Origin of the sequence: Sphingomonas trueperi, assembly GCF_011927635.1 — a bacterium.
GTDB lineage: Bacteria > Pseudomonadota > Alphaproteobacteria > Sphingomonadales > Sphingomonadaceae > Sphingomonas > Sphingomonas trueperi.
Genome location: NZ_JAATJB010000001.1, coordinates 168,091 through 283,433, shown reverse-complemented (window position 1 = coordinate 283,433; position 115,343 = coordinate 168,091). Strand labels below are relative to the sequence as shown.

Below are 115,343 nucleotides of genomic sequence, written 5' to 3'. Positions count from 1 at the left end.
CCGACCCCGGTGATCAGCGCGAAGAAGGTGGCGGTGACGATGGTCTGCTGGTGCCGCGTCGCGGCGAGCGCGCCGGTGGCGGCAAACACCGCGATGCCGAACAGGTCGAGCCAGGGCAGGAAGGGACCGATCTGGGCGGCGACCGAACTGTTCATGTCCTCGCTTTGCCGCGCGGCCTGCGCCCAAGTCAAACACGGGCCTTGGCGAGGAGCCGCCGCTTGGGGCAGAGAGGGGCCATGCAACGTACCGAGTCCCCGCTGATAGAGCTCGCGATCCTCCTGGCGGCGCTCGCCGGCTTCGTCGATGCGCTCGCCTTCACCAGCCTGGGCGGTTTCTTCGCCTCGTTCATGAGCGGCAATTCGACGCGTCTGGGCGTCGGCCTCGGCAGCGGCTCCAGCTATGATGCCGCGATCGCCGCGTCGCTGGTGATGAGCTTCGTGGCGGGCGTGATCCTGTCGAGCGTGATCGGCCGCGCCCGGCCGCATCGCCAGCAGCCGGTGGTGATGGCGGCGGTGACGCTGCTGCTGACGCTTGCCGCGATCGTCGCGACGCTGATGCCGGGGCCCGTCGTGCTGCTGCTGCTCGCCGCCGCGATGGGCACCGAGAACGGCGTGTTCCAGCGCGACGGCGAAGTGACGATCGGCCTCACCTACATGACCGGCTCGCTGGTCAAGATGGGGCAGAAGCTTGCCGGCGCGCTGATGGGCGATGCCGATCGCTTCGGCTGGCTGCGCTATCTGGCGCTGTGGCTCGGCTTCGTCAGCGGGGTGGTGATCGGCGCCGAGAGCCAGTTCCGCTGGGGCTGGAACGCGCTGTGGCTGGCGCCGCTGTTCGCTGCGGTGCTGACGCTGCTGCTGGCGAGCATGACCCGGCCGCGCGGGCGGCCCGATCTCACGCTGGTGCGCTGAGCCGTCAGCGAAACGCCCAGCGCAGCGTCTCCGCGACGCCGCGGGTGCCCAGCCGCACGGCCGGCGCGGCGAGCGGCGGGGTGGAGCGATGGTGCATCTGCCGCGCCCAGCCAGGCAGCAGGTCGATTGCGGCGGCGAAGGTCATCGCCTGGAAGGGCTTGGTCGCGAGATTGGGCGCGGGCTGGTCGAGCAGCAGCCGGGCAACCTCGCGGGTCCGCGCGTCGTAGCGCAACTCGCCCCGCATCGCGGCGATCAGCGCCAGTGCCTCGGCGCGGCTGTGCGGCACCGGATCGGCACCCAGCGCCTCGGCAACTTGTGCGAACTCGGCGAAATAGCGATCCTGATCGGCGCGCGACATGCCGGGCTCGGCATAGCGGATCCAGCTGTCGAGGAAGCTCACCGCCTCGGTCACGTGCACCCAGGCGAGCAGCCGCGGATCGTCGGCACGATAGGGCGTGCCGTCGGGCAGGGTGCCGCGGATATGCGCGTGGATGTTGCGCACCCGCGCGATCGCCGCCTCGGCCTCGTCGCGCGCCGCATAGCTGGTCTGGGCGATGAAGCGCGCGGTGCCGCGCAGCCGACCGAGCATGTCGTGGCGGAACTTCGAGTGATCCCACACCCCGGCCAGCACCGCCGGATGCAGCATCTGGAGCAGCAGCGCCGCGACCCCGCCGACCATCATCGTCGTCACGTCGCCATGCACCCGCCACAGCACCGAATCGCGGGGGAACAGCGCGTCGTCGCTCGGCTGTACCGGCGCTTCGCCACGTGCGGCATCGTTGAACACGGCACGCACTTGGCCGATCATCGCCCGCCGTACGCTGTGGGTTGCAAATGCAACGAAATCCATCTTGCTAAGCTAGGTACTCTGGTAGCGCGAACAAGTTGACCGGGTTCGCTTTGCAGTGCAGCAATCGCGCCCATGGCCACACTCGCGATCACCAACAACCCCGACATCCGCTTCCTCGGACGGCTGCTCGGCGACGTCATTCGTGCCTATGGCGGCGAGGCATTGTTCAAGCGGATCGAATACATCCGCGCGACCTCGGTCGACCGGCATCGCGGCGTGGCGGGGGCGGGGGCGATCGATTCCGGACTGGACCGGCTGAGCCTGGACGAGACGCTCGACTTCGTCCGCGGCTTCATGCTGTTCTCGATGCTCGCGAACCTCGCCGAGGATCGCCAGGGCGTCGCCACCGAGAAGGATGCCGATGTCGCCGCCGCGCTGGAGCGGCTGGCCAAGGCCGGGATCGGCCGCGAGCCGGTGATGGCGCTGCTGGAGCATGCGCTGGTCAGCCCGGTGCTCACCGCCCACCCCACCGAGGTGCGGCGCAAGTCGATGATCGACCACAAGAACCGGATCGCCGAACTGATGCGGCTGCGCGACCAGGGCGTCGCCGAGACGCCCGACGGCGACCAGGTGGAAGAAGCGATCCTCCGCCAGATCGCGCTGCTCTGGCAGACGCGGGTGCTGCGCCGCGAAAAGCTGGGCGTGCCCGACGAGGTCGAGACCGCGCTCTCCTATTTCCGCGACGTGTTCCTGCCGGTGCTGCCGGCGCTCTACGCCCGCTGGGACCGCGCGCTGGGCGACCGCGCGCCGAGCTTCCTGCGCCCCGGCAGCTGGATCGGCGGCGACCGCGACGGCAATCCCTTCGTCACCGCCGAATCGATGCGCTTCGCGCTCGCCCGCGCGGCGGAGACGGTGCTCGACCATTATCTCGAGTCGGTCCACGCGCTCGGCGCCGAGCTGTCGATCTCGACCGAGCATAGCGAGGTGCCCGAGGCGGTGTTGAAGCTTGCCGAGGCCAGCGGCGACACCGGCAAGAGCCGCAGCGACGAACCCTATCGCCGCGCGCTGACCGGCATCTACGCCCGCCTCTCCGCCACGCACGAGCAGCTGGTCGGCAAGAAGCCGGGTCGCCCATCGCCGATCCCGGCCTGGCCCTATGGCCATCCCGCCGAGTTCCGCGAGGACCTGGTCGCCATCGCGCGCGGGCTGGCCGATGGCGGCCCGCTCGCCACCGGCGGCGCGCTCGGCCGGCTGATCCGCGCGGTGGAGACCTTCGGCTTCCACCTCGCCACGCTCGACATGCGCCAGAACAGCGCGATCCACGAGCGCGTGGTGGCGGAGCTGCTCAAGTCCGCCGGCGTGTGCGACGACTATGCCGCGCTCGACGAGCAGGCGCGCATCGAACTGCTCCGTGGCGAGCTCGCCAATGCCCGGCCGCTGACCAGCCCCTATGCCGTCTATTCGGAGGAAACCGCCTCCGAGCTCGCCATCGTGCGCGAGGCGGCGGCGGCGCATGCCCGCTACGGACGCGATTGCATCCGCCATTACATCGTCTCGATGGCGCAGTCGGTGTCGGACCTGCTCGAAGTCCACATCCTGCTCAAGGAAGCCGGGCTGTACGTGCCGGGCGACACGCCGCAGGCGCACATCATGGCGATCCCGCTGTTCGAGACGATCGCCGATCTCGAAGCCGCGCCGCCGATCATGGCAGCCTGGCTCGGCCTGCCCGAAGTCGCCGCGATCGCCGCAGGCCGCGGGCACCAGGAAGTGATGATTGGCTATTCCGATTCGAACAAGGACGGCGGCTATCTCACCTCCACCTGGCAGCTCAGCCGCGGTTCGACCGCGCTCAAGCCGGTGTTCGAGAAAGCTGGCATCGCGATGCAGCTGTTCCATGGCCGCGGCGGCGCGGTGGGGCGCGGCGGCGGGTCGAGCTTCTCGGCGATCCTCGCCCAGCCGCCGGGTACGGTGCAGGGCCGCATCCGCATCACCGAGCAGGGCGAAGTGATCGCCGCCAAGTACGGCAGCCCCGAAAGCGCGATGACCAATCTGGAGGCGATGACTTCGGCAACGCTGCTCGCCAGCCTGGAGCCCGAACAGCTGGCACCTGCCGATGCCGAGCGCTTCGCCGCGGCGATGGACCAGCTCTCCGACAACGCTTTCCGTGCCTATCGCGGGCTGGTCTACGAGACGTCTGGCTTCACCACCTTCTTCCGCCAGATGACGCCGATCGCCGAGATCGCCGGCCTCAAGATCGGCTCGCGTCCCGCTAGCCGCAAGAAGAGCGACGCGATCGAGGATCTGCGCGCGATCCCCTGGGTGTTCAGCTGGGCGCAGGCGCGCGTGATGCTGCCGGGCTGGTACGGCGTCGGCGCGGCGCTCGACGCGTTCGAGGACAAGGGGCTGCTGCGCGAGATGGCCAGCGCCTGGCCGCTGTTCCGCGCGACGCTCGACAATATGGAGCAGGTGCTCGCCAAGTCCGACATGGGCATCGCCAGCCATTATGCCGCGCTGGTCGAGGATGCCGAGCTTCGCGACGCCATCTTCGGCCGGATCAAGGACGGCTGGCAGCAGACGCAGGACGGGCTGCTCCAGGTGACGCGCCAGACGCGGCTGCTGGAGAAGCACCCGCTGCTCGATACCTCGATCCGCTTGCGGCTGCCCTATATCGAGCCGCTCAACCTGCTCCAGATCGAACTGATGAAGCGCCACCGGGCGGGCGAGGCGGATCCGCGGATCGGCGAGGGCATCCTGCTTTCGATCAACGCGATCGCCACCGCGCTGCGCAATAGCGGGTAACCGCCCGGAGCCGGTCCGAAACGCCTGATTAACCATGGTGCCCTAGCGCTGGTCTGCATGGGACCAGGGCACCTCCGCAACGTACGACGCGATTCGCTGCTCGCCATTGGTATGGCGTTGCTGATGGGAATCGCCTGGACGCTGCGCGATCATGCTGCGCTGGGCGCCTTGCGGCTGCCCGATACCGACGATCTGATGCGCCTCCAGCAGATCCGCGACTGGCTGGGTGGGCAGGCGTTCACCGATCTCGCCCAGCACCGGCTGGGCCCGGCGCCGGGGCTGCAGATGCACTGGTCGCGGCTGGCCGATCTGGTGCCCGCGGCGCTGATCCTGGCGCTGACGCACTTGCTCGGAACGCACGCGGCGAGCGTCGTCGCCGTGGTCGTCTCGCCGCTGCTGCTGTTCGCGGCGATGCTGATCGTGATTGCCGCGATCGCGCGTCGCCTCGGCCAATCCGGATTCGTCGCGGTCATCCTCGGCGCGCTGGCCTTTCCCGCGATCACCCTGTTCACGCCCGGGCGGATCGATCATCACGCGCTGCAGATCGTGCTCGTGCTCGCGCTGCTCCATGCCTGTGTCGGGCGGGGCACGCTGGGGCAAGGCGCGATCGCCGGCATGGTGACGGTGCTGTCACTCATCGTCGGCGTGGAGACGGTGCCGCTGCTCGCCGCCGGTGGTGCCGCCATCGCGCTGCGCTGGCGGCTCGATGCCGCCGCGGGCCAGGCGCGGATGGCGGGTTATGCGACCGCGCTGCTGCTGGGCCTGAGCGCTGCCGCCGCGGTCTTCCGGACAAGCGGCTGGGACGTTGCCGCCTGCGACGGCTTCACCGCGATCCTGTGGCGCGCGGCGATGCTGGCGGCGCTGGCGCCCGCGACGATGGCCGTGGGCGGCTTCACGATCCAATCCGTCGCGGGGCGCACCGCGGTGCTGATTGTCGGCGGAGGGCTCGCGCTGGCGGCTGCCGTCGTGAGCGCGCCTGCGTGCCTCCATCCCTATGGGCAGGTCGACCCGCTGCTCGCCCGGCTGTGGCTCGCCCATGTCAACGAAGCGCAGTCGCTCCTCGCGCTGCCGCTCGGCAAGGCGGTCGCCGCCGCGGGCATGGCGCTGGTCGGGCTCGGCGCCGGCATCTGGTTCGCCTGGACGACGCGGACGGCCGCAGCGTGGATCATCCTTGGATTCCAGGTGACGGCGGTCGCGGTTACGCTGGTGCAGGTGCGCGGTGCGCCGCTGGCGGCGCTGACCGCGGTGCCGGCGCTCGCCGCGATGATCGCCGCCGCCCGGCCGCGGGGACCGCTCGCGCTGGTCGCCGCCTGGCTTGCCGCCAGCGGGATCGCCCATGCGGGGCTCGGCGACCGGCTGACCCCCGCCGCGCCTGTCACGGCCGGGCATGGCTGTACGGCTGCCGCCGCCGCGGCGCGCCTCGCCGCGCTGCCCCCCGGCATGGTCGCTGCGCCGATCGATTTCGGCCCGACGCTGCTCGCCACCACCCGCCATCATGTCCTCGCCGGACCCTATCACCGCGACACGCAAGGAAATCGTGCCATGTACGACCTGTTCCGCAGCCCCACCCCCCAGGCGGAAGCGCTCGCGCGGCGCTGGGGGGTGGACTATGTCGCCCTATGCAAGGACGGCTTTGCCGAACTGGGCGCGCGTTCGAAGGATCGCCAGTTGCTCGCTGACAGCCTGATGGCGGGCCAGGTGCCGCCCTGGCTCCGCCAGATCTCCCCGCCGGGCGCGAGCACCCGCGTCTACACCCTCACCCAGCCGGCGCGGCGCACCACCCAGTGAGCGACCGCTGCTGGTGGGAGCGGCGCTGGTTCGCGCTGGCGGCGGTGCTGCTCGGCGCGGTGCCGCTGCTCTGGCCTGCACTTCCCCCGCTGCTCGACCTGCCGGGCCACATGGCGCGCTACCGGGTGATGCTGGACGGCGGCACGTCGGTGCTGGCGACATGGTATGATTTCCACTGGCGGTTCGTCGGCTATCTCGGCGTGGACCTGCTCGTCGCTGCCCTGGCCCCCTGGTTCGGCCTCGAGCCGACGGTCAAGGCGATCGCGGTCGCGATCCCGATGCTGACCGCGACGGGCATCTTGTGGCTTTCGCGCGAGGCGCATGGCCGGGTGCAACCGATGGCGCTGTTCGCGCTGCCGCTCGCCTACACGCTTCCCTTTCTCTACGGCTTTCTCAACTACACGCTCGCAATGGCGCTGGCGCTCAACGCCTTCGCGCTGTGGCTGCGGCTGACGCGGCAGGGCCGCTTCCGGCTGCGCGCCGGGCTGTTCCTCGGTATCGCCTGGCTGGTGTGGACGGCCCATCTGCTCGGTTGGTTGACGCTGGGTGTGATGGTCTTCGCTTCCGAGCTTGCGCGACACCGCGCCGCAGGATCGGGCTGGAGCCGGGCGATTCTGGGGGCGGGCGTTGCCTGCCTGCCGCTGGCGCCGCCTTCGCTGGTGCTGCTGCGCTGGCATCCCGGTGACGGGGCAGGGGGCAGCGATCTCTGGACCCGCTTTCCGATGAAGCTCGGCTGGTTCGTAACGCTGCTGCGCGATCGCTGGCAATGGCTCGACCTCGCCTCGCTGCTGCTGGTCGTGCTGCTGCTCTATGGCAGCTGGCGCCGGCGCGGGCAGCCGCGCTCGGCCAGCCTCGCCGCGGCGGCGCTGGCGATGGCCGCGCTGTTCCTGCTGCTGCCGTTCGGCACCGCCTATGTCGATGCGCGGATCCTGCCCTATGCGGTGATCCTCGCGCTGCTGGCGGAAGGCACGATGCCCGACCACCGCCGCCTGCTCGCCTGGGTCGGCCTCGGCTTCCTGCTCGTCCGCACGCTGGCGGTGACCGCCGATCTCGCGATCGAGGGGCGCGACTGGCAGCGGCGGCTGGTCGCGCTGGAGCATCTGCCCTTCGGCGCACGCGTCGCCGCCTTCGTGCACAACCGGTGCGCGGCGGGATGGCCGATCGCGCGGCTGAACCACTTGCCGAGCATGGCCGTCGTTCGCCGTTCGGCTTTCGCCAACGACGAGTTCGATCTCGGGTCCACCGGCCTGATGCAGGTGCGCCGCGAAGGGTTCGGCGCGTTCGCCACCGATCCCTCGCAGATCGTCGCCGAGGAAAGCTGCGCCGCCGCCGCGGGCATCCCGACGCTCCGCGCGGCCCTTGCGCGGCTGCCGCGGGGCGCCTTCGACCATGTCTGGCTGATCGATCCGCCCGCCAGCATGCGCGTCGTCGGGGCCGTCCGCGTCTGGAGCGATGGTAGGGACGCCTTGTACCGGCTTGAACCGCAAGGCGGCGCGGCCGCGCGCTAGCCGCCGCCGCGCCTCGCCGACAAGCGCTTGCCGTACCGGCCGCTGGCACACTAAAGCGGCGCGATGGATAACGGGGTTTCGCTGCGCTGGTGGCAGACGCGCTGGTTCGTATTGTTCGCGACGCTGGTGGCGACGGTGCCGCTGCTGTGGCCGGACATCCCGCCGCTCGTCGACCTGCCCGGCCATATGGGCCGCTACCGGGTGCAGCTGGTCTATGACGAGGTGCCGTGGCTGCACGAATGGTATGATTTCCGCTGGCAGCTGATGGGCAATCTGGGGGTCGACCTGCTGGTCTTCCCGATGTCCAAGATCTTCGGGCTCGAACTGGGCGTGAAGCTGATCGTGATCACGATCCCGGCGATGACCGTCGCCGGCTTCCTGATGATCGCGCGCGAGGTGCATGGCCGCATTCCGGCGACCGCGCTGTTCGCGCTGCCGCTCGCCTATGCCTTCCCCTTCCATTTCGGCTTCGTCAATTTCGCGCTGTCGCTCGGCATGGCGATGCTGGCGTTCGGCTGGTGGCTGCGGCTGGCGCGGCTGGGCAAGTTCCAGTTCCGCTCGATGGTGTTCGTGCCGCTGTCTGTGATCATCTGGATCACCCACACTTTCGGCTGGGGCGTGCTTGGCGTGCTTGCCTTCTCGGCCGAGCTGGTCCGCCAGCACGACCTGCGCCGCAACCGCGCGCTGCCCTGGTACAAGGATCTGAAGGACGGCTGGATCGCGCCCCTGTTCTTCGCCGGGCTGCAATGCCTGGTGCTGGCGCTGCCCGCGGTGCTGATGGTGATCTGGCGCGGCGGCGAGCATGTCTCCGGCCAGACCTTCGACTGGTTCAACTGGCGCGCCAAGACCCTGTGGGTCACCCAGGTGTTCCGCGACCGCTGGCAGTTGTTCGACCTCGCCAGCGTCGGCGTGATCTTCCTGCTGATGCTCAAGGCGGTGCGCGATCCGAACCTTCAATATTCGCGCAACCTGGGCCTGTCGGCGCTGTTGCTGCTGTTGGTCTATCTGTTGCTACCGCGCGTGGTGTTCGGATCGGCCTATGCCGACATGCGGATGGTGCCGTTCCTGATCGCGATCGCGATCCTGGCGATCCGGCCCAAGCCCGGCCTGTCGATGCGCGGCGCGACGCTGGTGGCGGTGCTCGGCCTCGCCTTCTTCCTCGCCCGCATCGGCGCGACCACGGCGAGCTTCTACCTCTACGACAAGGCCTATGACCGCGAGCTCAAGGCGCTGGACCATGTGCCGATCGGCGCGCGGCTGGTGAGCTTCGTCGGCGAGACCTGCTACAACGAATGGGCGATGACCCGGCTGCAGCACGTCCCCGGCCTCGCGCTCGAGCGGCGGCTGGCCTATACCAACGACCAATGGTCGATGCCCGGCGGCCAGCTGATGACGGTGCACTACCGCGCCGCCAAGCGCTTCGCCCACGATCCGTCGGAGCTGGTGACCAACGTCCAGTGCCCGCGCGAATGGTGGCGCCCGATCGCGCGTAGCCTGGCGCTCTTCCCGCGCGACGCGTTCGACTATGTCTGGCTGATCCGTCCGCCGGCGTACGACAAGCGCTACGAGCAGGGGCTGATCCCGGTGTGGCGCGACGGACCGAGCGTGCTCTACCGGGTGGACCATGATGTGCCGGGGCCGGGGCTCAACCCCGGCGACCTGCCGATCCCGCGGCCCGAGGCGGTGCTGATCCGCGAGGCCGAAGCGGCGGGCGAACTGCCGGGCAACGGCACCGCACCGCCCTCCTGAGGGCGATCCTCCGTCGCCCTACTCCGCCTTTTTGAACGGCGTCAGCTCTTCCAGATATTCCTGTTCGCGCTCCACCGCCTGCTGCTCGCGCACGAGGAAGTCGGCGACGGCGCGGCGGAAGCCGGGGTCGGGAAGGTAATGCGCCGACCAGGTCGTCACCGGCACATAGCCGCGCGCCAGCTTGTGCTCGCCCTGCGCGCCGGCCTCGACGCGGGGCAGGCCGCGTTCGATCGCCGCGTCGATCGCCTGGTAGTAGCAGAGCTCGAAGTGAAGGAACGGCACGTCTTCCGTGCAGCCCCAATAGCGGCCGTAGAGCGCATCGCTCCCGATCAGGTTGAGCGCGCCGGCGATCGGCCGCCCGTCGCGCTCTGCGAAGATCAGCAGCACCTTGTCGCCCAGCGCTTCGCCGAGCATCGAGAAGAAGGGCCGGGTGAGATAGGGGCGGCCCCACTTCCGGCTGCCGGTATCCTGGTAGAAGGCCCAGAAGGCGTCCCAATGCGCTTCGGTGATCTCGGCGCCGGTGAGGCGGCGGATGGTCAGCCCCTCGACCGCGGCGGCGCGCTCCTTGCGGATCGCCTTGCGCTTGCGGCTGGTGAGCGCGCCGAGGAAATCGTCGAAGCTCCCATAGCCGTCATTCTGCCAGTGGAACTGGGTGCCCGTGCGAATCAGCCAGCCTGCCGCTTCGAACAGCGGGACCTGCGCTTCCTCGACGAAGGTGGCGTGGGCCGAGGAGAGGCCGTGCTGGTCCACCACCGCCTCGATGGCGGCGATCAGCGCGGGGGCCTGTTCGGGATCGCGCAGCAGCAGGCGGGGGCCGGGAACGGGGGTGAACGGCACCGCTACCTGCAGCTTGGGGTAGTAGCGTCCGCCGGCGCGCTCCCAGGCGTCGGCCCAGCTATGGTCGAATACATATTCGCCCTGGCTGTGGCTCTTGGCATAGGCGGGCGCAATCGCGGCGGGGGTGCCGTCCGCGCCGTCGACCACGATCGGCAGCGGCTGCCAGCCGGCCTGCGCGGTCGCCGAGCCCGAGGCTTCGAGTAGCGACAGGAAGGCGTGGCTGAGGAACGGGTTGTCGGGGCCCGCACAGGCATCCCATTGCTTTGCCGGTATCGAGGCGACGCCGTCGGCGAGGCGGGCGGTGACGGGTGGGGATCGCACGCGGGACAAGATAGTGCGTCGCGCGGTGGGTGCCAGTGGTTTGTTCTGGTCTCGCTTCCGCCTTCTTCCCCCCTCCCCCCCCCGCGAGCGGGAGGGGGGCGATGGAGCGGACGCGGATCGTTATGCTGGAGGCTACAGGCAGGCCAGCGTTGCCGCGTCGATCGCGCTCGCCGCGCCCTGCAGCGCATAGCCGTCGACGAACGGCACCCCGCCCGTATCCACGCTCTCCACGCTCAGCGCCCGCCCGTCGCGCATCGCGGCGACGATCGCCGAGTCGGTGCGCGCGTCGGGGGCCCAGGCGTCGTGGCGGCTGGCGGTGAGTTCGAAGCGCCGCTCGCCCGCGACCAGCATCACCCGCGCATGGTCCGCCCGCGCCCGGCTGAGCCGGACATAGAGCTGGTGCCGCACGCCGCGCCCCGGCCAGCTCGCGATGCTGAGATAGGCCTCGCCGCGCCGGGCGACATCGCTCGGCCGCGCCACCGCGAAGCAGCGGGTCGGCGCGGTGTCGCGGAAGGCGCCCCAGCGCGCGTAGATGCCGATCGTCTCGCGCGGCCCGGCCAGCGCGAGCAGCGCCAGCGCCAGCATCATGCCGGTGCGGCGCCGCGCCCGGTGCCGAGATGCACCACCGTCTCCACCCCGCCCTCGATCCGGACGATCGAGCCCTGCGGCAGGTCCGGTGCGACCGGGGCGTCGAACTGCGGCAGCACGTCGCGCCCGTTCATCACCCCGCGCAGGATGCGGCTCGACATGCCGTGCATGATCACCAGCCGGTCGCCGGGATCCTCGTCGGTATCGGCCAGCCAGCCCGAGACGCGCGCGGCGATCGCGTCATACCATTCGCCGCCCTCCGGCGGGCGGGTGTAGAGCCCGTGCTCGGCATCGAGGAAGCTGCCCACCTCGCGCTCCAGATCGGCATAATAGCGCCCGCTCCACGCACCCATGCCGATCTCGACCAGTCGGTCGTCGGTGCGGGTCTGGTGCCAGTCGAGCTCGAGATGCTCGGCGATGATCGCCAGCGTCTGCAGCGCGCGACCGGCGCTCGACGCCCAAAGGGTGAGCTCGGGCTTCGGACCCAGCAGTTCGCGCAGCGCCGCGCCCATCGCATCGGCCTGGGCAAAGCCGGCGCGGGTCAGCGGCGTGTGGGGATGGTCGCCCTGCATCCGCCGGGCGATGTTGAACACGGTCTCGCCATGCCGCGCGATGAAGTCGCGGCCTTTCCGGGTGCTGGCCATGTCAAGTCTCTCCCGCGAAACCGGCGGAAACGCAATGTCCCAATTTGGCCCTGATTCGTTCATGCGCGCGACAGGGCGCCGGGTGCATCCATCCCCTCGCTCGCGGAAACGCCGGGAGCGAACGGGAGGAAGAACAGGTCGCGGTGCCCGTGTCGGGCCGCCCCTTCCCCTCGATACCGAGCGTCCAGCCGAAGCCCTTGGGCTTGCGGCTGAAGTCAGGCCGCACCCTGTCGGTGCGGCTTCAGTGAGGAGTAATCGTTATGCGTACCAAGCTTTCCATCGCCGCCCTGATCGCCACCACCGCCGTCGCCGCGCCGGCCTTTGCCCAGTCGCAGGAGCAGAGCTTCAACGGATCGCACGCCGAAGTGATCGCCGGCTGGGACCGCGTGAACGACAAGTCGTCCTACGACGCGTCGAAGGACGGCGTCACCTATGGCGGCAACATCGGCTATGACATCCAGCGCGGCAGCACCGTGTTCGGCGTCGAAGGCGAAGTGACCGGGTCGACGATCAGCGATCGCAGCAGCAACGTGCTCACCGCGGGCGACCGGCTGCGCGTAAAGGCGGGCCGCGACCTTTATGTCGGCGGCCGCCTCGGCTTCCTCGCGGGTCCGCGCACGCTGATCTACGCCAAGGCGGGCTACACCAACGCGCAGTTCATCACCGACTATGATTCGCCGGCGACCGCGACCGCGCCGGCGCTCTCCTTCCGCCAGCGCGACAATTATGACGGCTGGCGCCTGGGTGCCGGTGCCGAGTTCAAGCTGACCGACAAGGTCTTCGCCAAGGCGGAATATCGCTATTCCAACTATGGCTCGCAGACCAACGGCGTCGATCCCGAGCGTCACCAGATCGTCACGGGTCTCGGCGTCCGCTTCTGATTGGCGAAAAGCCAGTCTGACTGTCGAAAAGAGGGTCGGGGCAGCTTGCTCCGGCCCTTTTTCGCGTTAAGGGTACGTCATGGCGCATTGCCACCGGCCGGGTCGCGCCGGGTAGGATGTTGGGCGACGGCCCGGGGGTTTGAGGTACATGAAGGCGACGATCGAACGCGCAACTCTGTTGAGGGGCTTGAGCCACGTCCAGTCCGTGGTCGAGCGGCGCAACACGATTCCGATCCTGTCCAACGTGCTGATCGATGCGCAGCTGGGCGGCACGATCCGGCTGATGGCGACCGATCTCGATCTGCAGATCGACGAGACGATCCCCGCCGCGGTCGACCAGGTGGGTGCGACGACCGTCTCGGCGCACACGCTGTTCGACATCGTCCGCAAGCTGCCCGAGGGTTCGCAGGTGGTGCTCACCGCGGCCGAGGGCAAGCTGACGGTGGTCGCCGGTCGCGCCCGCTTCCAGCTCGGCACGTTGCCGCGCGACGATTTCCCGATGATCGCCGAGGGCGAGCTGCCGACCACGTTCGAGCTGCCCGCCGAGACGCTCAAGCAGATCATCGACAAGACCCGCTTCGCGATCTCCACCGAGGAGACGCGCTATTATCTGAACGGCATCTTCTTCCACGTGACCGACGATGCCAGCCGCATGCTGCGCGCGGCGGCGACCGACGGCCACCGGCTGGCGCGCGTCACCGTGCCCTGTCCGGACGGCGCCGATGCGATGCCGGGCGTGATCGTGCCGCGCAAGTGCGTGGCGGAACTGCGCAAGCTGCTCGACGAGGTCGACGGTTCGGTGGGCGTGTCGCTCTCGCCGTCGAAGATCCGCTTCGACCTGGGCCAGGCGATCCTCACCTCGAAGCTGATCGACGGCACCTTCCCCGATTACAGCCGCGTGATCCCGACCGCGAACGACAAGCTGCTCAAGCTCGATCCGAAGAGCCTGATGCAGGGCGTCGACCGCGTCTCGACGATCGCGACCGAGAAGACCCGCGCGGTGAAGATGGCGCTGGAGCGCGACAAGGTCGTGCTGTCGGTGACCAGCCCCGAGAACGGCGTCGCGGCCGAGGAAGTCCCCGGCGAATATGCCGCGATGGGCTTCGAGATCGGCTTCAACAGCCGCTACCTGATGGACATTCTCGGCCAGATCGAAGGCGATCTCGTCGAAGTACATCTGGCAGATGCGGCGGCACCGACGCTGATCCGCGAGAATGATTCGTCGCCCGCGCTCTACGTATTGATGCCGATGCGGGTCTGATCCCGCACCGGTTTTTCTTTGCAGACAAGCGGCTTGTCCATGGTTGACGGTCGCTTTCCGGCGCCCCCCGCGCTTTCCCCGGCTATGTCGGCCGTTTCTTTGCGACCATAGCAGGGCCAAGCCCCGAGGGTCGCACTTACGGGACTTGGGTCGGGCGGCGGATCTCCCTGGATCCGTCGTCCGCCTCAAACGAATGGCTGCGCGCGTTGAAACGTCCTGGTCCGCGTGCTATTAACAGTCATGTCAGTTAGAGGGATCGGACTGCATGGCGACCAAGGCTCCGCAACCGTTGCTCAACCCCGGCGTGCCGCTCAAGCGCGAATGGGGCACCGCCTTGTCGGCGCTGCGCAAGCTGCTCGCCAATGGCGACGATACCGAACAGGTCTTCAAGATCATGCGCGCGCTGAACGGCGATGTCAGCCAGCGCAATTATCGCAAGCTGCTCACCGTGCCCGGCGGCGGCAAGCTCGCCTATCGCCGGCTCGAGCTGTCGCAGCGCCTGTCCGACCGCAGCTGGATCGACAGCTTCGCCCCCGGCACGCTGGGCGCGGCCTATCGCGACTTTCTCGATTCGACCGGCTATTCGGCCGACGGGCTGGTCCAGGTCAGCATGGTCGAGGGCGGCTTCCAGGGGATCGAGGTCGAACACCCCTATGCCTGGATGGGCCGCCGCGAGCGCGACATCCACGATCTCTGGCACGTGCTGACCGGCTACAAGGCCGACGAGCATCTCGGCGAGCTCTGCCTGGTCGCCTTTTCCTATGCGCAGACCGGCGGCACCGGCTGGGGCTTCATCGCGATCGGCGGGGCGCTCAAGAGCATCCGCACCACCGGGCGGCTCGATTGCGTGAAGGCGATCTGGGAAGGCTATCGCCACGGCAAGCGCGCCGGCTGGCTGCACGCCGAAGACTATGAGCAGCTGCTCGAGGAGCCGCTTGAGGCAGCGCGGGCGCGGCTGGGGATCACCGAGCCGAAACAATATCGAATCGCCCAGGCCCGGCTGGCCGAGGCGGGGATCGGCGCGCTCTAGCCTTGTAGGTTAGTCCCGAACGTCAAAGAAAGAGGGCGCCCGGCGATGGCCGGACGCCCTTTCTTCGTTTTGGCGGGCTTACTTCGCGGCCGGAGTCGCTTCCGGTGCGGGGGCGGCAGCGGGCGCGGCAGGCGCACCCTCGGCCGGGGCGGCGCCAGCCTTGTCGCCGGCGGCCTTGGCGGCTTCGAGCGCCTTGTTGGCCTGGTCCTCGATGCGCTTGCGCAGCGCGGCGCGGTCGAGCACGGTCGGCAGCGCGAACTCGCTGGCGGGGATCGCGCCCGGCTTGATGCTCTGCAGCGTCAGCGCTTCGCCGAGGCGCAGCACCGCACCCTTCGCGATCACGTCTTCCAGCACCTTCTCGGCCTTGGGGACGCTGGTGAACACGGTCGCCATGCGCGCGCCGGTCAGCTTGGTCTGCATGCCGATCGCGGCGGCGATGTTCTTCAGGCGGCTGTCGTCGCTGACGACGATGCGGATCGAATCGCCATTGGGATTGCCCTTGGGCTGGACGCTCCAGATCGTGCCCTTCTGGTCGCCGACCTTCTCCTCGCCGACCTGGACCGCTTCATAGTCCGGGTCCTGCGGCAGCGGCTGGGGCTTCATGCCCTTGGCCTTGGCGATGTCCTGCGTCGCGCCGACGAAATCGGCGAAGCTGGCGGCGAACTTGTCGTTGCCGTCGGTGATCACGACATAATCGGTCCCGCCCTTGTGGATCAGCGTCTGCGGGCCGGCTTCCACCTTGGCGTCGCCATTGGCGGCAGCCTTGACGGTGATCGTGCCGCGGCCGCCGGCGGCGGCGTAGGTGGCGGTCACGTCCTCGGGCGCCTTGGAGCAGGCCGCCACCAGCGCGAGCGCGGCAATCGTAACAGTCTTGCGGAGCATGTGTTTCTATCCCTTCGCCCTGATCTATCGGCCAAGCGGTGTTCGTGGGCAAGGTGCTGCGCTACAGCCCCATTCATGGCCGTCAAGCGTCTCCTGCTCACCGACTTCCGCAACCACGAAGATGCCCTGCTGACCCCGGGAGCGGAGTTCGTCGTGCTGAGCGGCGAGAATGGCGCGGGCAAGACCAATATCCTGGAGGCCGTGTCGCTGCTCGCCCCCGGCCGCGGCCTGCGCGGCGCGCCGCTCAGCGAAATGGCGCGGCAGGGCGGGGCGGGTGCATTCGGCATCGCCGCCACGCTCGACGAAGCCGAGATCGGCACCGGTACCCGCGCCGACGCGCCCGAGCGGCGGATCGTCCGCGTCAACGGCGCGACCGCCGCGGCGACCAGCCTGGCGCAGTGGTTGGTGGTGCTGTGGCTCACCCCCGCGATGGACCGGCTGTTCCTCGAAGCGCCGGGCGACCGCCGTCGCTTCCTCGACCGGTTGACGCTGGCGCTCAACCCCCGCCATGCGCACGAGGCGACCCGCTACGAAGCCGCGATGCGCGAGCGCAACCGGCTGCTCGCCGACGAACTGCCGCCCGACCCCGGCTGGCTCGATGCGCTGGAGGCGCGGATGGCCGAGCATGGCGCGGCGATCGATGCCGCCCGCCGCGATGCCGTGGCGGCGCTGGGTGACCGGCTTGTCGAGCAGCCCGAGGGACCCTTCGCCCGCGCCGGGCTGGCGCTGGAGGGCTGGCAGGGCGACGCGCCCGCGCTCGCCGCAGCGCTGCGCGACGGCCGCCGCCGTGATGCCGCCGCCGGGCGCACGCTCACCGGCCCGCACCGCGCCGACCTGCAGGTCATGCACCTCGACAAGGCCCAGCCCGCGCATCTCTGCTCCACCGGCGAGCAGAAGGCGCTGCTGCTCGGCATCGTCCTCGCCCATGCCGAGCTGGTCGCGGACCGGGTCGGCACCCCGCCGATCCTGCTGCTCGACGAGGTCGCCGCGCATCTCGATCCGGGCCGCCGCGCGGCGCTGTTCGAGCGGCTGACCGGTCGCGGTCAGGTGTGGATGACCGGCACCGAACCGGCATTGTTCGATGCCGTACCCGCCACCGCCACCCGCTACCGCGTCGCCGATGGCAGGGTGGAACCCGCGTGATTCGGCGCGTCTCCACAGACGCTTGCGCGGTCCCTACATAGAGGTCGTGCCCGCCGATCTCCCCGCACCTCTGGCCGACTGGTTCACCGCGCGCGGATGGGCGCCGCGGCGGCACCAGTGGGACATGCTCGCCGCGGCGCGGGCCGGGCGGCATGCGCTGCTGGTGGCGCCCACCGGCGCGGGCAAGACGCTGTCGGGCTTCCTGCCGACGCTCGCCGAGCTGATCGAGGCGCCGGCCGAGGGGCTGCACACGCTCTACATCTCGCCGCTCAAGGCGCTGGCGGTGGACGTGCAGCGCAACCTGCTCACCCCGATCGAGCAGATGGGCCTGCCGATCCGGGTCGAGACGCGCACCGGCGACACGCCGCACGAGAAGAAGGTCCGCCAGCGCGCCCGCCCGCCCCAAGTGCTGATGACCACCCCCGAATCGCTCAGCCTGCTGCTTTCCTACGAGGACAGCCTGACGATGTTCGCCGGGCTGAAGACGGTGGTGATCGACGAGATCCACGCCTTCGCCACCGGCAAGCGCGGCGACCTGCTGGCGCTGGCGCTCGCCCGGCTGGAGCGGCTGGCGCCGGGCTTCCGCCGCGTGGGGCTCTCCGCCACCGTCGCCGATCCCGACGGCTATCGCGCCTGGCTCGCGCCCTATGGCGACATCGATGCGGTGACGCTCGTGCAGGGCGAGAAGGGCGCCGATCCCGATATCGCCATTCTGCTTCCCGAGGGGCGGGTGCCCTGGGCCGGGCACTCGGGCATCTATGCCATTCCGCAGGTGATGGCGGAGATCGAGACGCACAAGACGACCATCGTCTTCTGCAACACGCGCGGCCTGGCCGAGCTCGTCTTCCAGCAGCTGTGGAAGGTCAACGATCTCAAGCTGCCGATCGGCGTCCACCATGGCAGCCTCAGCCTGGAGGCGCGGCAAAAGGCCGAGCAGGCGATGGCCGACGGGCGCTTACGCGCGCTGGTCGCCACCGCCAGCCTCGACCTCGGGGTCGACTGGGGCGATGTCGACTGCGTGATCCAGATGGGCGCGCCCAAGGGTTCGTCGCGGCTGCTCCAGCGGATCGGCCGCGCCAACCACCGGCTCGACGAGGCCAGCGAGGCGGTGCTGATTCCGGGCAACCGCTTCGAATATCTGGAGGCGCGCGCGGCGCTCGATGCGGTGGAGGCGGGCGAGCTCGATCCCGACATCTTCCGCCCCGGCGCGCTCGACGTGCTGGCCCAGCATGTGATGGGCTGCGCCTGTGCCGCTCCCTTTCTGGCGGTCGATATGCTGCACGAAGTTCGCGCAGCATTGCCCTATTCGGCGCTTACCGAGGAGGTGTTCGATCGCGTCCTCAATTTCATCGCCGACGGTGGCTATTCTCTCCGTGCCTATGACAAGTTCAAGCGGCTGACCCAGGGCAAGGACGGCATCTGGCGCGTCACCCAACCCAATTTTGTTGCGCAGCATCGGCTCAATGCCGGGATCATCGTCGAGTCGCCGATGCTCGAGGTGCGGTTCAAGAACGGCAAGCGGCTGGGCAAGGTGGAGGAGGGGTTCGCCGCCTCGCTCTCGCCGGGCGACACTTTCTTCTTTGGCGGGCTCGCGCTGGAAGTGGAGCGGGTGGAAGCGACAGATCTGATCGTCCGCGCCACCGCCAAGCAGGCGCGGGTGCCCAGCTATATGGGCGCGCGGCTGGCGATCACCGCCAACTTGGCCGATCGCGTCCGGGCCTTTCTGTTCGATCGCGGCCAATGGGGGCGCTTTCCCGCCGATGTACGCGAGTGGCTGGAGACGCAGGACCGACGGTCGACCCTGCCCGCGCCGGGCCAGCTGCTGGTCGAGACCTTCCCGCACGAAGGTCGCCACCATCTGGTCATCTACAGCTTCGAAGGCTGGAACGCGCACCAGTCGCTCGGCATGCTGGTCACGCGGCGGATGGAGGCGATGGGGCTCAAGCCGCTGGGCTTCGTCGCCAACGACTATGCGCTGGCGGTGTACGGGCTGGAGAAGATCCTCGATCCGCGCCCGCTCTTCTCGCCCGACATCCTGGAACATGAATTCGTCGACTGGGTGCAGGGTTCGGCGCTGCTCAAGCGCGCCTTCCGCGAAGTGGCGATCATCGGCGGACTGGTCGAGCGTCAGCATCCCGGCAAGAAGAAGACGGGGCGGCAGGTCACCTTCTCCACCGACCTGATCTACGACGTGCTGCGCAAATACGAGCCCGATCATCTGCTGCTCCGCGCGGCCTGGGAAGACGCGCGCGCCAAGATGACCGATGTCGGCCGACTCGCCCGGCTGCTCGACGAAGCGGGCGCGCGGATGCTCCATGTCGATCTGGATCGGGTAAGCCCGATGGCGGTCCCGGTGCTGATCATGATCGGCCGCGAATCGGTCGCGCAGGGCACCACCGAAGACGCGTTGCTCGAAGAGGCGGAGGCGATCGCGGCCGAGGCGATGCGGCTCGATTGACCCCGTTCTTTTGCGGGATTGCTGCGCAACATCGACAGGCGTATGTTCTTCCAATGTTCGGAGTCTCGTCCTCGCTGGTCATGTGGGCCTTGCCGCTCGGCCTGCTGTCGAGCGGGCCTCTGTCAGGGCGGACCAATCCCGAAACGGCGCCCGCCGCCGGCCAGCCCGATGCGATCCAGCTGGCGCTGGGCGAGACCAGCGCGCGGCTCACCGTACCGGTCGCCATCACGCAGCAGGGACCGTATAATTTCATCATCGATACCGGCGCCGAGCGCACCGTGGTGTCGCGCGAGCTGGCGACGCGGCTGGGGCCCGCCGCGGGTGCTGCGGTCCATGTCACCTCGATGACGGGGCGCAGCCTCGCGACCACCGTGATCGTGCCCGACCTCAAGATCGAATCGATCGGCACCTCGCATCATATCATCGCGCCCGCCTTCGAGGCGCGGAATATCGGCGCCGCCGGGCTGCTCGGTATCGACACGCTGCGCGATCACGAGGTGACGATCGACTTCGACACCGGCACCATGGCGGTGCGCCCCAGCGTCAAGCGCAAGCGGAACGCGAAGCACGCCGCCGACGAGATCGTCGTTTCCGCCAAGGACCGGTTCGGCCAGCTGATCGTCACCGATGCCTATTATGGCAATGCGCGGGTGCAGGTGGTGCTCGATACCGGATCGCAGGTGACGATGGGCAATGACGCGCTGCGCCGCAAGGTCGGCAGGAGCGTCGGGGTGCTGCAGACGATCGAGCTGACCAGCGTCGACGGCGGCACCACCCTGGCGCAATATGGCCAGGTGCCGGCGATGCGGGTGAGCAATGTTGCGTTCGATGCGCTGCCGGTCGCCTTTGCCGAGGCCGAGCCGTTCAAGCGCTTCGGGCTCACCAAGCGGCCGGCGATCATGCTCGGCATGGATGCGATGCGCAGCTTCCGGCGAGTCGAGATCGATTTCCCCAACCGGCAGGTGCGCTTCTTCCTGCCGCGGGGCATGCGCAACAAGCGCGCCGATTTTGAGGCGCCGCTGCTGCCGCCGGGCCTGCGCAACCCAGCCCGCGATTGACTTTACCGGCCGGGTCTGATTGGCCTGACCATATGACCACGCTTTCGCGCGCGACGCTCGCCGGGCTTCCTGCCGGCATCCTCCGCCCCGGCCACGACCTGGCCGCGATCCGCACCGGCATCGTCCATTTCGGGCCCGGCGCCTTCCACCGCGCCCACCAGGCGGCGTTCATCGACAAGGTGCTGGACAGCGATCCCCGTTGGGGGATCGCCGCGGTGTCGCTGCGCAGCGGGACGACGACGGACGCGCTCAAGGCGCAGGATGGGCTCTACACGCTGGCGGTGATCGACCGCGAACCGTCCACCCGCATCATCGCGGCGCATTCGGACGCGATCGGCCCGGGCGAGGGCGCCCGGCTGCGCGCGCTGCTCGCCAGCCCCGAGGTGCGGATCGCCACCAGCACGGTGACCGAGAAGGGCTATTGCCTGGGTGGCGACGGCACGCTCGACATGAATCACCCCGACATCGTTCACGATCGCGCGCGCCCGGAGGAGCCGGCGAGCGTGATCGGCTGGATCGTCACTGGCCTCGCCGATCGCCGCACGGCGGGCGTGGCGCCCTTTGCGATGCTCTGCTGCGACAACATGACCGGCAATGGTGGCAAGCTCCGCGCCGCCTGCGTGGCGCTGGCGCGCGAATGGGATGCGGATCTGGCCGACTGGATCGCAACGGAGGTGGCGTTCCCGGACTCGATGGTCGATTCGATCACGCCGGCGAGCGACGCGGCCTTTCTCGCCACGGTGGCGGACGCGCTCGGCGTCGAGGACAAGGCGGCGGTGCAGCGCGAATCCTTTACCCAATGGGTGCTGCAGCGCTTCGACATGGCCGACGGCCCCGATCTCGCCGCGGCGGGCGTCACGCTGACCAGCGACGTGCGCGGCTATGAGCAGGCCAAGCTGCGCATCCTCAACGGCAGCCATTCGAGCCTCGCTTATATCGGCCTGCTGCTCGGCCACGAGACGGTGTTCGAGGCGATGTCGGACGAGGCGCTGGGCGGCTTCGTCACGCGGCTGGCGCATCAGGACATCGCGGCGTCGCTGGGCCCGGTCGATGGGCTGGACGTGCCCGGTTATGTCGATGCGGTGCTCGATCGATTCCGCAACCCGGCGATCCGGCACCTGCTGGCGCAGATCGCCTGGGATGGCTCGCAGAAGCTGCCGTATCGGCTGCTGGACACGACGGCGGCGGCGCTGGATGCCGGGCGGTCGGTCGAGCGGTTGGTGGTGCCGGTGGCGGCGTGGATCGCGTTTCTCGGCAACAAGGCCAAGGCGGGCGAGACGATCACCGACCCGCTGGCGGATGTCCTCGCTGCGGCGGCGACCGATGCGGCGCCGGTAGAGGCGGTGCTGGCGCTGCGCCAAGTCTTCCCGGCGCGGGTGGCCGAGGATGCGCGGTATCGCGAGGCGCTGGGCGCGGCGTTCTCCGCGATCCAGGCGGGCAAGCTCGGCGACTTGCTCGCGGGCTGATCCTCCTTCTTCTTCTAAATCCCCCTCCCGCAAGCGGGAGGGGGGAAGAAGTGGCTATCGCGCCTGCCGCCGGGTGTAGAGATACAGCCCCGCGGTGATCGCCAGGAACAGCGCCGTGCCGCCCGCCAGCGCCACGCCCGCAAAGCCTGGCCCGACCAGCGCGAGCGGAGACTCGCTCCCCGTCTCGTACACGATGCCCGCGTAGAGCACCCCGAACAGGCTGTCGCCGACGATCATGCCCGTCGCCATTAGCACGCCCATCCGCTTGACGAACTCGGGGTCGCGGGCGCGCTCGGCGGCGCGGTCGTAGAACCAGCCGATCACCGCGCCGATCACCACGGTCAGCGTCACGCCCATCGGCAGATAGATGCCGAGGCCCACCGCCAGCGGCGGCAGGCGCAGCCTGGTGGTGCGCGCCAGCAGCTCGTCGACCAGGATCACCCCCGCGCCGATCAGTGCGCCGACGCCAATCAGGTCCCAGCGCAGGTCGCCGCCCAGCACGCCCTTGGCCAGCGACGAGATCAGCGCCGCCTGCGGGGCGGGCAGCGCATCGGCGCTGGCGCCCGGCACGCCGGCAAAGCCGAACGAGGCGTTGAGCACGCTCAGCACCGGCGGGATGACCAGGCTGCCGAAGATCACGCCGAAGATCAGCGCCACCTGCTGCTTCCACGGCGTCGCGCCGACCAGCTGGCCGGTCTTGAGATCCTGGAGATTGTCGTTGGAGATGGTCGCCACGCCGAACACGATGCCGGTGACGATGAGGGCGTAGGCGATCAGCGCCTGGGTCGTGCCGGGGTCGAGATTGCGGCCGTACAGCCCCACCAGCATCAGCGCGGCGGCGACGACCGACAGGATGCCGATCCCCGACACCGGGCTGTTCGACGCGCCGATCAGGCCCGCCATATAGCCGCACACCGACGCGATCACGAGGCCGACGACCAGCACGAACGCCAGCGACCCCGCCACCAGCAGCCCCGCCGAGGCGGAGAGCGGGCCCGCCGCCAGCACGCTCCACAGCAGCCAGCCGATCGGCAGCAGCATGCCGAGCGTGACGATCGCGACGATGCCGATCGGCAGGTCGCGCTCGCCGATCGCCACGGCCGCACCGCCGCGCGCAGCGGCAGACGCTGCCAGCGACGAGCGGATGCCGCCGATCACTGGCCCGATGATCTTGAGCAAGGTCCAGATCGCCGCCATCCCGATCGTGCCCGCGCCGAGAAAGCGCACATCGCTGCGGAACACGGCGTTCGCCACTTCCTCCGCCGCGCCGGGCATCCCGGCGCTCAGAATCGGCAGCGCGATCCACCAGCCGATCGCGATGCCGACCAGGATGGCGATGCCGACGGTGAGACCGATCAGGTGCCCCGCGCCGACCAGCGCGAACTGCAGCCCGCCGATGACGCCGGTCGAGCCCGCGCCCGCCTTGAAGAACAGCGCGCCCTCCTCGGCCGCCAGCCGCATCCGCGTGACCAGCGCGAAGCCCGCCGCCGCGACCGCGTTGACCACGATCACCTTCAGCCCGCGCGCGCTCTCTTCCGCGCCCTCGCGGCTGCCGGCGCCGACCTGCAGCACCTCGGCGGCGGCGCGGCCCTCGGGATAGGGAAGGTCGGGCGAATCGACCACCAGCGCACGCCGCAGCGGCACCGAGAACATCACGCCGAGGATGCCGCCGAACATCGTGATCGCGGCGGTCTCGACATAGGGGAAGCCGTTCCACCAGCCGATCATCACCAGGCCCGGCAGCACGAAGATGATCGCGGCCAGCGTCCCCGCCGCGCTGGCGACGGTCTGGACGATATTGTTCTCGAGGATGGTCGAGCCGGGGAAGAATCGCAGGATCGCCATCGAGATCACCGCGGCGGGGATCGAGGTGGCGAAGGTCAGCCCGATCTTCAGGCCGAGATAGACATTGGCGGCGGTGAACAGCAGCGTGATCGCGCCGCCGAGCAGCACGCCGCGCAGCGTGAGTTCAAGCGGCGCGCGGGCAGGGGCTATGGCCATGCGCTAGAGGCTCCGAATGGGGGTGGGGGCGGGGCGTGCGAAACCGCGCCACCGCTGCACGCAGTGGCCCATCCGGATCAGCATGGGCGCCCTCGCCGTCGCATGGCCGGCACCGTGGCACCGGCGGCTTCGAAAGGACAGGCTTTTCCGGCTGTTCAGCCGCGGAACAGCCCGCCCAGCACCCCGCGCACCACCTGCCCCAGCACCCCGCCGCCGCCCTTGCTGCCGAACACCGCCTTGCTGACTTCGTTCGCCACCGCGCGGCCCGCCGCCGACGAGGCCGAGCGCGTGGCCGAGCGGATCGCGCGGTTGAGCGGGTTGTTCGCAGCCTCGCGCTCGGCGGCGATGCGGGCGCGTTCCTCCTCCTTGGCGCGGCGCGCGTCTTCCTTGGCTTGCGCGGCGGCGGCCTTTTCCGCAGCGTCTCGCGCCTGGGCCTCCGCGGCAGCGGCGCTCGCCTCGGCGCGCTTGGCGGCGAGCAATTCCTCGGCGGATTCGCGGTCGATCGCGGTGTCGTAGCTGGCGCCGACCGCATCGGTCTCGACCAGGATCTTGCGCTCGTCCGCCGCCAGCGGGCCGACGCGCGAGGCGGGCGGGCGGATCAGGGTGCGCGATACCGGTGCGGGCGATCCGTCCGCCTGGAGCAGCGAGACCAGCGCCTCGCCTACCGCCAGCTCGGTGATCGTGGTCGCGACGTCGAGCCCGGGGCTTGCCCGGAAGGTCTCGGCGGCGGCGCGGATCGCCTTCTGGTCGCGCGGGGTGAAGGCACGCAGCGCATGCTGGACGCGGTTGCCCAGCTGGGCGGCCACATCCTCGGGGATGTCGATCGGATTTTGCGTCACGAAATAGACGCCGACGCCCTTGGAGCGGATCAGCCGCACCACCTGCTCGATCTTCTCGAGCAACGCCTTGGGCGCATCGTCGAACAGCAAATGCGCCTCGTCGAAGAAGAAGACGAGCACCGGCTTGTCGGGATCGCCGATCTCGGGGAGCGTCTCGAACAGTTCGGAGAGCAGCCAGAGGAGGAAGCTGGCATAGAGCCGTGGGCTCGCCATCAGCTTGTCGGCGGCGAGGATGTTGATCACGCCGCGGCCGCTATCGTCGTGCGCCAGGAAATCCTGGATGCTGAGCGCCGGCTCGCCGAAGAAATGGCCGCCGCCCTGGCTGCGCAGCTGGAGCAGCTGGCGCTGGATCGCGCCGACGCTCTGCTTCGAGACATTGCCATAGGTCGTCGAAAGTTCGTCCCCGCGCTCGGCGCAGTGCGCCAGCATCGCCTGCAGGTCGTCGAGGTCGAGCAGCAGCAGCCCCTCGGCATCGGCGACGTGGAAGGCGATGGTCAGCACGCCTTCCTGCACCTCGTTGAGGTCCATCAACCGGGCGAGCAGCAGCGGGCCCATTTCGGAGACGGTGGCGCGGATCGGGTGCCCCTGCTCGCCGAACAGGTCCCAGAGCTGCACCGGCATCGCCTGGTATTTCCAGTCGCTGTCGCCGATCGCTTCCGCCCGCGCGGCAAAGGCGGCATGCGGCTTGGCGAGCGGCGACCCGGCCATGCCGAGCCCGCCCAGATCGCCTTTCACGTCGGCCACGAACACCGGCACGCCGGCGGCGGAGAAACCCTCGGCCAGGCCCTGCAGCGTCACCGTCTTGCCGGTGCCGGTCGCCCCCGCGATCAGCCCGTGGCGATTGGCGCGGCGCAGGTTGAGTTCGATCCGCGCCTCCCCGGCCGCTCCAACGAAAAGGCCCGTCTCTTCCGCCATTTCCCGCTCCTTTGTGGAGGCGCAGCCATAGGGAAGAAACGGGCCTTGGTCAGCCGTTTTGCGGCAAATCAGTTCCCGGCGAGACCGACCGGGATATAGTTGCCGATGTTCTTGCGCTGGATGTAGAGGACCACCTGCTTGCGGCCCGCTGCCTTGGCGGCCGCGGCGACCTTGCTGAGGTCTGCTGCGGTGCGCACCGGCTGCTGGTTGATCGAGACGATCACGTCGCCGCGCTGCAGGCCCTTGCCGGCCGCATCGCTGCTCGGGTTGACGCCGAGGATCACCACGCCGCCGATCGAGGGATCGACGCCGATCGAGCGCGCGATCTGCGGGGTCAGCGGCGTGACGCCGATGCCGAGCAGCGCGGTGGGCGCGGTGGCGGCGCTGCCGCCGTTGTCGCCATCATCGCCGTCGGTGCCGTCCTGGTCGCTCGGATCGAACTGGGCGAGCTGCTCTTCCGGCGGGCGGGTGCCGACGGTGACGTTGACGGTCTGGCGCTTGCCGTCGCGGATCAGCTCGATCGGGATACGCGTGCCCGGGGTGACGTTGCTGACGATGTAGGACAAGGTCTGGTCCGGGGTCACGTCCTTGCCGTTGACCTTGACGATCACGTCGCCCTGCTTGATCCCCGCCTTCTCGGCCGGCTGGCCCGGCTCGACGCGCGCGACCAGCGTGCCGCGGTCCGACGGCAGGCCGAAGCCGGCCGCCAGGTCCTTGGTCAGGTCCTGCATCGCGATGCCGAGATAGCCGCGGGTGATCGTCTGGCCCTTCATCAGCTTGTCGATGATCGGCTTGGCTTCCTCCGCCGGGATCGCGAAGCCGATGCCGACATTGCCGCCGGTGGGCGAGAGGATCTGCGAGTTGATGCCGATCACGTTGCCGTTCAGGTCGAACATCGGGCCGCCCGAATTGCCGCGGTTGATCGAAGCATCGGTCTGGATGAAGCGGTCATAGGCGCCGGTGCCGGTGACGCGGTGCGTCGCCGAGATGATGCCGGAAGTGACGGTGCCGCCCAGGCCGAACGGATTGCCGATCGCCAGGATCCAGTCGCCGACGCGGGCGCGGGCCGAATCGCCGAACTTGACGAAGGGCAGGTTCGCGCCGTCGATCTTGAGCACCGCGAGGTCCGACGCCTGATCATGGCCGATCAGCTTCGCCTTGAAATCGCGCCCGTCGGCCAGCGTGACGGTGATCGATTCGACTACCGCGCCCTGCGCACCCGCCGAGATCACATGGTTGTTGGTGACGACATAGCCGTCGGCCGAGATGATGAAGCCCGAGCCGAGCGACTGCGCCTCGCGCGTCACCGACTGGCCCTGGCCCAGGCCGAACATCTCGAACGGCGTGCCGGCGAACGGATTGGCGTTCACCTTCACGCGCTGCGTGGTCGAGATGTTGACGACCGCCGGCTGGAGACGGGCAACGAGATCGGCGAAGCTCATCGGCGCGCCGGCCTTGGGGGCCATCGCCTGGATGGTGCCCGGCTCGTTCTGCGCGGTCTGCGCGCCGGCGGGCTGGTTGAGCGAGAGCGCGGTGGCGGCGCCACCCAGCAGGATCGCGGTAGTCAAGGCGTAGGCGTAACGCACGGGGTCATTTCCTCTCGAAAGGAATGGTGTTCGTCTCAAACCGCGCTTCTACCCAGCGCGGCTGAACCTGATTTGAATATGAACGAGCGGACAGACTCATCGTTGCCCGGTGAACTCCCGCAGATAGGCGTTGTTCGGCGACAGGATGATCTGGCTCTCGCCCTTGGCGTCCGGGCTCAGGAAGGTGGTCCGGTACGACTGCATCGCGCGGTAGAAGTCGTAGAATTGCGGATCCTTGTTGAACGCCGCCGCATAGATCTGCGCCGCCTGCGCCTGCGCGTTGGCACGGATGATCTGCGCGTCCTTGAGGCCTTGCGCCTTGATCGTCTCCGCCTCCTGGCGGCGCGCGGTGGCCATGCGGGTGAGCGCGCTGGTCAGCGGCGAGCCCGAGGGCAGCTCTGTCTGCTTGATCCGCACGTCGACGATCTGCACGCCATACTGGCTGGCGAGCCGCTGGAGCGAATCCTGGACATTGTCCATCACCTGGCCGCGCTCGGGGCTGAGCAGCGTGCTCGACCGGCGTTTGCCCAGCTCGTTGCGCAGCGACGAGCGCAGCAGCGGCTGGAGCTGTTCGCGCAGCCGCTCCTCGGTGCCCACCGTCACCACCATCCGCAGCGGATCGGTGACGCGGTAGCGGGCATAGGCGTCGATCTCCAGCCGCAGCTGGTCGGTCGACAGCACGGGCTCGTCGGGCAGGTCGACGTCGAGGATCCGCTTGTCGACCCACACCAGGCGGTCGACGAACGGGATGCGGAACACCGGGCCGGCATTGGTGCGGCCGAAGCCCTCGCCGGCCTTGTAGGCGTTGACCGTGCGGTACGGCTTCTCCAGCCGCAGCACGACGACCTGCTTGGTTTCCGGCACGATCGCCACGGTGCTCATCAGCACGATCAGCACGACGATCACGCCGACGACGAGCGCGATCGGGTTGCGGGCCCAGGCGATCACTTGGCGCCTCCCGAATTCTGCGCATCGGCCGGCGCATTGCCCCGGCGCAGCGCCGGCAGCGGCAGGTAGCTGTTCACGCCCGGTGCCTCGACGATCGTCTTGTTGGTGTTGGCCAGCACGGCCTCCATGGTTTCGTAATAGAGCCGGCGCTTGGTCACTTCGGGGGCCAGCTTGTACTGTTCGTAGATCTTGTCGAACTCGGCGGCCTCGCCCTGCGACGCGGCGATCACGCGCTGGGCATAGGCATTGGCGTTGTTGCGGTTCGATTCGGCTTCCTGCTGCGCGGCGGTGACGGCCTTGAAGTCGTCGTCGACCTGCGCGGGGGCGGCGGCCTTCTGGATCGCGACGCCCTGGATGCGAATGCCCGCGCCATATTCGTCGAGGATCTTCTGCATCGCCACCTGCGCCTCGGCTTCGATCTGCGAGCGGCCTTCGCCGATCGCGTCGTTGAGGCTGGTGGTGGAGATCACCGCGCGCATCGCGCTTTCCGCCGTGGCACGCACCGTCTCGCGCGGATCGGCGATCTGGAACACATAGGCCGAGGCGCTGCGCACGTCCCAGCGGACCGAATAGGCGAGGTCGACGATGTTCTGATCGCCGGTCAGCATCAGATTCTCGCCGCTGTTCGGGAAATTCTCGGTGCGGATGTTTCCGACATCGACGACGTCGACCAGCTGGAAGGGGGCGGGCAAGGTGAACTGGATGCCCGGATCGAGCGTGCCCGAATAGCGGCCGAGGAAGGTGACCACGCCCTTCTCGCGGGGCCCGATCGGGTGGATCGAGGTGTAGAGCACCCAAACCGCCAGCAAGCCGGCGATGATCAGCAGCCAGAGCCGCGCGCCGGTGGGCACGCCGGGGAGGCCGCCGCCACCGCCGCCGCTGCGGGCCCGCCGCCACAGCTCGTCGAGCGCGCTGGGCGAACCGGCGCGCGAGCGCCGGCCCTCGGGCGGGACGGACCACGGGTTGCGCGGGCCCCCGCCATTGCCGTCATCCTTGTCCGAGCCGCCGCCCCAGGGGCTTTTCGGCGGCTCGTTGTGGAAGGTGCCGGACAGCGCGTCGCGGCCAGAACTATTCACCATGCCAACCTTTATAAGCAGGGCGACGCGGATTTACAGTGGCGTCGGACGATTGTGTACCTATGTGCCGCCGCATGACTGATCCGCAGGACCTTTCCGCCGCCCTCGCCCCCGTGTCCGCCGGCCGCGCCACGGTGCGCCTGGAGGGCGGCCGCGCCAATGTCGTGCTCGACGTGACCGGCCTCGCGCCCGAGACCCGCGACGCACTCGAAGCCGAGGTGCGCAGCGCCGCCGCCGCGCTGCCGGGCGTGGCCGAAGTGCGCATTCTTCTCACCAGCGAGCGGCGCACCCGCCGCATCCTCGCCGTCGCCAGCGGCAAGGGCGGGGTCGGCAAGTCGACCGTCGCCGCCAATCTCGCCATCGCGCTCGCGCGGCGCGGGCTCAGGGTCGGGCTGGTCGATGCCGACATCTACGGCCCCTCGCAGCCCAAGTTGCTGGGGGTCGAGGGCGTGAAGCCGCAGGCGCGTGACAAAGTATTGCTGCCGATCGAAACCCCGTTCGGGCTCAGGATGCTGTCGATGGGCGGGCTCGTCGCCGAGGGGCAGGCGATCGCCTGGCGCGGGCCGATGGCGGGCGGCGCGCTCGGCCAGATGGTCGATGCCGATTGGGGCGATACCGAGCTGCTCGTGCTCGACCTGCCGCCCGGCACCGGCGACGTGCAGCTGACGATGATCCAGAAGCACAAGCCCGCGGGCGCGGTGATCGTCTCCACCCCGCAGGACCTCGCGCTGATCGACGCGACCCGCGCGATCGACCTGTTCAACAAGGCCGGGGTGCCGATCGTGGGCCTCGTCGAGAACATGGCCGGCTATTGCTGCCCGCATTGCGGCGGCGTCTCCGATCCGTTCGGCAGCGGCGGGGCGGAGAAGGCGGCGGGGGCGCTGGGCATCCCGTTCCTCGCCCGCATCCCGCTGGCGATGGAAATCCGCGCCGCTTCGGATGCAGGCACGCCCCCCGCCGCCGGCGATACGGACTCTTCCGGATCCTTTGTAACGCTCGCCGATTCGGTCTATGAATGGCTAAAGAGGTGATGCATGCCGCTGACGCGTGACGAAGACATCCGCACCCTGCTCGAGGAAACGCGCACCATCGCGATGGTCGGCGCGTCCGATCGTCCCAATCGACCCAGCAATGGCGTGATGCTGCTGCTGCAGCGGCACGGCTACCGCGTCATCCCGGTCAATCCGCGCATTACCGGTGAACATATTCACGGCGAGTTCGTCTTCCGCGAGCTCGACCAGATCGGCGTGCCGCTCGACATGGTCGATATCTTCCGCAAGTCGGCGGATGCCGGCGCGGTGGTCGACGCGGCGATTGCGGCGGGTGCCAAGTCGGTATGGCTGCAGCTCGACGTGATCGACCATGACGCCGCGGCCCGCGCCGAGGCGGCGGGGCTCAAGGTGGTGATGGACCGCTGCCCGGCGATTGAGATCCGCCGCCTCGGCCTGGCGCCGCTCGCCGCCGCCTGATCAGAGCGCGGCGAGCGCCGCGCGCAGCCGCGCCACGTCGCGCGCATCCTGGTAGAGGCCCAGCCCGATCCGCAGCACGTCGCCGCGCACGTCGGTGACGATCTCGTCCGCCAGCAGCGCCGCCTGCCACGCGGCCGCTTGCCGGCTGCGCAGCGCGACGAAACGCGCCTGCGGCGCCTCCGGCGCGGCGGGGTTGATCCGCTCGGCATCGAGGGGGAAGTCCTCCAGCAACGCCGTCCGCAGCGGCGCGACATGGGCGTTGATCGCCGCCGTCGTCAGCCCCTCGCGCGCCAGCATCTCGCGCACCGCGACGAAGCGGTAGAGCCCCGACGGATCGAAGGTCGCGCCGAGGAAGCGGCGGGCGTCGGGCGCATAGCCGATCCGGCCCGGCGGCAGCGCGAGGTCCTCGAACTCGGCATACCAGCCGGTGATCTCCGGCCGCGGCCCGAAGCCCGGCGGCGCATGGAGGAAGCCGACGCCTTCGCCCGCCATCGCATATTTGTACCCGCCCGCGACGTAGAACACCCGGTCCGCCACCGCCGACAGGTCGGTCTCCACCGCCATGAAGCCATGATAGCCGTCGATCAGCACCCACGGCCCCTCGGGCCGCGCCAGCGCCGCGAGGTCGGCAAGCCCATCGAAGATATGGCCGGTGCCGAACTGGACATGGCTCGCCACGATCAGGTCGAATCCGCCGCGCTGCGCCGTGGCGACGATCTCCCCCATCGGCACGCGGGTGACCACCGCCGTGCCCGCTTCTTCCCAGCGCAGCGACTGGCGGCGGAAGCTGTGGAACTCGCCGTCGGTGGCGAGGATGCGCAGCGGCCGGCGCGGGCCCATCGCGGAGACGATCCGCAGCAGCAGTTCGTGCGTGTTGGCCGCGAACACCACTGTCGACGGATCGGGCAGGTGCAGCTCGGCGGCGACATGCGCCTGGGCGGCGGGCCAGATTGCGTCCATTACCCGGCCCCATTTGCGGTCGGCGAGCCGCGCGGCATCGTCCCACGCCGCCTGCTGGCCGAGCCACGAGGCGTCGGGCCAGAGATGGTGGCTGTGCGCGGCGAAGTGCAGCCGGTCCGGCGCTGCGGCGAGCGATCGCTGGAACAGGTGCTTGAAGCTGCTCACAGGTCGGTCCTGAGCGACCAGAGCTCGGGAAAGGCGCGCTTGGCGAGCGTCGATTCGAGATAGGACACGCCCGGCGTGCCGCCGGTCCCCGGCTTGCCGCCGATCACCCGGCTGACGGTGAGCACATGCTTGTGCCGCCAGGTCGCCATCGCATCGTCGATATCGACCAGCTTCTCGGCGAGCTGGTACAGGTCCCAGTAGCGATTGGTGTCGCGGTACACCTGGCCCCAGGCGGCGCGGACCGCGTCGCTCGGCTGATAGGGCGTCGGCCAGTCGCGGTGCAGCACGGCGTCGGGCAGGTCGAACCCGGCGGCGGCGAGCGCGGCATTGGCGTCGTCCCACAGGCTCGGCAGAGCGGCGGCCTCGTCGGTGAGCGGCCCCGGCACCCCGCCGCCGCGCAGTCCCAGCATCGTCTCGACCGCGCGGAACTGGTCCGACTGGAAGCCCGAGCTGCCGCCGAGCACCGAGCGGAAGCGGGTATAGTCGCTGGGCGTCATCGTCGCGAGCACGTCCCAGCTCAGCGTCATCACCGCCTGGATGCGGCTCACCCGCGCCAGGCCCTTGTACGCCTCGATCAGCTTGCCCGCGCGGACCAGCCCCTTGGCGAGGTGCAGCTCGGCGAGGATCTGCTTGAGCCACAGCTCCTTGGTCTGGTGGATGATGATGAACAGCAGCTCGTCATGCCGGTCCGACAGCGGATGCTGGGCGGCGAGCAGCTGGTCGAGGGCGAGATAGCGCCCATAGGTCATGCCTTCGGTCATGCCGGCGACGCTAGCAGCGGGGCGGGAAACGGCAATGGGGGGGGCGGCTTCACCACCCGGGAGGACAATCTATCGCCTGTCGTACAACGGTCTGGATCGGCCAATCAAATAGAAGCAGCAGTTCCGCTCACTCTGCGGCCGCCAATCACAGCGAACGATGTAATGCGGGAAGCGAGAGTGAGAGCCCTTCGCCTATCCGAGCAAACCCAACGAAGATAGGCGGGAAACGTCCGCGGCGAGAGCATCTCGCCATGCCAAATCTCGATGTCGAAAGCCGTAGCCGGCCTCCAGAATTTCGCCGATGATCCGTGCAACAAACTTACCAATCTCCGGCAAGCCGGAAACCTCGAGCGCCCATCCCATCGGCTCAAAATGCACGAACTGGTTGCGCACTTCATCGTGGAATCGCCTAATCCAAGTGAGCTCCCTATCGGAAATTGCGATGCCCGCACTGTTGCTGCGGTCACCCGCCGAATACGGCTTGCGCACGGCTTTCAGGAGATCGGGTAGAGACATTAACTCGGTGCGAGGCACTTCCGCCGCGGGATTAGTACGACGCTTTTCAACAAACGATATCCACTCAGCAGCATTGCGTTTTGTCACCGCCCCGACCGGAGCCAGGGAAGTTGTAAGGTGGCAGACGCACGCTCCTTGGAGTGCAGAATGCAATGCGAGCGCGAACCATTTCCAGGCCTGCGGATCGGATTTGACGTAATCGATGCAGCGCAATGCATGCCGGAGCGACCCCGCAACATCCTCCGATTCATCGGAGTAAATCCAGAGATCTTCCTCCACCGTCATACTTGCTTCGCATAGGCTGCCAATCAGCGGATGAGAAGATGGTTCTAAGTCACATGCCTTAACCGCCTTGAACCGTTACCGCTACCACCACCCCTCCCCTACCAACCTCCCCTTCCCCTCCCCGCCGCACCGCGCTAAGGCCCCTCGCGAATCTTCGCATTCGCAGCACCCCCGACGGTGCGCCCGCGCGGTCTATAATGGGCTGCGTCCACCGAGCGCCCGGCGGACCAGATAGGGAAAGGACCCCGCGCCTCATGACCGCCATCGGCAACGATACGCTCGGCACGCGTGACTCGCTCACCGTCGCCGGCAAGACCTACAGCTTCTACTCGCTCCCCAAGGCGGCGGCGAAGCTCGGCGACGTCAGCCGCCTGCCCTTCTCGATGAAGGTGCTGCTGGAGAACATGCTCCGCTTCGACGACGGCGTGACCGTCACCCCCGAGGATGCCCAGGCCATCGTCGACTGGCAGCAGAACCCCAAGGCCCCCAGCCGTGAGATCCAGTATCGCCCTGCGCGCGTGCTGATGCAGGACTTTACCGGCGTGCCCTGCGTGGTCGACTTGGCGGCGATGCGCGACGCGATCACCAAGCTCGGCGGCGACGCGGCCAAGATCAACCCGCTGGTGCCGGTGCACCTCGTGATCGACCACTCGGTGATGGTCGACGAGTTCGGCACGCCCCAGGCGTTCGATGACAACGTCAAGCTCGAGTACGAGCGCAATGCCGAGCGCTACGAGTTCCTCAAGTGGGGCTCGAAGGCGCTCAACAATTTCTCGGTGGTCCCGCCGGGCACCGGCATCTGCCACCAGGTGAACCTCGAATATATCGCCCAGTCAATCTGGTCGTCGGTCGCGCCCGATGGTGCCACGATCGCCTATCCGGACACGCTGGTCGGCACCGACAGCCACACGACGATGGTCAACGGCCTGGGCGTGCTCGGCTGGGGCGTGGGCGGCATCGAGGCGGAAGCCGCGATGCTCGGCCAGCCCGTGTCGATGCTGATCCCCGAAGTCGTCGGTTTCAAGCTCACCGGCAAGCTGGCCGAGGGCATCACCGCGACCGACCTGGTGCTCACCGTCACCCAGATGCTGCGCGCCAAGGGCGTCGTCGGCCGCTTCGTCGAGTTCTACGGCCCCGGCCTGCACGCGATGACGCTCGCCGATCGTGCGACCATCGCCAACATGGCGCCGGAATATGGCGCGACCTGCGGCTTCTTCCCGATCGACGACAAGACGCTCGACTATATGCGCCTCACCGGCCGCAGCGAAGAGAATGTCGCGCTGGTCGAGGCCTATGCCAAGGCGCAGGGCATGTGGCACGGCGAGGATGCGGTGGAGCCGATCTTCACCGATACGCTCGAGCTCGACATGTCGACCGTGCGTCCGTCGCTCGCCGGCCCCAAGCGCCCGCAGGACCGCGTCAGCCTCGACAGCGTCGACGAAGTGTTCAACGGCGACCTGACCAAGGTGTACAAGAAGGAGCAGCCCGCGCGCGTCGGCGTCGAGGGTCGCGACCATGACATCGGCGACGGCGACGTGGTGATCGCCGCGATCACCAGCTGCACCAACACCTCCAACCCGTCGGTGCTGATCGCCGCCGGCCTCGTCGCCCGCAAGGCGCGCGAAAAGGGCCTGACCCGCAAGCCGTGGGTGAAGACCTCGCTCGCCCCGGGCTCGCAGGTCGTGACCGACTATCTGAACAAGGCCGGCCTCACCGAGGATCTCGACGCGATCGGCTTCAACCTGGTCGGCTATGGCTGCACCACCTGCATCGGCAATTCGGGTCCGCTCGCCGAGCCGATCTCGGCCGCGATCAACGGCAACGACATCGTCGCCGCCTCGGTGCTGTCGGGCAACCGCAACTTCGAGGGCCGCGTCTCGCCGGACGTCCGCGCCAACTTCCTCGCCTCGCCGCCGCTGGTCGTCGCCTATGCGCTGAAGGGCACGGTGACCGAGGACATGTACGAGACGCCGATCGGCACCGGTTCGGACGGCAACCCGGTGTTCCTCAAGGACATCTGGCCCTCGAACGAGGAGATCCAGGGCCTGATCAACGCCAACATCGACGACGAGATGTTCCGTTCGCGCTACGGCAACGTCTATCTGGGCGACAGCCACTGGCAGGGCATCTCGGTGACCGTGTCGGACACCTATGCCTGGCCGACCAGCTCGACCTACATCCACAACCCGCCCTATTTCGAGGGCATGTCGATGACCCCGGCGCCGGTGCAGGACATCGTCGACGCCAAGCCGCTGGCGATCCTGGGCGATTCGATCACCACCGATCACATCTCGCCCGCCGGCAGCATCAAGGCGGATTCGCCCGCCGGCGCGTTCCTCCAGTCGCACCAGGTCGCGAAGAAGGACTTCAACAGCTACGGCGCGCGCCGCGGCAACGATGAAGTCATGGTCCGCGGCACCTTCGCCAACATCCGCATCAAGAACGAGATGGTGCCGGGCGTCGAAGGCGGCATGACCAAATATGCCGGCGAAGTGATGCCGATCTACGACGCCGCGATGCGCCACAAGGCCGACGGCACCGCGCTCGTCATCGTCGCGGGCAAGGAGTACGGCACCGGCTCGTCGCGCGACTGGGCGGCGAAGGGCACCAACCTGCTCGGCGTGCGCGCGGTGATCACCGAGAGCTTCGAGCGTATCCACCGCTCGAACTTGGTCGGCATGGGCGTGCTGCCGCTGCAGTTCGCCGAGGGCGTGACCCGCGAGACGCTGAAGCTGGACGGCTCGGAAACCTTCACCATCACCGGCGTCGCGGGTCTCCGCCCGCGCCAGGACGTGGAAGTGAAGCTGACCCGCGCCGACGGCTCGTCGGAAACCTTCCTCACCCGTTGCCGGATCGATACCGTCAACGAGCTGGAATATTTCCTCAACGGCGGCATCCTGCACTACGTGCTGCGCAAGCTCGCGGCCTGATCCGTCGCGAACCGCTAAAGACCGGCGTCCTCCGCAGGGAGGGCGCCGGTTTTTTTGTGGCTATGGTCTTTGCGCCGAGATATTCACGAACGTGAATATGTGTGATGTTCTTGTGACACAAGGTTTCACCAAAACAAAAAATTGTAACATTTCCTGCTTGACCGGGTGCCGCCGCCTCCATCACCTTGGTTAACGATCGGTAAACCGGGATTCGGTGCGATCGAAGTCATCGACCAAAATGGGGGTTCGGATGAAGACGACGAAGATCAAGGCGCTGCTCGCGACTGCCACGGCATTCGGACTGGCGATTACTGCGGCACAACCTGCGGCCGCGCAGACGAAGATCGTGCTCAACGACATCGGCGGCGTGACCGGATCGCCGGCGGAACTCGGCTTCAAGATCGCCGCGAGCTATTGGGAAAGCGTGCTCACCAACAACGTCACGCTGCACTTCGACGTCGGCTTCGCCAAGCTGGGCCCCAACATTCTGGGCGGTGCCAGCAGCAACCTCTACACCAATGTCGGGATCGACAGCTATTATGGCGCGCTCGCGGCCACCGGCACGTCGGCGCTGGACGCGAGCGTGCTCTCGCATCTCGCGCCGCTCAGCGGCTCGGGGAGCGTGTCGGCGATCGTGCCCAACTACGCCCAGCCCGCGACCCTGGACGGCGTCGCCGCCACGGGCACGCGCCTCACGCCGGATGGCAAGGCGATCAGCAACACCATGGCGCTCAGCACCGCCAATGCGCAGGCGCTGGGGGCTGCGGCGGCCGCGGTGGACGGCACGATTCGGTTCTCCAGCGATTTCGCGTTCGACTTCAATCCCACGGACGGGATCCAGGCCGGCACCATCGACTTCGTCGGCGTCGCCATCCACGAGATTGGCCATACGCTGGGCTTCCTAAGTGGCGCGGACGATTTCGATTATTCGGTCGGCTCGGGGTTCAAGACCGACAATTACTGGTGGGCCTATGCGCTCGACCTGTTCCGCTACAGCGGCGACGGCGAGCTGAACTGGGCGTTCGACCAGCCCTCCTATTTCTCGATCGACGGCGGCGCGACCGCCTTCCAGGGGGATGCCTATTTCTCGACCGGCGAGAATAATGGCGATGGCTGGCAGGCGTCGCACTGGAAGGCGAACAACACCTGCAGCAACTATGTCGGCGTGATGAATCCCTATACCTGTTTCGGGCAGATGGACGAAGTCACCGCCGCCGATCTCGCGCTGATGGATGCGATCGGCTGGAACCTGAACGTCGATGTCCTCGCCAACGGGGGCTATAACTTCACCACCAAGGAGGTCGCCCAGGCCTGGATCGCCGCCGGCGGCGCGGTGCCGGAACCGGAAAGCTGGACGATGCTGATCCTCGGCTTCGGCGCGATCGGCGGCATGATGCGCTATCGCAACCGTTCGCGGCAGGTTCGCTTCGCCTGACAGGCATGCTATAACGTATTGGACGGCCTCGCTTCTTCGGAAGCGAGGCCGTTTTTTGTGGTACGTTATGTCGGCCGATCCGTCCGTTTCGCACCCAGCTTCGCTTTTCCGTTGCCCGCATTCCGCGCAAACTGTGCGCCAGAAATGCCGCGCTCGGGCGGCGGGGAAGGGCTCTGATGCGCATGGGGACGCTACAGCTATTTGCCGCCAGCGCGGTGGCGCTGCTGGCGCTTGCGACGCCGGCCGGAGCGCAGACTCATATCATCCTGCACGACATCGGTGGTGTAACGGGTTCGCCGGCCGACAGGGCATTCAAGATCGCGGCGAGCTATTGGGAATCGGTCCTCACCAACAACGCGACGATTCACATCAATGTCGGATTCCAGGCGCTCGACCCAGACGATCTGGGAGGGACCAGCTTCCGCTATTATGATGGCATCACCATCGCCAGCTACCAGAATGCGTTGGCGGTGACGGGTACCACCGCCCTGGATGCGCAGGCCGCGAGCCACTTCCAGCCGCTGAGCAGCGCCGGCACGCCGACCGTGCTGATCCCCGCCTATGACGACCCCGTTAAAAAGGACGGCGTCGCCACCGCGGGCACGCGCGTCGCTCCCGACGGCAGCATCATCGGCAGCACCATCGCGCTGACCGGGGCCAATCTGAAGGCGCTGGTGAACAATGTGAGTGGCCTGGATGCGGAGATCATCTTTTCGAGTGTGCAGGCGTTCGACTTCAACCCGGCGGACGGGATCAGTGCCGGAAGCTACGACTTCATCGGTACGGCAATCCACGAGATCGGGCATGCACTGGGCTTTACCAGCGGCGTCGACACGTTCGACAATGTCGTGGGTCCGGTCCAGCGTATCGACAACATTCCGGTTGCTTATGGGATGGACCTGTTCCGCTACTCCGCCCCCGGCCAACTCGACTGGGGATTCAATGCACCCGCTTATTTCTCGCTCGACGGCGGGGCGACGGCGCTTGGCGGTAACGCCTATTTCTCGACCGGCGAATATAATGGCGATGGCTGGCAGGCCTCGCACTGGAAGGTCGTAGGCGGCTGCACCGGCTTTATCGGGATGATGAATCCCTATTCGTGCGATGGCACGGTCGATGTGGTGACGGCGGCCGACCTGGCGGTATTCGACGCGATCGGCTGGAACCTGAACGTCAACCTGTTGGCAAACCCAACATATCAAATGTCGACGGCGCAGATCTACCAAGCGTACAATATCGCGCACCCGTTCGGAACTTTTGCGCCCGTGCCGGAGCCGGCGGCGTGGGCAATGCTCATCGCGGGCTTCGGCTGCGTCGGCATGGCGAGGCGCTACTCGATCTCCAAGCTTCGCGATCAGCGTTTGGTGCTGAGGATTCCGCTCGCCTTTTTGGTACCGGTCGTGGCCGGCGTGCTGATGGGGGGATTGTAGACCGAGCGACGGCCTATGGGGCACGTCGCCGTTGCCCTGGCTGCGGTCGAGCCGGGCCCCGCGGTGCTCCGCGAAGCCCGGTGCCGCTCAGCGGCCGATGCCGAGCAGTTCGATCTTGAACAGCAAGGTCGCGCCGCCCGGGATCGGGCCTTTACCCTGGAAGCCATAGCCCAGCTCGGCTGGGACCGCGATTTCGATGGTATCCCCCACGCCCATCAACGGTACGGCGATCTGCCAGGCGCGGATCAGCCGGTCGAGCGGAAAGCGCGCGGGCGGGCCGCCGTACGAGCTGTCGAACTCGCTGCCGTCGACGAAGGTGCCGGCATAGTGCAGCGTCACCATGTCGCTGACGCTCGGGTGCTGGCCCGAGCCGTCGCCCTTCACCCGCCGCCAGCGCAGGCCGCCTTCGAGCACGCGCCAGCCCTGTGCCGAGCCGCGGCTGGCGAGTGCAAGCGACTGGGCGCTCTGCCAGCGCAGATCCTGCGAGCGATCGACCGGGGCTTCCTGCGCCATGGCGGGGACGGCGAACAGCAGTGCCGCCGCTGCGAGCAGTGCGCGCGCCATCAGCCTAGCACCCGGCCGGCAACGGCGTCGAGCTTCGCCAGCAGCTGCGGATCGCGGCCTGAGGGGGCGGTGATCAGCGCCATGTCGAGGCAGGTGTCGATCGGCGAGGGCGCGCGTTCCTCGGGCAGGTTGCGCAGCAGGTGCATCACCATCTTCCGGGCCTTCTCCGCATTGTTCGAGAGCTGGGCGATCACTTGCGCCACGTCCACCGCTTCCTCGCCTTCGCGCCAGCAGTCATAATCGGTGACCATGCCAACCAGCGCATAGGGCAGCTCCGCCTCGCGGGCGAGCTTGGCCTCGGGCATCGCGGTCATGCCGATGATGTGGCAGCCCCAGCTGCGGTAGAGGTTGCTCTCGGCGCGGGTCGAGAATTGCGGGCCTTCCATCGCCAGATAGGTACCGCCGACATGGGTGGTGGCACCCGCCGCCTGCGCCGCCTCGGCCGCCAGCGCAGAGAAGCGCGGGCACACCGGATCGGCCATCGACACATGCGCGACCATGCCGGTGCCGAAGAAGCTGGAGGGACGACCCTTGGTGCGATCGATGAACTGGTCGGCGATGGTGAAGGTGCCCGGCGCGCGCTCCTCGGCCAGCGAGCCGACCGAGGAAACCGCCAGCACGTCGGTGACGCCCAGCCGCTTCAGCACGTCGATATTGGCCGGCACGTTGAGGTCCGAGGGGCTGATGCGGTGGCCGCGGCCGTGGCGGGGCAGGAACACCACCTTCACATGCCCGACATGGCCGACGAAGCAGGCATCCGATGGCGTGCCCCAGGGGCTCGCCACCTCCACCCATTCGCCGTCCTCGATGCCCTCGACATCGTATAGGCCCGAACCGCCGATGATTCCGATCGTCCAACCGCTCATGCGCCACCCTTTGCTGCGTTGCGGCGGGCATAGGCGAAATAGACGACGAGACCCAAGAGGTTCCAGCAGCCGAACCAGAGTTGAGTCTGGGTCGGCAGGCTGAGGAAGAGGTAGAGGCAGCCGAAGATCGCGCCGAGCCCGACGACCCAGGCGGCCGGGGTGCGGAACGGGCGGGCGAGATCTGGTGCGCGGCGGCGAAGCACCAGCAGGCACAGGCCCACCGCGGCGAAGGCGGTGAGCGTGCCGGCATTGGCGAGCGCCGCGATCTCGTCGATCGGGAGGAAGGCGGCGAAGACGCTGACGATGGCGGCGGTGAACAGCGTGATCCGAACTGGCGACCCGCGGCGCGAGACCTTGGCGAGGCTCTTGGGGAGTAGCCCGTCGCGCGCCATCACGAAGAAAATGCGGCTCTGGCCGAACAGAAAGCCCAGGATCACGGTGGGCAGCGCGATGATGGCGCTCAGCGCCAGGAACTTGGCGACGCCTGGCTGGCCGATCTCGCGCAGGATCAGCGCCAGCGGCTCGGGGCTGTCGGCGAAGCGCGTGTAGGAAAGCGCGCCCACCGCGGCGAGGGCCACGATCATGTAGATGGCGACGCACACCACCATCGATCCGACGATGCCGATGGCGAGATCGCGGCCGGGATTCTTGGCTTCCTCGGCAGCGGTAGATATCGCGTCGAAGCCGTAGAATGCGAAGAAGATGATCGCGGCAGCGGCCATCATGCCGCGCTCCACCCCGTCGCTCGCATGCTTGGCGAAGCCGAACGGCGCGAACGGGTCGAAATTGGCGGCATCGAAATAGGGCAGGGCGACCACGACGAAGACGGCGAGCGCGACGAGCTTCACCGCGACGAGGATCGCGTTGAGCGTCGCGCTTTCGCGGGTGCCGAGGATCAGCAACCCGGCGACCAACCACACGACGAACAGCGCCGGCACGTTGACGCCCCAATGCGCCACCTGTCCGGCGACCATCTGCGGGCCGTGGGTGAGCTCGGGCGGTACGCCCATCCCGAGCAGGAACGGCGTCGCATAGCCCGACCAGCCGACCGCGACGGTGGCGACGACGAGGGTGTACTCCGCGAGCAGGCTCCAGCCAACCACCCAAGCGACGATCTCGCCGAGGGCCACATAGCTATAGGTATAGGCGCTGCCCGAGGTGGGAATGCTCGTCGCCAACTCGGCATAGGCGAGCGCGGCGCAGGCGCAGATCGCGCCTGCCACGACGAAGGACAGGATCACGGCGGGCCCTGCCCGGTCCGCGCCGACTCCGATCAGGGTGAGAATGCCCGTGCCGACGATCGCGCCGACCCCCAGCGCCACCAGATGATACCAGCTCAGCGTACGCGCCAGGCGATGCCCGTGCGGCTGGTCTTCCGCTGCGGTAATGGGTTTCAGACGGAACAGACTGGCCATGGATCCTCCCCTTTGTTCTTGGCCCGGCGGTGATAGCGGGGTGGGGGGATGGGGCAAGCCTGTGTCCCTCCCGCTTCTTTACGCCCCTCCCGCCTGCGGGAGGGGCGGGGGGAGGGTGTGTCGTGGAGGTTCTTTCCTGGACGGTGTCGCCCGCTACCCTTACACACCCTACCCTAACCCCTCCCGCAGGCGGGAGGGAAACTAGAAGAAGGGGCGCAGGAAGCCGGAAGAACGGCGCCGCTTACTGCTGGCTGCAGCTCGTCAGCTTCGCCGCCTCGGACGACTTGGCGACCGCATCGCCTTCCTTCACCTGGTAGAGCAGCGGCCAGCGCTTGCCGGTGACGAACAGCCGCTTGGTCGCCGCGTCGTAGGCGACGCCGTTGGCGACGTTATCGGTGCCGCGGTCCTTCGGGCCCAGGTCGCTCACGTCGAGGAAGCCGGTGACCTTGCCGCTGACGGGGTCGATCTTGGCGATCAGGTTGGTCTGCCAGATATTGGCGTAGATCTGCCCGTCGACCCATTCGAGCTCGTTGAGATTGGCGACCGGGCAGCCATTGGCGGTCACCCGCAGCGTCGAGGTGACCTGCATCGAGTTGGGGTCGAGGAAGCGCAGCACGGGCGTGCCGTCGCTCATGATGATCGCCTTGTCGTTGCGCGTCAGGCTCCAGCCTTCGCCGGTATAGGAGAAGGTGCCGCGCGGCTCGAACTTGTCGAGGCCGTAGATGAAGCCGGTCTTGTCCTGCCAGGTGAGCTGGAACAGCTTGTCGCCCCAGGCGACGATGCCTTCGCCGAAATAGGGGGCGGGAAGCGAGGTTTCCTGCTGCACCTTGCCGGTGGCGGGGTCGAGCTTGCGGATCACCGATTCGCCGATCTGGCCGGTGCTCTCGTACATCGCGCCCTTCTCGAAGAAGAGACCTTCAGTGAACGATCCGGTATCGTGCGGCAGCGTCGCGACGGCGACGGCGCGCACCACGGGAATGCCGCTCGGCTTGATCCGGGTGAAGGCGAAGGCGGCGCCTCCGACCAGCACGATCGCGGCCAAGACCACCAACAGGATGCGCTTCATCGGAACCTCTTCGCTTCTACGTGCCACCACCCAAGCCGAAGCCGGGCGGCCGTGTAAACCCCTGGCGCGCCAGATCGCTTCGGCCATGATGCTGCCATGGCGGCAGGATGCCGCCCTGCCGCCACGTCGATCAGGCTTAACATCGTCGAAATTTTTGTTCGCCCTCGGTGTGGATCGGCCGTGAAGGCATCGTCTTTCGATCGAGTGGGGAGGAACTGGTCAAGCCAGGAACCGGGCGGCGGCAAACACTTAGCTGCCGTTCTGGTTCTGGAGTCGGTCCCCTGCGTCCATTCGAACCGACGGGATGCTCGCAGCGATGTTTCTGGATTTTTCGAAGGACCCGTTCGGCTGGCGGCCGCAAGGTCCGGATCTGCATTGGACCGTGCTGATCCCGTTCTTCAACGAGCGCGACTATCTTCCCGCGACGATCCAGAGCCTCGCGCAGCAGACCACGAGGTGCACGCTGGTGCTGGTCGACAATGGTTCGAACGATGGCAGCGCCGAGGTGGCCGAGGCATGCTGCCGGGCGAACAAGCTCGACTATCTGCTGATCACCGAACGCACGCCGGGCAAGGTCGCTGCGCTGCGCGCAGGACTCGGCTGGGTGCGCACCCGCTGGGTGGCGACCTGCGATGCCGACACCGTCTACCCGCCCCATTATCTCGCGGCGGCGGAGGCGATTCTCTCGCGTCCCGGGCATGTCGTCGCCGGTGCCTTTTATATCGCACGAGAGACGGACGTGCGCGCCCGGATCCGCGAGGCGCGACGCTTCCTCACCGCCGCGCGGTTGCTGCCCGGGCAATGCCATGCCGGCGGTGCGGGCCAGGCCTTCTGCACGCGCAGCCTGCGCGCGGCGGGCGGCTTCGATGCCGCGCGCTGGAACTTCGTACTCGAGGATCACGAGGTGATCCACCGCGTGATGCGCAAGGGGCGCATGGGCTATTCGGGCGAGCTCTGGTGCACGCCGAGCCGCCGCAAGCGCGACCGCGATTCGATCCGCTGGACGCTGTTCGAACGGCTGCTCTACTCGGCCACCGCGCCGATCGCGGGCGACTGGTTCTTCTACGTCTTTCTCGCACGACGGCTGCAGCGCCGCCGCCTGCTGAGCAATCGCATTCGCGAGCGCCAATATCAGCATCTCGAAGGACCGGTACGTGTCGCGTCTCATTCTCTGCTCTGATGATTTCGCCTATTCGCCGGCGATCAGCGCCGCGATCGTCACCCTTGCCCAGGCCGGCAAGATCAACGCGGTCAGCTGCATGGCGCTGATGCCCGGCTGGGCGGAGGATTCGCGGCTGCTGGCGGACCTGCCGGCGCATGTCGAGATCGGGTTGCACCTGACGCTCACCGAGGAGGCACCGCGTACCGCGATGCCACGCTTCGCACCCGGCGGGCGGATGCCGGCGATTGACCCGCTGACCCGCATGGCGGGGCGCTGGGCGGTGCCGCTCGACGAAGTGGCGATGGAGATTTCCGCCCAGTTTGACGCCTTCTTCGCGGCGATGCGGCGCCCGCCCGCCTTCGTCGACGGCCACCAGCACGTCCATGCGCTTCCCGGCATCCGCGATCTGGTGCTGGCGGAAACGGTCGCGCGCGCGCCCGGTGCCTGGGTGCGCGATTGCACCGACAGTCCGCTGGCGATCCTGCGCCGTCCCTTTTCCAGCAAGGCGATCGGCAGCGCCTGGCACAGCCGGGGGTTGCGCAAGGCTGCCGCGGCACTGGGATTGCGCACCAATCGCGGCTTTTCCGGTCATTACGACTTTCGCGGCGACTATGCCGCGCTGTTCCCGCGTTTCCTCCGGGGGCCGGGGCCGATGCATCTGGTGATGTGCCATCCCGGTGCCGGCGAACGCGCCGGCGACCGTATCGCCGCAGCACGCATTGTCGAAGCCAAGGCCTTGCACCGGCTGCCGATCGCCGACATGGCTGGTGCCGAGGGACTGGCGTTTCCGGCCTGACCCTCGCGGGGATCGGGAAGGCGTGGGTGACGACGGGCTGAAGGCGGTGTTCCTGGCGCAGCGGCCGATGCTGCTGCGCCTGCTCGCTGCGCGGCTGGGGAATCGGGACGACGCCGAGGATGCGCTGCAGGACATGTGGCTGCGGATCGACCAGCTGGCGGAGCAGCCGATCGCCCAACCTGCCGCCTTTCTCTTCCGCGTCGCCGCCAACCTTGCCACCGATCGGCGTATCGCCGCCGGCCGCCGCGGCAGCCGCGATGCCGGCTGGATGGAGACGCAGCCGGGCGCCGAGGAGGTGCCCGATGCCGAGCGTACCCTCGTCGCCCGCAGCGAGTGGCAGGTGGTGGAGGAGACGATCGCCGAGATGCCCGAGCGAATGGCGACCGCGCTCCGCCTGTTCCGGATCGAGGAGCGCCCGCAGCGCGCGATCGCCGAGCAGCTGGGGATCACGGTGAGCGGCGTCGAGAAACTGCTGCAACGTGCATACCGGAAAATTCAGGAACGACTCGATTCCGGAGGTGCGGGTTCGGCCGGGCTGAATCGTCTCGATCATGAAAGGGGTTCCGACCGTGCAGGTTGAGACGGCAGACGCGATCGAGACGGCGATTGCCTGGCAGCTGCGGCTGGCGGAGGCAGACGAGGCCGTGTGGGCCGCATTCGTCGCCTGGCTGGAGGAAAGCCCCGCGCATGCCGCGGCCTATGATCGTGTCGCAGCGGCGGACCGGCTGGTTGCAGAGGTCCGCTTCCCCGAGCCTGCGCCCGTGGCGGAGAACGACAATTTGCCCGCCCCGCGCCGCTGGCTCTGGTGGACGGGCGGTGCAGCGGCGGCCGCGGCGCTCGCGATCGCGGTGGTGCCGACGATCCAGCCGCGCGCGCAGACCTATCAGATCGCCACCCGTGACGGCGAGCGCCGGACGATAGCTTTGGGCGACGGCACCCGGATCGAGCTGAGCGGCGGCACTCGGCTGACGCTGGACCACGCCAATCCGCGCGTCGCGACGCTCGATCGGGGCGAGGCGCTGTTCCATGTCCGGCACGACACGGCCGCGGCGTTCATGCTCAAGGTCGGCGACGTGGCGGTGCAGGATCTCGGCACCGTGTTCAACGTGACGCACCTGGGCGACCGGATGAGCGTCGCGGTCTCCGAAGGGTCGGTGGCGTTCCAGCCGGGCGGTACGGCGGTGACGCTGCGCGCCGGCGATGCGCTGTCCGCGCGCGACGATGGCGGCGATGTGACGCGTACCCGCGTAGCGCCGGCCCTTGTCGGCGGCTGGCGCAATGGGCGGCTGAGCTTTGCCGGCCAGCCCCTGCACGAGGTTGCAGGGGCACTGAAACGGCTTTACGGCACCGACATCGCCCTGCGGGGCACGCTGTCGGAAAGGCCGTTCACCGGTGTCGTTCATTTCTCGGGCGTCGCCGATCGCGATGTGCCGCGCCTTGCCGAATTGATCGGGGCGACGTGGCGTCGTGACGGGGGGCAGTGGATATTGGCGGAGCAGGGGCCGAGAACCCCTTAGTCTCGCGGCCCTTAGTCTCGCGCTCGCCCTGGCGCTGCCCGCCGTGCCGGCGCTGGCCCAACGCGGCACGATCACGCTTCCGGCCACCACGCTCGATCTCGCCATCGGCCAGCTGGCGCGGCAGACCGGCGCGGACATCGTCAGCACCGATCCCGGCCTACGCGCCATCCGCACACCGGCGGTGCGCGGTGCGCGCGACCTGGCAGCAGCGCTCCGGCAGCTACTGAAGAACAGTGGCTATCGTGCGCGACGGCTTACCGGCGGGGGCTACCGGATCGAACTTGGGTCTATCCCGCGCGCGCGGAAGCCGACGCCCGCCCCGCCGAGCGTCGCGCCGCCGCCGGACCCCGACATCGTCGTCACCGCCAGCAAGCAGCGGATCACGCTGCTGCGCTACCCGGGCAGCCTCACCCAGGTCGCCGACCGGAACGCGCTGCCGGGCACCGCCGCCGGCACGCTGAGCGATGCGGCGCACCAGGTGCCGATCCTGCAGAGTACCCAGCTGGGCGCGGGCCGCAACAAGGTGTTCATCCGCGGTATCGCCGACAGCAGCTTCAACGGCAGCACCCAGGCGCCGACCAGCGTCTATCTCGACGATGTCCAGCTCAACTATTCGGGCCCAGACTCCGGCTTGCGGCTGTACGACATGGCCAGCGTCGAGGTGCTCGAGGGGCCGCAGGGCACGCTGTACGGCTCGGGCGCGATCGGCGGAGTGATCCGGCTTACCTCAAACGCGGTGAACCTGCACGACGTCGCGACGGCTGCCACGGCCGGCGTCACCGCAACCGGCGGCGCCGAACCGGGGTACGATCTCGCCGGCATGCTCAATCTGCCGCTGTTGCAGGATACGGCCGGGGTGCGGCTGGTCGGCTATCACATCCGCGACGGCGGCTATCTGCGCGACCCGGATCGCAATCTCCGCGACGTCAATCGCAGCAATACCAGCGGCGTGCGCGCGGCGGTCCGCGTCGCGCCGGGCGAAGACTGGCAGGTGGAAGCGAGCGGGGCCGGGCAGTGGATCGACGCAGCCGACGGCCAATATGCCGAGCGCCTGGAAGGGGCCCTCGCCCGGCGCACGCTGCTCGCCCAGCCCTTCGGCAACCGGCTGTTGTTCAGCCGGCTGGTGGTCGGCAAGGATTGGGATAACGGCCTGCGCTTCGTCTCGGCGAGCGGAGTCACCGGCTACGAAACGCACGAAATTTTCGATGCGACGCCGCGAAGTGCACGCGGCGCGGTGCTGGGCCCGCGAACGATCTACCGCGCCAACCACGACAAGGAACTGCTCAGCCAGGAGGCACGGCTGTCGCGGTCGCTGCCCAACGGCAATAGCTGGGTCGCCGGCTTCACGCTGGTGAGCGACCGCGACGTGCTGACCCGCAGCTTGGCCCAGCCGGGACGGGAGGTCAGCATCGTCGGCGTCACCAATGTCACCAATGCCGTCTCCGGTTTCGGCGAAGCGACCTTCGCTCTCACGCCCAAGCTGTCGGTGACGATCGGCGGGCGCTATTCGAGTGCGCGTACCGATGGCGATCCCTCGGCGCAGGCGCGCCCGTCCAATTTCGTCAAGGGGCGGCTGACGCAGCGCCTCGACCCGACCTTCGCTGCTTCGTGGCGGCTCGCCTCCGATCTCGCGCTGTTCGCGCGCTTCCAGTCGGGCTATCGCACCGGGGGTCTTGCGGTAGCCCCGGGGATCGGCCGGGTGGCGGACTATAAGTCCGATGCGATCACGGTGGTGGAAACGGGCGTGCGCAAGCTGCGGCGCGGGGCAACCGGGCTCGCCGCATCGGGCAGCGTCTCCGCGGCCTGGTGGGAGAATGTACAGGCGGACCTGATCACGCGGTTGGGCCAGCCCTATACCGCCAATATCGGCAATGCGAAGATCGTCACGCTGGAGGGCAATCTCGACTGGGTGCCGGTGCGCGGGCTGCGGGCGCAGGGGGCGTTCCTGTTCACTGACAATCATGTCAAAGGGCCGATCGCCGATCTGTCCAGGCGCAACAACCGGCGCCTGCCGGAAACCCCGCCCTTCGCCGCGCATGCGGGCCTCTCCTATGCGTGGGAGGCATCGTCGGCGCAGCCGCGGATCGGGCTCTCGGCCGATTATACCGGCCGCTCGGTGCTCGGCACCGGGGACTTTCTCGACGTGAGCCAAGGGCGCTACTGGACCGCCGATGCCTTTGCTGCGCTGCGCATCGGCGAGGCGGAGCTGAGCGTCACGCTCAGCAACCTCACCGATCGCAGGGCCAACCAGTTCGCCTTCGGTAATCCCTTCAGCCTCGGCCTGCGCGACCAGCTGACCCCGCTGCGGCCGCGCAACGTGCGGATCGGGATCACGACGGGCTGGTGACCTCCGCCTCGGGCGCGAGGGGAAAGCGGAGGGAAACGCAGGTTCCTTCGCCCGGGTGGCTCTGCACCGTCAGCCGGCCCTGATGCACCTCCATGATGCGGCGAACGATCGATAGGCCCAGCCCGGCGCCGTCGGAGCGCTCATGGTCGGCGCGCCAATAGCGTTCGGTGGCGTCCTGCGGGTTGGAAGCGGCGATGCCGGGGCCGTCGTCGCGGACCAGCAGCGCGCCGTCGGGCCCGACCCGCACCTCGATCAGGGTGCCGGGCGGCGTGTGCCGGCTGGCGTTGGTGATCAGGTTGGCGAGCGCGAGGCCCGCCAGCACCGGATTGCCGCGTACCAACACCGGCCCCGGGGGGGCATCGAGCGCGATCGTGTCGCCCGCTGCCAGGATCTGCGGCGCGTGCAGACCTATCGTCTCCTGCGCGAGCTCGCGCGCGTCGAACGTCTCGAACTTGTCGTCGGCCGTCACCTCGAGGGTCGCAAGGTCCTGCAACTGCGCGACGACATGGCCGAGCCGATCGACCGAGCCGCGCAGGCGGGCGCGGAGGGCAGGGTCCTCCACGCCTTCCAGTTCCACCCGGTGCACGGTGAGCGGCGTGCGCAGTTCATGGGCGACGTTGGCGACGAACTCGGACTGGTTGCGGAAGCTTGCCTGTAGCCGGGCCAGCAGATCGTTGGTCGCGTGCGCGAGCGGTGCCACCTCCAGCGGCAGCCCCGCTTCCTCGATGCGGACGTCGAGATTGTGCGGGCCGATCGCCGCCGCCTGGTGCGAGGCGTCGCGCACCGCGAAGAACAGCCGGGCAATCAGCGCGCTGTTGATCAGCGGCAGCAGCAGCAGGATCGAGATCAGCACCGGATCATAGCGGCGGATGAAGCCGTGGATGACGTCGTCGAGGATCGCGCCGGGGCCGGTGCGGTCCTGGGTGACGATCACCCAGATGCGCGCGGCGCCCACCCGCACCGGCTGGCTGACGCCCACAAAGGCGCCCGCGCGGAACGGCAGCTGTCGGCCCGCCCGCGGTGCGTTCCGCCACGGTACGAGGTCTGCATAGGGGCTTTCGGCGAGCGTCCCGCCGCCGCTGTCGGTGACGACGAAGGCGCGCCCGTCATAGGGGGAGGCGTAGAGGCGTACCATCGCCGGATCGAGCCGGACGATCGGGCCGCTTGCGCTGGCGCGGATGCCATTTGCGATCGTCCGCGCCTGCTCGGCGAGGATGCGCTGTTCGTAGCGGTGCGCCTCGGTGCGGAGGAACGAGGTGAGCAGCATCGGCAGCGCCACCGCGGCGATCGCGATCGCGCCCAGTTCGAGCAGCAGGATGCGGGCGATCAGCGAGCGCGGCCAGAGCTTCATCGCGCCGGTCTATCGGAAGCCGCGCCCGGCCGCCATCAGGCGGCGATGTCGCGCATCAGGTAGCCGACGCCGCGGATCGTCTCGATACGCAGCGTCGCGCCTGCCGCTTCGAGCTTGCGCCGCAACCGATAGGCCTGCACTTCCAGCGCGTTCGAGCCCACCGGCTCCGTGAGGCCATAGAGCTGGTCCTCCGCGAGCTGCTTGCTCACCACCTGGCCGAAGCGGCGGAGGAGCAGCGCGGCGAACTGGCGTTCGCGGGCGGTGAGAAGGACGGCGGCTTCGCCCACCATCAGGTCGCCCGACACGGTGTCGAAGCGGACATTGCCGAAGCGCAGCTCGGCGCCAGCCAACGCGCCCTGCCGCCGCAGCACCGCGTGGAGCCGCGCGGTGAGTTCGTCGACGTCGAAGGGCTTCACCACATAATCGTCGGCGCCCGCATTGAGCCCCGCGATCCGCGCATCAAGGGCGCTGCGGGCCGAGACGGCGATCACCGGGATCGGATCGTTCTGCGCGCGCAGACTGCGGACGAGACACAGGCCGTCGCCATCGGGAAGGCCCAGGTCCAGCAGCAGCGCGGCATAGCGTGCCGCCTCCAGCATCTGGCGGCCATCGGTCAGATTGGTCGCGACGTCGCTCTGGATGCCGCGACGCTTCAGCGCCTCCATCAACGCAGTCGCAAGCGGCTGGTCGTCCTCGATCATCAGCACGCGCACGATTTCATCTTCCCGTAAGCTTCCTGTCAGTCGGGTCCAATAATGGCGCGCTGCAGCATCGACCGCAACGGATGTGTGTCTGCTATATTGCGCCCGAGAGGTGAAGCTGGTGACTGGACATAATTTGGAAAGCAACACCCTGCCCGAAGCGCGCCGGCTGACGATGCGTTCGCAAGGGTTGCTGGTGGGGGCGATCGTGGTCGCGGTGGTCGCGATCCTCGTGCTGGCGATGGTCGTGAAGACCGCGCTGACCCCCAAACCGGTCCCGGATACGCCGGTCCCGCCGGGCGCCTTCCGCCCGACGCAGCAGCAGCTCGCGCAGATGCAGTTCGCCACTGTCCAGGGCGGCGCCAATGTCGAGCTGGTGCGCGCCAGCGGCTCGATCCAGGCGGACGGCGACCATAACACGCCGATCGTGCTGCCCTTTTCCGGCCAGGTGCTCCAAGTGCTGGTCGAGCCCGGTCAGCGCGTGACGCGCGGCCAGCCGCTGCTCCGCATCGCCTCGCCCGAGCTGATCGATGCGCGCAACACCCTGCTCAGCGCCAGCGCGCAGCGGGCGAGCGCCGCCGAGGCGCTGCGCATCGCCCAGGGCAACGTCGCCCGGCAGAAGGCGATCTATGAGACCGCCGGCGGTGCGATGAAGGATTATCTCCAGGCCCAGGCCGATTTCGTCGCCGCCCAGTCCGCCGCCCGCCAGGCCGAATCGGCCCAGCGCGCCGCGCAGGACCGGCTGGCGCTGTTCGGCAAGACCGAAGGCGTCGGCACCTCGGCCTACACCGTGTACCGCGCACCGGTGTCGGGCATCATCGCCGATCGTAACGTCGCGCCGGGGCAGTTCCTGAGCAGCGGCAATGCGACCCCGGTGATGACGATCACTGATCCCGCGCGCGTCTGGCTGGTCGCGCAGCTTGCCGAGAGCGAAGCGGCGAGCATCCGCGTCGGCGATCAGGTGGTGGTCACCACGCCGGCGCTGCCCGGCCGCGAGTTTACCGCGACGGTCGACAATGTCGCCGCGGGCCTCGACCCGACGACGCATCGCCTGCCGGTGCGCGCGACGATCGCCAATCCGGGCGGCGAGCTGAAGCCGCAGATGTTCGCCTCCTTCACGATCCGCCGCCCGGTCGATAGCGGCAAGGGCGTACTCGTCCCCGCCGTTGCCGTGATCCACGAGGGCGACACCACCCGCGTGTGGGTCAAGGCCAAGGACGGCTTGATCTATGGTCGCCAGGTGCAGATCGGCGAGACCGATGGCGGACTCACCCGTGTGCTCAGCGGCCTGAATCCGGGTGACCGGATCGTCGCCAAGGGCGCGCTGTTCGTCAACGAGGCGGGTCTCGGCGAATGAACCGCCTGGTAGAAATGGCGCTGCGCCAGCGGATGCTGGTGCTCACCCTGCTGATCGGCATGATCGCGGCAGGCGTGCTCGGCTTCCTCAACCTCAACATCGAGGCCTATCCCGATCCGGTGCCGCCGATGGTTGAGCTGGTGACGCAGAGCGACGGCATCTCCGCCGAGGAGATGGAGCGCAACGTCACCACGCCGATCGAAGTGGCGATCGCGGGGCTCCCGCATCTGACCGCGGTACGCTCGATCTCGCTGTTCGGCCTGTCCGACGTGAAGATCCAGTTCAGCTATGACGTGACGCATGAGCAGGCGCAGCAGATGGTCCTCGGCCGCCTGTCGCAGCTCGGCACCCTGCCCAACAACGCGCAGCCGCTGATCTCGCCGACCAGCCCGATCGGCGAGATCTATCGCTATCGGCTCACCGGCCCGAGCGGCTATTCGGTGATGGACCTCAAGACCATCCAGGACTGGGTGCTCCAGCGCCGCTTCAAGCGCATTCCCGGCGTGATCGACGTGACCGGCTGGGGCGGCAAGCTGCGCTCCTATGAGGTGCAACTCGACCGCGACAAGCTGACCGCGCACGGCATCACCGTGCCGCAGGTGCTGGCCGCGATCGGCAAGAGCGATTCCAACGTTGGTGGCCAGACGGTCAATTTCGGCGAGCAGGCGGCGATCGTCCGCGGCGTGGGCCTGATCCAGTCGGTCGACGCGATCAACAACGTGCTGGTCGGCACTGCCGGCACCACGCCGGTGCTGCTGCGCGACGTGGGCCAGGTGAAGATCGGCAACCTGCCGCGCCTGGGCGTGGCGGGCGAGGGCCAGGACGACGACATCGTCATGGGCATCGTGTTGATGCAGCGCGGCGCCCAGTCGCTGCCGACGATCAACCGGGTGAAGGCCGAGATCGAGGAGATCAACAGCAGCGGCGTGCTGCCGCCGGGGGTCAAGATCGAGCGCATCTATGATCGTTCGGACCTGATCGGCGTCACCACCAAGACGGTGATGCACAATCTGCTCGAAGGCGTGCTGCTGATCTTCATCCTGCAGTGGCTGTTCCTCGGCGATCTGCGCAGCGCGCTGATCGTGGCGATCACCATCCCGTTCGCGCTGTCGGTCGCAGTGCTTATCCTGGTGATCCAGGGTGAATCGGCCAACCTGCTGTCGCTCGGTGCGCTCGACTTCGGCCTCGTCGTCGATGCGGCGGTGATCATGGTCGAGGCGATCTACCGAAGGCTGGCGGACCGCTCGACCGCTATCTCCGAAGGGCGGATCCATGCGACCCCGGCCAACCGCTTCTCGGCGATCCTGCACGCGTCCAGCGACGTCAGCCGCGGCATCTTCTTCGCAGCCGCGATCATCATCGCCAGCTTCCTACCGCTGTTCACGCTGACTGGGGTGGAAGGCCATATCTTCGGCCCGATGGCCAAGACCTATGCCTATGCCATCGCCGGCGGCCTGCTGGCGGCGTTCACCGTCTCGCCGGTGCTCTCCGCGCTGCTGCTGCCGGACAAGCTGAAGGAGGTCGACACCTGGGTGGTGCGGCAGATCCGCCGCGTGCTGGAGCCCGCTATCTCCTTCGCCATTGCCAATCGCGTGCTGACCTTCGCGCTCGCGGGGCTGCTGGTGCTCGGCTCCTTCGCGACGATCCGCGTGCTCGGCGTCGAGTTTCTGCCGCATCTGGAAGAGGGCAACCTCTACATCCGCGCCAGCCTGCCGGCGTCGATATCGCTCGAGGCGGGCGAGGATGCGGTGAACGGCATCCGCAAGATCATCGCCAGCTATCCCGAGGTCGACCGCGTCGTCTCGACGCACGGCCGACCGGATGACGGCACCGATCCCACCGGCTTCTTCAACGCGGAATTCTATACGCCGCTCAAGCCCTTCGACAGCTGGCCGAGCGGGGTGACCAAGGAAAAGCTAACCGCCGAGCTACAGGCCAGGCTGCAGGCGCAATATCCGGGCGTCGAGTTCGAATTCTCGCAATACATCCAGGACAATGTCGAAGAGGCGTCGTCGGGGGTGAAGAGCTCCAACTCGCTCAAGATCTATGGCAGCGACCTCGAGACGCTCGAATCGATCGCCAACCAGATCAAGGCGCAGATGGCGCAGGTGAAGGGCGTCGCCGATCTCGGCATCTCCGATTCGCTCGGCCAGCCGACCGTCCGCATCGACGTCGATCGCGCCGCTGCTGCCCGCTACGGCCTGACGCCCGACGACATCAATTCCACCGTCGCGGCTGCGGTGGGCGGCCAGTCGAGCGGTGACCTGTACGAGAAATCGACCGACCGGCACTTCCCGATCGTCGTCCGGCTCGATGCCGCGCAGCGCGACGATATCGAGTCGATCCGTCGGATCCAGATCGGCGCCCCCTCGCCGACCGGCAACGGCATCATCCAGGTGCCGCTGTCCGAAGTGGCGACCGTCAAGCTCACCTCGGGCGCGTCGTTCATCTATCGCGAGCACCAGGAACGCTATGTCCCGATCAAGTTCAGCGTGCGCGGACGCGACCTGGGCGGCACGATCGGGGAAGCGCAGGCGCGCATCGCCAAGCATGTGCAACTGCCGCCGGGCTATCACCTCGAATGGGCGGGCGAGCTCGGCAATCTGACCAACGCCGTCAACCGGCTGGAGGTGGTGGTGCCGATCAGCCTGGTGCTGATCCTGGTGCTGCTGTTCGCTAATTTCGGCTCGATCCGCGACACGCTGCTGGCGTTCAGCGTCATCCCGATGGCGATGGTGGGCGGGGTGCTGGCATTGGCGCTGACGGGGACGGCGTTCAGCATCTCCGCCGCGATCGGCTTCGTCGCCTTGTTCGGCATCGCGGTGATGGACGGCATCCTCGTCGTCAGCACGTTCAACCAGAACGTCAACGAGGACATGGATCACACGGCCGCAATGGCGGCGACGGTGAAGCATTCGCTGCGCCCGGTGATCATGACCTGCCTCGCCGCCGCGATCGGCCTGCTGCCCGCGGCGATGTCCACCGGCATCGGCAGTCAGGTACAGAAGCCGCTGGCGCTGGTGGTGGTGGGCGGCATGACGCTCGCGCCGCTGCTGATCCTGCTGGTGCTGCCGCCGCTGATCCTGAAGTTCTCGCGCCACCAGGGCGCGCATGGCCACACCGTTCGTCGCCACCATGTCGACGGCACCCCGACGGAGCAGGCATGATGCGCCGCTATTCTATCATCCCGCTCGTCCTGCTCGCCGGCTGCACGGTGGGCCCGCACGACCTGACCAACCCGGTGCCGACCCCGCCGGCGCAGGTGCCGGGGACGATCGCGCCGGTGAGCGGCGCCGCGCAACAGCTGGTCGCCGGCCCGGCGGTGGTGCCGAACTGGTGGCAGGGCTTCGGCAGCGCCAAGCTCGATGCGCTGGTCGCCCAGGCGCTGGCGCACAACAACGACCTTGCCGCCGCCGAGGCCAATCTGCGCCAGGCGCAGGAACTGGCCAGGGCCGCGTCGGGCGGTACCGGGCCGCAGGTGGATGCCAACTACCAGGCGCAGCGCACGCGAATCTCCAAGGCGCTGTCCGGCCCGCTCGCGGACCAGAACGATTATCTCTACACGCTGCACACCGCCCAACTGACCGTCGCCTATCCGCTCGACCTGTTCGGCGCAGGCCGCAACAAGGTGCGGTCGGCGCGTGCGGCGGCGGATGTGGCGGCGCACCGGCTACATGCGGCGCAGGCCACTGCGGTCGCCAATCTGGTGCTGGCGGTTATCCAGCATGCGGCGCTTCAGGCGCAGATCGCGGCAACCCAAGCCGCGATCCGCGACAATCGCGATCTGGTCGACCTGCTTGAGAAGCGCCGCAAGCTCGGCGATATCGGCGAGGCCGATGTGGGCGCGCAGCAGACCGCGCTCGCCACGATCGAGGCGACGCTGCCGCCGCTGCTCCGCCAGGCGCAGCACCAGGCGGGGCTGATCGCGACGCTGACCGGTCAGGCGCCCGGCACTGCCGGCGACCTGCCCACGCTCGCCGAGCTGCAGCTGCCCGCCAGCCTGCCGGTCGCGCTGCCGGCGGACATCGTCGCGGCCCGTCCGGACGTGCGCGCGGCGGAGGCGCAGGTGCGCGGTGCCGCCGCGGATGTCGGCTCGGCGATCGCGGTACGGCTGCCGTCGATCACGCTCAGCGGCAATGCCGGCGGATCGGCGACCAAGTTCCTCGACATGTTCCAGGACGGCAACCCGTTCTTCTCGATCGTTGGCGGCATCACCCAGCCGATCTTCCATGCCGGTCAGCTCAAGCACCAGCAGCGTGCGGCGGAAGCGGCGCTGGAGGAGGCCAAGGCGCAATATCGCGCGACGGCACTGCAGGCGTTCCTCGACGTCGATGACGCGATCGCCGGGCTGCGCACCGATGCCGAGGCGCTGGACGCGGCCGCGCGCGCCGATGCGGCCGCGAGCCGCACGCTGGCGATGACGCGGCGCCAGGTGGAGCTGGGGGCGCTGGGTACGCTCCAGCTGCTCAACGCTTCGTCGGCGGCGTCGCAGGCGTCGGTCCAGCTCGTCCAGGCAAAGAGCGCGCGGCTGGCCGACAGCGTGGCGCTTTACCTCGCGTCGGGCAGCACGCCGGCGGATCTTCAGTCCGCCGGCCGCTAAGGCGACACCATCTCAGCCGTCATTCTGGCGAAAGCCGGAATCCATTGGGGCCGTCCTAGCGGCGCTTGCTGCGACGGAGTGGCGAATGGATCCCGGCTTTCGCCGGGATGACGGCTGATGGGCTTGGCTCTCTGCCCTACTTCCCCGTCGCCGCGACGTTCGCCGGGCTGACGTTCCATCCCCGCACCGCGAGGTGGGCGGGGGCCGTCACGCTTGCCGGATAGCGCACGCTCAGCACGCGGTGCTGGCCCGGCAGCAGCGAGACATAATTGTCGCTGTAATAGGCCGGCAGGATGCGCTTGCCCTCGGCATCGACCAGGGTGAGCTTGGCGTTGAGCGCCGGCACATTGCTCTTGTTCGAGACGGTGACCGCGATCACCTTGTCGTCCCCGTCCACCTTGGGCGTGCTCGCCTGCACTTCCAGCGGCACGGGGGCGAGGCTTTCCAGTGCGCGATAGGCGGTGTCGTCGCGGCCGCGCCAGTAGAAGTTGCGCGAGAGCTGGGTGCCCTTGGCGTCGGTCAGCGTCAGCTCCACGAGCAGCATCGGGCTGGCCGCATAGAGCCGGTCGAGGGGCACGTCGTTCAGCGTGGTAACGCGGTTGGCGCGGGCGTCGACCTTGTCGGTGCGGGCGAAGAGCTGGACATTGTCGAGGCTGACGACGCGCGTCTTGGCGGTGAGCCCGCGCAGATCGTCGCGGGTGGTGTTGAGCACCACCAGCTGGTTGTCCGGGAGGTTGAGCTGGATGTGCACCGGCTCGGTTGCGATCTTGGCGCCGTAATAGGCGGCCTGGGTGTCATAGTCCCAGCTGTAGATCTGCCAGCTGTTGGACGGCCAGGCGGGGTGCGTCATCCACAGCAGGCGGCCGCTGTTCTTGGTCCAGAGATGGCCCAGGAACCCCTCGTACATCGCCTTGTGCGTCTCGAGGTTCATCATCTGCGCCTTGCGCTCGAAATCCTCGAAGCTCAGCGGCTGGCCGAACATCGCGGTCAGCGCGCTCATGAAGGTCTTGCTGTCGCCGTTCCCGCCGAAATGCCAGTCGTGATAGGCGAGCGTGTCCGATAGCGGCCAGCGATCCTTGGCCGGCATCGTCGCCGCTACGGACTCCAGCGTGGACAGCGAGGGCGTGCCGGTCTCCACCGAGAAGCCGGTGGCGAGATCGGTGAAATAGCCCTCGGGCTTGCGGTAGTTGTACGGCCCCGATCCCTGCAGGTTCACTTCGTTCGAGCTGCCGGTGTACCAGCGGGTGCCGTCCAGCTCGCGGATCAACTTGTCGAGCCCTTCGTTGAGTGCGGGATAGGGCACGCCCTCGTTGCGGCCGAACCAGACGACGATCGAGGGGTGGTTGCGATAGCGCGCCACCACGTCGCGGGCATTGGCCAGGAACAGCGCCGCATCGTCCGGCTCGACCTGGAAATTCTGGGTCGACTGCCAGAAATCGTTGAGCACCATCATGCCGTTCTCGTCGGCGAGCTGGTAGAATTCCTCTTCGTCGTTGTTGCCCATCCAGTTGCGGATGATGTTCATGTGCGCTTCGCGCTGGAGGCGGAAATAGGGGGCGAGCCGCTCGCGGCTGACCTGCTTCATCGCATCGTCCATGCCCCAGTTGCCGCCGCGCGCGGCGATCTTCACGCCGTTGACCCGGAGCACGAGATGTGGCTCGGGCAGCGTCTCGTCGGGGATGGCGGTGACGGCCTTGGAGGACTCCCCCGCCAGCGTGAGCGATTCGGCCCAGCCGGTGGGGCTGCGCTTGAGTGCTTCGTGGCGCACGTCGATCAGCTGCTGGCCGGCCAGGCCGCCATCGGTGGTCTGGACGTTCACCCGGCGGAGCTGGCCGAGATGGTCGAACAGCGAGAGGTCGTAGCTCACCTCGCGGATGCCGAAGCGGAGTGCCTTGGTGTCGCTCGGCTGGCCGCTCGCGGCGAGGTCGATCTTCAGATCGTGCAGCGCCGGATCGCCATAGCCGTTCGGCCACCACAGCTTGGGATTGCGCACGGTGAGCTGGTGGAACTCGGCCGGCGTGAAGCGGACCTCGCCCGCGCCGGGCGGGGCGGTGACGGTCTTTTCCACGGTCACGTCGTCAAACGCGGCGCGGATCGTCACCGGCTGGGCGGTGGCGGCGCGGTTCTCGAACGGCACGGTGATGTAGACATCGGCGCTGTCGGTGCGGGGCAGCGGCAGGTCGGTCACGACATGCGGGTCGCCGATCTTGACGTCGCCGGTCGCGACCAGCTCGACCGGGCGCCAGATGCCCGTGTTGCGATCGCGGATGCCCGGGATCCAGTCCCAGCCTTCGGTGGCGACGAAGGTCGGGCCGTCGATCGCGAGCTGGCCGCCATTCTCGCCGACGCCGGCCTTGATCGACTGTTCGTGCGGGATGCCGGGATGCGGCGGCGGCGAGACGCGTACGGCGATGACGTTCTGGCCGGCGGCCGGCGCGATCTCGAACTGGCCGCGGATGAACGCGCCGCGTGTCTCCCCCTGGCGCTGGCCGTTGGCCCATACTTCCGCGGCATAATTGATGCCGCCGAACACCAGGGTCAGCCGCTTGCCGGCCGCTTCCGCCGGCACGGTGAAGCTGGTGCGGTACCAATAGTCCTGCCGGGCGAGGCTCTCGGGGATTTTGAGGTTGTTCAGCCCGTAATAGGGATCGGGATAGACGCCGCGATCGACAAGCGTGGTCAGCACCGTGCCGGGAACAGTCGCGGCATACCAAGTGCCTTCGGGCTTGCCGGGCCTAGACAGCGCTGCGCCATCGGCGGGTACGCCAGGGGCGGCGGCGAGCTGCCAGCCGTTGATCTGCCAGCGCAATGGGCCAGCGGGAGCGAGGCTCGGCAAGACCGGCACTGGCTTGGCGACCGGGGGCGAATAGGCGGTATCGCTTTGCGGCAGCGTCCAGGGATCCTGTTGGCGCGTCAAGCCGATATTGGCGGTCTTTTGCAGGTTCCAGCCGACGCCGACCTGCCACATCTGGACCAGCTCGAAGGCGGGCGGGGCGGCGGCCTCGCCCTGCACTTCGGTCGCACCGAGCGCGACGCCGCGCAGTTGCGCCTGGACCAGCGCGCCGCCGAAATGCGGCTGGCCCGGGCTAACCGGTGCAAGCGCGATGCGCGAGGCCACGGCCGAGCCGTTGAGCGCCCCTTCGCCGACCTGCTTGCCGTCGAGATAGAGCCGCACCCGGCCGCCCTCGATCACCACGGCGACATGGCTCCAGCGCCCGGCGGCGAGCTTGGGCGTGCTGTTCACCGCATTGCCGCTGCCGAAGAAGTGCAGCGCGCCGTTGCGCAGGCCGAGGCAGCGGCAATCGCCGGCCGGATCGCCGAACGCGATCAGCGTCACCACGCCCTGCGGCACAATGTCGGGCTTCACCCAGGCCGAGAGCGTCAACGGCGCACCAGAGCGGAGCAGCGCATCGGCACCGGTCAGCGGCCGGTCGATGCCGATGCCGCCCGCGAGGAAGCTGGCATTGTACGGCCCGGCATTGTCCGGCTCGGCCGCCTGGACCGCCGTCATGGCGAGCAGGGCGCCGCCGGCGAGCATCGCGCTGGTGAAACTGCGCATCGTTCTTCTTCCCCCAAGAGGCTGCCGTGCCCGCCAATGCGGCGGCGCGGATCGACCGTTCGGCGGAACGGTCTTGACGTGGTTTTTTATTCACCAAGTTTTGCAATTCAACCGGCGAGAACGGTTCCACGCTTGCACCCTGGCCGCAAATCGACTGTTATCGCAATCAAGATGAGTAGCGGCCGCCCTCCAATCCGCCTTTCCGGAACCAATTTGGAACGCGCCGCGGACCATAACCAGCGCGTGACCCTGCATGCCATTCGCGCCAACGGCTCGCTGACCCGCGTCGATCTTGCGCGGATCACCGGCCTCACCGCGGCGGCGATCGCCAACATCACCAAGCGGCTGCTCGCCGATGGACTGATTCAGGAGGCCGGGCGGCGCTTCGGCGGGCGCGGCCAGCCGCCGACCAACCTGATCATCAATCCCCAGGCCTGTTATTCGCTGGGCCTCAACATCGATCGCGACCATGTCACGCTGGTGCTGGTCGACTTTCTTGGCGAGACGGTCGCCCGTGCTTCGCGAGAGATCGACTTCGCACTGCCCGAGCAGGTCGCCGAATTCTACCACGCCGAGGTGGAAGTGCTGATCGCGTCGGCTGGAGTCGATCCCGCACGGATCGTCGGCCTGGGCGTGGCGACACCCGACGATCTCGGCCTGATCGAACTGCCCGGCAAGCCCGACGCCTATCGCCGCTGGGAACAGACCGACCTCGCCGAACTGCTCGCCTGGCCGCTCGACGTGCCGGTCTTCGTCGAGAACGACGCCGCCGCCGCCGCGATGGGCGAACTGCAGCTGGGGCTCGGCCTCCAGCATTCGAGCTTCTTCTACATCCTGATCTCCTCGGCGCTGGGCGGCGGTCTGGTGATCGACAGCAATTATTTCCGCGGAGCCACGGGCCGCAGCGGCGAGCTCGGCTTCCTCACCCATCGCGATCCGGACGGCGTGGTTCGGCAGATCCAGGCGCATGTCTCGCTGTCGGGCCTCGCTGCGCCGCTCGAGGCGGCGGGCTACTCCGTGCAGGACATGCTCAGCTGCGACGGTGGGGACGCGACGCTCGAAGCGGTGGTCGATGCGTGGATCGAGGAGGCTGCGCGGCTGCTGGTCGGCCCGCTGCTCGCGGTGAACTGCCTGATCAACCCCGAGACGGTGCTGATCGGCGGCCGCCTGCCGCGCCGCCATGTCGACCGGCTGGCCGAGCGCGCCAACGCGCTGCTCGCCGAGCAGGGCGGCGATGCCCCGGCGCTGGCGCCGATCGCCCGCGCGCAGCTCTCCGCCGACGCGCCCGCGGTCGGCGCGGCGATCCTGCCGTTCAGCTATTTCCTGCTGCCCAAGAGCAGCGCGTTGTGGAAAGACACCGCTGACGGCGCAACCGCCACGGTTTGACCCTTCATTAAATCAACCGAATAACTTTAATCTTGTGCCCGGCGCCGCCGCGGGGCAGAGGAAAGGCCGCGCGCGTGGCGCGATGGTTCAGGAACAGACCGGCGTACTGCCGGCCCGTCGGGGAGGAATATCGGTGGCGATCGATCGCATGGGAAACCAGCCAGCGCGGGGCCTCCATCGCTGATGTCGAGCGCAACGCTTCCCGTGGCCGGCATCGAGCTCGGCGGCACCAAGTGCATCCTCACCCTAGCCTATGGCCCCGACCGGATCCTCGCGCAGGAAACCGTGCTGACTGAGGCGCCCGAAAAGACGCTCGCCGCGCTCGAAGCGGTGCTGGGCGGCTGGTGGGGAACCCATGGCTTCGCCGCGCTCGGGATCGCCAGCTTCGGGCCGGTGTGCCTCGATCCTGCCAATGCGCAGTTCGGCCATATCCTCATCACCTCCAAGCCGAATTGGAGCGGCACCGATGTCGCTCGCCGTCTTGCAGCGCCGTTCGCGGTGCCGATGGCGTTCGACACCGACGTCAACGGTGCGGCGCTCGCCGAGATGCGCTGGGGCGCAGGGCAGGGGCTCAGCGACTTTGCCTATGTGACCGTGGGCACCGGCGTCGGCGTGGGGCTGGTGATCAACGGCAAGCCGACGCGCGGCATCGGGCATTGCGAGATGGGCCATATCCGCGTGCCGCGCCTGCCGACCGACACCGCGCCGAGCGGCTGCCCGTTCCACGACGATTGCATCGAGGGCCTCGCCTCGGGCACCGGAATCCGCGCGGCGCTGGGCGACCAGCCGGTCGACAGCGTCGGCGAGGACCATGTCGTATGGGACCGCGTCGCCTCGGCCATCGCGCTGCTTTGCCACACCATGGTCGCCACCGCCGGGCCGCAGCGGATCGCGATCGGGGGCGGGGTGATGCAGCGCCAGCCGCATCTGCTCGCCCGCATCGACCCGCTGCTGCGCGAGAGCATCGCCGGCTATCTGACCGTGCCGCCCGCGCCCTACATCGTCTCTCCCGCGCTGGGCGACCAGGCCGGGCCGATGGGGCCGATCGCGATGGCATTGCAGGCGCAGGGCGACTAACCGCGCGCAAAGTTCGGCCGGCGCATGGACTTGGGCGCCGGTCCTGCGGTATCGCCTCTCCCCAACAACCCAGGGGAGAGAGATCCATGCCCGCAGGCCTGAAGCTGCTATTGGCCACCACCATCCTCGCCGCCGCGCCCGCGATCGCGCAGCAGGCGCCGACAGCGTTGTCCGGTGGCGCGCATCCCGACAGATGGCCGGCGGCCAGGAGCCAGGGCCTGATCGATCCCGCCACCGAGGCATTCGTCACCGACCTGCTGGCGAAGATGACGCTGGAGGAGAAGGTCGGCCAGATGATCCAGGCCGATATCGGCAGCATCAAGCCCGAGGATCTGGTGGTCTACCCGCTCGGCTCGATCCTTGCGGGCGGCAGCTCGCCGCCGCTCGGCGCGCCCGATCGCAGCCCCCGTGGGCCGTGGCTGGCGACCGCCCAGGCGTTCCAGAAGGCGGCGCTCGCCCGCAAGGGCAACCATGTCGCGATCCCGATCATGTTCGGCATCGACGCGGTGCACGGCAACAACAACGTGATCGGCGCCACGCTCTTCCCGCACAATGTCGGCCTGGGCGCGATGCGCGACCCGGCGCTGATGGAGAAGATCGGCCGCGCGACCGCCGAGGAGACGAGCTCGGTCGGCATCGACTGGGCCTTCGGGCCGACGCTCGCGGTGCCGCAGGACGAGCGCTGGGGCCGAGCCTATGAAGGCTATTCGGAAGAACCCGAGGTCGTGCGCAGCTATGCCGGCGCGATGATCCGCGGGCTGCAGGGCGCACCGGGCACCAAGGACCGGCTCCAGAAGGGCTTTGTCGCTGCCTCGGCCAAGCACTTCCTCGGCGACGGCGGCACCTTCGGCGGGCAGGACCAGGGCGATACCCGCGTGTCCGAGGAGGAACTGATCCGCATCCACAATGCCGGCTATCCGGGTGCGATCGATGCCGGCACGATGACCGTGATGGCCTCGTTCAGCAGCTGGAACGGCGCCAAGATGCACGGCAACAAGTCGCTGCTCACCGATGTGCTGAAGGGCAGGATGGGCTTTGACGGCTTCGTCGTCGGCGACTGGAACGGCCATGCTCAGATTCCGGGCTGCACCGCCACCGATTGCGCGGCGACGTTCAACGCCGGGCTCGACATGGCGATGGCGCCGGACAGCTGGAAGGGCCTCTACGAATCGACCGTCGCGCATGTGAAGGACGGCACGATCCCGATGGCGCGGGTGGACGACGCGGTGCGCCGCATCCTGCGCGTGAAGGTGCAGATGGGCCTGTTCAACGCCGCACGGCCCTATGAGAGCAAGGCCGAGCTGGTCGGCGCGGCGGAGCATCGCGCGATCGCGCGCGAGGCGGTGGCCAAGTCGCTGGTGCTGCTGAAGAACAGCGGCGTGCTGCCGGTCAAGGCGAGCGCAAACGTGCTGGTCGCCGGGCCGGGTGCGGATTCGATGGCGCAGCAGTCGGGCGGCTGGACGCTCAGCTGGCAGGGCGACGGCAACCCCAATGCGATGTTCCCCAACGGCGAGACGATCTTTGCGGGCATCCAGGCGGCGGTGAAGGCCGGCGGCGGCACCGCGACGCTCTCCGCAGACGGCAGCTTTACGAGCAAGCCCGACGTGGCGATCGTCGTGTTCGGCGAGGAGCCCTATGCGGAGATGCGCGGCGACGTCCGCACGCTGGAATTCCAGCCGGGCGACAAGCAGGCGCTGGCGCTGCTAAGGAAGCTCAAGGCGGCCGGCGTGCCGGTCGTCTCGGTGTTCCTGTCGGGCCGCCCGCTCTGGGTGAACCCCGAGCTCAACGCCTCGGACGCGTTCGTCGCCGCCTGGCTGCCGGGCAGCGAAGGCGCGGGCGTGGCGGACGTGCTGATCGGCGACAAGGCCGGCAAGCCGCGCCGCGACTTCACCGGCACGCTGTCGTTCAGCTGGCCCAAGACCGCGGGCCAGTTCACGCTCAACCGCGGCGAGCCGGGCTATGACCCGCTCTTCGCCTTCGGCTATGGCCTCAGCTACGCCAAGCCGGGGACGGTCGGCGCGCTGAGCGAAGTCTCGGGCGTGGATGCGTCGCTGGCCAACACCAGCATCTTCTTCGCCAAGGGCGTCACGCCGGCGCCCTTCTCCTTCGCGACCGACAGCAAGATCAGCCGCAAGGCCGTCGACGGCCCGGCGACGCAGGAAGGCGCGCAACAGCTCACCTGGCCCGCCGGTCCCGCGGCGCTGCGCATCGGCGGCAGCGACCTTGACCTCAGCCGCGAGACCAATGGCGACCTGTCGCTGCGGCTCGTCTACCGCGTCGATGCCGACCCGACCGGCCCGGTGCGGCTGTCGATGGAAGGCGGCAAGAACACGGGAACGATCGACGCGACCAGCCTGTTCACGGGCAAGCGCGGTTGGCAGACGGTCAACGTGCTGCTGAAATGCTATCAGAAGAACGGAGTCGACGTGACCAAGGTAAACGCGCCGATCGTGCTGCAGGCGAACGGCCCCTTCGCGCTCTCGCTGGCCGAGGCGAAGATCGTGTCCGATCCCAACAACTCGGTCTGCCCGGGCCAATGAGCGCGATCGAGGTCGTCAAGATTGCGCGCGGGGCGTTCCGCGCGCAGTTCCTCACCCTGGGTGCGACGCTCCACCGGCTGGAGGTGCCCGATCGGCAGGGCCGGTCGGCGAACATCGTGCTCGGCTATGCCGACCTCGAGGACTATCGCCGCCAGCCGCCGCGCTATTATGGCGCGGTGGCGGGGCGCTATGCCAACCGCATCGCCGGCGGGCGCTTCACGCTGGATGGCGTGACCTTCCAGCTGGCCACCAACGAGAATGGCAACAGCCTCCATTCGGGGCCCGACGGGTTCGACCAGCAGGTCTGGACGGTGGAGGCACGTAGCGACAGCGCCGTCACCCTCCGGCTCGAAACGCCGCACGGCTGGAACGGCTTCCCCGGCGATCTGGTCGCCCGCGTGGAATATGCGCTGGAGGACGACGGGCTGGCGGTGCGCTTCACCGCCACATCGGACTGGGCGACGATCGTCAATCTGACGCAGCACGCGTACTTCAACCTGGTCGGGGAAGGCAGCGGGGCGACGGTGCTCGACCATCTGCTGCAGATTCCGGCGAGCGCGATCACCCCGGTGAACGACGCGCTGATCCCGACGGGGGAACTGGCGCCAGTGGACGGCGGTGCGTTTGACTTCCGGGCGCCGAAGCCGATCGGTCGCGACATCGATGCCGCGGACGCGCAACTCGCGCTGGGGCAGGGGTACGATCACAATTTCGTGCTCGACGGCCCGGCGGGCTTCGAGCGCCGGATCGCGACGCTGTTCGATCCGGGCTCGGGCCGGGTGCTGGAGGTGCATTCGACCGAGCCGGGGGTGCAATTCTACTCGGGCAACCATCTCGCCGATGGTGCACCGGGGACCGGCGGCGGTGTGTATCCGGCGCGTGGCGGGCTTTGCCTGGAGCCGCAGAAGTTTCCCGACAGCCCCAACCAGCCCGGCTTCCCCTCGGCGCGGGTGGAGGCGGGGGAGACCTACCGGCACAGTATGGCGTTCCGGTTTCGGACGGCCGGGGATGTCGAAGAGGCGTTCGGTTGAAGTCAGCAAACCCCTCCTCCAAGGAGGAGGGGCTTAGGTAGCGCGGTTGCCCCTTCCGCCCGTCCCCGATACAGCCCTCGCATGGCAAAAGCGGATCGCCTCGAACGGCTCGACATTCGGCGCATCGAACTCGAGGCGGAGTATCGCGCCGCGCTGATCGAGGCGCTGGAGCGCACCGCGGCGGGCAAATGGGGCCTGTTCGACCACCAGAAGGACCGGCACGCCCGCGCCGCGATCCGCCCGACGCTCGATCACCTCGCGGAACTGGGCGAGGAGATCGACGCCGCGCGCGATCGGCTCGGCCTGCCGCCCTTCGCGCTCCAGCAGGAGTTCCTTGCAGCACGCGGCCCGGTGGGGCCTTCGGCGGTCGGCGAGCCCAAGCAGGCGCAGGCCTGGCTGGCGCGTCTCGCGGCGGAGGCGCCCGCGGCGGACTGACGCACGCGCGTTATTCGGTTTCTTCGAGGGCGGCCTCGGCGGCGGCACGCGCGTCCTCTTCCTTCTTCTTCTTGCCCTGATCGTAGTGCCACTTGATGGCGAAGAACATGCCCGTGCCGAACACGGCGAGCTTGAACGTGCCCAGCAGAATCGGAACCCAAATCATCGCAACCACCTGATCTGCGCCGCGCGGCCACCCGCCGCGGCGATGCTCTCGCACATATCAATGACTAACAAAACCCATACGATATGCTGTATGCATCCGTACAATCGCAGATCTAAGGGGGCGGCGTGCCCGCCGCAAGCGCCAGACGTCAGTCGGCGTCGCCGCCGATACCCGCGCGCTGCGAATAGGTGATGCGGATCCGCACCCAGCTGCCGATCAGGAGCCGGCTGTTCACCCGCGGCGCTTTTACCCGGAACTGGAATGCGGCCTGGCGCACCGCGCCGGCATAGCCCGAGCCGCGGGGGAACTCGCCGAGTTCCTGACAATCGGTCACCTGATAGCGTTCGATCGTCCGGCACGCGACTTCGCCCCAGCCCTCGCGGCCCAGCGCCCGCTGCGGGAGGTAGGGGGAGAGCTGTGCGTTGGTGGGGCGGCGATACCAGTCCGCGGCATAGAGCGTCTCGCCATGCGGGCCCGTGCCCGCGCGCGGCGTGTCGTCGGCGCCGCTGCCACCGCCTGCGTCGGCGGTCTGGGTATTGCCCTGATCACCGGACTGCGCGGCCGGTGCCTTGGCAATATCGGTCGCTGCATAGTCGCGGCGGCTCATCACGATGAAGCTCGGCGGCCCGCTGGATACGGGCGGCACGACGGGGGGCGGGGGAAGGGCCGCAGCCGGGGGCGTGGGCTGCGGCGCTTCGGCCTTTTCACCGGCGCGCTTGCGGGCCTTTTCCGGCGCCTTCGCCGCGTCCTTTTCGGCCGGGGCTTGTTCGCCTTCCGAAGCCTCGATGCCGAACACCACCGTCTTCGGCTTTTCCTTGGGCGTGACCCGCGGGGCCATCCACAGTAGCATCAGTGCAATCAGCAGCTCGATCGCCAGCGCCAGCAGGATCGCAACGGTCCGTCCGCGCAGCGAAGCGCGCAGCCGGCGCACAGGCGAGGCGGACGTGGTGGACAGCATGGCGCGCGGGACACTCAGGAAGAGGCGAATCCGGGAAATCCGGGCCCGCCGAAGCGGTCGCTATACACCTTGGCCGAGGCGGCGGGAGTGGGGCGAAAGCATGTCGGCATTCCGCATTCCCGCCGCGGTTGTAACGGCCCTTGCAACAATCAGTCGCGCAGCAGCTCGTTGATGCCGGTCTTGCTGCGGGTCTGCGCGTCGACCGTCTTCACGATCACCGCGCAATAGAGACCGGGCTTGCCGTCTTCGGCGGGCAGGCTGCCGGGCACCACCACCGCATAGGGCGGCACTTCGCCGCGATAGACTTGGCCGGTCGCGCGATCGACGATTTTGGTCGAGGCGCCGAGATAGACGCCCATCGACAGCACCGCGCCCTCGCCGACGCGCACGCCCTCGGCCACTTCCGACCGTGCGCCGATGAACGCGCCGTCGCCGATGATCACGGGATCGGCCTGCAGCGGCTCCAGCACGCCGCCGATGCCGACACCGCCCGAGAGATGCACGTTCCTGCCGATCTGCGCGCAGCTGCCGACGGTGGTCCAGGTATCCACCATCGTGCCTTCGCCGACATAGGCGCCGATGTTGACGAAGCTCGGCATCAGCACCGCGCCCTTGGCGATGTGTGCGCCGTGGCGGACGATGCTGCCCGGCACCGCGCGGAAGCCGGCGTCGCGGAACGCGGCCTCGCCCCAGCCGGTAAATTTCGAGGGCACCTTGTCGAACCAGGCGGTGCCTTCGGGGCCGGGGACGACGACATTGTCGTTGAGGCGGAAGCTGAGCAGCACCGCCTTCTTGAGCCACTGGTTGACCTGCCAGCCGCCGTCCACCGGCTCGGCAACGCGGGCCTCGCCGCGATCGAGCAGGTTCAGCGCTTCGGCGACGGCTTCGCGCACCGCGCCTTCGGTGGCGAAGCTCAGGTTCGCGCGGTCTTCCCAGGCGGCGTCGATCGTCGCGGCGAGATCGGTCATGTCAGCTCTCCAAGATGCTGTGGAGCCAGGCTCCGAGATCGGTGATGGTATAGTCGATGAAGCTGCGGTCGGCGTCGGGCGCCTGTTCCGAGCCATTGTCGATCCAGACGGTGGTCATGCCGATCGCCTTGGCCGGCCCCAGGTTGCGCGCCATGTCCTCGACGAACAGCGAGGCGTGCGGATCGAGGCCGTACGCATCGCACAGTCCCTGGTACGCCGCGGGCTCCGGCTTGGGGCGATAGCTGGTGGCGTGGATGTCGTGAATCGCCTCGAAGGTTTCGCCCAGGCCCAGCCGGTCGAGCACCTTCTGCGCATAGGGCGCGTCGCCATTGGTGAAGATCAGCTTGCGGCCGGGCAGGTGGGCGAGTGCCTCGACCAGCGCCTCGTTCGCTTCCAGCACGCTCATGTCGACATCGTGGACATAGTCGAGATAGTCGTGCGGATCGGTGCCGTGTTCCTCGATCAGGCCGTACAGCGTGGCGCCATGCGCGTGGAAATAGGCCTTCTGCACCTTGTGCGCCTCTTCCGGCGAGCAATGGAGCAGGCGCTGCACATATTCCCCGATCCGCGCGTCGATCATCGCGAACAGATTGGCGCTCGCCGGATAGAGCGTGTTATCCAGATCGAAGATCCAGTTGCGGACGTGCGAGAGCGAGGCGAGCATCGCCCGCGCGTGTAGGAGGTGCCCCCCGCCACCGCAAGCGCCGAGCGCGGCCTCGGGGCTTCCCCGGCACCCGGGTAAACGCAAAAAAAACCACTCCGCGCGTAGGGGAAGACCCTCCTGACGAGAGGGTTTCGGTATGCGGGTGGCGTTGCGCGTAGGATGGATGCACACGGCGGCGCTCGGCGGGCTCGTGGCGCTGGGCGCGTGCAGCGGCGGCGGCGGCGGCGGGATTGCAAGCACGCCCGCGCCTGCGCCCGCGCAGATTCCCGCGCCGACTCCGACACCGACCCCCGCGCCCACCCCGACGCCCACCCCAACGCCGGTGCCCTCGCCTACGCCCACGCCCACGCCGGTACCGACCACCAATTACGACACGACCGAGTACCGCGCTACGGTGGGGGCCGTTTCGATGAACGCGCTCGTCGCCTACAAGAACGGTGCCACTGGCAGCGGCATCAAGGTGGGCGTGATCGATTCGGGCATCGACGTGCAGAGCGCCGAATTCGGCGACTGCTCGGGCGGGCTGGGCGTCGGCACCTGCCGCATCCTCGCCAGTTCGAGCGACCCGGGCGGCAACGGGTCGGTCGACGATGTCGGCGGCCACGGCACCGCGGTAGCCTTTACCATCGCGGGGCGGCGCAACGCTGCCGGCACGCAGGGCGTGGCATTCAATTCCCAGCTCGTCGTCGAGCGTGCCGACCAGCCGGGCAGCTGCAACGGCACCGATACCAGCACCTGCAAATTCTCCGACACCGCCATCGCCCAGGGGCTCGACCGCGCCCGGCAGGCAGGCGCACGCGTCGTCAACATCTCGCTCGGCGGCGATTCGGCCTCGTCGGCTCTCGCCTCCGCGATCGACCGCGCGACGGCCGCAGGGGTGATCGTGGTGATCGCCGCCGGCAATGACGGCAGCGCGAACCCGGACGCCTTCACCAGCGCGGCGACCAATGCCGCGATCTCGCGCGGGCTGGTGATCATCGCCGGCTCGGTCAATTCCAGCGACACGATTTCGAGCTTCTCGAACCGCGCCGGTTCCTCCGCTGCCGTCTATCTGGCCGCGGTCGGCGAGGGCGTACGCGCACCGGACGCGAACAACACCGCCTATATCTGGTCGGGCACGTCCTTCTCGGCGCCGCAAATCACCGGTGCGATCGCGCTGCTCGCCCAGGCCTTCCCGAACCTGACCGGCAAGCAGATCGTCGATCTGCTCTACGCCACCGCGCGCGACGCGGGCGATGCCGGAGTCGATCCGATCTACGGGCGCGGCGTGCTCGATCTTACCCGCGCCTTCCAGCCGGTCGGCACCATGTCGGTGGCGGGGACCAGCGCGGTGATTTCGCCGACGATCAACGGCACCCTCAGCGGGCCAATGGGCGATGCCAGCCAGGGCGCGCTGGGCATGGCGGCGCTCGATTCGTTCGGCCGCGCCTATGCGACGACGATCACCAACAGCTTCCAGCGCCAGAGCCTGTCACGCAACCTGCCGGCGCTGATGGCGACGCGGGACCGCAGCTTCTCGATCGGCGGGGATCAGGTGCGCGTCGCGGTGTCACTCGTGCCCACGGTCGATTCGGTGCGGATCGAGCGGCTCGGCATCACCAGCCGCGATGCCGGCGTGGCGCGGATGCTGGCGACGACGGTGAGCGGCCGGCTGGGTTCGAAGGCGCAATTCGCCTTCGGCGCCTCGCAGACCGGCAATGTGCTCACCGCGCAGCTGGCGGGCCGCGACGACCCCGCCTTCCTGATCGCGCGCGATCCGCTGAGCAACGCGGGCTTCGATACCGATGTCGGTGGATCGGCGGCGGTGCGGCAGATGATCGGCCCCTGGGGCCTGACCGTCGCCAGCGAAGTCGGCGACGTGCTGAGCCAGCGGGCGGGCGACGCGGCGGCGCTGCAGGCGCGGTGGCTGCGCTTCGGCTATGATCGCAGCACCGTGGCGGTGGACCGCCGCTTCGGCGGGCTGAACGCCAGCGTTGGCGTCACCCGCCTGTCGGAGGACAATACGGTGCTCGGCGCGCGATTCAGCGCCGGCCTGGGGGCGGCGCGGGCGAGCAGCCTGTTCGCCGATCTGGGCCTGCGCTGGGATCTCGGCCTGGGGCTGAGCGTCGGCGGATCCCTCCGCCAGGGCTGGACCAACGTCCGGCTGCGCGAGGGCATCCAGGGCGCGGGCCTGCTCCGCACCAATGCCTGGGCGGCGGACATCGGCAAGGACGGGCTGTTCGGCAGCGACTCGATCGGCCTGCGCATTGCCCAGCCGCTGCGGGTCGCGCGCGGCGGGATCGGCCTCACCCTGCCGCAAGGCTGGGACTATGATACGCTGAGCGTCACCAGCTGGAGCAGCCAGCGGATCAACCTCGCGCCGGTCGGCCGCGAAATCGATTACGAGCTCCGCTACCACTGGCGCTTCGCCGACGGCGATGTGAGCAGCAACCTGTTCCTTCGCCGCCAGCCGGGCAACATCGCCGCGATGCCGAGCGACCTGGGCGGCGCGGTGCGGCTGAGCTGGGGCTTCTGACGGCTTCCCCTGGCGGCGGCGCGCCTGTAGGGCGGGCAGGCTGCCAAGGGAGACGTGATGATCGAGATCGCCAGCGCGCGGCTGACTGCCGCGATCAACCCGCACGGGGCCGAGCTTTCCTCGCTACGCGACCCCGCCGGGCGCGAGCTGATGACCGACGGCGATCCCGCCTTCTGGTCCGGCCGGGCGCCGCTGCTGTTTCCGATCGTCGGGCGGCTGGTGGGCGACCGCTACCGGCTGGACGGCCAGGACTACAGCCTGCCCCAGCACGGCTTCGCGCGGCGCCGCGATTTCGCGCTGGCCGAGCAGGGTGCCGATCGGGTGACCTTCCGGCTGGAGGACGATGCCGAGACCCGCGCGGCCTATCCCTTCGCCTTCACGCTCGATGCGACCTATCGGCTGGACGACTCCACGCTGTGGATCGAGATCGCGGTAACCAACCGCGACACGCGCGACATGCCGGCCAGCTTCGGCTTCCATCCCGCCTTCGCCTGGCCGCTGCCCTATGGGCGTGCACGTGCCGATCACCGCATCCTGTTCGACGAGCCGGAATTCTCCTTGCTCCGCTACATCGGCGAGGGCGGCATCGCGCCGGACCGCCGAACCAGCCCGGTGGAGGGGCAGAAGCTGCCGCTCTCCGACGACCTGTTCACCGCCGACGCGCTGATCTGGGACCAGCTCGCCAGCCGCGGGCTGTTGTACGGGGCGGAAGACGGGCCGCAGCTGCACATCCGCTTCCCCGATACCGGCCTGCTCGGCATCTGGACCAAGCCCGGCGCGCGCTTCGTCTGCGTCGAGCCCTGGTGGGGCATCGCCGATCCGGCGGGCTTTGACGGCGAGATCTGGGACAAGTCCGGCATCCAGCGGCTGGCCCCTGGCGAGACCCGGCGCTTCGGCATGGACGTGACGCTCATCGACTGAGCGACAGGGCGGCGCACTCGCTGCTGGATAAAGAACGCGTCTCCGACTAAGGCGTCGCGATTCTCCCTCCCGTTCGAAGCACCCGCATGTCCCCCTCCGATCGTCGTACGTTCGCCATCATCTCGCACCCGGACGCGGGCAAGACCACGCTCACCGAAAAGCTGCTGCTGTTCGGCGGCGCGATTCACCTTGCCGGTGAAGTGAAGGCGCGCGGTGCCGCCCGCCGTGCGCGCTCGGACTGGATGAAGATCGAGCAGCAGCGCGGCATCTCGGTCACCAGCTCGGTGATGACCTTCGAGCGCGACGGGATCACTTTCAACCTGCTCGACACGCCGGGCCACGAGGACTTCTCGGAAGACACCTACCGCACGCTCACCGCCGTGGACTCCGCGGTGATGGTGATCGACGTCGCCAAGGGCATCGAAAGCCAGACGCGCAAGCTGTTCGAGGTCTGCCGCCTGCGCAACGTGCCGATCATCACCTTCGTCAACAAGGTGGACCGCGAGGGCCGCGAGGTGTTCGCGACGCTCGACGAAGTGGCCGAGCTGCTCCAGCTCGACGTGGTGCCGATGACCTGGCCGGTGGGCATGGGCGGCACCTTCGAGGGCATTTACGACCTTGCGACCAAGCGCCTGCTGCTCCCCGAGGGCGATGCCCGTGAATTCCACGGCAAGGTGATCCAGACGACCGGGCTCGACGATCCGCAGCTCGACGCGATCGTCTCGCCCGACAATCTCGCCAAGCTGCGCGAGGATGTGGAACTCGCCCAGGCGGGCTATGCCGAGTTCGACGGGGAGGCCTATCGCAACGGCGACATGACGCCGGTCTATTTCGGCTCGGCGCTGAAGGAGTTCGGCGTGGACTCGCTGATCGCCGCGATCGCCGAGTTCGCCCCGCCGCCGCACGCGCTGCCGGCCGAACCCGCGCCGGTCGAGCCGACCCGCGACGAGGTGACCGGCTTCGTGTTCAAGGTCCAGGCGAACATGGACCCGAACCACCGCGACCGCATCGCGTTCATGCGGCTGGTCTCGGGCACGTTCAAGCGCGGCATGAAGCTGACGCCGACTGGCCATGGCAAGCCGATCGCGATCCACTCGCCGATCCTGTTCTTCGCGCGCGAGCGCGAACTGGCGGACGAGGCCTTCCCGGGCGACATCATCGGCATCCCCAACCACGGCACGCTGCGGGTGGGCGATACGCTGTCCGAGCGGGCGGGGGTGCGCTTCACCGGGCTGCCCAACTTCGCGCCGGAAATCCTGCGCCGCGTGGCGCTCAAGGACCCGACCAAGACCAAGCAGCTGCGCAAGGCGCTGGACGATCTGTCCGAGGAGGGCGTGATCCAGGTCTTCTATCCGGAGATCGGATCGAACTGGATCATCGGCGTGGTCGGCCAGCTGCAGCTCGACGTGCTGCTCAGCCGGCTCGAGGCGGAATACAAGGTCGGCGCGGTGCTCGAACCTTCGCCCTATGACACCGCGCGCTGGATTTCGTCGGACGATGCCGCCGCCCTCAAGGAGTTCCTCGATCTCAACCGCGGCGCGCTCGCCAAGGATCGCGACGGCAATCCGGTGTTCCTGGCCAAGTCGGCCTGGGAAGTCGGCTATATCGCCGAGCGCTATAACAAGGTGAAGTTCGCGGCGACGCGCGAGCGGTAATCAGGCCGCGGCGCGCTGTTCCCGGCCGCGCTCGCCGAGACCGCTGGCGATCCAGTCGCGGATGCGCTCGGCGCGGCCGAGATCGGCTTCGAACTTGGCGAGCAGCTCCTCGGCGCCGCTGGTGTCGGTGCCGGCGGCACGCATCATGGCGAGGACTTCCTGCTGGGCGGCAATGTGACGCTCGGCGAGCACCACATTCTTCTCGGCTTTGACGAGGTCGGTCGGGGTATAGCTCATGTGGTTATTATAGAAGTAACTACGCGGCAGCGGGAATCGCGCGGCTATTCGACCCAGTCCGTCGCCAGCCGCCGGCTCGCCAGCGCCATCAGGATGCCGGCGACGAGATACAGGCCGAGCCCCGCCGCGATCGCGTAGCGCAGGCCGTCGGCGGCACCATAGGCAGGCGTCAGCTGCTGGGAGAGCAGGCCGATCACCCAGCTGCCGAGGCCCAGCCCGATCAGGTTGTTGATCAGCAGGAACGAGGCCGAGGCGGTGGCGCGCATCTGCGGCGGCACGAGGTGCTGGACGGCGGTGAGTACCGGCCCCAGCCAGACATAGACCAATGCCTGCGGCACCAGGAACAGCAGGAACGCTGTCTGCCAGCTCTGCGCCAGCACGCCTGCGACGAACAGCGGCAGGCCGAGGACGTAGCAGATGGCCGGCGCCAGCGCGTACCACTTCCGATCGCGTGTGCCCAGCCGGTCGCCCAGCCAGCCGCCGAGCAGGATGCCCGCCACGCCGCCGGTGAGTGCAAGTGCCCCGAAGAACTGACCGACCTGCGCCAGGTCGAGCCGGAAGCTGCGCAGGATCAGGCTCGGCAGCCAGAAGGCCACGCCGTAGCCGCACATCGATCCCGCCGCCGCGCCGAAGGCGAGCAGCCAGAAGCTCGGCTTGGCGGCGAGGATGCCGAAGACGCGGGAGAGGGGGACCTGGTCCTTGGCCGGCGCGGCGCGCGGGGGATCGCGGACGAGCAGCTTGAACGGCACCGCGATGACCAGCCCGAGCAGCCCGACGACGAGGAAGGCGGTGCGCCACTCCACCGCCTGGGCGATATAGCCGCCGAGCAGGGCGCCGCCCGCCGAGCCGAGCGGGATGCCGAGCGAATAGATCGACAGCGCGCGCGACCGGCGCTCGGCCGGATAGGCATCGGCGATCAGCGCATAGCTCGGCGCCACCCCGCCCGCCTCGCCAACCCCGACGCCGAGCCGGAAGAGGAACATGCTCGTGAAATGCTGCGCCGTGCCGCACAGCGCAGTGAACGCGCTCCATATGCCCAGCGAGACGGCGATCACCCAGCTGCGGCTGGTGCGGTCCGCCAGCATCGCCAGCGGGATGGCGAGGGTGGAATAGAGCAAGGCGAAGGCGAAGCCGCCCAGCATGCCGAGCTGCCCATCGTCCAGCCCCAGGTCCGCCTTTACCGGCTGGGCGAGGATCGAGAGGATCTGCCGGTCGAGGAAGTTGAAGATATAGACCAGCAGCAGCATCGCGAGGACGATGCCGCGCGGCGTCGCGGGGCGGGTGGGGTGCGAGGGCATGATGGGTCCTTTGTGCGCCGGTGGTCGGTTCGATGCTAGCGCCGTGATCACCCTCACCCTCCCCACCGCCCGCGGCGGCGCCTCCCTCCCTCTTTGGGAGAGGGAGGGAGGCGCGAAGCGCCGGAAGGGTGAGGCTGAAAAGCCCCCTAGAACTTCACCGTGCCCGACACGAACACCTGGCGCGGGTTGCCGTAATAGCCGGTCAGTACGCCCTCGGTCCCCAGCGTCGGCACATAGGCCCCAGCGGGCGTACGCAGGAAATCGCCCGTGTCGGGGTTCTGCGCGAGGAAGTTGTAGCCCGAGACGATGTAGCGCTTGTCGAACAGATTGCGGCCATGCACCCCGATCGAGAATCGCTTGTCGATGTCCCAGTTGAGGTTCGCATCGAACAGCGTGAAGCCCGGTTGGTCGAGCATCGGCGTGCGCAGCTCGAACTGCTGCGAGGCACTGCGGTACGAGGCGGTGAAGCTCGCTGCGACCTGACCCTCGCCGCCGACCGGCACCGAATAGCCGATCGTGCCGCTCGCGGTCCAATCGGGCGTGTTCTGGATGCGGCGGCGGCTGGCGACGTCGATGCCGCGCGAATCGATGAAGCGCTTGTAGCGGGCATCGAGATAGCCGACCGACCAGTTGAGGTTGAGCGTCCCGCCGGGCGCCGCGAGGTCGCGCGCAGCGATCAGGTTGCCCTCGAACTCGACGCCCCGCATCCGCGCCTTGCCGGCGTTGGTGGTGATGCCGATGAACGTCTGCTGGCCGTTGATCGTGGTACCGATCGAGCCCGGCACCTGCACGTCGGTGTAATCGGCGTGGAAGGCAGCGAGCGCGAAGGTCAGCCGGCGATCGAACAGCGCCGCCTTGTAGCCGATCTCGTAGCTCGTGACGGTCTCGGGATCGAACGACATGAAGTCATAAACCTGCTGCGGCGTGCAGGCGCCGCCGCTCGGCGTGCGGCAGGCGCTGGTCTGGCCGCGCGGGTCGAAGCCGCCGCCCTTGAAGCCGTCCGCCCAGCTCGCATAAAGCGTGTGGTCGGCACTTGGCTTGAAGCTGATCGAGGCGCGGGGCGTGAACTTCTTGAAATCGGCGCTGCCGCGGAAGTCCGAGGTGGTGGCGAACAGCACACCGGTGCCGCCGAAATAGGGCGAGCCGCCGCCGAGATAGGTCTGGCGCAGCACGCGCGACTGACGCTGGTCCCAGGTGTAGCGCCCGCCCGCCGAGACGCTGAACATCGGGGAGAGGTCGTAGGTGAAGTCGCCGAACACCGCGACGGTATCGGTGTTCACGTCGCCAAAGGTCAGCGCGGTCACGCCGCCGGGCAGCCGCACGTCGAATACGGTGCGCGCCTTTGCGTCGAGATAATAGACGCCGAGCAGGCCCGAGAGGCTGCCGGTATCCACCAGCAGCTGCGCTTCCTGGCTGAACTGCTTGTTGTTGTAGAAGGCCGGCACGTCGACCTGCACCGCCGGCAGCGCGTCGAAGTCGATCGGGGTGGCGCTGTCGTCCTTGCGATAGGCGGTGATCGAGCGGAAGGTCAGCCAGGTGGCAGGGCGCAGTTCGGCGAGGCCGGTGACGCCCCAGGCTTTCACGTCCTGACGCGGATTGATCAGGCCGCCCTGCGAATCGAACACGTCCGCCAGTACGGGCGTGCCGCTGACGATGCCGGGGATCAGCCGGTGGCCGCCGCGGCTGTTGCTCTTGTCATGGGTATAGTCGCCCGAGACGCGGAAGAAGGCGCTGCTGCTCGGTTCATATTCCACCGTACCGCGTGCAGCCCACAGGTCCTTGTTGTAATTGTCCTCGCCGGTGGTGAGGTTGGTGCCGAAGCCGCCGCGGCTCAGCCGCGCGCCCGCGGCGCCGATCTTGAGCCCGGTGTCGCCGATCGGCGCGCTGGCGCTCACCACCAGATCGGCCTGGTTGTACGAGCCATAGCTGCCGCGCAGCTGGAGCGTGGGATCCGCACCGATCCGCTTGGTGACGTATTTCACCGCGCCGCCGATGGTGTTGCGGCCATAGAGCGTGCCCTGCGGCCCGCGCAGCACCTCGATTCGCTCGACGTCATAGATGTCGAGCACCGCCGCCTGCGGGCGGTTGAGGTACACGTCGTCGAGATAGAGGCCAACGCCGGCCTCGAACCCGGCGACCGGATCCTGCTGGCCGACGCCGCGGATGAAGGCCGACAGCGTGTTGTTGGTACCGCGCGACACCTCTAGCGAAACGTTCGGCGCGGACTGGGCGATGTCGGTGATGTCGAGCGCACCCTGCGCATTCAGCTGCGCGCCGCTGATCGCGGTGACGGCGATCGGCACGTCGATCAGGCTTTCCGCGCGGCGGCGGGCAGTGACGATGATCTCGCCGTCCTGCTGTTGCTGCGCGGCATCGGCGCTCTGGCCGGCGGCTTCGCTGTCCTGGGCGAAGGCTGGCGTGGCGGCGAGCAGTGCGGCGCTCGCGAGCAGGGCGATACGAACGGAATCGTGCCGTGACATGGTAATCCTCCCCTGGTGCAACCCATCTTTGAACGCGGGTTGTAAGCCGTTGCCCGAAGCTATACTGAAACCTGAACCGGGTTTCAACTTGGGATTGGCAGGGGGAGGCGAAGCATGGCGGGCGAGCGTGGCATTTCAGCCACTTCCGTGCCGGAAGGCGGCGAGACGGCCCGCGATGCGAAGGTGCCGCGCACAGAGCGCGGCCGCCGGACGCTGCGCGCGATCCTCGACGCGGCCGCGGCCGAATTTGGCGAGAAGGGCTTTCACGAAGGTTCGATCAGCGGGATCACCCGCCGCGCCGGCGTCGCGCTAGGCAGCTTCTACACCTATTTCGATTCGAAGGACGCGGTGTTCCGCGCGCTGGTCCGCGACATGAGCGACCAGGTGCGCGAGCATGTCGGCCCGGCGCTGCGCGGCGCGCGCGACCAGATCGACGCCGAGCGCGCGGCGCTGCTCGCCTTCATCCGCTTCGCGCGCACGCACAAGGAAATCTACCGGATCGTCGACGAGGCCGAGTTCGTCGACCCCGCCAGCTTCCGCCACCATTATGCCAGCACCGCCGATCGCATCGCCGCCCGCCTCCGCGCCGCTGCCGAGCGCGGCGAGGTGCGCGACGACGTGAGCGAGATCCACGCCTGGGCGATCATGGGGATGAACGTCTTTCTCGGCCTGCGCTACAGCGTGTGGGACGAAGGCACGCCGCCCGAAGCCATCGCCGACGCAGTGGCGCAGCTGCTGGCGCGGGGGATCGGCGCTGCTACTTCTTCGCGAGCAGATCCTTGAGGCCGGCCAGCGCCTTGGTCGGCCCGGCTTCCTCCTCGCTTTTCACGCCGGCTTCGCGCAGCACCTCGGCGGCGCGGGGGCTGCGCGGATAGGGATCGAGCTCGAGTGCCATCGTCTCGGCCGCGGCCTCGCCCAGGTCGATCATACCGCCGGCATAGAAGACGGTGTCGCACTCGTCCTCGGTCAGCTCCACCTCGTCCTCGCCGGTAGTGGTGGGTTCGGGGACGAAGCGGATCGCGAAATCCTGCTCGATCTTGGCGGGCAGCGGATCGCCGGTGACGACACAGGCCTGCGTCAGCCGGGCGGAGAGATGCCCGCGCGCGACCACCCCCTGCGCATCGCGGCGCAGATGGTAGACGGCCTCCAGCTTCTCGATCGCCTTCAGGCCGAAGCGGGTGCTGAGCGCCGCGCGCTCACCTTCGTCGGCGGTGATCCGGACGTCGCTTTCGCCGGCGCCGATCTGGTCGAGCCGGTGGGGGCGGGAAAATTCTACATCGGTCATTCGGGAAGCTCTCCTGCAATCACACGCGCGAGCGGCATCGCCGCCAGCGCATCGCGAAAGGCGCGCAGCCGCGCCTCGACATGGGTGAGTGCGGCGGCCGCAGGGGCCTCGCCGCGATACAGGTTGCGGATCAGCGCGGGCCCCAGCTCGCCTTCGGCCAGCCCGCTGCGATAGGCGCCGAGCCGGCCGCCGAGCATGCCCATCATCCGCCCGACATGCTTGCCGACGATGATGTCACCGATGCCGATCTCGCGCAGCTGGCCGTCCATGTCGTCGATGAAGCACTCCGCTACCGCGGTGCTGGTCGGGATCCCGGCAGGTTCCGCCTCCAGCCGGAGCAGTACCAGGCAGAGCACCGCCGCGATCATGTCGAACCGGCCGTCGACCGTGTCCGGCACCGCGCCCTCGGTGTACCAGTGGGGCGCGCGGCCGCGCGCGACGACGCCCGCATAGAGCTGCGGGGCGGTGCCGCGATCGGGCTTGCCGAAGAGCCGCTGGAGCATGCGCATCGCCGTTGTTCGTGCCTTCCTTGGGTGCGACCTTGTTTGGCCGCATTTTGCCGCATATTGAGGCCTTCGGCCCGCGATGCAATCCGGGGGTCGCTCGTGTTTGCCTGGAGATCCTGATGTCGCTTCCCGTTCGCACGCTCGGCACCGCCGCGTTGTTGGTCGTGCTCGGCACCACCGCCTGTACGCCGGTGCGGACGCATCAGGGCTATGTCGTCGATCACGACCTGGTCGCCTCGGTGCAGCCGGGCATCGATACGCGCGATTCGGTGATGCAGACGCTGGGCCATCCCAGCTTCACCAGCCAGTTCAACGAAGGCGAGTGGTTCTACGTCTCGCGCGACAGCAGCAACTTTGCCTTCCGCAACCCGAAGGTGAAGAGCCAGACGACGCTGCGCATCCGCTTCGACCAGGCCGGCAACGTCACCTCGATCGACCAGACCGGCGTCGACCTCGTCGCCTCGATCGACCCCTATGGCAAGACCACGCCGACGCTGGGCCGCCGCCGCAGCTTCTTCTCCGACCTGTTCGGCAATATCGGTACCGTCGGCGCGCCGGGTGCCGGCCCGGGCGGCGGCGGCAACACCGGCCCGTAAGTTTCTTTCCATCCGCTGACCGGATCGTTCGCGCAACGTTCAGCGAGGCTTGTTCATAGATGCTCCCAAGCCGGCCGTCGGACCGGCGGTTCGATCAGGATGGAGAAGCATATGAAGAAGCTCGTTCCCATCGCCCTGCTGATGGCGATCGCGGCCCCTGCGCTGCTGGTGCCGGCGAGCGCGATGGCGCAGTCGCGCGCCGAGCTGCGCGAAGATCGCCGCGACATTCGCGACGCCCAGCACGACCTGCGCCGGGCGCAATGGTCGGGCGATCCGCGCCGCATCCACGAGGAGCGCCGTGACCTGCGCGAGGCGCGCCGCGAATATCGCGAGGACCTGCGCGACCGCGACCGTCGCTGGGCCGAGAATGACTGGCGCAGCTGGCGCGACCGCAACCGCGGCCTCTATGCCCGCGGCGCGTGGCGGGCGCCGTTCCGCTATTATCGCTTCCAGCCGGGCGCGCGGATCGGCCCGGTCTATTATGGCCCGCGCTACGTGATCGGCGATCCGTGGCGCTATCATCTGCCCCGCCCGGTGTTCGGCCAGCAATGGGTGCGCCACTATAACGACGTGCTGCTCGTCGATACGCGGCGCGGCACCGTGATCCGGGTGGTGCCGGGCTTCTACTGGTAACAAAAAAACGGCCGCATCGATTCTGTCGATGCGGCCGTTTCAGGTTGCGGGTTATCCAAGGGATCTATTGCACCGGCAGAACGTCGCTCGCGCTGAACGGTTCCAGATAAATTGCCGCCGCAATGGTGCAATCCTTTGGGCAAAAGCGTCATCAGAATAGGCATTTACGGCTTTCTCTTCGCGGTTCCTGAAACGTTCACGTTGCCCTAGCTGCACTTCCTCGCAAATATGCCGATGTCCGATTCGGATGCATCGCCCGGGGGGAATGCTGATGGCGTTGAGTATTCTCGATGCGGTGACGCGCGAACTCACCTTATTCGCTGCCATATTTCTTGCCGTCGGCGGGTTGGACGACTTGATCGTCGACATGATTTTTCTTTTCTCTTGCCTGGGCGGGGGCAGGCGGAACCAGCGCATCATTGCTGGGGATCGGTCTGAGACGGCGGAATACCGGTTCGCCATTTTCGTGCCGGCCTGGGACGAATCGGCGGTGATCGCGCCGATGCTGCGGTCGATGCTCGCGCGCTGGGGAGACGGCCCATACCGCATCTATGTCGGTACCTATCCGAACGATCCGGCAACAATTGCCGCGGTGCTTTCGCTCGGGGCGGAGGATTGGCGGGTGCGCCTTGTGATTGGCGCCCGCCCCGGGCCCACAACCAAGGCAGATTGCCTGAATGTACTATGGGCGGCGCTGGAGCGAGACGAGGCCGCCGAAGGAGAAGCCTTCACGGCGGTGGTCCTGCATGATGCGGAAGACGTGGTGCACCCGCAGGAACTCGCCGTCTATGCCAGTTGGGTCGGCACCCATGGCGCCGTGCAGCTGCCGGTCGCGCCGCTCTGCCAGCCGGGGTCGCGACTGGTGTCGGGCCATTATCTCGACGAATTCGCCCAGTCGCACGGCGCGACGCTGCCGGTGCGGCAGATGCTGGGCGCCAGCCTGCCGCTCGCCGGCGTGGGGTGCGCGATCCGCTGCGACGTGTTGCGCCGGATCGCCGATGCGCGTGGCACGCCCTTCGACGCGACGAGCCTCACCGAGGATTACGAGCTCGGCCTCCGCCTCCGGGCGCTGGGCACGCGCTGCGCCTTCGTGCGGGTGCCCGAGCGCGCCAATGGTCCCCCGGTGGCGATTCGCGCCTATTTCCCGGCCACGGTGCCGGCTGCCGTGCGGCAAAAGGCGCGCTGGATGGCCGGCATCGCACTCGCCGGCTGGGATCGGACTGGCTGGGGGCAGCGCTGGGACCTGGGCGACCACTGGATGCGGATGCGCGATCGCCGGGTCACGCTGGCGATGCTCGTGCTCGCCATCGCCTATGCCGCGCTGGTCTGTTGGGGTCTTTCGGCGCTTTGTCATGCGCTGCTCGGCGGTCCCCCGCCTGCCTGGGACCCGCTGCTCGCGCAGCTCGTGGCGCTCAACCTCACGCTGCTCGGCTGGCGGGTGGCGATGCGCACCGCATTGGTGACGCGCCTCCATGGCTGGCGCGAGGGGGGCTGGGCGGTGCCGCGGATGGTGGTCGGCAACTATATCGGGCTGCTCGCCGCGCGTCGGGCGCTGTGGATCTATGTCCGCCTGCTCGCCGGCGGCCCGTTGCGTTGGGACAAGACGGCGCACCAGTTTCCCAGCACGCCGTTCGATCCCCAATCGGCCGTTGCATGAACCGCGCGGGCCGCGGCCGGCCGCTGCGGTTCGTCGGACTGATTGGACTCGGCTGGGTCGGGCTGCGGTGCGTGCTGCTGTGGCCGCCTCCGGTGAACACGGGCCCCATCGCTGCGTATCGGATGCCGGGTAGCGGCGCCCTGGTCGCCCGCCCCTTGGCCCCGCCGAGGGTTCGGCCACCCGCCCGTGCGGCGCTGGTTCGGCTGCCGACCCGGCGTGCGTCCCCGCATCCTGCCGCGGACGAACGTCGTCCGCGGCTGTCGATCCTCGCGCCCGATGCCGTGTTGCCGTCGCCGACCTCGGAAACCCAGGGTGCTGGTGCTGCGTCCGCGCCGGAGGCGGTACAGGCTTTTCCCGGGCAGCGGCTGGACCCACCGGCTGGCGCCGGTCCGCGGCGGTGGAGCGGCAGTGCCTGGTTCGCCCTGCGGCCCGGCCAGGGTATCGGCGCAGCGCCGGCGGCGGGGCAGCTCGGCGGCAGCCAGTATGGCGTGCGTGTGGTGCGCGCGCTGGACCGGCGCGGCAGGCTCGCGGCGGTCGGCCGAATCGCCGGGCCGCTGCGGGGGCAGGGGGCGGAAGTGGCGCTCGGGTTCGAGTGGCGGCCTGCCGGCATACCCGTACGGATCGCGGTCGAAGAGCGATTCGGCCTGGACGGCATCCAGGGCGGGCCGGGGCTCGGGGCGGTGGCCGGCCTCTATCGCGAGCGCGCGGCTTTTCGCCTCGAGGCCTATGGCCAGGCCGGCGCGATCCTCCGCGTCCGACTGGAGCCCTATGCCGATGGCGCGCTGCGCCTGACCCGCACCATCGCCGCCGGCCGCGCGACCGCGCTTGCCGTGGGTATCGGCAGCTGGGGCGCCGCGCAGCGCGGTGTGCAGCGGCTCGATATCGGCCCGACATTGGTCACCAGCGTGCCGATCGGCGCGCTGCAGACGCGCATCGCGCTGGACTGGCGGCAGCGGATCGCCGGCAATGCGCGGCCGGGCTCGGGCGTCGCGCTCACGCTGGGCAGCGATTTCTGAGAGCCTGTTTGGAGACGCGCCGGTCCCGACTCGAAATTCGCTCTTTCGCGGATTTCCAAACGGTCTCTGAGGCTAGCGCCGACCCAACCCCCACCTTCTCCCTTTCGCAAGGCCGCACAAACCGGCTAGGCCTAGGGCCGCATGGATCTCTATCTTCCCATCGCCAACCTGTCGGTCAACGCGCTCGTGATCGTGGCGCTGGGGCTGGGCGTGGGGCTGCTCTCGGGCATGTTCGGCGTGGGCGGCGGATTCCTCACCACGCCGCTGCTGATCTTCTACGGCATCCCGCCCACCGTCGCGGCTGCCTCGGCGGCGAGCCAGGTGACCGGCGCCAGCGTCTCCGGCGTGTTCGCCCACTTCCGCCGCAAGGGCGTCGACGTGCAGATGGGGGCGGTGCTCGTCGCCGGCGGGATTCTCGGCAGCCTGCTCGGCGGCTGGCTGTTCAAATTGCTCCAAGCGAGCGGCCAGATCGACGTGGTGATCGGCGTGCTCTACGTCGTGCTGCTCGGATCGATCGGCGGGCTGATGGCGAAGGAATCGGTCGGCGCGATCCGGGTGTCGCGCGGCGCGCGACCGCCCAGGGCCCGCAAGCGGCGGCACCATCCGCTGGTTGCCTCGCTGCCGTTCCGCTGGCGCTTCTACGCCTCGGGCCTCTACATCTCGCCCCTGGCGCCGCTGCTGCTCGGCGTGTTCACCGGCGTGCTGACGATGCTGCTCGGCGTGGGTGGCGGATTCATCCTGGTGCCGGCGATGCTCTATATCCTCGGCATGGGGACGCAGACGGTGGTCGGCACCTCGCTGTTCCAGACGCTGTTCACCACGGCGGTGGCGACGATGGTGCACGCGACGACGACCAAGGCGGTCGACATCGTGCTGGCGATCCTGCTGCTGCTCGGCTCGGTGGTCGGCGCGCAGCTCGGCGCGCGCTTCGCCGCCAAGGCCAAGCCCGAATATTTGCGGCTGCTGCTCGCCGTGATCGTGCTGCTGGTCGCGGCGCGGATGCTCGCGGGCCTCGCCTGGCGCCCGGACGAGATCTATTCGGTGACCGCGGCGTGAGACGGGCGGGCGCGCTGGCGCTGCTTGCCCCCCTGTTGATGGGGCAGGCCAAGCCCGAGCTGGTGCCCGACGTCTCGCAGCGCGACATCGAGATCGCCTACAGCTTTACCGGCGCCGAGCTGCTGCTGTTCGGCGCGATCCTCTATCCCGGCGGCCGCGCGCCAGGCGAGGGCGAGCGGCCGGCGGATATCGTCGTTGTGATCAAGGGACCGACCGAATCGGTGGTGGTCCGCGAAAAGTCGAAGGTCGCCGGCATCTGGGTCAACGCCGCGCAGATGCACTACCGCTCGGCGCCGAGCTTTTACGCCATGGCGTCGTCGCGGCCGATCCGCCAGCTCGTCGACGAGCGGACGCGGGCGATCTACGAGCTGGGGCTGGACAGCCTGCAGCTTTCTCCCGCCTCGGGCGCCACGCCGCAGATCCAGCAGCGCTTCGACAGCGGCTTGGTCGACCTCAAGCGGCGCAACGGGCTGTTCTACGAGGCACCCGGCGCGGTGGAGATCACCGGTGGCGTGCTGTACCGCGCGCGGCTCACCATCCCGGCGCGCGTGCCGGTGGGGCGCTTCACTGCCGAAACCTTCCTGATCCGCGACGGCCGCGTGCTGGCGGCGGCGGTGCGGCCGATCGAGATCCGCAAATCGGGGTTCGAGCGCTTCGTCGCGACCAGCGCCGATCGCAACGCCGTCGCCTATGGCCTGGTTGCGGTGGGCGTCTCGTTCCTGTTCGGCTGGGGGGCGGGGGCGCTCTGGCGCCGCTTCTGACGCCGCACACCCAAAATTTACCCGGACCTGCGCATGCTACTTCCGCCTTTTTGGGGGATGCACGATGGAAGGCCAGTTTCGCGTTGGCGGGTTCGAGGGAGAAGCGACGGGCGGCGGCGGCTTTTCCGCCGGGCGCGTGCCCGGTGCCGTGCGCGCGATCGGCGCGGTGTTCGAGATCGCCGGCGCGTCGAGCCAGGTGCTGCTCGACCTCGCCGAACTGGATGCGCTCGCCCGCAGTGAGGATGCCGCGCTTGCCAATGCCGGCCAGGTCGGCGCGCAGGTCAAGATCCGTGTCGGCAACGCCTGGCTGATCGCCAGCATTCGCACCGCGCTGCTCGATGCGTCGGGCACGCGCGTCGCTGCCGCGATCGATTTTCTCGGCGAGGGCGACGAGGAGAAGCTGACGGGCAAGCTCTACCGCTTCCGCCGCGGCGTCACCCGTTATCCCACGCCTGGTGCCGAGGTGTTCCCGGTCACCACCGCCGATCTCTGCCAGATCTATGCCGCCGACGAGCGCCCCCATATCGAGGTCGGGACCGTCTACCCGACCAAGGACATCCGCGCCGCGCTCTATGTCGACGCGATGCTCGGCAAGCATTTCGCGCTGCTCGGCTCGACCGGTACCGGCAAGTCGACGTCCGCGGCGCTGATTTTGCACCGGATCTGCGCGCTGGCGCCGCAGGGCCATGTCGTGATGATCGATCCGCACGGCGAATATGGCAGCGCCTTCCAGCACAACGGCGCGCTGTTCGACGTTTCGAACCTGCAGCTCCCCTATTGGCTGATGAACTTCGAGGAACATTGCGAGGTGTTCCTGACCAGCGAGGGCAGCGATCGCCAGGTGGATGCCGACATCCTCGCCAAGTGCCTGCTCGCCGCGCGCTCGAAGAACCGGATCGGGCAGGAGATCGGCAAGCTCACGGTCGACGCGCCGGTGCCCTATCTGCTTTCCGACCTGACCAACGCGCTCACGCTCGAAATGGGCAAGATGGACAAGGCGACCGATACGGCGCCCTATCTCCGCCTGAAGAGCAAGATCGACGAGGTGAAGGGCGATCCGCGCTACGCCTTCATGTTCTCGGGCATGCTGGTGGCGGACACGATGGCGGCGTTTCTGTCGCGGATCTTCCGACTGCCGGGCGACGGCAAGCCGATCTCGATCATCGACGTGTCGGGGGTGCCCAACGAGATCACGAGCGTGGTCGTCGCGGTGCTCAGCCGGATGGTGTTCGACTACGCGATCTGGTCGCGCGGCGAGGCCAAGCGGCCGGTGCTGCTCGTCTGCGAGGAGGCGCACCGCTATGTGCCCAACGAGCGCAACGCCGATGGTTCGTCGGTGGGGCGGATCCTCAGCCGCATCGCCAAGGAAGGGCGCAAATATGGCGTGTCGCTGGGGCTGATCACGCAGCGGCCATCGGACCTTGCCGAGGGCGTGCTCTCCCAGTGCGGCACGATCCTGTCGATGCGGCTCAACAACGAGCGCGACCAGGCCTTTGTCCGCGCGGCGATGCCGGAGGGGGCCCGCGGCTTCCTGGATGCGATTCCGGCGCTGCGCAACCGCGAGTGCATCGCGGTGGGCGAGGGCGTGGCGACGCCGGTGCGGCTGCTGTTCGACGACCTCGATCCCGCCCAGCGCCCGGCCTCGGACGATCCGCTCTTCTCGGAGCTGTGGCGCGAAGTCGGCGGCGAGGAGGCGATGCTCGAGCGGACGATCCGCCGCTGGCGTTCGCAGGGGCGGTAAGGCACTCGTTCCGCCCCAACCATCGTCATTCCCGCGCAGGCGGGAATCCATTGGCCGAGTCCGTGTGGTTCTTGCTGCGGCGAAACGGCAAATGGATCCCCGCCTCCGCGGGGATGACGAGGGGTTCATGGTCCTCGGAGTAGCTTACTCCGCCGCGTCCTTCTGGACGCCGTGGCCGACGGGCACCGCCATCAGGCCGTGCAGCCTGGCCTTGAAGGCACCCAGCGCACCGCCCGCGAGGCGCCGTACAGAAGTGAACGACACCGCGCGCGGATTGACCGCCTGCCCGTTGCGGGTGGTCTCGAAGTGCAGGTGCGGCCCGGTCGACAGGCCGGAATTGCCGCTGCGGCCGATCTGCTGGCCCTTGCGCACCGACTGGCCGCGGCGGACCATCACCTTGCTCAGATGCGCATAGCCGGTGGCGAAGCCGCCGCCATGGTCGATTCGCACGAGGTTGCCATAGCCCGACGCGCCCCCCGCCACGCGCACCACCCCGTCGACCGCGGCGAAGACCGGCGAGCCATAGGGCGCGGCGATGTCGATGCCCTTGTGCATCCGGGTGAAGCCGAGGATCGGGTGCATCCGCATGCCGAAGGCGGAGGAGAAGCGGCCGTTGACCGGCATGGTCATCATGCCCGTCTTGCTGCCGGTGCCGTTGGCGTCGAACCATTCGGTCTTGCCGTCGCTCTCCCAAGGAGCGAGTTGGATACCGTTGGCGCAGCCGGTGACGCCGGCATACATCAGCTGGCCATATTGGACTTCCCCGGTCGCCGCGCGCGCCTGGCCGAGGATCAGGTCGAACTTGCACGACGATCCCAGCTTCGACACCGACACCCGGCTCGCCAGCGTGCGCAGGAAGGTCTCCACCGCCTTCGCCGGCGCGCCGGCGGCACGCGCCGAGCGATAGAGGCTGGATCCGATCAGCCCCTGCACGCGCAGCGGCGTGTGGTCGATCGCGATCGGGATGGACTTGATGGCGAGCGCGGCACCGGTGCGGACCACCTCGATGCGGCGATCGAAGGCGGCGCGGAAGGCGAGCTTTTCGAGCGGGCGCGGCTGCGACGTGTCCGCGCGGCGGCCCAGCGTCATCTCCAGCACGGTGTTGCGCTGGATCTGGCCGAGCGGCATCGCGCCCGAGACGAGGCTGGCGACGATCCCGGCATCCGCCTCGCCCACGCCCGAGCGCTGCAGCACGCTGCGCAGCATCGTGCCGCTGGCGAGCCGCGCCTCATGTTCGATGATCGGGCGTTCGGGGGTGTCGGTGAGCGGCTTCACCAGACTGGTGGCGGCGACGTGGACCCCGGTGCGCGATCCCTTGGCCAGCGGCGCGATCGCCTGCGCCTGCTGCGCCTGTTCGGCTTCGCCGGTCAGCGGGGCGGGGACGATGCCCGTGATCGGCCGGTCGAAGCCGGGCGACAGCATCCAGGTAGCGGCACAGAGGGCTGCGCAGGTGGCAGCGCCGCGGAACCAGGTTCGCGAGCCGATGTCGGCGCCGAGATCGGGTACCAGGTCGAGCATCGCCAGCCGCTGGCCGATCCGGGTAGGGACGACGGCTGGGATCGCGCGCGCCAGGCCACCGCCGCCACCGGCTAGGCCCGAGCCATGATCGTCGCGAAAGAACAAGCCGTGCTGCCCCTAAGACCCGATTGCGCGCGGCAAGAAGCGGCGCGTCCATCGATTCACTCTGGAATCACGGTCTTAAAGTCAAATTAAGTTTGCCACCCGGTGACACCGTACGCGCCGACCCGTGCAGCGCGCGCGGCGAAATGGCCGAGTCGGGCGCAACCGTCACGAAGTCGTGGAAAAGCGGCGGCAAGGAGTTGCCTAATGCCGCGCGGGCGCCGATCTTGGATGTCGACATGAGCCAGTTCTCCCGTTCGCCCGTCACGGCAGTGCTGGGGCCCACCAACACCGGCAAGACCCACCTCGCCGTCGAGCGGATGTGCGGTCATGCCAGCGGCATGATCGGCTTCCCGCTGCGGCTGCTGGCGCGCGAGGTGTACGACCGGGTCGTCCGGATGAAGGGGCCGACCGAGGTCGCGCTGATCACCGGCGAGGAGAAGATCCTGCCGCCCAAGGCGCGCTGGTTCTGCTGCACGGCCGAGAGCATGCCGCTGGAGCGGGAGACCGCGTTCGTCGCGCTCGACGAGGCGCAGCTCGGCGCCGATCCGGAGCGCGGGCATGTCTTCACCGACCGGTTGCTGCGCGCCCGAGGCCGCGAGGAGACCATGATTCTCGGCTCGGACAGCCTGCGGCCGATGCTCAAGGCGCTGGTGCCCGAGGCGGAGATCGTCGGCCGGCCGCGCTTCTCGACGCTCAGCTATGCCGGGGCGAAGAAGCTCTCGCGCCTGCCGCGCCGCTCGGCGATCGTCGCCTTCTCGGCCGAGGAGGTCTATGCCGTGGCCGAGGCGCTTCGGCGGCTGCGCGGCGGCGCGGCGGTGGTGATGGGCGCGCTCAGCCCCCGCACCCGCAACGCGCAGGTAGCGATGTTCCAAGCGGGCGAGGTCGATTATCTCGTCGCCACCGACGCGATCGGCATGGGGCTCAACATGGACGTGCACCATGTCGCCTTCGCCTCGCTCCACAAGTTCGACGGGCGGCGCCAGCGCCGGCTGACCATCGCCGAGATGGCGCAGATCGCCGGCCGCGCCGGCCGCCACCAGAAGGACGGCACCTTCGGCGCGCTGCACGCGGAGGGGCCGAGCGCCTTCACCCCCGAGGAAGTGCTGGCGATCGAAGGGCACCAGGTGCCCAGGCTCGAACATCTCTACTGGCGCGAAGGCGAGCCAGATTTCGACAGCATCGACGCGCTCATCGGCAGCCTCGAGCGCAAGCCCGAGGCCGAGGTGCTGCGCGCCGCGCCCCAGGCGACCGACCTCGCCGTGCTCAAGCGGCTGGCCGAGGAAAGCTGGGTCCGCGATCGGGTGCGCCATCCGCGGATGGTCGCGCGGCTCTGGGCGGCCTGCGGGCTGCCCGATTTCCGCAAGCTCGGCGTCGATCCGCATGCACGCTTCGTAGGAAGGCTGTTCGGGCATCTGTCCGAGGGGCGCGGGCATGTGCCGCACCAATGGTTCGCCGACGAGATCCAGCGGCTCGACAATATGGGCGGCGATGTCGAGACGCTGGCCGGGCGCATCGCCGCGGCGCGCAGCTGGGCCTATATCGCCCACCGCGCCGACTGGCTGGAGCAGCCCGCGCATTGGGCCGAGCGCACGCGTGCGATCGAGGAAAAGCTCTCCGACGCGCTCCACGCCAGCCTCACCCAGCGTTTCGTCGACAAGCGCACCACGGTGCTGCTGCGGCAGATTGGTGCCGATGCCTCGAACCTGCCGGTGACGATCGGGCCCGAGGGCGAGGTGCGCGTCGAGGACCATCCGCTCGGCACGCTGCAGGGCTTCCGCTTCACCGTCGCCGCCGAGGCACGCGCCGGGGACAAGCGGATGCTGCTCGCCGCCGCCGAGAAAAGGCTGGCGGGCGAATATCGCCGGCGCGGTGCGTCGCTCGCCGAGGCGCCCGATGCGGAGCTGGCGCAGGTCGGCACCGCGATCCACTGGCGCGGGCATGACGTCGCGCTGCTCAAGCCCGGCGCAAACCTGGTGCGCCCGCGCGTGCAGCTCGATCGCGCGCTCGACATACTCGATCCGCAGACGAAGGTTGCCGTGCAGGCGCGGCTGGAGCGCTGGTTCGCCGAGCGGATCGCCGCCGATCTGCCGGTGCTCGCCAAGCTCGACGCGATCACCCGCGAGGAAGCGGCGGGGGCACCCCTGCGCGCGCTGGCCAATGCACTGCTCGAGCAAGGCGGGCTGCTGCCGCGGCGTGCAGCCGGGTCAATGCTCGAAGCGCTCGACGGGCCCGCGCGCCATCGCCTCCGCAAGATCGGCATGACGATCGGCACGCTGGACGTGTTCGCGCCGTCGCTGCTCAAGCCCCGCGCCGCCGCCCGGCGCCGCGCGCTGATGGGGTTGGCTGAGGGCCCGCCCGATGCCGCCGTGGTGTTGCCGCGCGATGCGCAGGGTGCGGAGCTCATCCATGGCTTCCGCCCCTTCGGCGCGCAGGCGGTTCGGGTTGACGTGGTCGAGCGCATCGCGCGTGCGGCGCACGAGGCGCGGCAGGGCCGCAAGCCCTTCGCGCCCGATCCGGCGCTCGCCACCTCGATCGGCCTCAAGCCGGAGACGATCGCACGGCTGATGGCGCAGCTCGGCTTTCGCACCGCGCGCGGCGATGCCGATGCGCCGCAGCGCTGGATCTGGCAGGGCCTCACCCCGCTCGCCAAGCCCAAGCCGGTGGTGGTGCCCGGCAATGCCTTCGCGGCGCTGGCGGCGCTCCGCAATGGCTGAGCCTTCGGGGCATGGGCCGGCGATGCGGGTCGATCGCTTCCTCTGGTATGCGCGGATCGTGAAGACGCGCAGTGCCGCGCAGGCCTTGTGCGAGAAAGGCCTGCTGCGGATCGACGGCCGCCGGATCGAGCGTTCGGCGGTTTCGGTGCGGGTGGGCTCGATTCTCGCCTTCCCGATCCAGGGCAAGGTGCGCGTGCTCCGCATCGAGGCGCTGCCGATCCGGCGTGGGCCGCCGGGCGAGGCGCGGCTGTGCTACGAGGATCTCGTCACCGATCGGGGCGTTCAGCCTCTGTCCGATGATTGACGTGCGCGCCCGGCGCGCATAGCAGGGCCCCCGCATTGATCGTTCGCAACCAAGGACCGTTTCCCCAATGACCTATGTCGTCACCGACGCATGCATCCGGTGCAAGTACATGGACTGTGTCGAGGTCTGTCCGGTGGACTGTTTCTACGAGGGCGAGAACATGCTCGTCATCAACCCCAGCGAATGCATCGATTGCGGCGTGTGCGAGCCGGAATGCCCGGCCGAGGCGATCCTGCCCGATACCGAGAACGGCCTGGAAAAGTGGCTGGAGCTCAACCGCACCTATTCGGAGCAGTGGCCGAACATCACCACCAAGGGGGAGGCCCCGGCCGATGCCGATGCGATGAAGGCCGAGACCGACAAGTTCGACAAATATTTCTCGCCGAATCCCGGCTCGGGCGACTGATCCCCGGGCGGCGCCTGCCGCCCTCCCGCGATGGGCCCGAAATGGTGCAGCGCGCATGGAATTATGCGCCTTTTGCATGACCTTTCACTGGTAATTTTATTACGAGCGTGTTAAATAGCGCCCGACGAAGGCAAGGACTCGCCTTCGCCCGGAGACGCTAGCGTATGCCCCGTGTTCCCTCGTCCGCCGCGCCTTGCGCGCTTGGGCGGGATCCACACTCCAACCGGGGCCGGTAATTCACGAAAGGTTCCTCGCACATGGCTGCCAAGGCGCTGTCCTTCGATGTCGGCGATTATGTCGTTTACCCCAAGCACGGCGTGGGCCGTGTGATCGAGCTGCAGAAGCAGGAAATTGCAGGCATGCAGCTCGAGCTTTACGTCCTGCGTTTCGAAAAAGAGAAGATGACGCTCCGCGTGCCGACCAACAAGGCCGAGAGCGTGGGCATGCGCAAGCTTTCCAGCGACAAGACGCTTCGCGAAGCGCTCGACACGCTGAAGGGCAAGCCCAAGGTCAAGCGCACCATGTGGTCGCGTCGCGCCCAGGAATATGAAGCCAAGATCAACTCGGGCGACCTCGTGTCGATCGCCGAAGTGGTCCGCGACCTGTTCCGTGCCGACGACCAGCCCGAGCAGAGCTATTCCGAGCGCCAGATCTTCGAGGGCGCGGCCAGCCGCCTCGCCCGCGAACTGGCGGCGATGGAAGAGATCGACGAGCCGGCGGCGCTGGAAAAGATCCTGGACATCCTGCGCAAGGCCGCGGCGATCCACAACAAGGACAAGGTTCCCGCCTGACGGCGCGGAAGCCGAAGGGTCGGATCAAAAGGGGGCGGAGCCACGGGCTCGCGCCCCCTTTTCGTTACGCCCGGATCGTGTATTGTGTGGGCAATACACGATCCGGGAGGTTCCACATGCGTCCGTTGCTCGCCCTAGCGCTGCTGCCCTTTGCCACTGCCTGCCATTCCAGCTGGGGCGACAACAAGGGCACCAAGATCGAGGCCAGTGGCACGGGCACAAGCCGCAGCTTCGCCGCGACGGGGTTTACCGGTGTGGCGCTCAAGAGCTCGGACGATGTCGACGTCCGTACCGGCGCCGCCTTTTCGGTTACGGCGGAGGGCGATCCGGCCGTGCTCGACCAGCTCGACATCCGGCTCGACGACAAGACGCTGAACGTCGGGCGCAAGACCAAGGCCGGCATGTTCTGGGACAAGAGCGGCGGGGCCAAGATCCATGTCGTACTGCCACGACTGACCGACGCCACGGTGGCGGGGTCCGGCACGATGCTGGTCGATCGCGCCGAGGGTGCGTTTGACGGCGTGGTGGCCGGCTCGGGCGACCTGCGCCTCGTCTCGGTAGCGGCGCAATCGGCGTCGCTGTCGATCGCCGGTTCGGGCAACATCACGCTCGCGGGGCGTGCGGACAAGATGGATGTGTCGGTCGCGGGCTCCGGCGACCTCCAGGGGCAGCAGTTCACCGCGGGCAGCGCCGACATCTCGATCGCCGGCTCCGGCAGCGTGCGCGCGAACGTGCCCGGCCACGCGTCGGTCTCTATCCTCGGCTCGGGTGATGTCGAGCTGCGCGGCGGCGCCAAGTGCGAGGTGAGCAAGATGGGTTCGGGAAACGTGAAGTGCTCGTAAGGACGCGCGTTCCCGCCTAGGCGTGCTCGGCGCGGCCTTCCAAATGGCCGCGCAGGCGCCGATCGAAGTCGGCGGCAATATCGCCAAGCGTAATCGTCGAGAGCTGCTCCACCAACAGCCGTTCCGCGCGGTGCAGCGCCTCCGACATCGAGGCGTTGACCGCCTGCTCGACCAGGCACTGGGGGGCAGGGTCCGCAAGCCCGATCGCGAAGATGCGGGGCTCGCCCAACGCCTTATAGACATCGAGCATGCGAAGATCGTCGAGCGGTCTGGAAAGCGTCCAGCCGCCAGCATGCCCCTTGGTCGAGCGCACGATGCCGGCCTCGCGGAGCCCCGCGAGCGTCCGGCGGACCACCACCGCATTGGTGCCGAGCATGGCTGCTGCGGCTTCCGACGTCATCGGTCCTTCCGCCCGATCCAGGTGGATCAGGAGGTGGAGCATGCGCGACAATCTTCCGTCCAGTTGCAAGCGGCGACCTCCTCGTCCGGAAGTATCACGACACTTTTCGAGTTGCAAACCTGCCATCGCCCAGTAACGTAACTCTCGATGTTTCATGATTCGAGGTTTAGAGAATGTACGACGTCATCGTCATCGGGGGCAGCTTTGCAGGCCATGCGGCCGCGTTGCAGTTGGCACGGGCGCGGCAAGACGTGCTGCTGATCGACGCAGGCACGCCTCGCAATCGCTTTGCCGACGCCTCGCACGGATTTCTGTGCCAGGATGGCAGGGCTCCCCACGCGATTCTGCAGGAAGCGGCGCGCCAGCTGCTCGCCTATCCCACCGCCGAGATCGTGCAGGCCGAGGCGCTGCGTGCCGAGAAGCTTGCCGGCGGCTTCGTGGTGCCTCTGGCGAACGGCAGCGATCGCCGCGCGAAGCGTCTCGTTCTGGCCACCGGGGTGACGGATACGTTGCCGGAGCTTCCCGGCATGGCCGAGCGGTGGGGCGCTACCGTTCTCCATTGCCCCTATTGCCACGGCTATGAGGTGCGCGATCGCCCCCTGGGCATCATCGCCAACCACCCCATGTCCGCGCATCAGGCGGCGCTGATTCCGGACTGGGGGCCGGCGACCTTCTTCACCCAGGGCATGTACGAACCGGATGCGGAGCAGGCGGCGCTGCTCGCCCGGCGCGGGGTTTCGATCGAGCGCAGCCCCGTCGTCGCGCTGCTGGGCGACGCGCCCGCGCTCGCCGGCGTGCAGCTCGAGGACGGGCGGGTCTTACCGATGGAGGCGGTCTTCACGGCGCCTCGAACGCACCCGACCAGTGCGATCGCTTCGGAGCTCGGCTGCGTGATGGAAGAAGGGCCAAGCGGTCCGTTCCTGACGGTGGATGCCTGGGGTGCCACCAGCGTGGAGGGAGTTTATGCCGCGGGCGATGCGACCAGCCCGATGCACAATGCCACCCTCGCCGCTGCCTCGGGGGTGCTTGCCGGGGTGGGCGCGCATCAATCGCTGATGCGCTCCTGAGGGCGCTGCGGCTGGGATACTCCTGCCAATGCCCTTCCAGGAGGAGGGCAGGGACCGAGTCATGCCGCCAGCGGGAAGCGCAGCAGCTTGCGCTCGGTCGCGATCAGCGCCTCGGCGCCCGGACCCACGGCGCGCACGATTTCCGGATGGCCCGCGTCCAGCCCGCCGGTGAGCGCGCCGAAGGCCGGCAGGATCAGCTTGGTCCCGGTCGCCACGAAGCAGCGGCGCGCGACATGGCGCCCGCGCACGGTCAGGCGGAGCTTGGGGTGGAAGTGGCCCGACAGCTCCGGCCGCGGCTCGCCCACTTCGGCTTCGTGGCGCAGCACCAGGCCGTCCACCTCGGCTTCCTCGTGCACCACGCCGCCGCAATGATCGACCAGCACCGAATCATGGTTGCCGGTGATCCAGTGCCAGGCGAGGCTGCCGGTCAACGCGGTCAGCATCGCGCGGGCCTGTGCGGGCAGCCGCTCGCAGCCTTCGACGTCATGGAAGCTGTCGCCCAGGCACCAGAGCTCGATCGGGGCCACCCGCTCGACCAGCGCGGTCAGTGCAGATAGTGTCGCCAGCGTGTCATAGGGCGGCAGCATCTGGCCGCCGAGGGCGAACCAGCTCGCCTTTTCGAAATGCAGGTCGGCGACGAGCAGCGCCCGCCGCGCTGGCCAGTAGAGGGCGCCCTCGGGCAGCGCGCGAAAGTCATGGCCGGCGAACGAAAGGGGAACCATGGTGCTGCTATCCCGCGTCCGTTCGCCGGCGTCAATGCTTGTCAGGCGGCTACCGTCGCGCGCTCGGCTGCGGCAGTCTCGCCCAGCGCTCCCAGGATGCGCACCCAGGAGCGGATGCCCTTGTGGAAGCTCTTCAGTTCGTACTTCTCGTTGGGCGAGTGGATATTGTCATCGGGCAGCGCGAAGCCGACCATCACGCTGTCCATCCCCAGGATCGAGCGGATCGAGTTGACCACCGGGATCGAGCCGCCGCAGCCGAGCAGCGCGGATTTGCCCCATTCGGCATCGAGCGCACCCTGCGTGGCCGCCAGCGGGCCGCTGTCGCTCGCCAGGCTGATCGCGAAGCTGCCGGGGCCGCGCGTTACGAACTCGGCCGAGCAATCCTCGGGCAGGCGGGCGCGGACATGGGCCTGGAACGCCTCCCACACCTGGTCCGGATCCTGGGTGCCGACCAGGCGGAAGCTCACCTTGGCATGCGCTTCGGCCGGGATCACCGTCTTGAAGCCCTCGCCGGTATAGCCGCCCCACATGCCGTTGATCTCGGCAGTCGGGCGCGACCAGACCTGTTCGAGCACGGTCTTGCCGGACTCGCCGGCGGGCACGCGCAGGCCGATCTCGCCGAGGAATTCGCCCGCGTCGAAGCCGAGCTTGTTCCAGCTCTCCAGCACGGTCGGGTCGGTATCGGGCACGCCGTCATAGAAGCCGTCGAGCGTCACCCGGCCGTCGGCGTCCTTCATCTCGCCGAGGATGCCGGCGAGCAGCTGGAGCGGGTTGCGCGCCGCGCCGCCATAGAGGCCCGAATGCAGGTCGCGCGAGGGCCCGCGCACCGTCACCTGGCCGGCGGCCATGCCGCGCAGGCCGATGGTGATGCCGGGGGTGTCGCGGTCCCACATCAGCGTGTCGCAAATCAGCGCGAAATCGGCCTTCAGCTCCTCGGCATGGGCGTGGAGGAAGGGCTCCAGGCTGGTCGAGCCCGATTCTTCCTCGCCCTCGAACAGGATGGTGACGCGGCAGGGCAGGCGGCCCTCGGCCTCCTTCCAGGCACGGCACGCCTCGACGAAGGTGCGCAGCTGGCCCTTGTCGTCCGAGGCGCCGCGGCCGACGATCGTCTTCGATCCGTCCGCGCGGGTGTCGATCCACGGATCGAACGGGTCGCGCGTCCACAGCTCGATCGGGTCGACCGGCTGGACGTCGTAATGGCCGTAGAACAGCACATGCGGCCCGTCGCCGTCATGGTGCGCGACCACCATCGGGTGCCCCGGCGTCTCCGCGACGCGCGCCTGGAAGCCGAGCTCCGCCAGTTCGGCGGCGAGCTGCTCGGCGGCGCGGCGGCAGTCGGCGGCATAGGCCGGATCGGTGGAGATGGAGCGCACGCGCATCAGCGCGGCGAGGCGCTCGACGCTGGAATCGAGCTGCGCATCGGCGATCGCAAGAACGGAGTCGGTCATGGGCCTCCAGCTATGCCGCGCCGTGCCCGCCCGCAACCCCGCCGGAGGGGCGGGGGTGTCTCGAAAGGGTTGCCGCTCCCCTGGCGCTCTGAGATAGTCGCGGGACGGGGAAGGGACCGCGTGACAACGATAAGCGAACCGGGGACGAGCGCGGGGTACGGCGCGTTCATCAGCTACAACCATGCCGATCGTGCCCGGGCGCGCTGGCTGCACCGTGCGCTGGAGCGCTATCGCATCCCCGCCAAGCTGGTCGGGCGCGAGGCCGCGTTCGGGCCTGTGCCGCGGCGGCTGGGGCGGATCTTCCGCGATCTCGACGAGCTCTCCGCCGCCAGCGACCTGAGCGCCGAGGTGCGCGCGGCGCTGGCTGAGTCCGCCTGCCTGATCGTCGTCTGCACCCCAGCGGGCGCCGCCTCGCAATGGGTGGCGCGCGAGATCGCGCTGTTCCGCGAACTCCATCCCGATCGCCCGGTGCTCGCCGCGCTGTTCCAGGGCGAGCCCGCCGAGGCGCTGCCGCTGCCGCTGCGGCGCACCGCCGACGGCGCGGAGACCGAGCCGCTCGCCGCCGATTTCCGCGAGGGGCGCGACGGCAAGCGGCTGGCGCTGCTCAAGCTGGTCGCCGGCGCGGTGGGGGTGCCGCTCGACGCGCTGGTGCAGCGCGATGCGCAGGCGCGGGTGCGGCGCGTGACGGCCGTCACGGCGCTCGCGATTCTTTTGCTGCTAGCCATGGCCGGATTGACGATCCTGGCCGTGCGGGCCCGCGGGGAGGCGGAGGCTCGGCGTGCCCAGGCGGAGGGGCTGGTGGAATTCATGCTGACCGACCTGCGGGGCCGGCTGAAAGAGGTTGGCCGGCTCGACGTGCTTCGGGAAGCCAATGCGCGCGCGCTGCGCTATTATGGCGAGCAGGATCTGGCGACGCTGCCCCCCGACGTCCTCGCCCGCCGCGCCCGCGCGATCATGACGATGGGCGAGGATGCGATGGAGGCCAAGGAAACCGCCCGCGCCCGCGCCGCCTTCCTCCAGGCCAATCGCATCACCCACGCGCTGATCGAGCGGGAGCCGAATCAGTACGACATCGTGTTCGCGCATGCGCAGAGCGAATTCTATCTGGGCTTGCTGCACTTTAAGGCGGGAGAACTGGCGGCGACCGAGCCGCATTTCGAGGCCTATGCCGCGCTGGCGCATCGGTTGATGGCAATTGATCCCGCCGATGCGCGCAGCGCAGAAGAAATATCCTATTCTGCTACCAATCTATGTGCATTGCGAATGGAACAGCACACGGCAGATCGAACAGTGGCGTTGTGCGGGGAAGCCCTTCGTGCGGCCGAAACGTTAGCGCGGCGCGAGCCAAATTCGGACCAGCGCTGGCGTGAAGTCGCCAACCGACAAGGGTGGCTGTCAGATGCATATATCGTCGTCGGCGATTTGGATGCCGTGTTAGCGCTACGGCGTAAGCAGGTCGAGTTGCTTGAGCGCCTTTACTCCCGGGAATCACGTAATGTTCGCACTCAGCGCATGCTGATTTGGGTTGAACGTGCTTTGGCTGAAGTGGAATACCGACGGGGCAACTTTTCAACAGCGGTGCGCCAAATGCGTAAGGCCGTTGCGGACCTCCGTAAATTGACGGAGTTGGATACGAAAAATCAAGAACTCGCGGATAGATTGAAGGAGATGGACGAGGCTCTTATTAAAATGGAAAGGCGTGCTAAATGAATGGTAAGTATCCTTTATCAATTTTGCCACCATCATATATTAAACTAGTCAAGCGATATCAAATATTCGCTAGCAGTAAGGGTGGTTATCCGCTGAGCGATTTGAATTTTCATATTGAAGGATATGAGGATGTCGATCGCTTTGGCAACGGAAAGCAAGTGACCGAGACGGATGACTTTACCAAGATCGTCCGCGACTTCGTGGCCGCGCCGCCAAACATTACGCCTATCCTTGTCGGCCCGACCACTCCTCCGCCAACGCCGCTCGATATCGTCGTCCGCGAGCCTTGCTGCGTCATCTTCAAGCTGATCGGCGATTTCTGGGAATATACGCCCAACAGCCTGTATGTCAGCACGAAGCACGAATATCCGGACGGCAAGTATCGCCGGGCCTTTCCGCTGCTCGATAACAACGGCAGGATCGCCGCCGTCGGGTTCTTCGTCGAGTACGTAACCGATCCGCAGCACCGTAAGACGTGCGAAGGACTCAATCTGTACGTGGACTTTTTGCAGGGAGATATGCGCATGCCGACGATCATCGATCCAGAAGTGGAAAATCAGGGTGGCCATCTTCCGCCGAAGGACCCGAAGCCGCAGGAGCCCGACAGCAACGATTGAACGAGGCTTCGCTGCAACGTGTTAGGGGAGTATGCCGGGTAGGATGACGTCGAGTGTGCTAGCGATAACGGCCCAGGCGCGTGCCGGTGCGCTCGATCTCGCCTGGCGGATGTTTCGCGACGCGGGCTATGACCGCGTCGCGGACGATCCCGCCGTGCTCAGCCTGCGCGGCAGGCTCCTCAAGGACGAGGCGCTGCTGCTCGCCGGCGAGGCCCGGCGGCAGCATGCCCGCGAAGCCGCCGCCGCCTATAGCGCGGCGGCGCAGCTGGCGCCGGCCCCCTATCCCCTGATCAACGCGGCGACGCTCGCGCTGATCGCCGGCGACACGGCGGGCAGCCGGGCGCTCGCCGCCGATGTGCAGGAACTGCTCCAGGCCGGCGTTCCCGACGAAACCCCCTATTGGCTCGGCGCGACCGAGGCCGAGGCGCTGCTGCTCGCCGGCGACCGCGACGCCGCAGAGACCGTGCTCGCCCGCGCGATCGGCGCGGCGCCGCTCGCGTGGGAGGACCATGCCTCGACGCTGCGCCAGTTCGGCGTGATCCTCGCCGAGCAGGGCGCACCGGCGGCATGGCTCGATGCCTATCGCCCCCCGCGCAGCCTCCATTTCGCCGGCCATATGCGCCTGCCCGAGGACGTGGCGGCGCTTTCCGATTCGATCGATGCGCTGCTGGCGCAGGAACGGGTGGGCTTCGGCTATGGCGCGCTCGCCGCGGGCGCCGACCTGCTGATCGCCGAGCGGCTGATCGCGCGCGGTGCCGAACTCCACGTGGTGCTCCCCGGCGACGTCGCGGCGTTCGTCGATCGTTCGGTACGCCCGCATGGCGAAGGCTGGGTGACGCGCTTCGAGGCGGCGCTGGCCGAGGCCGCCAGCGTCCAGGAAATGGGCGAGGCGAGCCCGGCGGCGTTCATGCCCTCGGTTCGGCTCGCCGATCTCGTCGCGATGGGTCGCGCGGCGATGCATGCCGGGCTGCTCCAGTCCGAAGCGGTGCAGCTACTGCTCGGCCCCGCCTCGGTCGACGAGGTCGGCCAGAGCGCGCATGCCGGCGGGCTGTGGCGCAAGGCGGGGCGGCGCCAGCATCTGCTGCCGCTGCGCGCGCCCTCGGGGCCCCAGGGCGCCGATCGCACCGCGCCGCAGGTGATCTCGGTGCTCGCACTCGACCTGCTCGGCGACGAAGGCGAGGATTTCGCCGCGCTCGACCGCGATGTCGCCGGGCGCCTGCCGGCGCTGCGCCAGGCACTGTGCCACACGCCCACGCTCGCCATCCGCTGGACGGCGCGGCGGCTGCTGATCGCGTTTGAGGGCACCAGCCAGGCCTATGCCGCGGCGGTGCGGCTGTCGGCGACACTGGGCGCGAGCGGTCCGTTCCGCCAGGCGCTGCATATCGGCCTCGCCACCGCGATCGACGATCCGGTGACCGGTGCGCCGGTGCTGCTGGGCGGCGCCTTCGATCTCGCCGAACGCCTGCTGGGAGTAACCACGGCGGGTGCCACCTTCGCCAGCGAAGCCTTCGCCGCCAGCCTCGCCGCGTGCGAGGCCGATGCGGGGCGGGCCGAGCTGGTGGGGGAGATGGCCCTGGTCGGCCAGGCGCCGACGACCGTCTACGCGCTCAAGCCGCGGTTCAGACGATAAGCGCTTCGAGGCGGGCGGGGGCGACGATCTCCAGCCCGTCCTCGTGCCGCTGGACGATGCCGCGCCGCTCGAGCGCGGAGACTGCGCGGGAGACGGTCTCGCGCGCGGTCTGGACGCGCAGCGCCAGGTCGGACAGCACCGGCAGCGGGCGGATCCAGCGCCCGTCCTGCGCGCGGGCCAGGCGCAGCAGCTCGGCATGGACGCGGCCGTTGGCGGAAAGCGTCAGCCGCGCCGAGACCAATTGGCTGAGCGCGCCGAACTGGCGCACCATCGTCTTCGCGAGGACGAGGCCGACACAGGCATGACGCTCGGCCAGCGCGTAGAAGTCGGCGGTGGCGAAGCTCGCGATCTGGCTGGCCATGGTGGCGGTGCAGTCGCTCGCCTGTTCGCGGCCGGGATCGACGCCGCCGAAGATGTCGCCGGGGTGATGCTCGGCGATCTGGAGCACGCGGCCGTCCAGCGTCACCATCGCGGCGCGGACATGGCCTTCGAGCAGCACCAGCACGCGGCCCAGCCGCTCGCCCTGATGCACGACGGTGGCACCTTGGGGGCAGCGACGGAGCATCGCTGCCCCGGCCAGCTCGGCCGCGACCGCTTCGCTGCACGCGAAGAGTTGGGCGAACCGCGTCGCCAGGTCGATCTCGCTTGCCCCCACGCCCTGCGTTCGATGTAAAACTGCGTCGCCACCATGTTGGCTGCAGCGCGGCATGGCAAGTCCGATCCGGAGGGACGGAGTCGGATTTGGATGTTTTATCCTATATTCGCGCGTCGGTTCAGACCGGCTGGAGATCGATCGCGAACAGCGCGCCGCCGCCCTCGGCATCCATCGCCCGGATCGGCGCGGACATCGCCCCGGCAAAACCCTTGGCGATGGCGAGCCCCAGCCCGCTGCCGCCCGCCCGGTCGCTGCCGGTGCCGCGCGCGAAGGTTTCGAAGATCGTCGCTTCCTCGCCGGGGGGGAGGCCCGGGCCATGGTCGCGCACCGCCAGCCGCACCGCATCGGGGCGGCGCTCGCCGAGGATCTCGATCGGGCCCTCGCCGCCATGCACCGCGGCGTTGGAGAGCAGGTTGAGCAGGATGTGGTGGAGCAGCCGCGGGTCGGCGCGGACCAGCGGCAGATCGGGCGGCACGCGCAGCACCAGTTCGCGTCCGGCCAGCACGTCGCGCAGGTCGTGGACGGCGGCGGCCGCGGCGTCGGTGAGGTCGATCGGCTCGAGGCTGAGCGCCACAGCGCCGGCGTCGATCCGCACCATGTCGATGAGGTTGTCGAGGAAGCGCCGCAGCCGGGCGACTTCGGCGCGGGCGATGGCGGTCGCCGGCTCGTCGGGATGGGCATGGGCGAGCGCATCCACTGCGGCTGCCACCGAGGTGAGCGGCGTGCGCAGATCATGGCCGATCGAGGAGAGCAAGGCCGCGCGCAACCGGTCGCGCTCGCGCAGCACCGAGACTTCGCGGACGTCCTGCTCCAGCCGTAGCCGCTCATGCGCCAGCGCGGCCTGGCCGAGCAGGGTGGAGAGCAGCAGCGCGCGATCGGGGGTGATCGGCTCGCGGCCATCGGGCGCGGCTAGGCCGATCACCGCGAGCACGCCCAGACTGGTGCGCAGGGGGTGAAACTGCCAGTCGGCAGCGATCAGCGTGCCGGTGCCGACCCCGCCCGCCTCGCCGCTGCTCCACGCCCATTCGGCGGCGGCATGGTCGACCGCACCCATCGGCGGCGCGTCCTCCGGGCAGCTGGCGATCCGCGTCAGCGCGCCGGCGCGTCGGATCAGCAGCAGCACCGAAACGTCGAGCAGCCGGGCGATCTCCTCGCAGACGACGCGGCTGGTGGATTCGGTGTCCGAGGCGCGGGCGAGTGCCTGGCCGAAGGCGGCAATGGCGGCATTCTCCTGCGCGCTGCGCGTGCCGAGCGTCGCCCGCGTCCGCAGCCTTCCGGTGAGGTTGGCGGTGAACATTGCGATGCCGGTCAGCACGAAGAAGGTGAGCACGCTCTGCGGCTCGCCGATGGTGAAGGTGTAGAGCGGCGGCAGGAAGAAGAAGTTGTAGGCGAGCCCGCCGATCATTGCGGTCGACACGCCCGGTCCGAAGCCCGAGCGGAAGGCGATCAGGATCACCGGCAGCAGGAACAGCAGGTCGGTGCCGCCCGCGCCGATCAGCGGCAGCGTCAACCGGCCGAGGATTACCGTCAGCGCGACGGCAAGCGCGCCGAGCAGATGCTCCTGCCAGCGGCCGAGCGCGGGCAGGGCGGCGGGGCGCCGCTCACGCACCCGCTCCTCGGTCGAGGGCAGGACGTGGACCGCCACGCCCTGGCTGGCGCGCAGCATCGATTCGACCACCGAGCCGTGGCGCAGTTCGAACCACCAGCTGCGGCGCGAGCGGCCGATCACCAGTTGCGTCGCGCGCATGCCCGCGAGATGGGTGCGCAGCCCGTCGATCACGGTGGCGGCGGGCACGATGGCGACGGTGGCGCCGAGGCTGGTCGCCAGTTGCAGCGTCTCGGCGACGCGGTGGCGCTGCTCGGGGCGGAAGCGTTCGGCGCGCGGTGTCTCGATGAACACCACCTGCCAAGGGGCTTTCAACGCGTCGGAAAGCCGTTTGCCCGCGCGGACCAGCCCGTCGCCGCCGGGCAATTCGCTGACCGCCACCAGCACGCGCTCGCCCGCCGCGAAGGTGCCGGGGACGGCGAGCGCATCGAGATGGTCGAGCATCGCTCGGTCGACGCTGAGCGCCGCACGGCGCAGCGCCATTTCGCGCAGCGCCGAAAGATTGGCTTTGGAGAAAAAGTGCGCCAGTGCGCGGCTGGCCTCGGCGGGCACATAGACCTTGCCTTCCTTCAGCCGGTCGATCAGCTCGTCGGGCGGCAGGTCGACCAGCTCGATCTCGGCATCGTCGAAGATCGCGTCGGGCACGGTCTCGCGCACCCGCACCCGGGTCACGCTCGCCACCACGTCGTTGAGGCTCTCGACATGCTGGACGTTGAGCGTGGTATAGACGTAGATGCCGGCGTCGCGCAGCTCCTCCACGTCCTGCCAGCGCTTGGGATGGCGACAGCCGGGGGCGTTGGTGTGGGCGAGCTCGTCGACCAGCACCAACGCCGGGCGGCGGGCGAGGATCGCGTCGAGATCCATTTCGTCCAGGCGGTGGCTCTGATGCTCGACCGCCTTGCGGGGCAGGACCTCGAAGGGCGCGACCAGCGCCTCGGTCTCGGCGCGGCCATGCGTCTCGACCACGCCGACCACCACGTCGGTGCCGGCGTGCAGCCGCTCGGCGCCCTTGCGCAGCATCTCGAAGGTCTTGCCGACGCCCGGGGCCGCGCCGAGGAAGATCTTCAGCCGCCCGCGCGCCTCACGCCGGGCTTCGCGCAGCAGCGCATCGGGATTGGGGCGGTCGTTCATCGCCGCTCTTGGTAGTGCGCCCGCGGCCCCGGCGCCACGCCCCACCGTCCGACTATATGGAATCTTAATGCCGGTCCCCGGCTTTCGCCGTCGAAGCTTAACGGCCACCAGCCCTAGATCGCCCGCAAGGCTGCCACCCGGCGGCGCAAACAAGGGCCAACCCCATGTCCGACATTCTCTGGCTCGCCGCGCTCGGCGGGCTTTTCCTGCTGACGCTGGCCTTCGTCCAGCTGTGCGTGAAGGCCTGAGCGATGGGCCTGCACCTGATGCTCGCCGGCGCGACCGCACTCGCGCTGCTCCTCTACCTGGTCGCGGTGCTGCTGCGGCCCGAGCGTTTCTGAGGAGGGCCGCATGACACTCCAAGGCTGGGGCTTCATCGCCCTGTTCGTCGCCATCCTCGTGGCCGCTGCCAAGCCGATGGGCCTGTGGCTCTTCGCGCTCTACGAAGGCCGCCGCACCCCGCTTCACCGCGTACTCGGCCCCGTCGAGCGCGGCATTTACCGCATCGGCGGCATCGATCCCAATGCCGAGCAGGGCTGGCGCGCCTATGCGCTGCACCTGATCCTGTTCAACCTCGCGCTCGCGCTGCTCACCTATGCGGTGCTGCGCCTCCAGGCGGTACTGCCGTGGAACCCGCGGGGGCTTGCCGGCATGGGCGCGGACGGCGCGTTCAACACCGCGATCAGCTTCGCCACCAACACCAACTGGCAGGGCTATGCGGGCGAATCGACGCTCTCCAACCTGTCGCAGGCGCTGGGGCTGGCGGTCCACAACTTCACGTCTGCGGCGACCGGCATCGCCATCGCCTTCGCGCTGTTCCGCGGTTTCGCCCGCAAGGAAGCGCGCGGGATCGGCAATTTCTGGGCCGACTTCACCCGCGTGACGCTCTACCTGCTGCTGCCGATCTGCCTCGTCTATGCGCTGTTCCTGGTGGCGTGCGGCGTGCCGCAGACGCTGGCCAGCAGTATCGACGCGACCACGCTGGAGGGCGCGCGCCAGACGATCGTGCTGGGCCCGGTCGCCAGCCAGGAAGCGATCAAGATGCTCGGCACCAATGGGGGCGGCTTCTTCAACGCCAACTCGGCGCACCCGTTCGAGAACCCGAGCGCGCTGACCAATCTGGTACAGATGCTGTCGATCTTCCTCGTCGGCGTCGGCCTCACCTGGACCTTTGGCAAGGCGGTGGGCGACACCCGCCAGGGCTGGGCGATCCTCGCCGCGATGGCGGTGCTGTTCCTCGGCGGCGTCGCGGTGACCTATGCGGCGGAATCGGCCGGCAACCCGGCACTGCATGCGCTCCATGTCGCCGGCGCGAACATGGAGGGCAAGGAGACGCGCTTCGGCATCGTCGCCAGCTCGCTGTTCGCAGTCGTCACCACGGCCGCGTCGTGCGGCGCGGTCAACGCGATACACGACAGCTTCACCGCGCTGGGCGGCCTGATCCCCCTGTTCAACATCCAGCTCGGCGAGATCGTCGTCGGCGGCGTGGGTGCGGGCATCTATGGCTTCTTGCTGTTCGCCATCCTCGCGGTGTTCGTCGCCGGGCTGATGGTGGGGCGTACCCCCGAATATGTCGGCAAGAAGATCGAGGCGCGCGAAGTGAAGCTGGCGGTGCTCGCCGTCGCCGTGCTGCCGCTCTGCATCCTCGGCGGCGCTGCGCTCGCCTCGGTGCTGCCGGCGGGCCTTGCGGGCATCGCCAACAACGGCCCGCACGGCTTTTCGGAGATCCTCTACGCCTTCACGTCCACGACCGGCAACAACGGCTCGGCCTTTGCCGGCCTCTCGGCGAACACGCCCTTCTACAACGCCATGCTCGGCATCGCGATGTGGCTCGGCCGCTTCTTCGTGATCGTGCCGGTGCTGGCGATCGCCGGTAGCCTCGCCGCCAAGAAGCAGGTCGCCGGCGGCGTCGGCGCCTTCCCGACCACCGGCGTGCTGTGGGTGGGGCTGCTCGTCGGCATCATCCTGATCCTGGGCGGGCTCACCTTCCTGCCGAGCCTGGCGCTGGGGCCGATCGCCGATCACGTCACGCTGCTGCGCGGCCAGCTCTTCTGAGGACAAGACCATGTCTGCACCCAAGTCCATCTTCGCGGCCGAGCTGATCGGCCCGGCCATCGGGGACGCGTTCCGCAAGCTGAATCCGCGCGAGCTGATCCGCAACCCGATCCTGTTCACCACGGCCGTCGCGGCGCTGCTGCTCACCGTCCTGCTGGCGATCGGCGGCGAGCCGCTGCCGGTGGGGTTCCAGGTCCAGCTGATCGTCTGGCTGTGGCTGACCGTGCTGTTCGGCACCTTCGCCGAGGCGCTGGCCGAGGGCCGCGGCCGCGCCCAGGCGGCGTCGCTGCGCGCCACCAAGTCCGAGCTGGAAGCCAAGAAGCTCACCGGCGTCGGCGAGACCTGGCGCAAGGTCGAGGCGCATCTGCTCGAGCGGGACGACCTCGTGCTGGTCGAGACCGGTGACCTGATCCCGGCCGACGGCGAAGTCGTCGAGGGCGTCGCCTCGGTCAACGAGGCCGCGATCACCGGCGAAAGCGCGCCGGTGATCCGAGAGGCGGGCGGCGACCGCTCGGCCGTTACCGCCGGTACGCGCGTCATTTCCGACAAGATCATCATCCGCGTGACCCAGGATCCCGGCAAGGGCTTCCTCGACCGGATGATCGCGCTGGTCGAGGGCGCCGAGCGGCAGAAGACCCCGAACGAGATCGCGCTGACCATCCTGCTCGTCGGCCTGACGATCATCTTCCTGATCGCGGTGGGCACGATCCCGGCCTTCGCCACCTATGCCGGCGGTGCGATCCCGATGGCGGTGCTGGCGGCACTGCTGATCACGCTGATTCCGACCACGATCGCCGCGCTGCTCTCCGCGATCGGCATTGCGGGCATGGACCGGCTGGTGCGCTTCAACGTGCTCGCCAAGTCCGGCCGCGCGGTGGAAGCCGCAGGCGACGTCGACGTGCTGCTGCTCGACAAGACCGGCACCATCACCATCGGCGACCGCCAGGCGAGCGCCTTCCACCCGCTGACCGGCGTGGAAGAGCGGACGCTGGCCGAAGCCGCGCTGATCGCCAGCCTTGCGGACGAGACCCCCGAGGGCCGCTCGATCGTGACGCTCGGCCGCGAGAAATTCGCGTTTGATGCCGAGCTCGATGCCGACGCCGAAGTGATCCCCTTCACCGCGCAGACCCGCAGCTCGGGCGTGCGCCAGGGCGATACGGTGATCCTGAAGGGCGCAGTGGATTCGATCCTGAAGATGGATCCGGACGCCGCCGGTGCCGCCGAGCTCAAGCGCATCACCGACGGCATTGCCCGCGGCGGCATGACCCCGCTGGCAGTGGTCCGGGGCGGCCGCCTGCTCGGCGCGGTGGCGCTGAAGGACGTCGTCAAGGCCGGCGTGCGCGAGCGCTTCGCCGAGCTGCGCCGGATGGGCATCCGCACGGTGATGATCACCGGCGACAACCCGCTCACCGCCGCCGCCATCGCCGCCGAAGCGGGCGTGGACGACTTCCTCGCGGAGGCCACCCCCGAGGACAAGCTCGCGCTGATCCGCCAGGAACAGCAGGGCGGCAAGCTGGTCGCGATGTGCGGCGACGGCACCAACGACGCCCCCGCGCTGGCCCAGGCGGATGTCGGCGTGGCGATGAACACCGGCACCCAGGCGGCGCGCGAGGCGGGCAACATGGTCGATCTCGACAGCGATCCGACCAAGCTGATCGAGGTCGTAGGCCTCGGCAAGCAGCTGCTGATGACCCGCGGCGCGCTCACCACCTTCTCGATCGCCAACGACGTCGCCAAATATTTCGCGATCATCCCGGCGATGTTCGTCGCGCTCTATCCCGGCCTCGGCGTGCTCAACGTGATGGGCCTGTCGAGCCCGACCAGCGCGATCCTGTCGGCGGTGATCTTCAACGCGATCATCATCCCGTTCCTGGTGCCGCTGGCGCTCAAGGGCGTCACCTACAAGCCGATGGGTGCTGGACAACTGCTCGCCCGCAACCTTGCCATTTACGGCCTGGGCGGCCTCGTCGCCCCCTTCATCGGCATAAAAGTAATTGATCTGGCCGTTGCCGGCCTCCACCTCGCCTGAGGATCTGCATCAACATGTTTCGTACGCTTCTTTCGTTCGCGTCGCTCACCGTCGTTGCCGTTCCGGCCTTTGCGCAGGACAGCGTGCCTGCCGCCCCGGCGATGACGGCGCCGGCAGCGCCGGCGCTGTGCACCGACCGCCCGACCAAGTCGAACTTCGCCTGCACCGTGCCGCAGGGCATGGTCCAGCTCGAGACCGATCTCGGCAACTGGGCCCGCACCGATGCGGGCGACACCCGCGTCGACACGATCCTCTACACCAACCCGACGTTCAAATATGGCCTGACCGGCTCGTCCGACATCGAGGCGAGCATCGCGCCCTATGCAACGGTGCGCACCCGCACCGCGGAGGGCACCCAGACGCTGCGTGGCGTCGGCGACCTCACGCTGCGGCTGAAGCAGCGGATCACCGATCCGGCGGGGCAGGTGCAGATCGCGCTGCTGCCTTTCGTGAAGATCCCCACGGCGAAGACGGGTATCGGCAATGGCCAGACCGAGGGCGGGGTGATCGTGCCGGTCAACATCGCGCTGCCCAAGGGCTTCACGCTCACCTTTGGGCCCGAAGGCGACGTGCTCGCCGACAGCGACGGGCACGGCCACCATGCCCAGCTGGTCGGCACCGCCAATCTCGGCAAGGCGGTCACGTCGAAGTTCACACTGATCGGCGAGTTCTGGGTTGCCCGCAATTTCGACCCCGCGGGCCATGTCACCCAGACCTCGGTCGACATCGCCGCGACCTATTTGCTGCGGCCGACGCTGCAGCTCGATCTCGGCGCCAATTTCGGCCTGAACCAGGCCACCCCCGATGCCCAGCTCTATCTGGGCGTCTCCACCCGCTTCTGAGGAGGATATCGCCATGCGTTCCGATCTCGTTTCCGGCCTTCGCCCCGCCCTCCTGTTCACCCTGATCTTCGCGGCGTTGCTGGGGATCGTCTATCCGCTGGTAGTGACCGGCGCCGGGCAGCTGCTGTTCCCGGCACAGGCCAATGGCTCGCTGGTGCGCGACGACGCCGGCAAGCTCCGCGGCTCGATGCTGCTGGGCCAGAGCTTTGTGGGCGACAGCTATTTCCAGGGTCGCCCGTCGGAGGCAGGCAATGGCTATGACTCGCTCGCCTCGGGCGGCTCGAACCTGGGCCCGGCCTCCAAGAAGCTTGTCGACCGGGTGGCTGCCGACCAGAAGCGCCTGGGTGCCGACGCCCCGGCCGACCTGCTCCAGGCCTCGGGTTCGGGCCTCGACCCCGAGATCAGCCCGGAAGCGGCGCGCTTCCAGGTGGTGCGCGTCGCCAAGGCACGCGGCATCGCGCCCGATCGCGTCGCGCAGCTGGTCGACGCCAACATGCAGGGCCGCCTGTTCGGCATCATCGGCGAGCCCCGGGTCAACGTGCTCGCGCTCAACCTCGCGCTCGACCGGCAGGGCGGCGGTCGCTAAGCCAAGCCATGGCGAGCGCAACCAAGGTCCTGATCGTCGAGGACGACAGCCATATCCGGCGGCTGCTGCGCGGGGCGCTCACCCGCGCAGAGCACCAGGTGATCGAGGCGGCGACCGCGCGCGAGGCGATCGCCGCCTTCGGCATCGACAAGCCCGACGCGGTGCTGCTCGACCTCGGCCTGCCCGATCGCGACGGCATCGAGCTGATCCAGCAGGTCAAGGCGGGCGGGGCGGCGGTGATCGTCGTTTCGGCGCGTACCGATACCAGCGAGAAGGTCGCCGCGCTCGATCTCGGCGCCGACGATTACTGCACCAAGCCGTTCGATACCGAGGAACTGCTCGCCCGCCTGCGCACCGCGCTCCGCCACCGCATCGCCGGATCGGCCGAGCGCGAGCAGCTGGTGGTGGGCAGCGTCGAGATCGACCTGCTCCATCGCCGCGTGCGCAGGAATGGCGCGCCGGTGCATCTCGCCCCTAAGGAATATGGCGTGCTGGCGCTGCTCGCCGCGCATCCCGACCGGGTGATCGCGCATGGCCAACTGCTCCGCGACGTGTGGGGCCCGGCGCATGTCCAGCAGCTTGACTATCTGCGCATCGTCGTGCGCAACCTGCGCCAGAAGCTGGAAGCCGACCCCAGCCGGCCGCAGCTGATCCTCAACGAGCCCGGCGTGGGCTACCGGCTGGTGGTGGCGTAGGGAGGATCGGCGGGTCCTGCACACGCTTTCTACCTCCCTCTGCTTCCCACTTCATATGCTCGATGAAAACGTTTGCGCAGCAAACACAGTTTGTTGCTGCCCGTTGCTGAAAAGCCACAACAGCGCGCGCTCATTTAATTGACAATTTGTTTTTCTATTGCGAAACTCTCCGCAAGAACCGCGAACTCAAATCTGACAGCGCGGTCACAAAGAACCGATGAGGGGCCTGGGGGCCCTCGGGTGGAAGAGGGAGAAGGATCGTGTCCTACGGCAATCTGTTTCGTTCGTCGGCCTCCGCGCGTCAGCGGCTGCTGGCCCAGCTGATGCTCGGCACCAGCCTGTGTGCTGCGCTGCCGGGGCTGGCCTTCGCGCAGGCCGCGACGACGCAGCCGCAGGCCGGCAACACGTCCGCGCCGCAGAACGCCGCGCCCGGCGACGGCGAAGGCGACATCGTCGTCACCGGCTATCGTGCCTCGATCGAGACCAGCCTGGCGCAGAAGCGCGACGCCAATGCGTTCGTCGACGTGATCACCGCAGAGGACGTCGGCAAGTTCCCCGACAAGAACGTCGCCGACGCGCTGCAGCGCGTGCCGGGCGTGGTGATCGAGCGCGACGGCGGCGAAGGCAGTCGGGTGAGCATCCGCGGTCTCAGCTCGGACCTGACGCTGACCGAACTCAACGGCAACTTCATCGCCTCGGCGGATTCCGGCGATCCTTCGCGCAGCTTCAACTATCTGCTGCTCCCCGCCAACCTGATCGGCAGCGTCGAGGTGTTCAAGTCCTCCGAGGCGCGGCTGGACGAAGGCGGCGTCGGCGGCGTGATCATCAACCACACGCGGCGCCCGTTCGACCTCAAACCCTGGTCGGGCAACGTCCAGGTCGAGGGCACCTATTCGGACGTCACCAAGAAGGTCGAGCCGAGCGTCTCGGGCCTGCTTTCCTGGCACAACGAGGCCAAGACCTTCGGCCTGTTGCTGGGCGCCACCTACCAGGTCCGCACCAACCGTACGCTCAGCGCCGCCACCGAGAGCTGGCACTGGTGGACCGACGCGAACAACCCGAAGCAGGCGACCGACGTCAACGGCAAGACCTTCGCCAATGACGACGCCATCTCCTATTGGAACGACGGCGTGACCACCCAGGGCGGCACGCATTATAACGGTTATTGGGCGCCGCAGTCGGTCGACGAGACCGTGCTGATCGAGAAGCGCAAGCGGCTCGGCATCCAGGCGACCGCGCAGTGGCAGCCGTTCGAGGGCTTCAACCTCACCGCCAATTATTTCCGCTTCCAGCTCAACGGCGACAACGTCTCCAACCTCATCAAGATTCCCGAATGGGGCTATGGGAATTTCTTCACCGGCGGCCAGTTCGACAAGAGCGGCACGATCCTCACCTCGGCGACCTTCCAGGTGCCGCCCGATGGCACTGCTTGCCGCACCGGCACCTCGCCCTGCACGATGGAAACACCGGCGATGCAGAGCTATTATGCGCGCCAGAAGACCGTCTCGAACACCTACGATCTGCACGGCGACTATACGCATGATCGCCTGACCGTGTCGTTCGCCGGCGGCAAGACCCGCGCCACCGGCGGCCCCTCCTTCCAGTTCTACGCCCAGGCCAAGCCGCGGCTGGTGGTTGGTGACGGCCTTGCCAATCGCGTCAACGGCAACATGCTGAGCCAGTGGAGCTTCACCGACCAGTCGGTGGCGATGCAGTTCTCGCCCGAGCTCCAGCAGAACCTGATGAAGGGCATCTCGCAGGTCGATCTCGGCTCGACCGGATCGGGCTATACCAACAGCGCGATCGAGCAGAAATATGCCCAGATCGACCTGACCCGCCGCTTCGACAGCTTTATCGACTCGATCCAGGTCGGGGCCAAGTGGCGCGAGGGCAAGGTGGAGCGGCAGACCGGGCGCTTCGAATGGTATTCGGATGCGGCGAACACGCTGCGCTACCAGGATACCGCGGGCGCCGCGGTCACCCAGCCGGCCTTCTTCCTGAGCCAGCCGATCGGCAACATCGCCGGCGGCTTCTCGACGAGCGTCTTCCCGGCGTTCAACATGGACAATTATCTCGCCTATCTGAACAAGACCTATAACGGCCCGGTGCGCGTGCCCGAGCCCGAGAACCGCTACGACATCAAGGAGCGGATCTGGGCGGGCTATGCCCAGGCGAACTTCAAGATGAACAATGTGCGCGGCAATATCGGCCTGCGCGTGGTCAGTACCAAGCAGTCGGGCGTCTCGACCGACGTGATCTATTACGAGAATGATTACTGCCAGAACACCAACGGCAACCCGTTCACCCCGCCGCCGGTCGGCCCGGACGGCAACTGCCTGGTGCTGCCGCAGGCGCAGCGCGAAGTGAAGGTGTTCAGCCCGAACGACGAGTCCAAGAGCTACACGGACTTCCTGCCGAGCTTCAACATCTCGTGGGAGGTGACGCCCAACCTGCTGCTCCGCGGCGCGGCATCGAAGGTGATCGCGCGGCCGGGCTATGGCGACCTCGCCGGCGCGCGCTCGCTGACCTTCAACTCGGACGCGTTCGTCTATGACCGCGCGCAGTTCGGTGCGCTGCCCGGCTGGTTCGGCAGCGGCGGCAACTTCAACCTGAAGCCGTTCAAGGCGTGGCAGTATGACGTCGGCGTGGAATGGTATTTCCACCGTGGCTCGGTGCTGGGTGGCACGCTGTTCCGCAAGGACGTGTCGGACTTCATCGTGCCGCTGGTGCTCGACATCCAGAGCGAGGTCGCCGGCAACACCGTGACCGTGCAGCAATATTCGACCCAGGCGAACGGCTCCAACGCCGTCTCGCAGGGCATCGAGCTCTATGCCCAGCACACCTTGCCCTTCGGCCTCGGCGCGCAGGTGAACTTCACCTATAACGACACCTCCGTCGCCGAGATCACGCTGGACGGCAAGAAGGTGGGCGATTCCCCGCTGGTGGGCAGCGCGAAGACGCAGATCAACGGCTCGATTTTCTACGAGAACAGCAAGCTGCTGCTGCGCGCCTCGTACAACCGTCGCGGCGAGCGGGTCGGTGGCATCCAGTCGGGCCTGAACGTCTATTCGGACCCGTATGAGCAGATCGACCTCAACGCCTCGTACAATTTCTTCGAGAATTTGCAGCTGACCGCCTCGGTGATCAATCTCACCAAGTC

93 protein-coding genes (2 of these 93 only partly in view) are annotated in these 115,343 nt (G+C 68.4%); 57 read left to right on the top strand and 36 right to left on the bottom strand.

What is annotated here, in order from left to right; all coding sequences use genetic code 11:
- Nucleotides 1-155, bottom strand: partial view of a trimeric intracellular cation channel family protein gene (locus tag GGR89_RS01290; protein ID WP_125975046.1) — the start only. Its footprint begins 481 nt before the window's first position; the window shows 155 of its 636 coding nt (coding positions 1-155); its start codon is at nt 153-155; its stop codon lies beyond the left edge, outside the window.
- Nucleotides 156-236: 81 nt separating this feature from the next.
- On the opposite strand from GGR89_RS01290, the gene GGR89_RS01285 reads away from it, so the two are divergent.
- The gene (locus GGR89_RS01285) at nt 237-908 is read left to right on the top strand and encodes a YoaK family protein (protein WP_125975048.1); all 672 of its coding nucleotides are present in this window, start codon (nt 237-239) and stop codon (nt 906-908) included.
- A gap of 4 nt (nt 909-912) precedes the next feature.
- Here the strand turns inward: GGR89_RS01285 and GGR89_RS01280 are convergent, their stop codons facing one another.
- Complete coding sequence (locus tag GGR89_RS01280; RefSeq protein WP_241213368.1) at nt 913-1,716, bottom strand: oxygenase MpaB family protein; 804 nt, start codon at nt 1,714-1,716, stop codon at nt 913-915.
- Between the two features lie 114 nt (nt 1,717-1,830).
- Between GGR89_RS01280 and ppc the strand changes: the two genes are divergently transcribed.
- From ppc to GGR89_RS01260, 4 genes are all read left to right on the top strand, one after another.
- Nucleotides 1,831-4,497: a phosphoenolpyruvate carboxylase gene (gene ppc / locus GGR89_RS01275; protein ID WP_125975052.1), complete on the top strand. Its 2,667-nt coding sequence runs from the start codon at nt 1,831-1,833 to the stop codon at nt 4,495-4,497.
- A gap of 111 nt (nt 4,498-4,608) precedes the next feature.
- A complete protein-coding gene (locus GGR89_RS01270) occupies nt 4,609-6,285 on the top strand; it encodes a hypothetical protein (protein ID WP_245201527.1) in 1,677 nt (558 codons plus the stop codon).
- Nucleotides 6,282-7,793, top strand: a complete 1,512-nt coding sequence (locus GGR89_RS01265) for a hypothetical protein (protein ID WP_125975056.1) — start codon at nt 6,282-6,284, stop codon at nt 7,791-7,793. Before GGR89_RS01270 ends, GGR89_RS01265 begins: the two co-directional genes overlap by 4 nt.
- A 63-nt stretch (nt 7,794-7,856) precedes the next feature.
- The gene (locus tag GGR89_RS01260; RefSeq protein WP_125975058.1) at nt 7,857-9,542 is read left to right on the top strand and encodes a hypothetical protein; all 1,686 of its coding nucleotides are present in this window, start codon (nt 7,857-7,859) and stop codon (nt 9,540-9,542) included.
- Nucleotides 9,543-9,560: 18 nt separating this feature from the next.
- On the opposite strand, the gene GGR89_RS01255 is transcribed toward GGR89_RS01260, so the two are convergent.
- The 3 genes from GGR89_RS01255 to GGR89_RS01245 form a co-directional block, all read right to left on the bottom strand.
- Nucleotides 9,561-10,700, bottom strand: a complete 1,140-nt coding sequence (locus GGR89_RS01255) for a GNAT family N-acetyltransferase (protein ID WP_125975060.1) — start codon at nt 10,698-10,700, stop codon at nt 9,561-9,563.
- Between the two features lie 132 nt (nt 10,701-10,832).
- On the bottom strand, nt 10,833-11,288 hold the full coding sequence (locus tag GGR89_RS01250; protein ID WP_125975062.1) for a hypothetical protein: 456 nt from the start codon (nt 11,286-11,288) through the stop codon (nt 10,833-10,835).
- Nucleotides 11,285-11,932: a histidine phosphatase family protein gene (locus GGR89_RS01245; RefSeq protein WP_125975064.1), complete on the bottom strand. Its 648-nt coding sequence runs from the start codon at nt 11,930-11,932 to the stop codon at nt 11,285-11,287. The genes GGR89_RS01250 and GGR89_RS01245 overlap by 4 nt, the downstream gene beginning before the upstream one ends.
- A gap of 260 nt (nt 11,933-12,192) precedes the next feature.
- Here GGR89_RS01245 and GGR89_RS01240 point away from each other — a divergent pair, with 260 nt between their 5' ends.
- From GGR89_RS01240 to GGR89_RS01230, 3 genes are all read left to right on the top strand, one after another.
- Entirely contained in the window at nt 12,193-12,813 is a 621-nt protein-coding gene (locus GGR89_RS01240) for an outer membrane protein (RefSeq protein ID WP_125975066.1), read from the top strand.
- Between the two features lie 148 nt (nt 12,814-12,961).
- Nucleotides 12,962-14,074 (top strand): DNA polymerase III subunit beta, encoded by a 1,113-nt coding sequence (gene dnaN / locus GGR89_RS01235; protein WP_121072435.1) that lies wholly within the window; start codon nt 12,962-12,964, stop codon nt 14,072-14,074.
- A 265-nt stretch (nt 14,075-14,339) separates the two neighbouring features.
- On the top strand, nt 14,340-15,104 hold the full coding sequence (locus GGR89_RS01230) for a Coq4 family protein (RefSeq protein WP_125975067.1): 765 nt from the start codon (nt 14,340-14,342) through the stop codon (nt 15,102-15,104).
- A gap of 78 nt (nt 15,105-15,182) precedes the next feature.
- Here GGR89_RS01230 and GGR89_RS01225 read toward each other — a convergent pair whose 3' ends face one another.
- A complete protein-coding gene (locus GGR89_RS01225) occupies nt 15,183-15,986 on the bottom strand; it encodes a hypothetical protein (RefSeq protein WP_125975069.1) in 804 nt (267 codons plus the stop codon).
- A gap of 75 nt (nt 15,987-16,061) precedes the next feature.
- Between GGR89_RS01225 and recF the strand changes: the two genes are divergently transcribed.
- From recF to GGR89_RS01205, 4 genes are read left to right on the top strand one after another with little or no spacing between them, the layout of a single operon-like run.
- Nucleotides 16,062-17,129, top strand: a complete 1,068-nt coding sequence (gene recF / locus GGR89_RS01220) for a DNA replication/repair protein RecF (protein ID WP_125975072.1) — start codon at nt 16,062-16,064, stop codon at nt 17,127-17,129.
- 22 nt (nt 17,130-17,151) lie between these two features.
- Entirely contained in the window at nt 17,152-19,587 is a 2,436-nt protein-coding gene (locus GGR89_RS01215; protein ID WP_209092077.1) for a ligase-associated DNA damage response DEXH box helicase, read from the top strand.
- A gap of 53 nt (nt 19,588-19,640) precedes the next feature.
- Nucleotides 19,641-20,645, top strand: a complete 1,005-nt coding sequence (locus GGR89_RS01210; protein WP_167712695.1) for a retroviral-like aspartic protease family protein — start codon at nt 19,641-19,643, stop codon at nt 20,643-20,645.
- Between the two features lie 32 nt (nt 20,646-20,677).
- Complete coding sequence (locus GGR89_RS01205) at nt 20,678-22,111, top strand: mannitol dehydrogenase family protein (protein WP_125975077.1); 1,434 nt, start codon at nt 20,678-20,680, stop codon at nt 22,109-22,111.
- Between the two features lie 54 nt (nt 22,112-22,165).
- On the opposite strand, the gene GGR89_RS01200 is transcribed toward GGR89_RS01205, so the two are convergent.
- The 5 genes from GGR89_RS01200 to hflK all read right to left on the bottom strand — a co-directional run bounded on the left by GGR89_RS01200 (nt 22,166) and on the right by hflK (nt 29,479).
- On the bottom strand, nt 22,166-24,112 hold the full coding sequence (locus GGR89_RS01200; RefSeq protein ID WP_125975080.1) for an OPT family oligopeptide transporter: 1,947 nt from the start codon (nt 24,110-24,112) through the stop codon (nt 22,166-22,168).
- Nucleotides 24,113-24,267: 155 nt separating this feature from the next.
- On the bottom strand, nt 24,268-25,866 hold the full coding sequence (locus tag GGR89_RS01195; protein WP_125975083.1) for a helicase HerA-like domain-containing protein: 1,599 nt from the start codon (nt 25,864-25,866) through the stop codon (nt 24,268-24,270).
- Between the two features lie 68 nt (nt 25,867-25,934).
- The gene (locus tag GGR89_RS01190) at nt 25,935-27,452 is read right to left on the bottom strand and encodes a Do family serine endopeptidase (RefSeq protein ID WP_125975085.1); all 1,518 of its coding nucleotides are present in this window, start codon (nt 27,450-27,452) and stop codon (nt 25,935-25,937) included.
- 96 nt (nt 27,453-27,548) lie between these two features.
- Complete coding sequence (gene hflC, locus GGR89_RS01185) at nt 27,549-28,400, bottom strand: protease modulator HflC (protein ID WP_206431126.1); 852 nt, start codon at nt 28,398-28,400, stop codon at nt 27,549-27,551.
- Complete coding sequence (hflK, locus tag GGR89_RS01180; RefSeq protein WP_125975088.1) at nt 28,397-29,479, bottom strand: protease modulator HflK; 1,083 nt, start codon at nt 29,477-29,479, stop codon at nt 28,397-28,399. Before hflK ends, hflC begins: the two co-directional genes overlap by 4 nt.
- Nucleotides 29,480-29,550: 71 nt before the next feature.
- Between hflK and GGR89_RS01175 the strand changes: the two genes are divergently transcribed.
- Both GGR89_RS01175 and GGR89_RS01170 read left to right on the top strand, forming a co-directional pair.
- A complete protein-coding gene (locus tag GGR89_RS01175; RefSeq protein WP_125975091.1) occupies nt 29,551-30,507 on the top strand; it encodes a P-loop NTPase in 957 nt (318 codons plus the stop codon).
- Between the two features lie 3 nt (nt 30,508-30,510).
- A complete protein-coding gene (locus GGR89_RS01170; RefSeq protein ID WP_125975093.1) occupies nt 30,511-30,945 on the top strand; it encodes a CoA-binding protein in 435 nt (144 codons plus the stop codon).
- Here the strand turns inward: GGR89_RS01170 and GGR89_RS01165 are convergent, their stop codons facing one another.
- The 3 genes from GGR89_RS01165 to GGR89_RS01155 form a co-directional block, all read right to left on the bottom strand.
- Nucleotides 30,946-32,070, bottom strand: a complete 1,125-nt coding sequence (locus GGR89_RS01165) for an aminotransferase class V-fold PLP-dependent enzyme (protein ID WP_125975096.1) — start codon at nt 32,068-32,070, stop codon at nt 30,946-30,948.
- The gene (locus GGR89_RS01160) at nt 32,067-32,831 is read right to left on the bottom strand and encodes a tryptophan 2,3-dioxygenase (protein ID WP_125975099.1); all 765 of its coding nucleotides are present in this window, start codon (nt 32,829-32,831) and stop codon (nt 32,067-32,069) included. The genes GGR89_RS01165 and GGR89_RS01160 overlap by 4 nt, the downstream gene beginning before the upstream one ends.
- A 192-nt stretch (nt 32,832-33,023) precedes the next feature.
- Entirely contained in the window at nt 33,024-33,632 is a 609-nt protein-coding gene (locus tag GGR89_RS01155) for a hypothetical protein (RefSeq protein WP_125975101.1), read from the bottom strand.
- A 254-nt stretch (nt 33,633-33,886) separates the two neighbouring features.
- On the opposite strand from GGR89_RS01155, the gene acnA reads away from it, so the two are divergent.
- The 3 genes from acnA (at nt 33,887) to GGR89_RS01140 (ending at nt 39,427) form a co-directional block, all read left to right on the top strand.
- Nucleotides 33,887-36,562, top strand: a complete 2,676-nt coding sequence (gene acnA / locus GGR89_RS01150) for an aconitate hydratase AcnA (protein ID WP_125977567.1) — start codon at nt 33,887-33,889, stop codon at nt 36,560-36,562.
- Between the two features lie 250 nt (nt 36,563-36,812).
- The gene (locus GGR89_RS01145; protein WP_125977565.1) at nt 36,813-37,997 is read left to right on the top strand and encodes an NF038122 family metalloprotease; all 1,185 of its coding nucleotides are present in this window, start codon (nt 36,813-36,815) and stop codon (nt 37,995-37,997) included.
- 176 nt (nt 37,998-38,173) lie between these two features.
- Nucleotides 38,174-39,427 carry an NF038122 family metalloprotease gene (locus GGR89_RS01140; RefSeq protein ID WP_164521746.1) on the top strand — a complete coding sequence of 418 codons (1,254 nt, stop codon included), beginning with the start codon at nt 38,174-38,176 and terminating at the stop codon, nt 39,425-39,427.
- An 87-nt stretch (nt 39,428-39,514) separates the two neighbouring features.
- Here the strand turns inward: GGR89_RS01140 and GGR89_RS01135 are convergent, their stop codons facing one another.
- The 4 genes from GGR89_RS01135 to GGR89_RS01120 all read right to left on the bottom strand — a co-directional run bounded on the left by GGR89_RS01135 (nt 39,515) and on the right by GGR89_RS01120 (nt 43,338).
- Nucleotides 39,515-39,991 carry an FKBP-type peptidyl-prolyl cis-trans isomerase gene (locus GGR89_RS01135; RefSeq protein WP_125977563.1) on the bottom strand — a complete coding sequence of 159 codons (477 nt, stop codon included), beginning with the start codon at nt 39,989-39,991 and terminating at the stop codon, nt 39,515-39,517.
- Entirely contained in the window at nt 39,991-40,857 is an 867-nt protein-coding gene (locus tag GGR89_RS01130; protein WP_125977561.1) for an S-methyl-5'-thioadenosine phosphorylase, read from the bottom strand. The genes GGR89_RS01135 and GGR89_RS01130 overlap by 1 nt, the downstream gene beginning before the upstream one ends.
- On the bottom strand, nt 40,854-42,272 hold the full coding sequence (locus tag GGR89_RS01125) for an amino acid permease (RefSeq protein WP_125977559.1): 1,419 nt from the start codon (nt 42,270-42,272) through the stop codon (nt 40,854-40,856). The genes GGR89_RS01130 and GGR89_RS01125 overlap by 4 nt, the downstream gene beginning before the upstream one ends.
- A gap of 241 nt (nt 42,273-42,513) precedes the next feature.
- Complete coding sequence (locus GGR89_RS01120; RefSeq protein WP_125977557.1) at nt 42,514-43,338, bottom strand: glutaminyl-peptide cyclotransferase; 825 nt, start codon at nt 43,336-43,338, stop codon at nt 42,514-42,516.
- Between the two features lie 316 nt (nt 43,339-43,654).
- Between GGR89_RS01120 and GGR89_RS01115 the strand changes: the two genes are divergently transcribed.
- Genes GGR89_RS01115 through GGR89_RS01095 form a run of 5 tightly spaced genes read left to right on the top strand, consistent with a single transcriptional unit; the run spans nt 43,655 to nt 49,160 of the window.
- A complete protein-coding gene (locus GGR89_RS01115) occupies nt 43,655-44,518 on the top strand; it encodes a glycosyltransferase family 2 protein (RefSeq protein ID WP_125977555.1) in 864 nt (287 codons plus the stop codon).
- The gene (locus tag GGR89_RS01110) at nt 44,493-45,296 is read left to right on the top strand and encodes a ChbG/HpnK family deacetylase (protein ID WP_125977553.1); all 804 of its coding nucleotides are present in this window, start codon (nt 44,493-44,495) and stop codon (nt 45,294-45,296) included. Before GGR89_RS01115 ends, GGR89_RS01110 begins: the two co-directional genes overlap by 26 nt.
- Before the next feature lie 22 nt (nt 45,297-45,318).
- The gene (locus GGR89_RS01105; RefSeq protein ID WP_125977551.1) at nt 45,319-45,876 is read left to right on the top strand and encodes an RNA polymerase sigma factor; all 558 of its coding nucleotides are present in this window, start codon (nt 45,319-45,321) and stop codon (nt 45,874-45,876) included.
- Nucleotides 45,866-46,813, top strand: a complete 948-nt coding sequence (locus tag GGR89_RS01100) for a FecR family protein (protein ID WP_125977549.1) — start codon at nt 45,866-45,868, stop codon at nt 46,811-46,813. Before GGR89_RS01105 ends, GGR89_RS01100 begins: the two co-directional genes overlap by 11 nt.
- Nucleotides 46,814-46,856: 43 nt before the next feature.
- The gene (locus GGR89_RS01095) at nt 46,857-49,160 is read left to right on the top strand and encodes a TonB-dependent receptor (protein ID WP_241218061.1); all 2,304 of its coding nucleotides are present in this window, start codon (nt 46,857-46,859) and stop codon (nt 49,158-49,160) included.
- Here GGR89_RS01095 and GGR89_RS01090 read toward each other — a convergent pair.
- Nucleotides 49,144-50,511 carry a sensor histidine kinase gene (locus tag GGR89_RS01090; protein ID WP_125977547.1) on the bottom strand — a complete coding sequence of 456 codons (1,368 nt, stop codon included), beginning with the start codon at nt 50,509-50,511 and terminating at the stop codon, nt 49,144-49,146. The two genes, GGR89_RS01095 and GGR89_RS01090, sit on opposite strands and share 17 nt — an antisense overlap.
- Nucleotides 50,512-50,546: 35 nt before the next feature.
- Nucleotides 50,547-51,224: a response regulator transcription factor gene (locus GGR89_RS01085; protein WP_125977545.1), complete on the bottom strand. Its 678-nt coding sequence runs from the start codon at nt 51,222-51,224 to the stop codon at nt 50,547-50,549.
- A 124-nt stretch (nt 51,225-51,348) separates the two neighbouring features.
- On the opposite strand from GGR89_RS01085, the gene GGR89_RS01080 reads away from it, so the two are divergent.
- From GGR89_RS01080 to GGR89_RS01070, 3 genes are read left to right on the top strand one after another with little or no spacing between them, the layout of a single operon-like run.
- Nucleotides 51,349-52,569, top strand: a complete 1,221-nt coding sequence (locus GGR89_RS01080; RefSeq protein WP_241213363.1) for an efflux RND transporter periplasmic adaptor subunit — start codon at nt 51,349-51,351, stop codon at nt 52,567-52,569.
- Nucleotides 52,566-55,736 (top strand): efflux RND transporter permease subunit, encoded by a 3,171-nt coding sequence (locus GGR89_RS01075; protein ID WP_125977543.1) that lies wholly within the window; start codon nt 52,566-52,568, stop codon nt 55,734-55,736. Before GGR89_RS01080 ends, GGR89_RS01075 begins: the two co-directional genes overlap by 4 nt.
- A complete protein-coding gene (locus GGR89_RS01070; RefSeq protein ID WP_125977541.1) occupies nt 55,736-57,169 on the top strand; it encodes an efflux transporter outer membrane subunit in 1,434 nt (477 codons plus the stop codon). The genes GGR89_RS01075 and GGR89_RS01070 overlap by 1 nt, the downstream gene beginning before the upstream one ends.
- 136 nt (nt 57,170-57,305) lie before the next feature.
- On the opposite strand, the gene GGR89_RS01065 is transcribed toward GGR89_RS01070, so the two are convergent.
- Entirely contained in the window at nt 57,306-60,728 is a 3,423-nt protein-coding gene (locus tag GGR89_RS01065; protein WP_241218059.1) for a glycosyl hydrolase 2 galactose-binding domain-containing protein, read from the bottom strand.
- Nucleotides 60,729-60,941: 213 nt separating this feature from the next.
- On the opposite strand from GGR89_RS01065, the gene GGR89_RS01060 reads away from it, so the two are divergent.
- From GGR89_RS01060 to GGR89_RS01040, 5 genes are all read left to right on the top strand, one after another.
- Nucleotides 60,942-62,114, top strand: a complete 1,173-nt coding sequence (locus tag GGR89_RS01060) for an ROK family transcriptional regulator (protein WP_241218058.1) — start codon at nt 60,942-60,944, stop codon at nt 62,112-62,114.
- A gap of 183 nt (nt 62,115-62,297) precedes the next feature.
- Nucleotides 62,298-63,191: an ROK family protein gene (locus GGR89_RS01055; protein WP_125977537.1), complete on the top strand. Its 894-nt coding sequence runs from the start codon at nt 62,298-62,300 to the stop codon at nt 63,189-63,191.
- A gap of 86 nt (nt 63,192-63,277) precedes the next feature.
- Complete coding sequence (locus GGR89_RS01050; RefSeq protein WP_125977535.1) at nt 63,278-65,731, top strand: glycoside hydrolase family 3 protein; 2,454 nt, start codon at nt 63,278-63,280, stop codon at nt 65,729-65,731.
- Nucleotides 65,728-66,762, top strand: a complete 1,035-nt coding sequence (locus GGR89_RS01045) for an aldose epimerase family protein (RefSeq protein ID WP_125977533.1) — start codon at nt 65,728-65,730, stop codon at nt 66,760-66,762. Before GGR89_RS01050 ends, GGR89_RS01045 begins: the two co-directional genes overlap by 4 nt.
- 81 nt (nt 66,763-66,843) lie before the next feature.
- Nucleotides 66,844-67,197 carry a hypothetical protein gene (locus GGR89_RS01040; RefSeq protein ID WP_125977531.1) on the top strand — a complete coding sequence of 118 codons (354 nt, stop codon included), beginning with the start codon at nt 66,844-66,846 and terminating at the stop codon, nt 67,195-67,197.
- Between the two features lie 10 nt (nt 67,198-67,207).
- Here GGR89_RS01040 and GGR89_RS01035 read toward each other — a convergent pair whose 3' ends face one another.
- The 4 genes from GGR89_RS01035 to GGR89_RS01020 all read right to left on the bottom strand — a co-directional run bounded on the left by GGR89_RS01035 (nt 67,208) and on the right by GGR89_RS01020 (nt 69,953).
- The gene (locus tag GGR89_RS01035) at nt 67,208-67,363 is read right to left on the bottom strand and encodes a hypothetical protein (protein WP_164542716.1); all 156 of its coding nucleotides are present in this window, start codon (nt 67,361-67,363) and stop codon (nt 67,208-67,210) included.
- Nucleotides 67,364-67,511: 148 nt separating this feature from the next.
- On the bottom strand, nt 67,512-68,321 hold the full coding sequence (locus tag GGR89_RS01030) for a hypothetical protein (protein WP_167712693.1): 810 nt from the start codon (nt 68,319-68,321) through the stop codon (nt 67,512-67,514).
- A 149-nt stretch (nt 68,322-68,470) separates the two neighbouring features.
- Complete coding sequence (gene dapD, locus GGR89_RS01025) at nt 68,471-69,289, bottom strand: 2,3,4,5-tetrahydropyridine-2,6-dicarboxylate N-succinyltransferase (protein ID WP_125975429.1); 819 nt, start codon at nt 69,287-69,289, stop codon at nt 68,471-68,473.
- 1 nt (nt 69,290) lies between these two features.
- Nucleotides 69,291-69,953 carry a pyrimidine 5'-nucleotidase gene (locus GGR89_RS01020; protein ID WP_125975431.1) on the bottom strand — a complete coding sequence of 221 codons (663 nt, stop codon included), beginning with the start codon at nt 69,951-69,953 and terminating at the stop codon, nt 69,291-69,293.
- A 163-nt stretch (nt 69,954-70,116) separates the two neighbouring features.
- On the opposite strand from GGR89_RS01020, the gene GGR89_RS01015 reads away from it, so the two are divergent.
- The 3 genes from GGR89_RS01015 to GGR89_RS01005 all read left to right on the top strand — a co-directional run bounded on the left by GGR89_RS01015 (nt 70,117) and on the right by GGR89_RS01005 (nt 75,044).
- The gene (locus GGR89_RS01015) at nt 70,117-72,468 is read left to right on the top strand and encodes a S8 family peptidase (RefSeq protein ID WP_241213566.1); all 2,352 of its coding nucleotides are present in this window, start codon (nt 70,117-70,119) and stop codon (nt 72,466-72,468) included.
- A gap of 57 nt (nt 72,469-72,525) precedes the next feature.
- The gene (locus tag GGR89_RS01010) at nt 72,526-73,389 is read left to right on the top strand and encodes an aldose 1-epimerase family protein (RefSeq protein WP_125975433.1); all 864 of its coding nucleotides are present in this window, start codon (nt 72,526-72,528) and stop codon (nt 73,387-73,389) included.
- 86 nt (nt 73,390-73,475) lie between these two features.
- Nucleotides 73,476-75,044 (top strand): peptide chain release factor 3, encoded by a 1,569-nt coding sequence (locus GGR89_RS01005; RefSeq protein WP_125975435.1) that lies wholly within the window; start codon nt 73,476-73,478, stop codon nt 75,042-75,044.
- On the opposite strand, the gene GGR89_RS01000 is transcribed toward GGR89_RS01005, so the two are convergent.
- The 3 genes from GGR89_RS01000 to GGR89_RS00990 all read right to left on the bottom strand — a co-directional run bounded on the left by GGR89_RS01000 (nt 75,045) and on the right by GGR89_RS00990 (nt 79,059).
- A complete protein-coding gene (locus GGR89_RS01000; RefSeq protein WP_125975437.1) occupies nt 75,045-75,281 on the bottom strand; it encodes a hypothetical protein in 237 nt (78 codons plus the stop codon).
- A gap of 44 nt (nt 75,282-75,325) precedes the next feature.
- Complete coding sequence (locus GGR89_RS00995) at nt 75,326-76,579, bottom strand: spinster family MFS transporter (RefSeq protein ID WP_125975439.1); 1,254 nt, start codon at nt 76,577-76,579, stop codon at nt 75,326-75,328.
- Between the two features lie 146 nt (nt 76,580-76,725).
- Nucleotides 76,726-79,059: a TonB-dependent receptor gene (locus tag GGR89_RS00990; RefSeq protein ID WP_167712691.1), complete on the bottom strand. Its 2,334-nt coding sequence runs from the start codon at nt 79,057-79,059 to the stop codon at nt 76,726-76,728.
- Between the two features lie 114 nt (nt 79,060-79,173).
- Between GGR89_RS00990 and GGR89_RS00985 the strand changes: the two genes are divergently transcribed.
- The gene (locus GGR89_RS00985) at nt 79,174-79,842 is read left to right on the top strand and encodes a TetR/AcrR family transcriptional regulator (RefSeq protein WP_125975443.1); all 669 of its coding nucleotides are present in this window, start codon (nt 79,174-79,176) and stop codon (nt 79,840-79,842) included.
- Here the strand turns inward: GGR89_RS00985 and GGR89_RS00980 are convergent.
- Together GGR89_RS00980 and GGR89_RS00975 are read right to left on the bottom strand one after the other, a co-directional pair.
- Nucleotides 79,817-80,344 carry a YceD family protein gene (locus GGR89_RS00980; protein WP_125975445.1) on the bottom strand — a complete coding sequence of 176 codons (528 nt, stop codon included), beginning with the start codon at nt 80,342-80,344 and terminating at the stop codon, nt 79,817-79,819. The genes GGR89_RS00985 and GGR89_RS00980 overlap by 26 nt on opposite strands.
- Entirely contained in the window at nt 80,341-80,853 is a 513-nt protein-coding gene (locus GGR89_RS00975) for a ubiquinol-cytochrome C chaperone family protein (protein ID WP_125975447.1), read from the bottom strand. Before GGR89_RS00975 ends, GGR89_RS00980 begins: the two co-directional genes overlap by 4 nt.
- Before the next feature lie 116 nt (nt 80,854-80,969).
- On the opposite strand from GGR89_RS00975, the gene GGR89_RS00970 reads away from it, so the two are divergent.
- The 7 genes from GGR89_RS00970 to GGR89_RS00940 all read left to right on the top strand — a co-directional run bounded on the left by GGR89_RS00970 (nt 80,970) and on the right by GGR89_RS00940 (nt 88,310).
- On the top strand, nt 80,970-81,446 hold the full coding sequence (locus GGR89_RS00970; protein WP_125975449.1) for an outer membrane protein assembly factor BamE: 477 nt from the start codon (nt 80,970-80,972) through the stop codon (nt 81,444-81,446).
- A 111-nt stretch (nt 81,447-81,557) separates the two neighbouring features.
- The gene (locus GGR89_RS00965) at nt 81,558-82,079 is read left to right on the top strand and encodes an RcnB family protein (protein ID WP_125975451.1); all 522 of its coding nucleotides are present in this window, start codon (nt 81,558-81,560) and stop codon (nt 82,077-82,079) included.
- A gap of 247 nt (nt 82,080-82,326) precedes the next feature.
- A complete protein-coding gene (locus tag GGR89_RS00960) occupies nt 82,327-83,736 on the top strand; it encodes a glycosyl transferase family protein (protein ID WP_342449825.1) in 1,410 nt (469 codons plus the stop codon).
- Nucleotides 83,733-84,752, top strand: a complete 1,020-nt coding sequence (locus GGR89_RS22155) for a hypothetical protein (RefSeq protein WP_241217937.1) — start codon at nt 83,733-83,735, stop codon at nt 84,750-84,752. The genes GGR89_RS00960 and GGR89_RS22155 overlap by 4 nt, the downstream gene beginning before the upstream one ends.
- A gap of 141 nt (nt 84,753-84,893) precedes the next feature.
- Complete coding sequence (locus tag GGR89_RS00950; protein WP_125975455.1) at nt 84,894-85,808, top strand: sulfite exporter TauE/SafE family protein; 915 nt, start codon at nt 84,894-84,896, stop codon at nt 85,806-85,808.
- A gap of 38 nt (nt 85,809-85,846) precedes the next feature.
- Nucleotides 85,847-86,569, top strand: coding sequence for a TIGR02186 family protein (locus GGR89_RS00945; protein WP_125975586.1), 723 nt, complete (start codon nt 85,847-85,849; stop codon nt 86,567-86,569).
- 64 nt (nt 86,570-86,633) lie between these two features.
- Nucleotides 86,634-88,310, top strand: a complete 1,677-nt coding sequence (locus GGR89_RS00940; protein ID WP_126002369.1) for an ATP-binding protein — start codon at nt 86,634-86,636, stop codon at nt 88,308-88,310.
- Between the two features lie 144 nt (nt 88,311-88,454).
- Here the strand turns inward: GGR89_RS00940 and GGR89_RS00935 are convergent, their stop codons facing one another.
- Nucleotides 88,455-89,933 carry a M23 family metallopeptidase gene (locus GGR89_RS00935; protein ID WP_125975459.1) on the bottom strand — a complete coding sequence of 493 codons (1,479 nt, stop codon included), beginning with the start codon at nt 89,931-89,933 and terminating at the stop codon, nt 88,455-88,457.
- 236 nt (nt 89,934-90,169) lie between these two features.
- On the opposite strand from GGR89_RS00935, the gene GGR89_RS00930 reads away from it, so the two are divergent.
- The 5 genes from GGR89_RS00930 to GGR89_RS00910 all read left to right on the top strand — a co-directional run bounded on the left by GGR89_RS00930 (nt 90,170) and on the right by GGR89_RS00910 (nt 94,990).
- A complete protein-coding gene (locus GGR89_RS00930) occupies nt 90,170-92,647 on the top strand; it encodes a helicase-related protein (RefSeq protein WP_167712689.1) in 2,478 nt (825 codons plus the stop codon).
- Nucleotides 92,640-92,951, top strand: a complete 312-nt coding sequence (locus tag GGR89_RS00925) for an RNA-binding S4 domain-containing protein (protein WP_125975463.1) — start codon at nt 92,640-92,642, stop codon at nt 92,949-92,951. The genes GGR89_RS00930 and GGR89_RS00925 overlap by 8 nt, the downstream gene beginning before the upstream one ends.
- 67 nt (nt 92,952-93,018) lie before the next feature.
- On the top strand, nt 93,019-93,357 hold the full coding sequence (gene fdxA / locus GGR89_RS00920; RefSeq protein ID WP_066722732.1) for a ferredoxin FdxA: 339 nt from the start codon (nt 93,019-93,021) through the stop codon (nt 93,355-93,357).
- 257 nt (nt 93,358-93,614) lie between these two features.
- On the top strand, nt 93,615-94,148 hold the full coding sequence (locus GGR89_RS00915) for a CarD family transcriptional regulator (RefSeq protein ID WP_066722729.1): 534 nt from the start codon (nt 93,615-93,617) through the stop codon (nt 94,146-94,148).
- A 116-nt stretch (nt 94,149-94,264) separates the two neighbouring features.
- On the top strand, nt 94,265-94,990 hold the full coding sequence (locus GGR89_RS00910; RefSeq protein WP_125975465.1) for a head GIN domain-containing protein: 726 nt from the start codon (nt 94,265-94,267) through the stop codon (nt 94,988-94,990).
- Between the two features lie 16 nt (nt 94,991-95,006).
- Here the strand turns inward: GGR89_RS00910 and GGR89_RS00905 are convergent, their stop codons facing one another.
- Entirely contained in the window at nt 95,007-95,459 is a 453-nt protein-coding gene (locus GGR89_RS00905; protein ID WP_125975588.1) for an RrF2 family transcriptional regulator, read from the bottom strand.
- 104 nt (nt 95,460-95,563) lie between these two features.
- Here GGR89_RS00905 and GGR89_RS00900 point away from each other — a divergent pair, with 104 nt between their 5' ends.
- A complete protein-coding gene (locus GGR89_RS00900; RefSeq protein WP_125975467.1) occupies nt 95,564-96,457 on the top strand; it encodes an NAD(P)/FAD-dependent oxidoreductase in 894 nt (297 codons plus the stop codon).
- Nucleotides 96,458-96,516: 59 nt separating this feature from the next.
- Here GGR89_RS00900 and pdeM read toward each other — a convergent pair whose 3' ends face one another.
- Entirely contained in the window at nt 96,517-97,179 is a 663-nt protein-coding gene (gene pdeM, locus GGR89_RS00895; protein WP_125975469.1) for a ligase-associated DNA damage response endonuclease PdeM, read from the bottom strand.
- A 41-nt stretch (nt 97,180-97,220) separates the two neighbouring features.
- Nucleotides 97,221-98,627 carry a M20/M25/M40 family metallo-hydrolase gene (locus GGR89_RS00890; RefSeq protein ID WP_125975471.1) on the bottom strand — a complete coding sequence of 469 codons (1,407 nt, stop codon included), beginning with the start codon at nt 98,625-98,627 and terminating at the stop codon, nt 97,221-97,223.
- Nucleotides 98,628-98,747: 120 nt separating this feature from the next.
- Between GGR89_RS00890 and GGR89_RS00885 the strand changes: the two genes are divergently transcribed.
- The 3 genes from GGR89_RS00885 to GGR89_RS00875 are packed head-to-tail and all read left to right on the top strand — an operon-like array spanning nt 98,748 to nt 102,584.
- Complete coding sequence (locus tag GGR89_RS00885; protein WP_167712687.1) at nt 98,748-100,337, top strand: TIR domain-containing protein; 1,590 nt, start codon at nt 98,748-98,750, stop codon at nt 100,335-100,337.
- On the top strand, nt 100,334-100,954 hold the full coding sequence (locus tag GGR89_RS00880) for a nucleotide synthetase (protein WP_125975475.1): 621 nt from the start codon (nt 100,334-100,336) through the stop codon (nt 100,952-100,954). Before GGR89_RS00885 ends, GGR89_RS00880 begins: the two co-directional genes overlap by 4 nt.
- Before the next feature lie 43 nt (nt 100,955-100,997).
- Nucleotides 100,998-102,584, top strand: coding sequence for a tetratricopeptide repeat-containing protein (locus GGR89_RS00875; RefSeq protein WP_125975477.1), 1,587 nt, complete (start codon nt 100,998-101,000; stop codon nt 102,582-102,584).
- On the opposite strand, the gene GGR89_RS00870 is transcribed toward GGR89_RS00875, so the two are convergent.
- Both GGR89_RS00870 and GGR89_RS00865 read right to left on the bottom strand, forming a co-directional pair.
- A complete protein-coding gene (locus tag GGR89_RS00870) occupies nt 102,574-103,239 on the bottom strand; it encodes a Crp/Fnr family transcriptional regulator (protein WP_164521858.1) in 666 nt (221 codons plus the stop codon). The genes GGR89_RS00875 and GGR89_RS00870 overlap by 11 nt on opposite strands.
- Nucleotides 103,240-103,357: 118 nt before the next feature.
- Nucleotides 103,358-105,976 carry a sensor histidine kinase gene (locus GGR89_RS00865; protein WP_167712685.1) on the bottom strand — a complete coding sequence of 873 codons (2,619 nt, stop codon included), beginning with the start codon at nt 105,974-105,976 and terminating at the stop codon, nt 103,358-103,360.
- A 251-nt stretch (nt 105,977-106,227) separates the two neighbouring features.
- Between GGR89_RS00865 and kdpF the strand changes: the two genes are divergently transcribed.
- The 7 genes from kdpF to GGR89_RS00830 all read left to right on the top strand — a co-directional run.
- Nucleotides 106,228-106,317, top strand: coding sequence for a K(+)-transporting ATPase subunit F (gene kdpF / locus GGR89_RS00860; protein WP_093295902.1), 90 nt, complete (start codon nt 106,228-106,230; stop codon nt 106,315-106,317).
- Nucleotides 106,318-106,327: 10 nt separating this feature from the next.
- Nucleotides 106,328-108,031 carry a potassium-transporting ATPase subunit KdpA gene (gene kdpA / locus GGR89_RS00855; RefSeq protein ID WP_125975483.1) on the top strand — a complete coding sequence of 568 codons (1,704 nt, stop codon included), beginning with the start codon at nt 106,328-106,330 and terminating at the stop codon, nt 108,029-108,031.
- A gap of 10 nt (nt 108,032-108,041) precedes the next feature.
- A complete protein-coding gene (gene kdpB / locus GGR89_RS00850) occupies nt 108,042-110,060 on the top strand; it encodes a potassium-transporting ATPase subunit KdpB (RefSeq protein ID WP_125975485.1) in 2,019 nt (672 codons plus the stop codon).
- Between the two features lie 14 nt (nt 110,061-110,074).
- A complete protein-coding gene (locus GGR89_RS00845; RefSeq protein ID WP_125975487.1) occupies nt 110,075-110,902 on the top strand; it encodes a transporter in 828 nt (275 codons plus the stop codon).
- A gap of 13 nt (nt 110,903-110,915) precedes the next feature.
- Nucleotides 110,916-111,488: a potassium-transporting ATPase subunit KdpC gene (gene kdpC, locus GGR89_RS00840; RefSeq protein ID WP_125975489.1), complete on the top strand. Its 573-nt coding sequence runs from the start codon at nt 110,916-110,918 to the stop codon at nt 111,486-111,488.
- Between the two features lie 8 nt (nt 111,489-111,496).
- Nucleotides 111,497-112,183: a response regulator gene (locus GGR89_RS00835; protein ID WP_125975491.1), complete on the top strand. Its 687-nt coding sequence runs from the start codon at nt 111,497-111,499 to the stop codon at nt 112,181-112,183.
- Nucleotides 112,184-112,443: 260 nt separating this feature from the next.
- On the top strand, nt 112,444-115,343 hold the 5' portion of the coding sequence (locus GGR89_RS00830) for a TonB-dependent receptor (RefSeq protein ID WP_241213563.1). The gene runs 100 nt beyond the window's last position; only the first 2,900 of its 3,000 coding nucleotides appear in the window; the start codon lies at nt 112,444-112,446; its stop codon lies beyond the right edge, outside the window.

Excerpts from the sequence above, each read along its gene's own strand:
- GGR89_RS01200 (WP_125975080.1), bottom strand. The coding sequence starts at position 24,112 with ATGGCCATAGCCCCTGCCCGCGCGCCGCTTGAACTCACGCTGCGCGGC.
- GGR89_RS01205 (WP_125975077.1), top strand. The coding sequence starts at position 20,678 with ATGACCACGCTTTCGCGCGCGACGCTCGCCGGGCTTCCTGCCGGCATC.
- GGR89_RS01075 (WP_125977543.1), top strand. The coding sequence starts at position 52,566 with ATGAACCGCCTGGTAGAAATGGCGCTGCGCCAGCGGATGCTGGTGCTC.
- GGR89_RS01155 (WP_125975101.1), bottom strand. The coding sequence starts at position 33,632 with ATGACGGTGGAGGAAGATCTCTGGATTTACTCCGATGAATCGGAGGAT.
- kdpA (WP_125975483.1), top strand. The coding sequence starts at position 106,328 with ATGACACTCCAAGGCTGGGGCTTCATCGCCCTGTTCGTCGCCATCCTC.
- GGR89_RS01135 (WP_125977563.1), bottom strand. The coding sequence starts at position 39,991 with ATGGCGCGCGCACTGCTCGCAGCGGCGGCACTGCTGTTCGCCGTCCCC.
- GGR89_RS00975 (WP_125975447.1), bottom strand. The coding sequence starts at position 80,853 with ATGCGCATGCTCCAGCGGCTCTTCGGCAAGCCCGATCGCGGCACCGCC.
- GGR89_RS00980 (WP_125975445.1), bottom strand. The coding sequence starts at position 80,344 with ATGACCGATGTAGAATTTTCCCGCCCCCACCGGCTCGACCAGATCGGC.
- GGR89_RS00890 (WP_125975471.1), bottom strand. The coding sequence starts at position 98,627 with ATGACCGACTCCGTTCTTGCGATCGCCGATGCGCAGCTCGATTCCAGC.
- dnaN (WP_121072435.1), top strand. The coding sequence starts at position 12,962 with ATGAAGGCGACGATCGAACGCGCAACTCTGTTGAGGGGCTTGAGCCAC.
- GGR89_RS00835 (WP_125975491.1), top strand. The coding sequence starts at position 111,497 with ATGGCGAGCGCAACCAAGGTCCTGATCGTCGAGGACGACAGCCATATC.
- GGR89_RS00940 (WP_126002369.1), top strand. The coding sequence starts at position 86,634 with ATGGAAGGCCAGTTTCGCGTTGGCGGGTTCGAGGGAGAAGCGACGGGC.
- GGR89_RS00930 (WP_167712689.1), top strand. The coding sequence starts at position 90,170 with ATGAGCCAGTTCTCCCGTTCGCCCGTCACGGCAGTGCTGGGGCCCACC.
- GGR89_RS01240 (WP_125975066.1), top strand. The coding sequence starts at position 12,193 with ATGCGTACCAAGCTTTCCATCGCCGCCCTGATCGCCACCACCGCCGTC.
- GGR89_RS00900 (WP_125975467.1), top strand. The coding sequence starts at position 95,564 with ATGTACGACGTCATCGTCATCGGGGGCAGCTTTGCAGGCCATGCGGCC.
- GGR89_RS01005 (WP_125975435.1), top strand. The coding sequence starts at position 73,476 with ATGTCCCCCTCCGATCGTCGTACGTTCGCCATCATCTCGCACCCGGAC.
- GGR89_RS00880 (WP_125975475.1), top strand. The coding sequence starts at position 100,334 with ATGAATGGTAAGTATCCTTTATCAATTTTGCCACCATCATATATTAAA.
- GGR89_RS00915 (WP_066722729.1), top strand. The coding sequence starts at position 93,615 with ATGGCTGCCAAGGCGCTGTCCTTCGATGTCGGCGATTATGTCGTTTAC.
- GGR89_RS01285 (WP_125975048.1), top strand. The coding sequence starts at position 237 with ATGCAACGTACCGAGTCCCCGCTGATAGAGCTCGCGATCCTCCTGGCG.
- GGR89_RS01225 (WP_125975069.1), bottom strand. The coding sequence starts at position 15,986 with ATGCTCCGCAAGACTGTTACGATTGCCGCGCTCGCGCTGGTGGCGGCC.
- GGR89_RS00990 (WP_167712691.1), bottom strand. The coding sequence starts at position 79,059 with ATGTCACGGCACGATTCCGTTCGTATCGCCCTGCTCGCGAGCGCCGCA.
- GGR89_RS01260 (WP_125975058.1), top strand. The coding sequence starts at position 7,857 with ATGGATAACGGGGTTTCGCTGCGCTGGTGGCAGACGCGCTGGTTCGTA.
- GGR89_RS01230 (WP_125975067.1), top strand. The coding sequence starts at position 14,340 with ATGGCGACCAAGGCTCCGCAACCGTTGCTCAACCCCGGCGTGCCGCTC.
- GGR89_RS01125 (WP_125977559.1), bottom strand. The coding sequence starts at position 42,272 with ATGGCCAGTCTGTTCCGTCTGAAACCCATTACCGCAGCGGAAGACCAG.
- GGR89_RS01195 (WP_125975083.1), bottom strand. The coding sequence starts at position 25,866 with ATGGCGGAAGAGACGGGCCTTTTCGTTGGAGCGGCCGGGGAGGCGCGG.
- GGR89_RS00910 (WP_125975465.1), top strand. The coding sequence starts at position 94,265 with ATGCGTCCGTTGCTCGCCCTAGCGCTGCTGCCCTTTGCCACTGCCTGC.
- GGR89_RS01050 (WP_125977535.1), top strand. The coding sequence starts at position 63,278 with ATGCCCGCAGGCCTGAAGCTGCTATTGGCCACCACCATCCTCGCCGCC.
- fdxA (WP_066722732.1), top strand. The coding sequence starts at position 93,019 with ATGACCTATGTCGTCACCGACGCATGCATCCGGTGCAAGTACATGGAC.
- GGR89_RS01065 (WP_241218059.1), bottom strand. The coding sequence starts at position 60,728 with ATGCGCAGTTTCACCAGCGCGATGCTCGCCGGCGGCGCCCTGCTCGCC.
- recF (WP_125975072.1), top strand. The coding sequence starts at position 16,062 with ATGGCCGTCAAGCGTCTCCTGCTCACCGACTTCCGCAACCACGAAGAT.
- kdpF (WP_093295902.1), top strand. The coding sequence starts at position 106,228 with ATGGGCCTGCACCTGATGCTCGCCGGCGCGACCGCACTCGCGCTGCTC.
- GGR89_RS01115 (WP_125977555.1), top strand. The coding sequence starts at position 43,655 with ATGTTTCTGGATTTTTCGAAGGACCCGTTCGGCTGGCGGCCGCAAGGT.
- GGR89_RS00995 (WP_125975439.1), bottom strand. The coding sequence starts at position 76,579 with ATGCCCTCGCACCCCACCCGCCCCGCGACGCCGCGCGGCATCGTCCTC.
- GGR89_RS01170 (WP_125975093.1), top strand. The coding sequence starts at position 30,511 with ATGCCGCTGACGCGTGACGAAGACATCCGCACCCTGCTCGAGGAAACG.
- GGR89_RS00925 (WP_125975463.1), top strand. The coding sequence starts at position 92,640 with ATGGCTGAGCCTTCGGGGCATGGGCCGGCGATGCGGGTCGATCGCTTC.
- GGR89_RS01010 (WP_125975433.1), top strand. The coding sequence starts at position 72,526 with ATGATCGAGATCGCCAGCGCGCGGCTGACTGCCGCGATCAACCCGCAC.
- GGR89_RS01210 (WP_167712695.1), top strand. The coding sequence starts at position 19,641 with ATGTTCGGAGTCTCGTCCTCGCTGGTCATGTGGGCCTTGCCGCTCGGC.
- acnA (WP_125977567.1), top strand. The coding sequence starts at position 33,887 with ATGACCGCCATCGGCAACGATACGCTCGGCACGCGTGACTCGCTCACC.
- GGR89_RS00970 (WP_125975449.1), top strand. The coding sequence starts at position 80,970 with ATGTCGCTTCCCGTTCGCACGCTCGGCACCGCCGCGTTGTTGGTCGTG.
- GGR89_RS00945 (WP_125975586.1), top strand. The coding sequence starts at position 85,847 with ATGGGGCAGGCCAAGCCCGAGCTGGTGCCCGACGTCTCGCAGCGCGAC.
- GGR89_RS00875 (WP_125975477.1), top strand. The coding sequence starts at position 100,998 with ATGACGTCGAGTGTGCTAGCGATAACGGCCCAGGCGCGTGCCGGTGCG.
- GGR89_RS01270 (WP_245201527.1), top strand. The coding sequence starts at position 4,609 with ATGGCGTTGCTGATGGGAATCGCCTGGACGCTGCGCGATCATGCTGCG.
- GGR89_RS01045 (WP_125977533.1), top strand. The coding sequence starts at position 65,728 with ATGAGCGCGATCGAGGTCGTCAAGATTGCGCGCGGGGCGTTCCGCGCG.
- dapD (WP_125975429.1), bottom strand. The coding sequence starts at position 69,289 with ATGACCGATCTCGCCGCGACGATCGACGCCGCCTGGGAAGACCGCGCG.
- GGR89_RS01175 (WP_125975091.1), top strand. The coding sequence starts at position 29,551 with ATGACTGATCCGCAGGACCTTTCCGCCGCCCTCGCCCCCGTGTCCGCC.
- GGR89_RS01120 (WP_125977557.1), bottom strand. The coding sequence starts at position 43,338 with ATGAAGCGCATCCTGTTGGTGGTCTTGGCCGCGATCGTGCTGGTCGGA.
- GGR89_RS00865 (WP_167712685.1), bottom strand. The coding sequence starts at position 105,976 with ATGAACGACCGCCCCAATCCCGATGCGCTGCTGCGCGAAGCCCGGCGT.
- GGR89_RS01140 (WP_164521746.1), top strand. The coding sequence starts at position 38,174 with ATGCGCATGGGGACGCTACAGCTATTTGCCGCCAGCGCGGTGGCGCTG.
- GGR89_RS01250 (WP_125975062.1), bottom strand. The coding sequence starts at position 11,288 with ATGATGCTGGCGCTGGCGCTGCTCGCGCTGGCCGGGCCGCGCGAGACG.
- GGR89_RS01040 (WP_125977531.1), top strand. The coding sequence starts at position 66,844 with ATGGCAAAAGCGGATCGCCTCGAACGGCTCGACATTCGGCGCATCGAA.
- GGR89_RS01015 (WP_241213566.1), top strand. The coding sequence starts at position 70,117 with ATGCACACGGCGGCGCTCGGCGGGCTCGTGGCGCTGGGCGCGTGCAGC.
- GGR89_RS01030 (WP_167712693.1), bottom strand. The coding sequence starts at position 68,321 with ATGCTGTCCACCACGTCCGCCTCGCCTGTGCGCCGGCTGCGCGCTTCG.
- GGR89_RS01070 (WP_125977541.1), top strand. The coding sequence starts at position 55,736 with ATGCGCCGCTATTCTATCATCCCGCTCGTCCTGCTCGCCGGCTGCACG.
- GGR89_RS01130 (WP_125977561.1), bottom strand. The coding sequence starts at position 40,857 with ATGAGCGGTTGGACGATCGGAATCATCGGCGGTTCGGGCCTATACGAT.
- kdpB (WP_125975485.1), top strand. The coding sequence starts at position 108,042 with ATGTCTGCACCCAAGTCCATCTTCGCGGCCGAGCTGATCGGCCCGGCC.
- GGR89_RS01145 (WP_125977565.1), top strand. The coding sequence starts at position 36,813 with ATGAAGACGACGAAGATCAAGGCGCTGCTCGCGACTGCCACGGCATTC.
- pdeM (WP_125975469.1), bottom strand. The coding sequence starts at position 97,179 with ATGGTTCCCCTTTCGTTCGCCGGCCATGACTTTCGCGCGCTGCCCGAG.
- GGR89_RS22155 (WP_241217937.1), top strand. The coding sequence starts at position 83,733 with ATGAACCGCGCGGGCCGCGGCCGGCCGCTGCGGTTCGTCGGACTGATT.
- GGR89_RS01000 (WP_125975437.1), bottom strand. The coding sequence starts at position 75,281 with ATGAGCTATACCCCGACCGACCTCGTCAAAGCCGAGAAGAATGTGGTG.
- kdpC (WP_125975489.1), top strand. The coding sequence starts at position 110,916 with ATGCGTTCCGATCTCGTTTCCGGCCTTCGCCCCGCCCTCCTGTTCACC.
- GGR89_RS01090 (WP_125977547.1), bottom strand. The coding sequence starts at position 50,511 with ATGAAGCTCTGGCCGCGCTCGCTGATCGCCCGCATCCTGCTGCTCGAA.
- GGR89_RS01055 (WP_125977537.1), top strand. The coding sequence starts at position 62,298 with ATGTCGAGCGCAACGCTTCCCGTGGCCGGCATCGAGCTCGGCGGCACC.
- GGR89_RS00950 (WP_125975455.1), top strand. The coding sequence starts at position 84,894 with ATGGATCTCTATCTTCCCATCGCCAACCTGTCGGTCAACGCGCTCGTG.
- GGR89_RS00845 (WP_125975487.1), top strand. The coding sequence starts at position 110,075 with ATGTTTCGTACGCTTCTTTCGTTCGCGTCGCTCACCGTCGTTGCCGTT.
- GGR89_RS00965 (WP_125975451.1), top strand. The coding sequence starts at position 81,558 with ATGAAGAAGCTCGTTCCCATCGCCCTGCTGATGGCGATCGCGGCCCCT.
- GGR89_RS01020 (WP_125975431.1), bottom strand. The coding sequence starts at position 69,953 with ATGCTCGCCTCGCTCTCGCACGTCCGCAACTGGATCTTCGATCTGGAT.
- GGR89_RS00960 (WP_342449825.1), top strand. The coding sequence starts at position 82,327 with ATGCATCGCCCGGGGGGAATGCTGATGGCGTTGAGTATTCTCGATGCG.
- GGR89_RS01035 (WP_164542716.1), bottom strand. The coding sequence starts at position 67,363 with ATGATTTGGGTTCCGATTCTGCTGGGCACGTTCAAGCTCGCCGTGTTC.
- hflK (WP_125975088.1), bottom strand. The coding sequence starts at position 29,479 with ATGGTGAATAGTTCTGGCCGCGACGCGCTGTCCGGCACCTTCCACAAC.
- GGR89_RS01245 (WP_125975064.1), bottom strand. The coding sequence starts at position 11,932 with ATGGCCAGCACCCGGAAAGGCCGCGACTTCATCGCGCGGCATGGCGAG.
- ppc (WP_125975052.1), top strand. The coding sequence starts at position 1,831 with ATGGCCACACTCGCGATCACCAACAACCCCGACATCCGCTTCCTCGGA.
- GGR89_RS00985 (WP_125975443.1), top strand. The coding sequence starts at position 79,174 with ATGGCGGGCGAGCGTGGCATTTCAGCCACTTCCGTGCCGGAAGGCGGC.
- GGR89_RS01160 (WP_125975099.1), bottom strand. The coding sequence starts at position 32,831 with ATGACCGAAGGCATGACCTATGGGCGCTATCTCGCCCTCGACCAGCTG.
- GGR89_RS01280 (WP_241213368.1), bottom strand. The coding sequence starts at position 1,716 with ATGATCGGCCAAGTGCGTGCCGTGTTCAACGATGCCGCACGTGGCGAA.